Origin of the sequence: Streptomyces sp. NBC_01261, assembly GCF_036226385.1 — a bacterium.
GTDB lineage: Bacteria > Actinomycetota > Actinomycetes > Streptomycetales > Streptomycetaceae > Streptomyces.
Window position 1 is genome coordinate 8,263,664 of the sequence record NZ_CP108463.1, and the last position, 113,986, is coordinate 8,377,649.

Annotated in this window: 106 protein-coding genes, 4 pseudogenes and 1 riboswitch (1 of these 111 only partly in view); of the genes and pseudogenes, 54 read left to right on the forward strand and 56 right to left on the reverse strand. The window is 70.3% G+C overall.

The annotated features are described in order from the left end of the window. Nucleotides 1-4: 4 nt before the first annotated feature. Nucleotides 5-361, reverse strand: a complete 357-nt coding sequence (locus OG226_RS36855; RefSeq protein ID WP_329351249.1) for a hypothetical protein — start codon at nt 359-361, stop codon at nt 5-7. 477 nt (nt 362-838) lie between these two features. Between OG226_RS36855 and OG226_RS36860 the strand changes: the two genes are divergently transcribed. Next, nucleotides 839-1,630 carry an HAD family acid phosphatase gene (locus OG226_RS36860; RefSeq protein WP_329351250.1) on the forward strand — a complete coding sequence of 264 codons (792 nt, stop codon included), beginning with the start codon at nt 839-841 and terminating at the stop codon, nt 1,628-1,630. Between the two features lie 17 nt (nt 1,631-1,647). Here OG226_RS36860 and OG226_RS36865 read toward each other — a convergent pair whose 3' ends face one another. Further along, nucleotides 1,648-3,774, reverse strand: coding sequence for a family 43 glycosylhydrolase (locus OG226_RS36865; protein WP_329351251.1), 2,127 nt, complete (start codon nt 3,772-3,774; stop codon nt 1,648-1,650). Nucleotides 3,775-4,059: 285 nt separating this feature from the next. Between OG226_RS36865 and OG226_RS36870 the strand changes: the two genes are divergently transcribed. Next, nucleotides 4,060-5,214: a right-handed parallel beta-helix repeat-containing protein gene (locus OG226_RS36870; protein WP_329351252.1), complete on the forward strand. Its 1,155-nt coding sequence runs from the start codon at nt 4,060-4,062 to the stop codon at nt 5,212-5,214. Nucleotides 5,215-5,935: 721 nt separating this feature from the next. On the opposite strand, the gene OG226_RS36875 is transcribed toward OG226_RS36870, so the two are convergent. Together OG226_RS36875 and OG226_RS36880 are read right to left on the reverse strand one after the other, a co-directional pair. Then, nucleotides 5,936-6,310, reverse strand: coding sequence for a winged helix-turn-helix domain-containing protein (locus OG226_RS36875; protein WP_328684114.1), 375 nt, complete (start codon nt 6,308-6,310; stop codon nt 5,936-5,938). Further along, entirely contained in the window at nt 6,307-6,807 is a 501-nt protein-coding gene (locus tag OG226_RS36880; protein ID WP_329351253.1) for a hypothetical protein, read from the reverse strand. Before OG226_RS36880 ends, OG226_RS36875 begins: the two co-directional genes overlap by 4 nt. 883 nt (nt 6,808-7,690) lie before the next feature. On the opposite strand from OG226_RS36880, the gene OG226_RS36885 reads away from it, so the two are divergent. Further along, on the forward strand, nt 7,691-8,644 hold the full coding sequence (locus OG226_RS36885) for a MerR family transcriptional regulator (protein ID WP_329351254.1): 954 nt from the start codon (nt 7,691-7,693) through the stop codon (nt 8,642-8,644). A gap of 73 nt (nt 8,645-8,717) precedes the next feature. On the opposite strand, the gene OG226_RS51690 is transcribed toward OG226_RS36885, so the two are convergent. From OG226_RS51690 to OG226_RS36900, 3 genes are all read right to left on the reverse strand, one after another. After that, the gene (locus OG226_RS51690) at nt 8,718-8,954 is read right to left on the reverse strand and encodes a polysaccharide lyase family protein (protein ID WP_443066938.1); all 237 of its coding nucleotides are present in this window, start codon (nt 8,952-8,954) and stop codon (nt 8,718-8,720) included. 241 nt (nt 8,955-9,195) lie between these two features. Then, nucleotides 9,196-10,056 (reverse strand): hypothetical protein, encoded by an 861-nt coding sequence (locus tag OG226_RS36895; protein ID WP_329351255.1) that lies wholly within the window; start codon nt 10,054-10,056, stop codon nt 9,196-9,198. After that, complete coding sequence (locus OG226_RS36900) at nt 10,053-10,619, reverse strand: SigE family RNA polymerase sigma factor (RefSeq protein WP_328684118.1); 567 nt, start codon at nt 10,617-10,619, stop codon at nt 10,053-10,055. The genes OG226_RS36895 and OG226_RS36900 overlap by 4 nt, the downstream gene beginning before the upstream one ends. 264 nt (nt 10,620-10,883) lie before the next feature. On the opposite strand from OG226_RS36900, the gene OG226_RS36905 reads away from it, so the two are divergent. Beyond that, nucleotides 10,884-12,335, forward strand: coding sequence for an NCS2 family permease (locus tag OG226_RS36905; RefSeq protein ID WP_328684119.1), 1,452 nt, complete (start codon nt 10,884-10,886; stop codon nt 12,333-12,335). An 88-nt stretch (nt 12,336-12,423) separates the two neighbouring features. On the opposite strand, the gene OG226_RS36910 is transcribed toward OG226_RS36905, so the two are convergent. The 3 genes from OG226_RS36910 to OG226_RS36920 form a co-directional block, all read right to left on the reverse strand. Next, nucleotides 12,424-13,878, reverse strand: a complete 1,455-nt coding sequence (locus tag OG226_RS36910; protein ID WP_328684120.1) for a peptidoglycan D,D-transpeptidase FtsI family protein — start codon at nt 13,876-13,878, stop codon at nt 12,424-12,426. An 88-nt stretch (nt 13,879-13,966) separates the two neighbouring features. Further along, nucleotides 13,967-14,440 (reverse strand): GNAT family N-acetyltransferase, encoded by a 474-nt coding sequence (locus tag OG226_RS36915; RefSeq protein ID WP_328684121.1) that lies wholly within the window; start codon nt 14,438-14,440, stop codon nt 13,967-13,969. 3 nt (nt 14,441-14,443) lie between these two features. Then, complete coding sequence (locus tag OG226_RS36920) at nt 14,444-15,217, reverse strand: IclR family transcriptional regulator (RefSeq protein ID WP_019060609.1); 774 nt, start codon at nt 15,215-15,217, stop codon at nt 14,444-14,446. Nucleotides 15,218-15,350: 133 nt separating this feature from the next. On the opposite strand from OG226_RS36920, the gene OG226_RS36925 reads away from it, so the two are divergent. Together OG226_RS36925 and OG226_RS36930 are read left to right on the forward strand one after the other, a co-directional pair. After that, complete coding sequence (locus OG226_RS36925; RefSeq protein WP_328684123.1) at nt 15,351-16,880, forward strand: aldehyde dehydrogenase (NADP(+)); 1,530 nt, start codon at nt 15,351-15,353, stop codon at nt 16,878-16,880. 130 nt (nt 16,881-17,010) lie between these two features. Then, entirely contained in the window at nt 17,011-17,619 is a 609-nt protein-coding gene (locus OG226_RS36930) for a DUF1349 domain-containing protein (RefSeq protein ID WP_328684124.1), read from the forward strand. Here the strand turns inward: OG226_RS36930 and OG226_RS36935 are convergent. Further along, a pseudogene (locus OG226_RS36935) lies at nt 17,579-17,892 on the reverse strand (MFS transporter); the annotation flags it as partial. The gene OG226_RS36930 and the pseudogene OG226_RS36935 sit on opposite strands and share 41 nt — an antisense overlap. On the opposite strand from OG226_RS36935, the pseudogene OG226_RS36940 reads away from it, so the two are divergent. The 4 genes and pseudogenes from OG226_RS36940 to OG226_RS36955 all read left to right on the forward strand — a co-directional run. Next, a pseudogene (locus OG226_RS36940) lies at nt 17,884-18,354 on the forward strand (GlxA family transcriptional regulator); the annotation flags it as partial. The pseudogenes OG226_RS36935 and OG226_RS36940 sit on opposite strands and share 9 nt — an antisense overlap. Further along, the gene (locus OG226_RS36945; protein WP_328684125.1) at nt 18,351-18,842 is read left to right on the forward strand and encodes a GNAT family N-acetyltransferase; all 492 of its coding nucleotides are present in this window, start codon (nt 18,351-18,353) and stop codon (nt 18,840-18,842) included. The pseudogene OG226_RS36940 and the gene OG226_RS36945, both read left to right, overlap by 4 nt. A gap of 77 nt (nt 18,843-18,919) precedes the next feature. Continuing rightward, complete coding sequence (locus OG226_RS36950; protein WP_329351256.1) at nt 18,920-19,654, forward strand: DsbA family oxidoreductase; 735 nt, start codon at nt 18,920-18,922, stop codon at nt 19,652-19,654. A 119-nt stretch (nt 19,655-19,773) separates the two neighbouring features. Beyond that, nucleotides 19,774-20,823 (forward strand): aminotransferase class V-fold PLP-dependent enzyme, encoded by a 1,050-nt coding sequence (locus OG226_RS36955; RefSeq protein WP_443066939.1) that lies wholly within the window; start codon nt 19,774-19,776, stop codon nt 20,821-20,823. 97 nt (nt 20,824-20,920) lie between these two features. On the opposite strand, the gene thpD is transcribed toward OG226_RS36955, so the two are convergent. The 5 genes from thpD to OG226_RS36980 form a co-directional block, all read right to left on the reverse strand. Then, nucleotides 20,921-21,817, reverse strand: coding sequence for an ectoine hydroxylase (gene thpD, locus OG226_RS36960; RefSeq protein ID WP_328684128.1), 897 nt, complete (start codon nt 21,815-21,817; stop codon nt 20,921-20,923). Nucleotides 21,818-21,822: 5 nt separating this feature from the next. Continuing rightward, nucleotides 21,823-22,257, reverse strand: coding sequence for an ectoine synthase (locus OG226_RS36965; protein WP_329351258.1), 435 nt, complete (start codon nt 22,255-22,257; stop codon nt 21,823-21,825). A gap of 54 nt (nt 22,258-22,311) precedes the next feature. Then, nucleotides 22,312-23,583, reverse strand: coding sequence for a diaminobutyrate--2-oxoglutarate transaminase (gene ectB / locus OG226_RS36970; RefSeq protein WP_328684130.1), 1,272 nt, complete (start codon nt 23,581-23,583; stop codon nt 22,312-22,314). Nucleotides 23,584-23,631: 48 nt separating this feature from the next. Continuing rightward, on the reverse strand, nt 23,632-24,138 hold the full coding sequence (ectA, locus tag OG226_RS36975) for a diaminobutyrate acetyltransferase (RefSeq protein ID WP_329351259.1): 507 nt from the start codon (nt 24,136-24,138) through the stop codon (nt 23,632-23,634). A gap of 348 nt (nt 24,139-24,486) precedes the next feature. Continuing rightward, nucleotides 24,487-25,587 (reverse strand): pyridoxal-phosphate-dependent aminotransferase family protein, encoded by a 1,101-nt coding sequence (locus OG226_RS36980; RefSeq protein WP_329351260.1) that lies wholly within the window; start codon nt 25,585-25,587, stop codon nt 24,487-24,489. Between the two features lie 174 nt (nt 25,588-25,761). Here OG226_RS36980 and OG226_RS36985 point away from each other — a divergent pair, with 174 nt between their 5' ends. From OG226_RS36985 to OG226_RS37005, 5 genes are all read left to right on the forward strand, one after another. Then, nucleotides 25,762-26,622, forward strand: a complete 861-nt coding sequence (locus tag OG226_RS36985) for a transporter substrate-binding domain-containing protein (RefSeq protein ID WP_329351262.1) — start codon at nt 25,762-25,764, stop codon at nt 26,620-26,622. Then, entirely contained in the window at nt 26,619-27,458 is an 840-nt protein-coding gene (locus tag OG226_RS36990) for an amino acid ABC transporter permease (protein WP_328684134.1), read from the forward strand. Before OG226_RS36985 ends, OG226_RS36990 begins: the two co-directional genes overlap by 4 nt. Beyond that, entirely contained in the window at nt 27,455-28,249 is a 795-nt protein-coding gene (locus OG226_RS36995; RefSeq protein ID WP_329351264.1) for an amino acid ABC transporter ATP-binding protein, read from the forward strand. The genes OG226_RS36990 and OG226_RS36995 overlap by 4 nt, the downstream gene beginning before the upstream one ends. Before the next feature lie 89 nt (nt 28,250-28,338). Beyond that, the gene (locus OG226_RS37000; protein ID WP_328684136.1) at nt 28,339-29,430 is read left to right on the forward strand and encodes an amidohydrolase family protein; all 1,092 of its coding nucleotides are present in this window, start codon (nt 28,339-28,341) and stop codon (nt 29,428-29,430) included. A gap of 131 nt (nt 29,431-29,561) precedes the next feature. Beyond that, nucleotides 29,562-30,467, forward strand: a complete 906-nt coding sequence (locus OG226_RS37005; protein WP_328684137.1) for an SCO1860 family LAETG-anchored protein — start codon at nt 29,562-29,564, stop codon at nt 30,465-30,467. 543 nt (nt 30,468-31,010) lie between these two features. Here the strand turns inward: OG226_RS37005 and cobC are convergent. Genes cobC through cobM form a run of 6 tightly spaced genes read right to left on the reverse strand, consistent with a single transcriptional unit; the run spans nt 31,011 to nt 37,472 of the window. Beyond that, nucleotides 31,011-32,111 (reverse strand): Rv2231c family pyridoxal phosphate-dependent protein CobC, encoded by a 1,101-nt coding sequence (cobC, locus tag OG226_RS37010; RefSeq protein ID WP_329351266.1) that lies wholly within the window; start codon nt 32,109-32,111, stop codon nt 31,011-31,013. After that, nucleotides 32,101-33,027 carry a sirohydrochlorin chelatase gene (locus OG226_RS37015; RefSeq protein WP_329351268.1) on the reverse strand — a complete coding sequence of 309 codons (927 nt, stop codon included), beginning with the start codon at nt 33,025-33,027 and terminating at the stop codon, nt 32,101-32,103. Before OG226_RS37015 ends, cobC begins: the two co-directional genes overlap by 11 nt. Then, nucleotides 33,024-33,641: a precorrin-8X methylmutase gene (locus OG226_RS37020; RefSeq protein WP_329353629.1), complete on the reverse strand. Its 618-nt coding sequence runs from the start codon at nt 33,639-33,641 to the stop codon at nt 33,024-33,026. The genes OG226_RS37015 and OG226_RS37020 overlap by 4 nt, the downstream gene beginning before the upstream one ends. Before the next feature lie 59 nt (nt 33,642-33,700). Beyond that, entirely contained in the window at nt 33,701-35,410 is a 1,710-nt protein-coding gene (cobJ, locus tag OG226_RS37025) for a precorrin-3B C(17)-methyltransferase (protein WP_328684140.1), read from the reverse strand. Next, entirely contained in the window at nt 35,407-36,645 is a 1,239-nt protein-coding gene (gene cbiE, locus OG226_RS37030; RefSeq protein ID WP_329351269.1) for a precorrin-6y C5,15-methyltransferase (decarboxylating) subunit CbiE, read from the reverse strand. The genes cobJ and cbiE overlap by 4 nt, the downstream gene beginning before the upstream one ends. Continuing rightward, entirely contained in the window at nt 36,642-37,472 is an 831-nt protein-coding gene (gene cobM, locus OG226_RS37035) for a precorrin-4 C(11)-methyltransferase (protein WP_328684142.1), read from the reverse strand. Before cobM ends, cbiE begins: the two co-directional genes overlap by 4 nt. Nucleotides 37,473-37,611: 139 nt before the next feature. Here cobM and OG226_RS37040 point away from each other — a divergent pair, with 139 nt between their 5' ends. Further along, the gene (locus OG226_RS37040; protein ID WP_328684143.1) at nt 37,612-38,343 is read left to right on the forward strand and encodes a ZIP family metal transporter; all 732 of its coding nucleotides are present in this window, start codon (nt 37,612-37,614) and stop codon (nt 38,341-38,343) included. A gap of 11 nt (nt 38,344-38,354) precedes the next feature. Here the strand turns inward: OG226_RS37040 and cobI are convergent, their stop codons facing one another. The 10 genes from cobI to OG226_RS37090 all read right to left on the reverse strand — a co-directional run bounded on the left by cobI (nt 38,355) and on the right by OG226_RS37090 (nt 52,016). Next, on the reverse strand, nt 38,355-39,101 hold the full coding sequence (gene cobI / locus OG226_RS37045; protein WP_328684144.1) for a precorrin-2 C(20)-methyltransferase: 747 nt from the start codon (nt 39,099-39,101) through the stop codon (nt 38,355-38,357). Next, on the reverse strand, nt 39,086-40,486 hold the full coding sequence (locus tag OG226_RS37050) for a cobyrinate a,c-diamide synthase (RefSeq protein WP_329351270.1): 1,401 nt from the start codon (nt 40,484-40,486) through the stop codon (nt 39,086-39,088). Before OG226_RS37050 ends, cobI begins: the two co-directional genes overlap by 16 nt. A gap of 7 nt (nt 40,487-40,493) precedes the next feature. After that, nucleotides 40,494-41,093, reverse strand: coding sequence for a cob(I)yrinic acid a,c-diamide adenosyltransferase (gene cobO, locus OG226_RS37055; RefSeq protein ID WP_026150966.1), 600 nt, complete (start codon nt 41,091-41,093; stop codon nt 40,494-40,496). Then, nucleotides 41,093-43,111 carry a putative cobaltochelatase gene (locus OG226_RS37060; RefSeq protein WP_329351271.1) on the reverse strand — a complete coding sequence of 673 codons (2,019 nt, stop codon included), beginning with the start codon at nt 43,109-43,111 and terminating at the stop codon, nt 41,093-41,095. The genes cobO and OG226_RS37060 overlap by 1 nt, the downstream gene beginning before the upstream one ends. Continuing rightward, nucleotides 43,108-46,761 carry a cobaltochelatase subunit CobN gene (gene cobN / locus OG226_RS37065; RefSeq protein WP_329351272.1) on the reverse strand — a complete coding sequence of 1,218 codons (3,654 nt, stop codon included), beginning with the start codon at nt 46,759-46,761 and terminating at the stop codon, nt 43,108-43,110. The genes OG226_RS37060 and cobN overlap by 4 nt, the downstream gene beginning before the upstream one ends. Next, nucleotides 46,758-48,269: a cobyric acid synthase gene (locus OG226_RS37070; RefSeq protein WP_329351273.1), complete on the reverse strand. Its 1,512-nt coding sequence runs from the start codon at nt 48,267-48,269 to the stop codon at nt 46,758-46,760. The genes cobN and OG226_RS37070 overlap by 4 nt, the downstream gene beginning before the upstream one ends. Next, complete coding sequence (locus OG226_RS37075; protein WP_329351274.1) at nt 48,266-49,207, reverse strand: cobalamin biosynthesis protein; 942 nt, start codon at nt 49,205-49,207, stop codon at nt 48,266-48,268. The genes OG226_RS37070 and OG226_RS37075 overlap by 4 nt, the downstream gene beginning before the upstream one ends. Before the next feature lie 98 nt (nt 49,208-49,305). Beyond that, nucleotides 49,306-49,448: riboswitch (cobalamin riboswitch) on the reverse strand. A 135-nt stretch (nt 49,449-49,583) separates the two neighbouring features. Continuing rightward, nucleotides 49,584-49,805, reverse strand: coding sequence for a hypothetical protein (locus tag OG226_RS37080; RefSeq protein ID WP_033287090.1), 222 nt, complete (start codon nt 49,803-49,805; stop codon nt 49,584-49,586). A 34-nt stretch (nt 49,806-49,839) separates the two neighbouring features. Then, nucleotides 49,840-51,102, reverse strand: a complete 1,263-nt coding sequence (locus tag OG226_RS37085) for an inorganic phosphate transporter (RefSeq protein ID WP_329351275.1) — start codon at nt 51,100-51,102, stop codon at nt 49,840-49,842. A gap of 110 nt (nt 51,103-51,212) precedes the next feature. Further along, nucleotides 51,213-52,016, reverse strand: a complete 804-nt coding sequence (locus OG226_RS37090) for a lysozyme (protein ID WP_329351276.1) — start codon at nt 52,014-52,016, stop codon at nt 51,213-51,215. Nucleotides 52,017-52,212: 196 nt separating this feature from the next. Here OG226_RS37090 and OG226_RS37095 point away from each other — a divergent pair, with 196 nt between their 5' ends. The 3 genes from OG226_RS37095 (at nt 52,213) to OG226_RS37105 (ending at nt 56,752) form a co-directional block, all read left to right on the forward strand. Continuing rightward, nucleotides 52,213-52,956: a class II aldolase/adducin family protein gene (locus OG226_RS37095; protein WP_329351277.1), complete on the forward strand. Its 744-nt coding sequence runs from the start codon at nt 52,213-52,215 to the stop codon at nt 52,954-52,956. Nucleotides 52,957-53,977: 1,021 nt separating this feature from the next. Continuing rightward, a complete protein-coding gene (locus tag OG226_RS37100; RefSeq protein ID WP_329351278.1) occupies nt 53,978-55,105 on the forward strand; it encodes an alpha/beta hydrolase family protein in 1,128 nt (375 codons plus the stop codon). Between the two features lie 243 nt (nt 55,106-55,348). Continuing rightward, entirely contained in the window at nt 55,349-56,752 is a 1,404-nt protein-coding gene (locus OG226_RS37105) for a hypothetical protein (RefSeq protein ID WP_328684154.1), read from the forward strand. Between the two features lie 6 nt (nt 56,753-56,758). On the opposite strand, the gene OG226_RS37110 is transcribed toward OG226_RS37105, so the two are convergent. Together OG226_RS37110 and ypfJ are read right to left on the reverse strand one after the other, a co-directional pair. Further along, nucleotides 56,759-57,202, reverse strand: a complete 444-nt coding sequence (locus OG226_RS37110; protein WP_329351279.1) for a VOC family protein — start codon at nt 57,200-57,202, stop codon at nt 56,759-56,761. 143 nt (nt 57,203-57,345) lie between these two features. Then, nucleotides 57,346-58,236 (reverse strand): KPN_02809 family neutral zinc metallopeptidase, encoded by an 891-nt coding sequence (ypfJ, locus tag OG226_RS37115; protein WP_329351280.1) that lies wholly within the window; start codon nt 58,234-58,236, stop codon nt 57,346-57,348. Nucleotides 58,237-58,582: 346 nt separating this feature from the next. Between ypfJ and OG226_RS37120 the strand changes: the two genes are divergently transcribed. The 3 genes from OG226_RS37120 to OG226_RS37130 all read left to right on the forward strand — a co-directional run bounded on the left by OG226_RS37120 (nt 58,583) and on the right by OG226_RS37130 (nt 61,698). Continuing rightward, entirely contained in the window at nt 58,583-60,181 is a 1,599-nt protein-coding gene (locus OG226_RS37120; protein ID WP_328684157.1) for an ABC-F family ATP-binding cassette domain-containing protein, read from the forward strand. Between the two features lie 368 nt (nt 60,182-60,549). Next, complete coding sequence (locus OG226_RS37125) at nt 60,550-60,768, forward strand: helix-turn-helix domain-containing protein (RefSeq protein ID WP_019060653.1); 219 nt, start codon at nt 60,550-60,552, stop codon at nt 60,766-60,768. 117 nt (nt 60,769-60,885) lie between these two features. Continuing rightward, nucleotides 60,886-61,698 (forward strand): enoyl-CoA hydratase/isomerase family protein, encoded by an 813-nt coding sequence (locus OG226_RS37130; protein ID WP_329351283.1) that lies wholly within the window; start codon nt 60,886-60,888, stop codon nt 61,696-61,698. Nucleotides 61,699-61,719: 21 nt separating this feature from the next. On the opposite strand, the gene OG226_RS37135 is transcribed toward OG226_RS37130, so the two are convergent. Beyond that, a complete protein-coding gene (locus OG226_RS37135; RefSeq protein WP_443066940.1) occupies nt 61,720-62,556 on the reverse strand; it encodes a nucleopolyhedrovirus P10 family protein in 837 nt (278 codons plus the stop codon). Between the two features lie 87 nt (nt 62,557-62,643). Between OG226_RS37135 and OG226_RS37140 the strand changes: the two genes are divergently transcribed. Genes OG226_RS37140 through amaP form a run of 5 tightly spaced genes read left to right on the forward strand, consistent with a single transcriptional unit; the run spans nt 62,644 to nt 65,011 of the window. Then, complete coding sequence (locus OG226_RS37140; protein WP_329351286.1) at nt 62,644-63,129, forward strand: Asp23/Gls24 family envelope stress response protein; 486 nt, start codon at nt 62,644-62,646, stop codon at nt 63,127-63,129. Nucleotides 63,130-63,184: 55 nt separating this feature from the next. Then, complete coding sequence (locus OG226_RS37145) at nt 63,185-63,370, forward strand: hypothetical protein (protein WP_019060657.1); 186 nt, start codon at nt 63,185-63,187, stop codon at nt 63,368-63,370. After that, nucleotides 63,367-63,753 (forward strand): Asp23/Gls24 family envelope stress response protein, encoded by a 387-nt coding sequence (locus OG226_RS37150; protein WP_329351287.1) that lies wholly within the window; start codon nt 63,367-63,369, stop codon nt 63,751-63,753. Before OG226_RS37145 ends, OG226_RS37150 begins: the two co-directional genes overlap by 4 nt. Continuing rightward, on the forward strand, nt 63,750-64,427 hold the full coding sequence (locus OG226_RS37155) for a DUF6286 domain-containing protein (protein ID WP_329351288.1): 678 nt from the start codon (nt 63,750-63,752) through the stop codon (nt 64,425-64,427). The genes OG226_RS37150 and OG226_RS37155 overlap by 4 nt, the downstream gene beginning before the upstream one ends. Further along, nucleotides 64,424-65,011 (forward strand): alkaline shock response membrane anchor protein AmaP, encoded by a 588-nt coding sequence (gene amaP / locus OG226_RS37160; RefSeq protein WP_329351290.1) that lies wholly within the window; start codon nt 64,424-64,426, stop codon nt 65,009-65,011. The genes OG226_RS37155 and amaP overlap by 4 nt, the downstream gene beginning before the upstream one ends. 45 nt (nt 65,012-65,056) lie before the next feature. On the opposite strand, the gene OG226_RS37165 is transcribed toward amaP, so the two are convergent. The 5 genes from OG226_RS37165 to OG226_RS37185 form a co-directional block, all read right to left on the reverse strand. Continuing rightward, complete coding sequence (locus tag OG226_RS37165; protein WP_328684164.1) at nt 65,057-65,812, reverse strand: SDR family oxidoreductase; 756 nt, start codon at nt 65,810-65,812, stop codon at nt 65,057-65,059. A 5-nt stretch (nt 65,813-65,817) separates the two neighbouring features. Further along, nucleotides 65,818-67,605 (reverse strand): glycoside hydrolase family 15 protein, encoded by a 1,788-nt coding sequence (locus OG226_RS37170; RefSeq protein WP_329351291.1) that lies wholly within the window; start codon nt 67,603-67,605, stop codon nt 65,818-65,820. 71 nt (nt 67,606-67,676) lie between these two features. Further along, entirely contained in the window at nt 67,677-68,471 is a 795-nt protein-coding gene (locus OG226_RS37175) for an SURF1 family cytochrome oxidase biogenesis protein (protein ID WP_328684166.1), read from the reverse strand. 85 nt (nt 68,472-68,556) lie between these two features. Continuing rightward, nucleotides 68,557-68,790 carry a hypothetical protein gene (locus OG226_RS37180; RefSeq protein WP_200686715.1) on the reverse strand — a complete coding sequence of 78 codons (234 nt, stop codon included), beginning with the start codon at nt 68,788-68,790 and terminating at the stop codon, nt 68,557-68,559. A gap of 149 nt (nt 68,791-68,939) precedes the next feature. Then, entirely contained in the window at nt 68,940-69,923 is a 984-nt protein-coding gene (locus tag OG226_RS37185) for a DEDDh family exonuclease (RefSeq protein WP_328684167.1), read from the reverse strand. 172 nt (nt 69,924-70,095) lie between these two features. On the opposite strand from OG226_RS37185, the gene OG226_RS37190 reads away from it, so the two are divergent. The 8 genes from OG226_RS37190 (at nt 70,096) to OG226_RS37225 (ending at nt 77,862) form a co-directional block, all read left to right on the forward strand. Next, complete coding sequence (locus OG226_RS37190) at nt 70,096-70,893, forward strand: acetoacetate decarboxylase family protein (RefSeq protein WP_328684168.1); 798 nt, start codon at nt 70,096-70,098, stop codon at nt 70,891-70,893. Beyond that, a complete protein-coding gene (locus tag OG226_RS37195; RefSeq protein WP_328684169.1) occupies nt 70,893-71,777 on the forward strand; it encodes an SDR family NAD(P)-dependent oxidoreductase in 885 nt (294 codons plus the stop codon). Before OG226_RS37190 ends, OG226_RS37195 begins: the two co-directional genes overlap by 1 nt. A gap of 10 nt (nt 71,778-71,787) precedes the next feature. Next, entirely contained in the window at nt 71,788-73,071 is a 1,284-nt protein-coding gene (locus OG226_RS37200; RefSeq protein ID WP_328684170.1) for an amidohydrolase family protein, read from the forward strand. Continuing rightward, a complete protein-coding gene (locus tag OG226_RS37205) occupies nt 73,068-74,333 on the forward strand; it encodes an amidohydrolase family protein (protein ID WP_328684171.1) in 1,266 nt (421 codons plus the stop codon). The genes OG226_RS37200 and OG226_RS37205 overlap by 4 nt, the downstream gene beginning before the upstream one ends. A gap of 24 nt (nt 74,334-74,357) precedes the next feature. Beyond that, nucleotides 74,358-75,077 carry a VIT1/CCC1 transporter family protein gene (locus OG226_RS37210; protein ID WP_328684172.1) on the forward strand — a complete coding sequence of 240 codons (720 nt, stop codon included), beginning with the start codon at nt 74,358-74,360 and terminating at the stop codon, nt 75,075-75,077. Nucleotides 75,078-75,190: 113 nt separating this feature from the next. Further along, the gene (locus tag OG226_RS37215; RefSeq protein WP_329351294.1) at nt 75,191-76,069 is read left to right on the forward strand and encodes a sterol desaturase family protein; all 879 of its coding nucleotides are present in this window, start codon (nt 75,191-75,193) and stop codon (nt 76,067-76,069) included. Next, nucleotides 76,066-76,773, forward strand: a complete 708-nt coding sequence (locus OG226_RS37220; protein WP_329351296.1) for a lysoplasmalogenase — start codon at nt 76,066-76,068, stop codon at nt 76,771-76,773. The genes OG226_RS37215 and OG226_RS37220 overlap by 4 nt, the downstream gene beginning before the upstream one ends. A 42-nt stretch (nt 76,774-76,815) precedes the next feature. Beyond that, nucleotides 76,816-77,862, forward strand: a complete 1,047-nt coding sequence (locus OG226_RS37225) for a zinc-dependent alcohol dehydrogenase family protein (protein WP_328684175.1) — start codon at nt 76,816-76,818, stop codon at nt 77,860-77,862. Between the two features lie 35 nt (nt 77,863-77,897). Here OG226_RS37225 and OG226_RS37230 read toward each other — a convergent pair whose 3' ends face one another. The 3 genes and pseudogenes from OG226_RS37230 to OG226_RS37240 all read right to left on the reverse strand — a co-directional run bounded on the left by OG226_RS37230 (nt 77,898) and on the right by OG226_RS37240 (nt 82,415). Then, nucleotides 77,898-78,908, reverse strand: coding sequence for a CopD family protein (locus OG226_RS37230; RefSeq protein WP_328684176.1), 1,011 nt, complete (start codon nt 78,906-78,908; stop codon nt 77,898-77,900). A gap of 622 nt (nt 78,909-79,530) precedes the next feature. Beyond that, a pseudogene (locus OG226_RS37235) lies at nt 79,531-80,751 on the reverse strand (CoA transferase); the annotation flags it as partial. A gap of 131 nt (nt 80,752-80,882) precedes the next feature. Then, the gene (locus tag OG226_RS37240; RefSeq protein ID WP_328684177.1) at nt 80,883-82,415 is read right to left on the reverse strand and encodes a S8 family serine peptidase; all 1,533 of its coding nucleotides are present in this window, start codon (nt 82,413-82,415) and stop codon (nt 80,883-80,885) included. 251 nt (nt 82,416-82,666) lie between these two features. On the opposite strand from OG226_RS37240, the gene OG226_RS37245 reads away from it, so the two are divergent. The 3 genes from OG226_RS37245 (at nt 82,667) to moaA (ending at nt 85,814) form a co-directional block, all read left to right on the forward strand. Beyond that, nucleotides 82,667-83,023, forward strand: a complete 357-nt coding sequence (locus OG226_RS37245; RefSeq protein ID WP_327405067.1) for a DUF485 domain-containing protein — start codon at nt 82,667-82,669, stop codon at nt 83,021-83,023. After that, nucleotides 83,020-84,639 carry a solute symporter family protein gene (locus OG226_RS37250; protein WP_328684178.1) on the forward strand — a complete coding sequence of 540 codons (1,620 nt, stop codon included), beginning with the start codon at nt 83,020-83,022 and terminating at the stop codon, nt 84,637-84,639. The genes OG226_RS37245 and OG226_RS37250 overlap by 4 nt, the downstream gene beginning before the upstream one ends. A 185-nt stretch (nt 84,640-84,824) precedes the next feature. Continuing rightward, nucleotides 84,825-85,814, forward strand: coding sequence for a GTP 3',8-cyclase MoaA (gene moaA, locus OG226_RS37255; RefSeq protein ID WP_328684179.1), 990 nt, complete (start codon nt 84,825-84,827; stop codon nt 85,812-85,814). 24 nt (nt 85,815-85,838) lie between these two features. Here moaA and OG226_RS37260 read toward each other — a convergent pair whose 3' ends face one another. Continuing rightward, the gene (locus OG226_RS37260) at nt 85,839-86,057 is read right to left on the reverse strand and encodes a hypothetical protein (RefSeq protein ID WP_327405070.1); all 219 of its coding nucleotides are present in this window, start codon (nt 86,055-86,057) and stop codon (nt 85,839-85,841) included. A 224-nt stretch (nt 86,058-86,281) separates the two neighbouring features. After that, nucleotides 86,282-86,680 (reverse strand): DUF3099 domain-containing protein, encoded by a 399-nt coding sequence (locus tag OG226_RS37265; protein WP_329351300.1) that lies wholly within the window; start codon nt 86,678-86,680, stop codon nt 86,282-86,284. 253 nt (nt 86,681-86,933) lie between these two features. Between OG226_RS37265 and OG226_RS37270 the strand changes: the two genes are divergently transcribed. Next, nucleotides 86,934-87,212: a GlsB/YeaQ/YmgE family stress response membrane protein gene (locus tag OG226_RS37270; RefSeq protein ID WP_043685229.1), complete on the forward strand. Its 279-nt coding sequence runs from the start codon at nt 86,934-86,936 to the stop codon at nt 87,210-87,212. 87 nt (nt 87,213-87,299) lie between these two features. Here the strand turns inward: OG226_RS37270 and tyrS are convergent, their stop codons facing one another. Genes tyrS through OG226_RS37285 form a run of 3 tightly spaced genes read right to left on the reverse strand, consistent with a single transcriptional unit; the run spans nt 87,300 to nt 91,564 of the window. Beyond that, nucleotides 87,300-88,568, reverse strand: coding sequence for a tyrosine--tRNA ligase (gene tyrS / locus OG226_RS37275; RefSeq protein ID WP_328684181.1), 1,269 nt, complete (start codon nt 88,566-88,568; stop codon nt 87,300-87,302). 48 nt (nt 88,569-88,616) lie between these two features. Then, a complete protein-coding gene (locus OG226_RS37280) occupies nt 88,617-90,011 on the reverse strand; it encodes a metallopeptidase TldD-related protein (protein ID WP_329351302.1) in 1,395 nt (464 codons plus the stop codon). Further along, nucleotides 90,008-91,564, reverse strand: a complete 1,557-nt coding sequence (locus OG226_RS37285; protein ID WP_329351304.1) for a TldD/PmbA family protein — start codon at nt 91,562-91,564, stop codon at nt 90,008-90,010. The genes OG226_RS37280 and OG226_RS37285 overlap by 4 nt, the downstream gene beginning before the upstream one ends. A 240-nt stretch (nt 91,565-91,804) precedes the next feature. On the opposite strand from OG226_RS37285, the gene fabG reads away from it, so the two are divergent. From fabG to OG226_RS37300, 3 genes are all read left to right on the forward strand, one after another. After that, nucleotides 91,805-92,524: a 3-oxoacyl-[acyl-carrier-protein] reductase gene (fabG, locus tag OG226_RS37290; RefSeq protein WP_327405075.1), complete on the forward strand. Its 720-nt coding sequence runs from the start codon at nt 91,805-91,807 to the stop codon at nt 92,522-92,524. Between the two features lie 5 nt (nt 92,525-92,529). Continuing rightward, nucleotides 92,530-93,297, forward strand: coding sequence for an enoyl-ACP reductase FabI (gene fabI / locus OG226_RS37295; protein WP_328684184.1), 768 nt, complete (start codon nt 92,530-92,532; stop codon nt 93,295-93,297). A gap of 175 nt (nt 93,298-93,472) precedes the next feature. Then, nucleotides 93,473-93,826, forward strand: a complete 354-nt coding sequence (locus OG226_RS37300) for a hypothetical protein (RefSeq protein ID WP_329351307.1) — start codon at nt 93,473-93,475, stop codon at nt 93,824-93,826. On the opposite strand, the gene OG226_RS37305 is transcribed toward OG226_RS37300, so the two are convergent. Continuing rightward, nucleotides 93,801-94,496: a FadR/GntR family transcriptional regulator gene (locus OG226_RS37305; RefSeq protein WP_328684186.1), complete on the reverse strand. Its 696-nt coding sequence runs from the start codon at nt 94,494-94,496 to the stop codon at nt 93,801-93,803. The genes OG226_RS37300 and OG226_RS37305 overlap by 26 nt on opposite strands. Before the next feature lie 82 nt (nt 94,497-94,578). Here OG226_RS37305 and OG226_RS37310 point away from each other — a divergent pair, with 82 nt between their 5' ends. The 4 genes from OG226_RS37310 (at nt 94,579) to OG226_RS37325 (ending at nt 97,173) form a co-directional block, all read left to right on the forward strand. Next, nucleotides 94,579-95,916, forward strand: coding sequence for a CynX/NimT family MFS transporter (locus OG226_RS37310; protein ID WP_443066941.1), 1,338 nt, complete (start codon nt 94,579-94,581; stop codon nt 95,914-95,916). Between the two features lie 84 nt (nt 95,917-96,000). Beyond that, nucleotides 96,001-96,117, forward strand: coding sequence for an SGM_5486 family transporter-associated protein (locus OG226_RS37315; RefSeq protein WP_088245544.1), 117 nt, complete (start codon nt 96,001-96,003; stop codon nt 96,115-96,117). Between the two features lie 193 nt (nt 96,118-96,310). After that, nucleotides 96,311-96,517: a hypothetical protein gene (locus OG226_RS37320; protein ID WP_328684188.1), complete on the forward strand. Its 207-nt coding sequence runs from the start codon at nt 96,311-96,313 to the stop codon at nt 96,515-96,517. A 77-nt stretch (nt 96,518-96,594) separates the two neighbouring features. Continuing rightward, complete coding sequence (locus OG226_RS37325; RefSeq protein ID WP_329351311.1) at nt 96,595-97,173, forward strand: SixA phosphatase family protein; 579 nt, start codon at nt 96,595-96,597, stop codon at nt 97,171-97,173. A gap of 130 nt (nt 97,174-97,303) precedes the next feature. Here the strand turns inward: OG226_RS37325 and serB are convergent, their stop codons facing one another. Continuing rightward, nucleotides 97,304-98,512: a phosphoserine phosphatase SerB gene (serB, locus tag OG226_RS37330; RefSeq protein WP_328684190.1), complete on the reverse strand. Its 1,209-nt coding sequence runs from the start codon at nt 98,510-98,512 to the stop codon at nt 97,304-97,306. Between the two features lie 423 nt (nt 98,513-98,935). After that, nucleotides 98,936-101,173 carry a streptophobe family protein gene (locus tag OG226_RS37335; RefSeq protein WP_329351312.1) on the reverse strand — a complete coding sequence of 746 codons (2,238 nt, stop codon included), beginning with the start codon at nt 101,171-101,173 and terminating at the stop codon, nt 98,936-98,938. A 240-nt stretch (nt 101,174-101,413) separates the two neighbouring features. On the opposite strand from OG226_RS37335, the gene OG226_RS37340 reads away from it, so the two are divergent. Continuing rightward, on the forward strand, nt 101,414-103,942 hold the full coding sequence (locus OG226_RS37340) for an ABC transporter ATP-binding protein/permease (protein ID WP_329351314.1): 2,529 nt from the start codon (nt 101,414-101,416) through the stop codon (nt 103,940-103,942). A 102-nt stretch (nt 103,943-104,044) separates the two neighbouring features. On the opposite strand, the gene OG226_RS37345 is transcribed toward OG226_RS37340, so the two are convergent. From OG226_RS37345 to OG226_RS37355, 3 genes are all read right to left on the reverse strand, one after another. Continuing rightward, on the reverse strand, nt 104,045-104,809 hold the full coding sequence (locus tag OG226_RS37345; protein WP_329351316.1) for a transglycosylase SLT domain-containing protein: 765 nt from the start codon (nt 104,807-104,809) through the stop codon (nt 104,045-104,047). Nucleotides 104,810-105,108: 299 nt separating this feature from the next. After that, the gene (locus tag OG226_RS37350; RefSeq protein ID WP_329351317.1) at nt 105,109-106,404 is read right to left on the reverse strand and encodes an S-adenosylmethionine:tRNA ribosyltransferase-isomerase; all 1,296 of its coding nucleotides are present in this window, start codon (nt 106,402-106,404) and stop codon (nt 105,109-105,111) included. Beyond that, nucleotides 106,401-107,096: an SDR family NAD(P)-dependent oxidoreductase gene (locus OG226_RS37355; RefSeq protein ID WP_328684195.1), complete on the reverse strand. Its 696-nt coding sequence runs from the start codon at nt 107,094-107,096 to the stop codon at nt 106,401-106,403. Before OG226_RS37355 ends, OG226_RS37350 begins: the two co-directional genes overlap by 4 nt. A gap of 185 nt (nt 107,097-107,281) precedes the next feature. On the opposite strand from OG226_RS37355, the gene OG226_RS37360 reads away from it, so the two are divergent. From OG226_RS37360 to OG226_RS37375, 4 genes are all read left to right on the forward strand, one after another. Continuing rightward, nucleotides 107,282-108,427: a GAF domain-containing sensor histidine kinase gene (locus tag OG226_RS37360; protein WP_328684196.1), complete on the forward strand. Its 1,146-nt coding sequence runs from the start codon at nt 107,282-107,284 to the stop codon at nt 108,425-108,427. Continuing rightward, the gene (locus OG226_RS37365) at nt 108,420-109,061 is read left to right on the forward strand and encodes a response regulator transcription factor (RefSeq protein ID WP_328684197.1); all 642 of its coding nucleotides are present in this window, start codon (nt 108,420-108,422) and stop codon (nt 109,059-109,061) included. The genes OG226_RS37360 and OG226_RS37365 overlap by 8 nt, the downstream gene beginning before the upstream one ends. A gap of 186 nt (nt 109,062-109,247) precedes the next feature. Further along, complete coding sequence (locus OG226_RS37370; RefSeq protein WP_328684198.1) at nt 109,248-109,487, forward strand: chaplin; 240 nt, start codon at nt 109,248-109,250, stop codon at nt 109,485-109,487. 214 nt (nt 109,488-109,701) lie between these two features. Beyond that, nucleotides 109,702-109,941, forward strand: coding sequence for a chaplin family protein (locus tag OG226_RS37375; RefSeq protein WP_328684199.1), 240 nt, complete (start codon nt 109,702-109,704; stop codon nt 109,939-109,941). Between the two features lie 210 nt (nt 109,942-110,151). Here OG226_RS37375 and OG226_RS37380 read toward each other — a convergent pair whose 3' ends face one another. Beyond that, nucleotides 110,152-110,940 (reverse strand): hypothetical protein, encoded by a 789-nt coding sequence (locus tag OG226_RS37380; protein WP_318015465.1) that lies wholly within the window; start codon nt 110,938-110,940, stop codon nt 110,152-110,154. Nucleotides 110,941-111,072: 132 nt separating this feature from the next. On the opposite strand from OG226_RS37380, the pseudogene OG226_RS37385 reads away from it, so the two are divergent. The 3 genes and pseudogenes from OG226_RS37385 to OG226_RS37395 form a co-directional block, all read left to right on the forward strand. Beyond that, a pseudogene (locus OG226_RS37385) lies at nt 111,073-111,597 on the forward strand (ABC transporter ATP-binding protein); the annotation flags it as partial. A 343-nt stretch (nt 111,598-111,940) separates the two neighbouring features. Further along, on the forward strand, nt 111,941-112,375 hold the full coding sequence (locus tag OG226_RS37390; RefSeq protein WP_328684201.1) for an NfeD family protein: 435 nt from the start codon (nt 111,941-111,943) through the stop codon (nt 112,373-112,375). A 174-nt stretch (nt 112,376-112,549) separates the two neighbouring features. Beyond that, complete coding sequence (locus OG226_RS37395; protein WP_033286429.1) at nt 112,550-113,515, forward strand: SPFH domain-containing protein; 966 nt, start codon at nt 112,550-112,552, stop codon at nt 113,513-113,515. Between the two features lie 67 nt (nt 113,516-113,582). On the opposite strand, the gene OG226_RS37400 is transcribed toward OG226_RS37395, so the two are convergent. Beyond that, nucleotides 113,583-113,986, reverse strand: partial view of an HNH endonuclease gene (locus OG226_RS37400; RefSeq protein ID WP_328684202.1) — the 3' portion only. Its footprint extends 103 nt past the window's final position; 404 of the gene's 507 nt are visible here — the last part of the coding sequence; its start codon lies off the right edge, out of view — the gene reads right to left on this strand; the stop codon is at nt 113,583-113,585.

Sequence of the window (113,986 nt, forward strand, 5' to 3'; positions counted from 1 at the left end):
CACGTCAGCCCCTGTCGCCGGGTCTGTAAAGCGAGCGGTGCAACTGGGGTTGGTGTGGCCAGAGTTGGCCTGCTGCGAGGCGGCCGTCGAAGGCCAGGCCGGAGTCGTGCTTGAACTTGTCGGGCGCGAACTCCAGGACGAGCCCGCCACTCTTGTCGGTGGCGAGATGGACGCCGGCCAGTTCGAGATCCTTCACACAGCGGATGGCGCCCGCAATGTCGTACTGCCCGGGGTCTGTGGCGAAGGACAGGGCGCTCGGGGGCAGGTCGGCGCTCAGGCGCGGCAGTTCGGCCAGGTAGGCGTGCGCATCCAAACGGAATCCGGGCACCTCGGGATCCCAGTCCGCCGCGACGAATTTCATGGACAACCTTCCTGCGAGAGCGGGGGCGACGCCACCGGTGTTGTTGTGGATGCTCGACGACGTGCTCTGCTGGGCCGGGCCCCGCACATCGTCCGACCGGCGTGCCCGCAGCGCCCCCGATCTTCTTCTGCAACGGCGTGTAGGAGTCGTCGAACTCCTTGCCCTGCTTGCCGTTTCCCCAGGGCACGCGCAGCCCGTTGAGGGACTCACCAGTGAGGTCAGGGCCTGGCGGTCCTGATGTCGAGGACCTCGGCCGGGTCCTTGCCGTCAGCCATCGCGCGTTCCCCCGTTCGCAGTCGCGTGCACGACGGCAGGGGAAGCCGACCAAGGGAAGGTCAACTGGAGCCCATGCGCCGGTAATTCCCCGTCCTGTGCGTTGTGTATCGATCGCATAAAGGTCCTCGCGTCTGGCGTGTGATGCGCGTAGACAGTCCGTGACCTGGTGCATCACCCATCGGAACCAGATCCGGAGATTCCATGCGGAAGTCCCTTAGAGCGGCCGCCCTCGGCGCCGCCTGTGTCGTCGCCGGTGCCGCCCTGTACGGCAGTGGTGTCGCCACCGCCGGCCAGTCGACGGCCAACTCGACGCACGAGCCGTACAACATCGGCCTGTTGACGAAGGACATCGACACCTACTACGGCACGACGCTCGACAGCAGCGGCGTGTACCAGGCGTCGGCGACCAGCGCGTACGCCAAGGACCTGGCGCGCATCGACGCGTCGGCCAAGAAGTACATCGACGCGGCCGTCCACAAGCACCACAAGGGCGCCAAGCCGGCGGTCGTCTTCGACATCGACGACACGCTGCTGCTCAGCCTCGACTACGAGAAGAAGAACAACTACGGCTACAGCTCGGCCACTTGGGCCGCTTACGTCGCCCAGGCCAACCGCCCGGAGGTCTTCGGCACCCCCGCGCTGGTCAAGTACGCCGCGTCCAAGGGCGTCACGGTGTTCTACAACTCGGGTCTGACCGAGGCGCAGCGCACCTACGCGGTCGACAACCTGAAGAAGGTCGGCGCCGACGTCAACCTAGACGCCGACCACATGTTCCTCAAGAACACGGCCAACCCGCCGTCGTACCTGAGCGGTTGCGCGACCGCCGGTACCTGGACCTGCACCACCGTGCAGTACAAGTCCGGCACCCGGAAGCACATCGAGGACCTCGGGTACAACATCATCGCCAACTTCGGCGACCAGTACTCGGACCTCGACGGGGGCTACGCCGACAAGACGTACAAGATCCCGAACCCGACCTACTTCGTCAGCTGATCCTCACCGGGCGGTCTTCACCGGCCGATCTTCATGGGTCCGACTGACCCGAGGGTGGGCACCACCGGCCGGATCGTCCCGTCCGCCGCGAACCGCAGGCGGTCGATCGTGGTCTCCCGGTGCGTGCCGTCCCCACCAGGCTTTCCTGGCCCGTTCAGTGCGAACCGGTGATAGACGATGTACCAGTCGTCGGTCCCCGGCGCGTTCACCACGGAGTGGTGGCCGGTGCCCAGGACGCCGTACTCGGGGTTCTTGGACAGAATCGTGCCCCGCTCGGTCCACGGACCGAGCGGGGACGGTCCCGTCGCGTAGGCCACGTGGTAGTCCTCGCTGCGGGTGTCGTCCTCGGACCACATGAAGTAGTAAGTCCCCTTGTGCTTCACCACGAAGGACCCCTCACGGAAGTCGCCCGTCGTGATGTCCTGCACCTTCGTCGCGTCGTACGACGTCATGTCGTCGTTCAACGGCACGACGTACGCGTGCCCGTTGCCCCAGTAGAGATACGACTGCCCGTCGTCGTCGGTGAGGACGGCAGGATCGATCATCTGGCCCGCCAACTCCTCCTTACCTACCAGGGGTTGTCCCAGCGCGTCCTTGAAGGGGCCCGCGGGCGAGTCCGCCACCGCGACCCCGATCTGCTGCTCGGCACAGAAGTAGAAGTAGTACTTCCCGTTCCGCTCCGCGACCGCCGGCGCCCATGCGTGCTCGTCGGCCCAGGTGACGTCGGTCCCCAGGTCGAGGATGACTCCGTGGTCCCGCCAGTGGACCAAGTCCCTTGAGGAGTACGCCTTGAAACTCGGCCCGCCCCAGTCCGCGTAGCCGTCACTCGTGGGGTAGATCCAGTACTGGCCGTCGAGGCAGTGCACGTCCGGGTCTGCGGTCAGCCCCGGCAGCACGGGACTTCGGGTCGGCACCGCTTCCACCGTCCAGGTCCGGCTGGTCCCGTCCGCCGCCGTGACGGTGTACTGCTGTTGGGTGTGGAAGTCGCGTGTCGTCCCGGAGGGCGGAGTGAGCGTCGCGCCCGCGCCGATGGCGAGGGTCGGCGCCAAGTGCCCCAGCTCCGCGTCGGGTTGCATGGGCAGCACGACCTTCGAGGAGGCCTCGGTGACGACCGCGTACCCCAACTGTCCGTGTGTCGTCGCGTCCATGACCGAGGTGGGTGTCGCCGGATACGCGGCCAGCAGTCGGTCGTACTCGGTCTGCGTCACCGGAAGTACCGTGCCGTGTCGGGGACTTGCCGGGAGTTGGTAGTCCGTGGACGGGGTCCATCCGCCGGAGTCGAGGTCGATGGTCTCGAAGGGGACGTAACCGCGCAGCCCGTACTCGTCGACGAACAGGTACCACTTTTCCTCGGTGTTGGACTTGAACACCGTGGGGCCTTCTCCGCGTTTGATCGCACCGTTGCCGATGCACTCCGAGATGAGGTCGTACGACGGGGAGGTCAGCGAGGTCGACTTCTCGGCGGTGATGAACTTGGAGCAGGGGGAGTCGGAGGAGCCGGGGGAGTCGGAGGACGGGTCGCGTTCGTCCTTGGTGTAGCGGTAGTAAGTGTCCCTGTGTTTCAGCACAGTTGAGTCGATGACGGAGTGGTCGGGGCCGTTCCAGACCTGCGGCGCGCTGAAGGTGCGGAAATCCTTGGTGGTCGCGTACAACATGCGGTTGTAGGTCGAGCCGGTGTGGTCGGGGTCGTCGTCGCCGTACAGCTTCGACGCCCAGAAGACGACGTACTCACCGAGCGAGTCGTCCCAACAGGCCTTTGGCGCCCAGGCGTTGCCCGCGTTGTCCGGGGCAATCTGCACCAACCGTTGGTCGGTCCAGTGGACCAGGTCGGTCGACTCCCAGATCATCACCGACCTGCTGCCGTGCCGCTGGACGTCGTCCCAAGTGCCGCTGCTGTTCCGGTACATGCGCAGGTCGGTGGCGACGAGGTAGAACGTGTCGCTGCCGGGGGAGCGGATCACGAACGGGTCGCGCAGCCCCTTCTCGCCGATCGTCGAGGTCAGTACGGGTGCCCCACCGTTCAACTCCCGCCAGTGCAAAGGGTCGTTGCCGCGGCTGAGGGCGTAGCGGATCTGCTCGTCGTCGGCGGTGTCGTCGCCGGTGAAGTAGACGAAGAGGTAGCCGGCGTACTGGGGGTGGGTCACGGGCGTGCTCCTGGGTGAGGGCGCGGGAGTCGGGCGTGGGGTGCAGGCAGGGAGATGATCTTTCGGAGTGTCACCAGTGAGGTGCGGTGAGTCAATCGATGCGGGTGCGCCAGGGGGGAATCGAAAGTTTCGCTTCTTCCCCGGAGGTACCCCCGCGCTTTCCCGTGCTTTTCCCGTGCGCGCGGCAACCCTTTCCGGACACGGCGGCGACCAGTGATCAGAAACGGGCCGGGGCGGCCCCTCCGGCCCGTTTCGTCCTCGTCATCCAGGAAAGGAACCAACCCCGTGCGTACGAGCACCGGACGCCACCGCAGGACCCGCACCCTCTCGATCGCCGCCGCGGTGGCCGTCGCCGCGGGGGCGGGCGGCGTCTACCTCGGCCTCAACAGCGGTGGTGCGCAAGCCGCTTCGTCGACGGTCACCGTGTCCACCACCACCCAGCTGGAGTCGGCCGTCGCCAACGCCACGGCGGGGACGGTCATCCAGGTCAGGGCGGGCACCTACACCCCGGCCGCGACCCTCAAGTCCACGGCGGACGGCACCAGTTCGGCCCGCATCACGCTGAAGGCGTACGGCACGGAGAAGGTGAAGATCGACGGCTCCAAGCTGCCCGCGGGCCAGTGGCTGGCCGGTATCTACGGCGACTACTGGACGGTCCAGAACCTCACCTTCCAGAACTCCCCGGCACAGGGCTTCGTAGCCACGTCCTCCGTAGGCGGCATCTTCAAGAACCTGGTGACCGCGAACAACGGCGACTCCGGCTTCACCCTGCGCGGCGACGGCACCACGAACAACCTCGTCCAGAACCTGGACAGTTACGGCAACTACGACGCCGCCGGGCACGGCCAGAACGCCGACGGCATCGCCATCAAGTTCGGCTCCGGCACCGGCAACAAGGTCACCGGCGCCCGCCTCTACAACAACTCGGACGACGGCCTCGACCTCTGGCAGTTCTCCTCACCCGTCGCCATCGAACACTCCTGGGCCTTCGGCAACGGCAAGAACCGCTGGAACGACTCCGCCTTCGAAGGCAACGGCAACGGCTTCAAGCTCGGCGGCGGAGGCGTCTCCGTCGCACACGTCGTCAACGACAACGCCGCCTGGGACAACACCCTCAACGGCTTCACCGAGAACTCCAACACCGGCGCGATCATCCTCAACCGCAACACCGCGTACGCCAACACGGAGTCCGGCTTCTTCTTCGCCACGAGCAAGTCCCGCCTGGCGCGCAACCTCGCCGTCGGCAACAAGGGGGGATCGGACACGCTGGGTTCGGGGGCGGTTTCCGCGGCGAACAACTGGGACGGCGGGGTCGCCACGCCGTCCTTCAAGTCGGCGGATGCGACTACCGCGTACGGGGCCAGGTCGTCGAGCGGGACGCTGCCGACGACGACGTTTCTGACGACGGGGTCTACGACGATCGGCGCGACGATGAACTGACGTGCCTTGTCGTGAACTCCGCCCCCATACTGACGATCCCGTACGTCACCAGGGGAGGCACCCGTAGCACAGGACCCCGCGCCGAAGCATCTGACGATCACGCTCGACTTCGATCTCCAGACCCCCAACTCCACGGTGGGCGAGGCTCGGCTCAAGGCGGCCTACAACGCGGCCGTCGACGCGGCGCTGGAGGCAGCCACGAAGGAGTTCCCCGAGGGGAGCATCAAGACCATCACGGCCGAGATGCACTGGTCGTACCGGTGGATCGAGAAGCGGCCGACGACTCGCACACGCCGCGCTGTTCGCGTCCGTCCGCGGAGCTGGGGCTGCCGTAGGTTCGGCCACCGTGGCTGTGATCATCTGGTGGGTGCAGAGCCGATGACACGTAGGACGCTCATCCGCAGGACGCGGAGGCATATCAGGCACGACGAGGTGGCGCGTCTACGCCCGTGCAGCCTTCACGGCCAGCCCCGTTCATGACCGTTCAGGGAGGGCCGTGCGCGGGCCATGCCTGAGAGCAGCGATGATCCGATGCTCCAGGACGTCGCGGTCCACACTCTCGGGCATCTGTTCGGCCCTGGCCGTGCCACTCTCGTGCCGGAACAGACGGGAACTCGCGGGGAATCAGGGTGGGCAGGGGTGGGCACGGCCAGACTCCGTCCAAGACAGAGAATCCGCAGATCACACGCGTGGTCGCCCAACCTCGCTCCCAAAGCGGTGATCACGCGTCGGGTGTGCCGGGCGCGAGACCGGGAGCATCAAGGCGTAGCACGAGTGCACGTAGGGCCCTGAGTTCGGCGTCCAGGGCCCGCGCACCTTCACGGGTGAGGGATACCCATGTTCGGGGGCGTCGACCGGCGTAGCCCTTCTCCACCGTGATCATTCCGGACTCCTCCAGCACCTTCAGGTGCCGGGAGAGATTTCCGTCGGTGACGGCCAGTTGTTTCTTCAGGAAGCTGAACTCGACCCGGTCGGCTTCGCGGGCAACAGTGAGGACACCGAGCCGCACGCGCTGGTGGACGGTGTCGTCCAGCGCCTGGGTTGGATGCGGTTCCTCTTGGTCGTGCTGCGTAGCGGTCGAGTCTTCGACGCTCATGAGGCGACCGTACCCGCAGCTCCGACACCGGGCGCGCCGCGGCGGACCGCTGTCCACTCGCACAGACCGGCGAGAAGCAGGACGGCAGCGAGCAGAAAGGCCTTGACCTGCGGTCCGTCGGCCCAGCCGGGATGGGTGGGGTGCTGCCAGGGAAGCCATCCACTACCCCAGGAGGCTCCTAGGTACCCCGTGAGCAGCAGGGCGTGAGCGATGCCGGCCGCTGCGGCGATCCAACTGCGTTCGGCAATGCCGAGGGCGAGAAGTCCGATGCCGACCAGGTACCACGGGGAGGCGTAGCTGTTCTCCAGCAGCACGGCCTCCCACGGCTGGTCCTTGCCGAACAGCAACGCCACCAGAGCTGCCGTGATCGCAGTGGTGGTCGCGGCGGTCACGCGGACCCACATGCCGCGCCGCGGGACGACGCCCCGGGCCTCGCCGCGCAGGCGGTACCAGCGGGCGAAGACGAACCATGCGAGGGGGAGGAGCGCGAACCACACGCCCCATGCCGCGAAGCGCAGGACGGCTCCGTCGAACTCGCCCTTCAGGCAGGGTGTGCCCGGTTCGTGGACGACGCACAGGCCGGTCAGCTCGGCGGAGGCAAAGGCCGGATAGGACCCGATGTAGCGCCCATGGGCTCCGAAGTTGAAGGCGTACCGGGCGACCGGAACGGCCGCCAGTGCAAGGAGCCCGAAGCCAAGGAGGAGAGTCCAGGCTCCGTTGGTCTGCGTACGGGTCCTCGCTCGAAGGCGCCTTCCGTCGCAGCCAACAAGGCGGCCGCGGTCGCCCTCGGTTCTGATCCCGTGTTGCTCAGTGCGGATGTCCCCATCTGTCCCCCTTGTAGCCGGTGCTCTGGCAGCGCTCGTGAGCGGATCGCCAGATGGCCGCCCGCCGAGAGTTAACTTTGCGATGCAAAGTACATGGCAGTCAAGAGTAAGCTGTGTAGTGACCACAGCAAGAGGGCCTTCCAAGGAGCAACGCCGAGCAGGCCGGCCGATAGCCCGAAGAGGCGTCAGCGACGGCTCAGCTCGCAGTTCACGACGAAGAGGTCGTGCCAGACGCGTGCCATCACCGAGTGGCAGAGGCGAGGCAGGTCGATGAGCGGGCAGGCATGGGCTGTCTCCCGGGCGCCGGAGGTTGCTCGACAGTGGCCAAAGACGGCCGACGACACTCACCAGGCGCGGGGGCTGACCGTTCCTTCCTGGCCAGCAAAACCCAGCTCCCGAAGATCCTCGACAACACCCACAACATGTCAAACCCGTTCAGAGTGGCCGGACTTGATGGCCGCGAGCATTCGTCGGTCGTCCTTGCCGACCTTGAGACGGCTGTCGGCGGGCGAAGGAGCTTGAGTCTCCCGTAGGGGGAGACGTAAAGGTGGGCGGCATGGATGGCGACACGCTCTACTCGATCGGTGAACTCGCTCGGCGGACCGGGCTCACGGTCAAGACCGTTCGGTTCTACTCCGATCGCGGGATTGTGGCGCCGACGGACCGCAGCCCGGCCGGCTACCGCCTCTACGGCATCGATGCTGTCGCACGCCTGGACCTCGTAAGGACCCTGCGTGAGCTGGGACTTGACCTCGCCACGATCCGCAAAGTCGTGGACCGTGAGCTCTCGCTGCCCGAGGTCGCCGTGGCGCACGCCGAAGCGCTGGCGGTGCAGATCCGGGTCCTGCGACTGCGGCACGCGGTGATGACGGCGGTGGCCGAGCGTGGGGCGACACCTGAGGAGACGGAACTCATGCACCGGCTGGCCCAGCTCTCCGAGCACGAACGCCGACGTCTGATCGGCGAGTTCCTCGATGCCGTATTCGGCGGTCTCGACGCCGCCGCCCCCGCACTGGCCGGGGTCATGCGCTCGATGACCCCCGAACTGCCCGACAATCCGGAGGCCGAACAGGTGCAGGCGTGGGTGGAGTTGGCCGAACTGTCCCTGGACCCGGGCTTCCGCGTCTCCATGCGGAAGATGGCCGAAGAACAGGCAGCCGAGCAGGCCAGGAGTGACACCACGGTCCCGATCCGCGACATCGCCGTAGCCGTCCGGGACCAGGCCGGCCCGGCCCTCACCGCTGGCATCGAGCCGGCCTCACCCCAGGCCGATCCGTTCGTCGCGTCGTTCACGGCGCACTACGCCCAGCTTCTCGGCCGCCCCGACGACAGTGAGCTCCGCCACCGGCTGGCGACTCGGTTGGAGAGCGTCAACGACCCCCGCAGGGAGCGATATCTCCAGCTGCTCGCGGTGGTCAACGGGTGGACGGCACCTGAGAGCCTGGCTCCCGTCTTCGACTGGTCCGTCCGGGCTCTGCGTGTCCGGACGCCGGGGCGCACGAGTCCCTGAGATCCAGGGCACAACGCAACGCCCCCACCGATCGTCACCGGCAGGGGCGTTGCTCTGCTGACCGAGGGGGGGCTCAGGTCAGCAGGTCTACGCAGTCGAACGACGTGCCTGGGCTGAGGAAGCCCGAGCCTGTCGAACCACTGATGGTCTTCATCTTCAGGACGTCGTACTGCGTCGTGTCCGAACTCCACGCACTGGAAAGGACGTTGAAAACGAACGTGTGGTTGTTTCCGCGGTAGGAACCCGTGGTGAGATCGCGGGTCGTGGGCTGGGTGGGTGGGGCGGGGATCGTCGATACCCAGTCGTTCACGGTTACTTGGGGGCGGGCGTCGATGTACGCCGGGAAGGACGCGCGAACGTCGTCAGGTCGGCGTTCTTGAACTCGCCCGGTGTGCCGTCCCAGTTGCCGAGGCGCCATGGCGTCGACGCGGTGGACGGGTCGGCTGTGATGGTCAGGGTGTGGAGTGACGTCGTACCGCCTGCCGTGAGCCACCTGCCGTCCGGGTGCAGGGTTGCCGTGAGATCGACATTTCCCTCTACGGCATTTCTCTCTACGACTTCTGCGCCGCGAAGTCGCCCTTCACCGCGAGCTGTTGGCCGGCTGCCGTGCCCGCCGCCGAGTAGCTGTCGTCCTTGGCGTCCCGGCCGCCGCGCGCATGGTTGTACTGGCCGGCGAAGACCCAGTCCCCGACCGCGACGGTACGGCCCTCCTTGAGTACCCATGTGTAGACCAGGAACGCGCCCCGCTCCGTCACCGTCTGCGTGAAGTCCTGCTCGGGCAGTGAGCGCCAGGCGCCCGCGGAGGTGACCCCGGCGGTCAGCTTGACCTTCAACTGGACGGTGAGTGCGGTGAGTTGCTTGGTCGTCTTGAGGGTGATGTCGCTCTGTGCCCAGAAGTCGTTGCTGCCCGGGTCGATCGAACCGTCCGACCAGAGGGGGCCGTCCTGGGTACCGGAGGCGGCCGGCAGCGCGGGGGGTGCGGAGGGTGCGGCGGTCCCGGGGGCGGTGGGGGAGGTGCCCGCCTCGGGGGAGCTGTGCGAGGTGTCGCCGGAACCCGAACTCGGGCTCGGGGCAACCGGTTTGACGGGCGTACGGCTCGTCGCGTCCGGTGACGGCGTGGGGGTCGGGGTCGGTGAGACGGACACCGTCTGCTCGGCGGGGGTGTTGTTCTTCACCGCGGACGCCACCGCGTAGCCGCCGATCGCGAGGACGCTCGCCACCGCGGCCGTGGCGCTGACCACCCGCACCCAGCCGAACACGGGCGGCCGGGTGGCCCGGTGGTCGGGGCGGGACTGTGCGGCCATGCCGCGTTCGAGCCGGGCCAGGATGCGGGAGCGGTCGGGTTCGTGTGCCTCGGCCGCCTGGTGCAGCCGGGCGATCAACTCGTCGTCGTGCACGTCCTGGTGCCTCATCGGGTCCTCCCTCCGGTCTCGCCGCCGCGTGCCAGCGCCGCGTGCATCCGCAGCGGGGGGCTCTGCGGGCCGAGCAGACGTTGCAGCTCGGCCATGCCCTTCGACGTCTGGCTCTTAACCGTACCGACGGAGACACCGAGGGCGAGCGCGGTGTCCTTCTCGGACAGGTCGAACGCGTGCCGCAGCACGACACAGGCCCGCTTGCGGAACGGCAGCCTGCGCAGGGCCTCTTGGACGTCGACCACGCCGGCCACGTCCGGGTTCTCGGTCTTCTCCTCGCGCTGCGACCAGAACAGGGCGACCCGTCGCCGCTCGCGCACCGCGCTGCGGATCCGGGTGCGGGCCAGATTGGCGACGACTCCACGGGCGTAGGCCGCGGGATGGTCGGCGGCGCGCACGCGGTCCCAGCGGTGCCAGAGCGCGAGCAGCGCGTCGGCCGCGAGATCGTCGGCGGCGTCCGCCTCACCGGTCAACAGGTGGGCGAGCCGGGACAGTTCGGCGTAGTGGCGTTCGAAGAAGGCGTGGAACTCCTCGGAGGCGGCGTCGTCGACGACTGTGCCCACGGCGGACCTCTCCTCGCTGCGGTTTGTGAGTGTCATGTAGATGACACGTGTTTGTTCGGGGATGACCCCCGCGAGATCCGGAAGCGTAGCAGTGATCAACTGGCCGATCTGGTACGGACCTTCGAACGGCGTCTGACAGGTCGACCACCGACTGGCAGGCCGACCTCGATTCCGTAACACGGGGAAAACCTGAAACAGGTTCAACGCGGGAACAATCCAGCCAGCATCCGCGCACCGATCATCGAAGCCACGAGGAGTACCCGCATGTCCGAGTCAGAGAAGGTGCCCGACCGGCCAAGTGCCGAACCACCGGCGTCGAACGGTGTCGACCGGTTCTTCAAGATCTCCGAACGGGGATCCACCTTCGGCCGTGAGATACGCGGCGGCTTCGCCACGTTCTTCACGATGGCCTACATCCTCGTCCTGAACCCGATCATCCTGGGCAGCGCCAAGGACAAGTTCGGGCACACCCTCGACACCGGCCAACTGGTCACCGCCACCGCCCTGGTGGCCTGCGTGATGACGGTCATCATGGGCGTCGGCGGCAACCTGCCGCTCGCCATCGCCGCGGGCCTCGGCCTCAACGCCGTCGTCGCCTTCCAGTTGGCGCCGCTGATGAGCTGGCCCGACGCGATGGGCCTCGTCGTCATCGAGGGCGTCCTCATCTGCGTGCTGGTCCTCACCGGGCTGCGCGAGGCGATCATGAACGCGATCCCGCAACAGCTCAAGCAGGCCATCGGCGTCGGCATCGGCCTGTTCATCGCGTTCATCGGCTTCGTCGACGCCGGCTTCGTCAGTCGTATACCGGACGCCGCCGAGACCACCGTCCCCGTGCAGCTCGGCGCCGTCGGTCATCTCACCGGCTGGCCCGTTCTGGTCTTCTGTCTCGGTGTCCTGCTGACCATCGCGCTGTTCGCCAGGAAGGTGAAGGGCGCGATCCTGATCAGCATCGTCACGATGACCGTCCTCGCGATCATCATCAACTCCGTTGCCGACATCAAGAGTTGGGGCCTGATGACCCCCAAGGTGCCGGACAAGATAGTGGCCGCGCCCGACTTCGGACTCATCGGCCACTTCAGCCTGTTCGGCGCGTTCGGCGAGACCAGCGCGATCACCGTCATCCTGCTGATCTTCACGCTGATCCTGTCGGACTTCTTCGACGCGATGGGCACGATCGTCGGTATCAGCGCGGAGGCCGGTCTGCTGGACGACGATGGACAGGTGCCGAACATCGGGCGCGTCCTGTTCATCGACGGGGCCGCCGCCGTCGCCGGCGGGATCGGGTCCGCGTCCTCCAACACCGCGTACATCGAGTCGGCGTCCGGGGTCGGTGAGGGATCGCGGACCGGGTTCTCGAATCTGGTCACCGGGGGGTTGTTCGGGCTCGCGTTGTTCCTTACGCCGTTGCTCACGATCGTGCCGTTGCAGGCCGCCGCGCCCGCGCTGATCGCCGTCGGGTTCCTGATGATGACCCACGTCAAGCACATCGACTGGGACAAGTACGAGATCGCGATTCCGGCGTTCCTGACCATCGCCGCGATGCCGTTCACGTACTCGATCACTGACGGGATTGGTGCCGGGTTCATCTCCTACGTCGTGATCAAGGCGGTGCTCGGTAAGGCGAAGGAGGTCAACTGGTTGCTGTGGGGGGTGTCGGCGCTCTTCCTGGTGTACTTCGCGATTGACCCTGTTGAGCAGATTCTGGGTGTGAAGTAGAAGTAGAGGTCGCTGCGCGGTCGGCTTGCGGTTCGTCGTGGCTGGTCGCGCAGTTCCCCGCGCCCCTGAAAGACAAAAGACAACGGCGTTACTGCAGCGCCGCTTTCATCATTGCCTTGGCCACCGGGGCCGCCAGGCCGTTGCCGCTGATCTCCGACCTCGCCGCGTCGGACTGTTCCACCAGGACCGCCACCGCGACCTGCTTGCTCGTCGAGTCGGACTTGCCGTACGCGGTGAACCACGCGTACGGCGACTGGTCGTTGTTCTCGCCGTGCTGGGCCGTACCCGTCTTGCCGCCGACCGTCACACCGGCGATCTCGGCGTTCGTGCCGGTGCCGTCCGTGATGACCGTCTGCATCGCCGACTGGAGTTGCCGGGCCGTGCGCGAGCTGACGATCTGCTTCGTCGTCGTGCTGTCGTCGTAGTTGTGGACCACATCGCCGCCGCTGTCGGTGGTCTCGGACACCATGTGCGGGGAGACCAGCTTGCCGTCGTTGGCTATGGCTGCGGACACCATGGCCATCTGGAGCGGGGTGGCGGTCACGTCGTACTGGCCGATGCCCGTCAGGGCCGTGGACGACTTGTTCATGTTCGACGGGTACACACTCGGGTACGCCCGCACCGGGATGTCCAGCTTGTCGTCGTTGAAGCCGAACTTCTCGGCCATCGCCTTGACCTTGTCCTGGCCCAGGTCGACGGCCATCTTCGCGAACACGGTGTTGCACGAGTACTGGAGCGCGACCCGGATCGAGGCGTTCTCGCAGGGCGCGGAGGCGCTCTCGTTCGTCAGCTTCGTGACCGTGCCCGGCAGGGTGTACGGCGAGGGGCTCGTCGTCTTCTCGTCCACCGAGGAGTACAGGCCGTCCTCAAGCGCGGCGGCCGCCACGACCAGCTTGAACGTCGAACCGGGCGGCAGCGGCTGGCGCAGCGCGCGGTTGGTCAGCGGCTTGTCGGAGTCCGCGGTGAGCTGCTTCCAGGCCGACGCGGCGGTGTTGGCGTCGGTCAGCGCGGAGGGGTCGTAGGACGGGGTCGAGACGACGGCGAGGATCTTGCCGGTCGTCGGATCGATCGCGACGGCCGCACCCTTCTTGTCGCCGAGCGCGTCGTACGCCGCCTTCTGCACATCCGGGTCGATCGTCGTGACCACGTTGCCCGGGGCCGCCCGCTCGCCCGTGACCGTGTCCATGGCGGTCTTCAGGCTGCTGTCCGTGCCGTCGAGGAGATCGGCGTAGATCCCCTCCAGCTGTGTCGGCGCGTAACTCTGCGAGGCGTAGCCCGTCACCGCCGCGTAGAGCTTGCCGTCCGTGTACGTGCGTTTGTACGCGAGATCGCTGCTCCCCGTCCGCGCCGAGCCGGTGATCGCGTTCCCGGCCACGATGATGTTCCCGAGCGGGTCCGCGTACGTCTCGATCGCGTTCCGCCGGTTGTCCTTGTCGTCCGCGAGTGCCTGGCCGTCGTAGAACTGCACCCAGGTCGCCCGCAGCAGGAGGGCGAGAACGAGGAGCAGTACGAAGACGGAGGTGCGCCTGATCGTCTTGTTCATCCCGCTCTGAAGACGACCGGACGGGAACGAATCGTTCCCTTACGGCGCTTTTCTCATCGAGCGCTCATGAAGCCGGCTCGACGAGTGTTCACGAACTCAGCGTCAGTAGCAGCTCGTCGATCTCCTCGCCCCGCGCGTTCGCGAACCCCCGGTCGTGGCCGTCGACGACGAAGCCGCACTTCTCCAGCACGCGCCGCGAGCCCTCGTTGTCGGCCGCCACGCGCGCGTGCACCGGGCGTTCGGGCGCCTCGGCCAGGAGGTCGCGCAGTGCGGCCGTCGCGATGCCCTTGCCCCAGTAGGCGCGGTCGATCCAGTACGTCACCTCGCGCTCGTCCGGCTCCCCGTAGACCGCCACGTTGCCCACCACGTCGCCGTCCGCGAGGACCGTGCGGTTCAGCACGCCGGGCAGGGCGCGGATGCGCTTCCAGTGGGCGTCGAAGGCGTCCCGGTCGGTCGGGTCCTTCGCGGTGAAGGCGGCCATCCGGACGGACTCGGGGTCGTTCGTCAGCCGGAAGAAGACCGGCAGATCACTGTCGTGGACGGGACGGAGTGCGACCTGCATGGTTCAGAGCCTCCGGGTGGCGAGGGTCAGTCGGTCACGGGCGTCGAACAGGGCGTCCTTCACCATCTGCTCGTGCGCGGGCGTCAGCCGGGCCACCGGCACCGAGCAGCTGATCGCGTCCCGCGCGGGGGTGCGGTACGGGATCGCGACGCCGAAGCAGCGCAGGCCCAGCGTGTTCTCCTCGCGGTCCACGGCGAAGCCCTGGTCGCGGACCTGGTGGAGTTCCTCGATGAGCTTCTCGCGGTCGGTGATCGTGTGCTCGGTGAGGGCGGGCAGCGTCTCCGGGAGCATCTTGCGGACCTGCTCGTCGGAGTAGGTGCTCAGCAGCGCCTTGCCCAGCGAGGTCGAGTGCGCCGGGAGGCGGCGGCCGACGCGGGTGAAGGGCCGTAGATAGTGCTGGGACTGGCGGGTGGCCAGGTAGACCACGTTCGTGCCGTCGAGGCGGGCCAGGTGGATGGTCTCCGTGGTGTCGTCGGAGAGGCGGTCCAGCGTCGGACGGGCCGCCGCCACGACCTCGTCGCCGTCGATGTAGGAGGTGCCGACGAGCAGTGCCCGTACGCCGATTCCGTATCGCGTGCCCGTCGCGTCCGTCTCCACCCAGCCCAATTCGACCAGCGTGCGCAGCAACATGTAGAGACTGGACTTGGGGTATCCGACGGCCTCCTGGACCGCCGCGAGGGAGTGCATACCGGGCCGGCCCGCGAAGTATTCGAGCAGCTCCACCGTCCGCACCGCGGACTTGACCTGTGCCCCGCCGCCTGTCTCGCCTGCCGACATCGCCCTTGACCCCTTCGTTCGACGGGAAATAGTCTCCGAGAGCATATTCATCATCAGAGACAGCGTTCAGCATATCGAACGACCCTGGTGAATGACCCAGAACTGCGGCATTACATGTGTGGAGGGACCCGCGGTGGCAGCAGCACCAGTCTGGAGTGTCGACCCCCGAACCGGGAAGCAGCGTGAACAGGTTGCGGTGGAGGCCACAGCCCAGGAGGTGGACACCGCCGTCCGTGCCGCGCACGCGGCACGGGGTTCGCTCGCCGACCGTACGGTCCGTGCCGCCTTCCTGCGCGGTGCCGCCGACCAGCTCGAAGCGGCCAAGAACCAGTTGGTCGAGGTCGCCGACGCGGAGACCGCGCTGGGCCCGGTCCGCCTCAACGGCGAACTCGCCCGCACCTGCTACCAGTTGAGGGCCTTCGCGGACATCGTCGACGAGGGCGCCTTCCTCGACGTGGTCATCAACCACCCCGACGACACGGCCACCCCGCCGATCCCGGACCTGCGCCGCTACAAGGTGCCGCTGGGCGTCGTCGCCGTCTACTCGGCCTCCAACTTCCCCTTCGCCTTCTCGGTTCCCGGCGGAGACACCGCGAGCGCGCTGGCCGCCGGCTGCCCGGTCGTCGTCAAGGCGCACCCCGACCACCCCGGCCTGTCCGAGCTGGTCGCGAGCGTGCTGCGCCGGGCCGCCGCCGAGCAGGGCATCCCGGCCGGCGTCCTCGGCCTGGTGCACGGCTTCGAGGCGGGCGTCGAACTGGTCAAGCACCCGCTGGTCTCGGCGGCCGGGTTCACCGGTTCCGTACGGGGCGGTCGCGCGTTGTTCGACGCGGCGGCGGCGCGACCGGTTCCGATCCCGTTCCACGGCGAACTGGGCTCCCTGAACCCGGTAGTTGTCACCGAGGCTGCTGCCGCCGAGCGGGCCGAGGCGATCGGCACCGGTCTCGCCGGTTCGATGACCCTGGGCGTCGGCCAGTTCTGCGTGAAGCCGGGGCTTGTGCTCGTGCCGTCCGGTTCTGCCGGGGACGGGCTGGTCAAGTCCCTCACCGATGCCGTCAGCGACACGGACTCCGGGGTGCTGCTGGACCACCGGATGCGCGACAACTTCCTCGCGGGCGTCACCGAGCGGGCCGGGCTGCCCGAGGTGGAGTCGCCGGTGACGCCGGGCGCGGGCAGTGAGCACACGGTGAGTCCCGGGTTCCTGACGGTGCCGGCGGAGAAGCTGGTGTCCGAGGGGGCGTACGACCTGCTTCTTGAGGAGTGCTTCGGGCCTGTCACTGTCGTGGCGCGCTACGACGATGACGCGCAGGCTCATGCCGTGTTGTCGCGACTGCCCGGGAATCTTACGGCGACGGTTCATCTGTCGGCGGGGGAGGCGGCCGGGGAGGGGCGTGGGGTGGAGATCCTGGCAGAGCTGACGCCGTTGGCCGGGCGGGTGTTGGTCAATGCGTGGCCTACGGGGGTTGCGGTGGCGCCCGCGCAGCATCACGGGGGGCCTTATCCCGCCACGACGTCTACCTCGACTTCCGTTGGTGGTACGGCTATTGAGCGGTGGCTGCGGCCTGTGGCTTACCAGAACACGCCTGAAGCGTTGCTGCCGTCGGAGTTGCGGGACGGTAATCCGCTGGGGCTGCCCCGGCGTTATGACGGGCGTTTGGAGCGGTAGCGCCTTTGGGGTGCGGTTGAGTACGGAGTGCCGGTCCGTTGTGGCTGGTCGCGCCCACGCGGCGGAGCCGCAAAACGGCACAGCCCCGCGCCCCTAAAAACACCTCCCCCTGGCCTGAGATGATGAGTGGATGGAATTGGAGATCTCCCAACTGCCCTTTCCCCTGCGGACTTACGGGCCCGACGGGCATTGGTCGTACGACGATGGTGTGCTCAGCGGGTGGGCCGGGCCCCGTCAGGATCGGTTCGTGCCGCCCACCGGGGAAGGGTTGGACCCCGCTTCCGATGCGCCCCGTCTTCTCGGGGCGCCGCACGGGGACTTTCAGCTCATAGCCCGGGTGACCGTGGGGTTCGCGGGGTCCTTCGATGCGGGGGTGCTGTACGTCCACGTCGGAGAGCGGGCCTGGGCCAAGCTCTGTCTGGAGTATTCGCCCGATGTGCCGACCGTCTGCACGGTGGTCACTCGGGGGCACTCGGATGATGCCAACTCCTTTGCCGTGGACGGGAGTTCGGTGTGGCTGCGGGTCAGCCGGACCGGGCGGGCGTTTGCCTTTCACGCGTCCCGGGACGGGAAGAAGTGGATATTCATCCGGCTCTTCACCCTCGGTGACGAGAAGGAGACGGGCGACGCGCTCGTCGGGTTCATGACGCAGTCGCCGATGGGGGAGGGGTGTGTCGTGACGTACGACCACCTTGAGTTCAGGCCCAGTTGGCCGGACGATCTGCGAGACGGAAGCTGAGGAAGGCCGTCACCGCGAAGAGGATCGCGCTGATCGCGAGGCTCTCTCGCAGGCCTGCCGTGAAGTCGGCGGAGACCAGCGCCCCGAACACGGCGATCCCAGGCCGCTGGCCACCTGACGTGCGGAGTTGAGGACTCCGGCCGCCAGGCCCGCACGCTCCGCCGCCACCGCGTCCATCATCACGGCGGTCAGCGGTGGGACCGTGAGGGCGCAGCCCAGGGCCATCGGTACGAGGAGTACGGCCACCAGGAGCGGGGGCGTGCCCGCACCGACTACGCCGCCGTCGCCAACGAGGTCGCCCGCCTCGCCCTCGTCGCCCCCGTACGGCCGGGCGGGCAGACCCAGTTCACGCAGACCCCGCTGCCGCCCGAGCGCGGCACCGCCTGCGCCGACACCCGCGGCTGGGCCATGCGCAACCTCGACAAGCCGCTCACCCTCACCGACCTGGCCCGGCACGCGGGTGTCAGTGCGCGGACCCTCACCCGCCGGTTCCATGCCGAGAGCGGCGTAAGCCCCCTGCAGTGGCTGCTCCATCAGCGCGTCGAGCGGGCCAGGGAACTCCTGGAAACCACCGCCCAACCCATGGACCAGCTGGCCCGCGCCTGCGGCCTGGGCACGGCGGACTCCCTGCGCGGCCACCTCGTCCGCCGCACCGGGCTGACGCCGAGCGCGTACCGGGCCCGGTTCAGCCGCCTGGGAACCGGAGGGGCCGAGGTCACGTCATCCGCTGCGTGATCAGAGACCGTGCCATCGCGAACCGGGTGATCAGAACCGCCCTGCCCGCCGAGGCGGAGCGCGTCGCCGCGCTGCACGCGCGCGCCCGGGCGACGTACTACCCCGACGGCGTCCCGGAGGACGGGCGGGACTGGCTCGCCGCCTGGCGGGGCGTCATCGAGCGGCCCGACGCCCATGTGCTCTGCGCGGTCGAGAACGGCCGTATCGTCGCCATCGCCTGCTTCCGCACCCAGGAGGGCGACCCGGCGGACACGGTCACGCTGTTCCAGTTCCACGTCGACCCCGACGCGTGGCGTTCCGGCCTCGGCACGGCCCTGCACGCGGCCTGCCTCGAACAGTGGCGGGCCGACGGTCGGCGGACCGCCGTACTCGACGTCCATGTCGACAACGAACGCGCGCAGGCCTTCTACGTCCGGCAGGGCTGGGCCGCCGAGCCGGCCGACGGCAGTCACCACCTGGAGATGCGCCTGGTCGTGACGGGGGAATGAAGCGAGCTGCTTGAACGTTCACGGGGGAGACAGAGAGCCTCTGTGCCTCACCCGTACGTCCTGAAGAGAGCCGAAGAATGCGCGTCGAGATCTGGTCCGACATCGCCTGCCCGTGGTGCTACGTGGGCAAGGCCCGCTTCGAGAAGGCGCTCGACGCGTTCCCGCACCGCGACGGGGTCCAGATCGTGCACCGGTCCTTCGAACTGGACCCGGGGCGCGCCAAGGACGACACCCAGCCCGTGCTCAAGATGCTCACCAAGAAGTACGGCATGAGCGAGGCGCAGGCGCAGGCCGGTGAGGACAACCTGGGCACGCAGGCCGCCGCCGAGGGGCTGGACTACCGCACCCGCGACCGCGACCACGGCAGCACCTTCGACATGCACCGCCTCCTCCACTTCGCCAAGGCCGAGGGCCGCCAGGACGAGCTGATCCAGGCGCTGTACAAGGCGAACTTCGCCGAGGAGCGCTCCGTGTTCGGCGACGACGAGCGGCTCGTCGAGCTGGCCGTCGGGGTCGGACTGGACGCCGAGGACGCCCGCAAGGTGCTGGCCGACCCGACCGCGTACGCCGACGACGTCCGCGCCGACGAGCGCGAGGCCGCCGAGCTGGGCGCGAACGGCGTCCCCTTCTTCGTCCTCGACCGCAAGTACGGCGTCTCCGGCGCCCAGCCCGCCGAGGTCTTCGCCCAGGCGCTGACCCAGGCGTGGGGCGAGCACGCGCCGCTGAAGCTGATCGACAGCGGGGCCGGCAGTGGTGGCGACGGCGGCGCGGAGGCGTGCGGCCCCGACGGGTGCGCGGTACCGCAGGCCTGAAAAGGTGCTGGTCAGGGCCGATCGCCCGTCGATCATGCCGTGACCTATAAGCGTTCCTTAGCGGATCCACGTAAAAAATCGCAATGGACGAGGGCCTCTCGGCACCGCAGAGTGGTGGCATGGAGACCTTCGAGAGCCTCGTCCGCGCCGAGTTCGCCCCGAAGAACACCTACCTCAACACCGCGAGTACCGGCCTCCTCCCGACCCGCACGGTCACGGCGATGCACACCGCCATCGAAGCCGCGGCGGTCGGCACACCGACCGACATGTTCGACGACGTCGAGGCGTCCCGCGCCGCCTTCGCCCGGCTGACCCGCGTGCCGGTCGGCCGGGTGGCGGCCGGTGCCTCGGTCGCGGTCTACAGCGGACTGATCGCCTCGTCACTGCCCGCCGGCGCCGAAGTCCTCACCGCCGAGGCGGACTTCAGCTCGGTCGTGAACCCCTTCCACATGCGCGCCGACCTCAAGGTGCGCGCCGTCCCGCTGGAGCGGATCGCCGAGTCGGTACGCCCGGGCACCGCGCTCGTCGCGGTCAGTGCCGCCCAGTCCGCCGACGGCCGCATCGCCGACCTGCCCGCGCTCCGGGCGGCGGCACGTGAACACGGGGCGCGTACGTACGTCGACGCGTCGCAGGCCGTCGGCTGGTTCGACCTCGACGCGGGCGCCTACGACTATGTCGCCGCCGTCGGCTTCAAGTGGCTCTTCTGCCCGCGCGGGGTCGCCTTCCTGGTCACCCCGGAGGACCTCGGCGGCCTCAACCCGGTCTTCGCAGGCTGGGTCGCGGGCGAGGCGCCCTGGGACAGCTGCTACGGCCCGGTCGAGGAACTCGCCCACTCCGCCCGCCGGTTCGACGAGAGCCCGGCCCTCTTCTCCTACGCCGGTGCCCGCCACTCCCTCGCGCTGCTGGAGGAGTTGGGGGTCGACGCCGTACGCGCCCACGACCTGACCCTCGCCGACCGCTTCCGCGCGGGTCTCGACACCCTCGGGCACGCACCGGTGGCGTCCCCCGGCTCACCGATCGTCTCCGTGCCCGGACTCGGCCACCGGCAGGGCGAGTTGAGCGCGGCCGGGGTCGAAGTCTCCGACCGCGCGGGGAACTTGAGGGCGGCCTTCCATCTCTACAACACCGCTGAGGACGTCGACCGTCTGCTGGAGGTCCTGGCCGGCTGACGTGGGCAGAAGAGGCTGCTGCCGTACGGGAGTCGAAGTGCGGAAGGGCACCCCGGTCGCCGTGACCGGGGTGCCCTCGCGGTGAACCGCCTCGCCGTCACCGCACCGGAGTGAAGTCCCGGGCGCCGATGAACTCGGGGCGTCGTACCGGAGCCGCGAACGGCTCGACGGCCTTGTTCTCCACGCTGTTGAACACGATGAAGACGTTGCTGCGCGGGAACGGCGTGATGTTGTCGCCGGAGCCGTGCATGCAGTTGCAGTCGAACCAGGTCGCCGAACCCGCCCTGCCCGTGAACAACTTGATGCCGTACTCGGAGGCCATGCCGGTCAGCGCCTCGTCGGACGGGGTGCCCGCGTCCTGCATCTGGAGCGACTGGCGGTAGTTGTCCTCGGGGGTCGCGCCCGCGCAGCCGAGGAACGTCCGGTGCGAGCCCGGCATGATCATGAGGCCGCCGTTGGTGTCGTGGTTCTCGGTGAGCGCGATCGACACGGACACGGTGCGCATGTTCGGCAGCCCGTCCTCGGCGTGCCAGGTCTCGAAGTCCGAGTGCCAGTAGAAGCCGCTCGCGCCGAACCCGGGCTTCACGTTGATCCGGGACTGGTGGACGTACACGTCCGAGCCGAGGATCTGCCGCGCCCGCCCGACGACCCGCTCGTCGCGCACGAGCCGCGCGAACACCTCGCTGATCCGGTGCACCTCGAAGACGGACCGGATCTCCTTGGACTTCGACTCGATGATCGACCGCTCGTCGGCCCGGATCGCCGGGTCCGCGATCAGCCGCTCCAACTCCCGCCGGTAGACGTCGACTTCGTCGTCCCGGAGGAGTTCCCGCATGGAGAGGAAGCCGTCGCGCTCGAACGCCTGGAGGTCGGCCGTCGGGATCGGCCCCGGGGTGTCGGGGGAGCCCCAGACGACGGGGTCCTTGCGCGGGGCGGACACCTCGGTGGTGCCGCGGCTGGGGTACAGGTCGGTGACGCTGGTGACGGTGGTCATGCTCGTCACACCTCCTCGGGCTCGGTCGGCTGGGGGTCCCCCCAGGCATTCGGCTCTGGGGGAGGGTAGACGCCGTTCTCGTCGTGGTCCTCCCGTCCGGTGACGGGCGGGTTGAAGACACAGATGCAGCGGAAATCCTCCTTGATCCGCATCGTGTGCCGCTCGTGGCCGTCGAGGAGGTACATGGTCCCGGGCGTGATCGTGTACGTCTGCCCGGTCTCGTTGTCGGTGAGTTCGGCGTGGCCCTCGACACAGACGACGGCCTCGATGTGGTTCGCGTACCACATCGACGTCTCGGTACCCGCGTAGAGGATGGTCTCGTGCACCGAGAAACCGACCCGCTCCTTGGCGAGGACGATGCGCTTGCTCTCCCAGGTGCCGGACGCGGACCTGATGTGCCGGTCGGTGCCTTCGAGTTCCTTGAACGAACGAACAATCACGGTGCTTTGACGCCTCCTTGACGTGGTGTCAGATGGTCGGGCCGGTCAGGTTGTTCAGACGGTTTCGCGTACGGCGCGGGCTAGGATGCTCAGCCCCTCGTCCAGCTCCTCGGGGGTGATGGTCAGCGCGGGGAGGAGTTTCACGACCTCGCTCTGCGGGCCCGACGTCTCGACGAGCAGGCCGAGTTCGAAGGCGCGGGCGCAGATCTTGCCGGCGCGCTCGGGGTCCTTGAACTCGATGCCCCAGACCAGCCCGCGGCCCCGGTACTCCTTGATGTCGGCGAGGTTCTCCTCGGTGATGGAGATCAGCCCCTGCTCGACCTGCTCACCCCGGGCCCGGGTCTGCTTCTCCATCGCGGAACCGTCCGCCCAGTACGTCTCCAGGGCGGCGGTGGCGGTGACGAACGCCGGGTTGTTGCCGCGGAACGTGCCGTTGTGCTCACCCGGCTCCCAGATGTCCAGCTCGGGCTTGAACAGGCACAGGGACATCGGAAGGCCGTAGCCGCTGATGGACTTGGACACGGTGACGATGTCCGGGACGATGCCGGACTCCTCGAAGGAGAAGAACGCGCCGGTGCGGCCGCAGCCCATCTGGATGTCGTCGACGATCAGCAGCATGTCCTGGCGCTCGCACAACTCGGCCAGCGCGCGCAGCCATTCGGGGCGGGCGACGTTGATGCCGCCCTCGCCCTGCACGGACTCGACGATCACGGCGGCGGGCTTGTTGAGGCCGGAGCCCTGGTCCTCCAACAGCCGCTCGAACCACAGGAAGTCGGGGACCTTGCCGTCGAAGTAGTTGTCGAAGGGCATCGGCGTGCCGTGCACCAGCGGGACACCTGCGCCGGCCCGCTTGAAGGCGTTCCCGGTCACGGCGAGCGAGCCGAGGGACATCCCGTGGAAGGCGTTGGTGAACGACACGATCGCCTCGCGCCCTTTCACCTTCCGCGCCAACTTCAGTGCGGACTCAACGGCGTTGGTGCCGGTCGGGCCCGGGAACATCACCTTGTACGGCAGGTCGCGCGGCCGTAGCACCAGGTCCTGGAAGGTCTGGAGGAAGGCGCGCTTGGCACTGGTCGACATGTCGAGCCCGTGCGTGACGCCGTCCCGCTCCAGGTAGTCGATCAACGCCCGTTTCAGAACAGGGTTGTTGTGCCCGTAGTTCAGCGAGCCGGCGCCCGCGAAGAAGTCGAGGTAGGCGTGGCCGTCCTCGTCGTACATACGGCTGCCCCGGGCCCGGTCGAAGACGGTGGGCCAGGCGCGGCAGTAGCTGCGGACCTCGGACTCCAGGGTCTCGAAGACGCTGAGATCGGGCTGGGTGATGGTCACGCGAATTGCTCCTCGGGGTGGGGGTGCGGGTGTCGGGCAACGCGGGGCTCAGAGACCCAGCGGGCCGATGCGGTACAGCACCTCGGGGTCGTGCGGTCCGTCCGGGAAGTCACCGGCCTCGAAGAGGACCGTGCGCTCGACGGTGGCGTCGTGGCGTTCGGCGTACGACGTGAAGAGGCGCTCGGACGCGGTGTTGCCGGGGGCGATCGTGGTCTCGATCGCGGTCACCCCGTAGTCGTCCGCGACCCGCTCGGTGAGTCCGTCGAGCAGCCGTGCGGCCAGCCCGCGACCGCGCTGCGCGGCGTCGACAGCCACCTGCCACACGAGCAGGGTGCCCGGCCGGTCCGGCGGCACGTACCCGGTGACGAAGCCGACCGGCTCCCCGCGCTCGTCCCTTACGACGGCGGAGGTACCGGCGAAGTCCCGGCACCACAGCAGATAGCTGTACGACGAGTTCAGGTCGAGGGCGTTCGAGTCCTTGGCAATACGCCACAACGCGGCGCCGTCGGCCACCGTGGGGCGGTCGATGTGCAGGTCTGCTTGGGTGGCAGTCATGCGAATTGAATTTACCGAGGGAAATTCAAAATTGCATGCAGGTATGGGGTTACGTCTGAGGCGATGCTGTGTTACCACGCGTGCGAAGGCGTGGTCTATGCCCCGCTTTGACCGGCACATAAGGCGCGAAAAGGGCGCGCTGTGTAACGGGTCACAGGGGTGTAACCCTCACGAGATCTACGCGAATTGTTTGCGTTTGGGTGCGCGGAAATCGGGCAGAAGAGCAAGTGGAAGCTGCCCGTAAAGACGGCGATAAAATTCCCGGGAATTACATCGGAATTAGGCTCCGGTGACGCCGTCGATACTCGACCGGATGAATCGGCCCCCAGTACTCACCTCGGGCCACGACTACCGCCAGGTCTCCTCCACGGTGGACCGCGCGCCCTCCAGATCCACCGGCACCCCCTGCTCGGTCAGCGCCGCGCCCAGCGCTGCCAAGGAGTTCTGTACCGCCCCGATCGTCGCGTCCACCCCGTAGTGGTTGACCCGGATCATCTCCTTGGCCAGGGCACCCCCGCCGGCGGCCAGCGGCAAGGTCGGGTCCGAGGTCAGGGCCCTTGCCACCAGCTCCGAGGCCACGACACCCGGCGGCGTCCTGAGCGTCGTAGCGACCGGCGCGGCCTCGGCGGCGTCGTGGACGTACGGTTCGAGGCCGCCGCCCAGGGCGAGCGCGCCCGCGCGCGTCGCCGCCGCCGCGGTCGCGTGGCGGCGCATCAGCACATCGAGGCCCTCCGACTCGATGCGCTCCACGCACGCCTCCAGCGCGAGCATCTCCAACTGGGCCGGTGCGTGCGGCAGCGCCGTGCGGCCGGCGTCGGTCCAGCGGTCCTTCCAGTCGAGGAGGGAAAGGTACGAACGGCGCGGGGCCCCGGGGTTGGCCGTCATGCGAGCCCACGCCCGCGCGCTCACCGACACCGCCGACACACCCGCAGGCCCGCCCATCGCCTTCTGCGCGCCGATCACGCACAGGTCGACACCCCAGGCCTGCGGCAGCACCGGCTCCGCGCCGATGGACGCCACCGCGTCGAGGTAGAAGATCGCGCCGTGCGCGCGCACGATCTCGCCGATCTCCGCGACCGGGTTGGTGTTGCCGGTCGCGGCCTCCGCGTGGACGAGAGACACGAAGTCGATCTCCGGGTGCTCGGCGAACGCCTCCCGGATCTGGTCGGCGGTCACCGCCGTGTGGAACGGCACGGCGAGATCGATCACCTCGGCGCCGCAGTCCCGCAGCCAGTTCCCGAAGGTCTGCCCGTAGGGGCCGGTGACGACGTTCAGCGCGAGCGTGCCCGGCCCCGCCGTCGAACGGATCGCGCCCTCCAGCGGCAGCAGCGCCTCGCCCTGCATGATCACGACATCCTGCTCGGTGCCGAGCAGCCGGGCCACCCGGTCCTCGATCGAGGCGAAGTGCGCGGCGCTCAGCGGGGCCAGGTCGAGGAAGGGGTGGGTCATGGCGGTGCTCTTTCGCTCGCGGGGAGGGGCCGGGAGGGACGGTCCTGATCGACGGAGATGAGCGTAACCGGCGACTTCTTAGCCCGGACGGCCCCCTGGTCACCGTTCCGGGTGAGCGGCCCGCCGAACCCCTCCGAATAATCGGAACCCATAGTTCCGTCACAGGAGGCCTCCGTGAACACGCTCCTCGGCCGCCGGTCCCGCACCCTGGCCGCCACCACCGCGACGGCCGCGATCGCCCTCGTCCTCGTGGCCGGCTGCACGTCGAGCGACAGCGGCGGCAGCGGTTCGAAGACCGCCGCCGGTGGCGTCGAACTGGTCAAGGCCGGCCGGCTCACCACCTGCACCCACCTGCCCTACCCGCCCTTCCAGTCCGAGATCGACGGCAAGGTGCAGGGCTTCGACGTCTCCCTCATCGACCTGGTCGCCAAGAACCTCGGCGTGCAGCAGACGATCCTCGACACCCCCTTCGAGAACTTCAAGACCGGCGCCTTCCTCAACGCCGACGAGTGCGACCTGGCCGCCGCCGGCATGACCATCACCGCCGAGCGCAAGAAGAACGTCGACTTCTCCGACCCGTACTTCGACGCCACCCAGGCCGTCCTCGTCGACAGGAAGAGCGGGATCACCTCCCTCGCCGATGTGAGGACCAAGGGCAGGAAGCTCGGCGCCCAGGCGCAGACCACCGGCGAGGACTACGTCAAGAGCAAGGGCTTCGACCCCGTCTCCTTCGAGTCCTCCGACGCCGTCCTCAACGGCCTGCGCACCGGCCAGGTCCAGGCCGTCATCATCGACTACCCGGTGGTCCAGGGCTGGCTCAAGACCAAGGCCAACGCCGACGCCTTCAAGGTCGTCGACAACCTCAACACCGGTGAGCAGTACGGCTTCACGGTCAAGAAGGGCAACACGAAACTCCTCGCCGCCATCAACAGGGCCATCAAGGACGCGAAGGCAGACGGCACGTACAAGAAGCTCTACGAGAAGTGGATCGGTCCCTACGGCGCCTCGGCCACCGCCGCTCCGTCGGCCTCATGACCGGCGACACCGCGGACCCCGAACTCCAGCCCAGGAGACAGGGGTTGAGCAGACGTCAGCGGCGCAGACTGTCCCAAGGCGCGCAGTACGCCGTCTTCGCCGCTGTCGTGATCGTCTTCGCGGTCACCGCCGACTGGGGCCGCCTGAAGAACCAGTTCGCGCAGTGGAGCATCGCCAAGCAGATGTTCCCGGACGTCATCACCCTGGCGTTGAAGAACACCGTGCTCTACACCCTGTCGGGCTTCGTCTTCGGGCTGGTCCTCGGCATGGTCGTCGCGCTGATGCGGCTGTCGTCCGTGGGGCCCTACCGCTGGCTCGCCGGGATCTACATCGAGATCTTCCGCGGCCTGCCCGCCCTGCTGATCTTCATCTTCGTCGGCGTCGCCGTGCCGCTCGCCTTCCCGGGCACGGAGATCGTCGGCGGCACGTACGGCAAGGTCGCCCTCGCGCTCGGTCTGGTGTCGGCCGCGTACATGGCGGAGACGATCCGCGCGGGCATCCAGGCGGTGCCCAAAGGGCAGTCGGAGGCGGCCCGTTCGCTCGGTTTCTCCCCGGCGCGGGCCATGGTGTCGATCATCGTCCCGCAGGCGTTCCGGATCATCCTCCCGCCGCTGACCAACGAACTCGTCCTCCTCTTCAAGGACTCCTCCCTGGTCCTGTTCCTGGGCGTCACCCTGGAGGAACGCGAACTCTCCAAATACGGACGGGACTTGGCGAGTACGACGGCCAACTCCACGCCGATCCTGGTGGCGGGCCTGTGCTACCTCCTCGTCACGATCCCGCTGAGCTTCGTGGTCCGCCGCATGGAGACCAAGACGGGGGAGGCGGTCCGGTGAACCGCGGTCCCGTCACGGGTACCCCGGAGATCCAAGTCCGCGGCCTGCACAAGTCGTTCGGCACCAACGAGGTGCTGCGCGGCATCGACCTGGAGATCGGCCAGGGCGAGGTCGTGTGCGTCATCGGCCCCTCCGGCTCCGGCAAGTCGACCCTCCTGCGCTGCGTGAACCTGCTCGAAGAACCCACCCAGGGACGGGTGTTCGTCGGCGGCACCGAGATCACCGACCCCGACGTCGACATCGACGCCGTACGCCGCCGTATCGGCATGGTCTTCCAGCAGTTCAACCTCTTCCCGCACCTGACCGTCACCGAGAACCTCACCCTGCCCCAACGCCGGGTCCTGCGCCGCGACAGGACGGCGGCGGCCGAGGTCGCCGCGGAGAACCTCCGCCGCGTAGGCCTCTCGGAGAAGGCCGCCGCCTACCCCGCGTCCCTCTCCGGCGGCCAGCAGCAACGCGTGGCGATCGCAAGGGCGTTGGCGATGGGCCCCGAGGTGATGCTCTTCGACGAACCGACGTCGGCACTCGACCCCGAGCTGGTGGGGGACGTGCTGGCGGTCATGCGGATGCTCGCGAACGAGGGCATGACGATGATGGTCGTGACCCATGAGATGACGTTCGCGCGCGAGGTGGCGGATCGGGTTGTGTTCATGGACGGTGGCGTGATTGTCGAAGCCGGAACCCCGGACGGGGTGATCACCAACCCGCAGCACGCCCGCACCCGCCACTTCCTGTCCCGTCTACTGGACCCCGCGATGGCTGAAATGGACGACGAGGGCGGCGCCCCGTAGGGGGCGCGGGGCTGTATCGATTTGCGGCTCCGCCGCGTGGGCGCGACCAGCCACAACGGACCCGCACCCGACGAACTATCGTGCGTCCCATGAGTGATCTACCGGTGCTGCACATGAAGGGCCGAGTCCTGGCGGGCCCCGAGGACATCCGCGATGAACTCTGGGTGATCGACGGCCGCATCTCCTACGACCGTCCAACCCACGGACGCGACATCCGGACGGTAAACGGCTGGGCCCTCCCCGGCCTCGTCGACGCCCACTGCCACGTAGGCCTCGGCACCCACGGCCCCGTAGACGCCGAGACCGCCGAGACACAGGCCCTCACCGACCGCGACGCCGGCACCCTCCTGCTCCGCGACGCGGGCTCACCCTCGGACACCCGCTGGATCGACGACCGCGAAGACCTCCCGAAGATCATTCGCGCGGGCAGGCACATCGCCCGCACCCGCCGCTACATCCGCAACTTCGCCCACGAGATCGAACCTGACGAACTCGTCGCCTACGTCGCCCAGGAGGCCCAACGCGGCGACGGCTGGGTCAAGTTGGTCGGCGACTGGATCGACCGCGACCTCGGCGACCTCTCCGCCTGCTGGCCGCGCGAAGCGGTGGACGCGGCTATCGCCGAGGCCCACCGGCTCGGCGCGCGCGTCACCGCGCACTGCTTCGGGGAGGACGCGCTGCGCGACCTGGTCGACGCGGGCATCGACTGCATCGAGCACGCGACCGGCCTCACCGAGGACCTCGTCCCGCTGTTCGCCTCGCGGGGCGTCGCGATCGTCCCCACCCTCGTGAACATCGCGACCTTCCCGCGGCTCGCCGAGGGCGGCGACGCCAAGTTCCCGCGCTGGTCGGCCCATATGCGGCGACTGTACGAGCGGCGCTACGACACCGTGCGCGCCGCCTACGACGCCGGCGTCCCGGTCTACGTCGGCACGGACGCCGGGGGTTCCCTCGCCCACGGCCTGGTGGCCGCCGAGGTCGCCGAACTCGTCACCGCCGGCATCCCCGCCGTAGAGGCGCTGTCGGCGACCGCGTGGGGTGCGCGGCGGTGGCTCGGGCGGCCCGGGCTCGATGAGGGTGCGCCGGCGGACTTCGTCGTCTACGAGGCGGACCCGCGCGCCGATGTGCGCGTGCTGGCGTCGCCGCGACGGGTGGTGCTGAACGGGCTGGTGGTCGAATAGTCGCCAGGCGATTCGAATACGTTCACGGAAATCCCACGATGGGGTGAAGTGACGCGGGATCGCTGACGGTTCACTCGTCGTGGGTAATTCTTACCGGGTCCCAAGCATGTCTCTTCTGGGGGTCCCACACCTTGAACGGCACCAACTTCCGCATGCCCGCACGCCGTTGGGCCACCGTGGCCACTGCGACCGCCCTCGCCGCCGGTCCCGTGGCGCTGGCCGGCGCGGGGTCCGCCCACGCGACCACCGACCAGGGTCGGGCTAGCGCCGTCGTGCTCCGCGCCGGGCTCGACGTGTCCCTGCTCAACAAGACCGTGGACGTCCCGCTCGCGGTCTCCCTCAACGAGGTCCAGGCGCCGCAGAGTGCCGAAAAGACCGCGCTCACCGCTCAGTTGGACGGGGTGAACGGCGGGCAGCCCTTCAGCGTGCTCAGCGCGGACGTCGCCACGGCGAAGGCGACGGTGTCCGCGACCAAGTCCGAGGGCTACGCGAACCTCGCCCACGCGCGGCTCCATGTTCCCGGGCTGCCGCTGCTCTCGCTCATCGAGGTCGACGCGGTCACCTCGAAGGCGACGTGCGAGGCGGGGAAGGCGCCTGTCGCCACGTCGCATCTGCCGGGGGCGGTGACGGTGCTCGGCAAGCGGATCACGGTAACCGCCAGTGGTCCTACGGATGTTGAGGTGCCGGGGGTCGGGTCCGTCCGCCTCGACCTGTCCAAGACGTCGACCACGTCCCGTACGGCCGCCGCGACCGCGCTCGAACTCAAGGTCTCCGTCAACCCGTTGAAGCTGAACGTTGCCGACGTGGAGGGGACGGTGACCTTGGCGCAGGCGACGTGCGAGGCGCCGAGGGTTGCCGCCGTGACCCCGCCCTCTTCTGAGCCCGCGCCGGATGTGAAGCCCCAAGGGGCGCCTGCGGAGGCGGGGTTGGCCGAGACGGGGGGTAGTTCCATGACGCCGTACGTCGCGGGTGGGGCGGTGTTGTTGCTGGCACTCGGCGGGGGAGCGGTACTGACAGCGCGCCGGCGCCGAGGCTGAGGAAACTGCCTTGCCCACCCACCCACCCGTCTCGGGCGTTTTAGAGGCTCAGCTTGAAAGACGGCAAACGGGCGGGCGGGTGGGCGGGTGCGCGGGTGCGCGGGTGGGTCGGAGGGCGGGAAGGCTTGAAGGGCAACCTCTTGGACGACTGAGACGGTCGGGCGGGAGGGGAAGGGCTCGGAGGCTGCCCTCTTGGCCGACCGAGTCGGGCGGGCAGGGTTTTGACGGTGGCCTCCCAGCCGACCGAGTCGGGCGGGGAAGGTTTGGAGGGTGGCCTCTCAGCCCACCGAGTTGGGTGGGTGGGCGGGAATGGTTTGGAGGGTGGCCCTTCAGCCCACCGAGTTGGGTGGGTGGCGGGGAAGGCTTGGGTGGTGGTCTCTCAGCCGACCGAGACGGGTGGGTGGGGGGTAAGGCTTGGAGGGTGGCCCTTCAGCCCACCGAGACGGGTGGGTGGTGGGGAAGGTTTGGGCGGTGGCTTCTCAGTCGACCGAGTCGGGTGGGTGGTGGGTAAGGCTGGTGGGTGGGGATGGGGCGGAGCTGTGCTCACCGCCCCGCCAACGTCACCGCCTGGTCCAGTGCCTGTAGGAACCGGTTCACTGTCGCCCGGTCCCGCACGGCGAGCCGTAGCCACTCCTCGTCCAACCCCGGGAACGTGTCCCCACGGCGGACGGCGAAGCCCAGGTCGCGGAGATGACGGCGTACGGCGACCGCATTGGGGACGCGGAGGAGGACGAACGGTCCCTCGGCGGGTTCCATGACGCGGAGCCCGTCGGGGGCGAACTCGGCTAGCCCGGCGACGAGATGGGCACGGTCGGCGGTGACGCGGTGCGCCGCGTGGGCGGCCTCGGCAAGGGCCCGCGACTCCATGCAGGCCTCCGCCGCGGCGAGGGCCGGCGTGGACACCGGCCAGAGCGGCTGGGCCCGCTCCAGTTCCGAGATCGTCGCGGGCGCGGCCAGGACGTAGCCGATCCGCAGCCCCGCCAGGCCCCAGGTCTTGGTGAGGCTGCGGAGGACCACCAGGCCGGGGAGGTCGGTCCGGCCCGCCAACGACTCCCGTTCACCCGGCACCGCGTCGATGAACGCCTCGTCGACCACCAACGTCCGCCCAGGGCGGGCAAGTTGGGCGATCACCGCAGCGGGGTGCAGGACGGACGTCGGGTTCGTCGGGTTGCCGATCAACACCAGGTCCGCGTCCTCGGGCACCGCCCGCACCGCTTTTGGGCCGAGTCGGAAACCGTCCGCCTCGCGCAACAGCACCCGCCCCACCGAGTGCCCCGCGTCCCGCAGCGCCGCCTCCGGCTCCGTGAACTGCGGGTGCACGACCACCGGCTGACGGACCTTCAGCGCACGGGCGAGCAGCACGAAGGCCTCGGCGGCACCCGCGGTCAGCAGCACCCGCTCCACCGGCAGCCCGTGCCGCGCCGCGATCGCCGCCCGCGCCGCCCGCCCGTCCGGGTAGGCGGCGAGCCCGGTCAGCGAACCGGCTATTCGCTCCCGCAGCCAGGCCGGTGGCGTGTCCGCGCGGACGTTCACGGCGAGGTCGGTCAACTGGGCGCCGTCGTCCCGGACTTCGACGTCACCGTGATGGCGGAGATCGTAAGCTCTGTCCGTCGGATCGTGGCCGTGGGCTCTGTCAGTGTGCATGGGCGTGCCCACCGTGATGGTGGTGGCCGTCGTGGTCGTGGCCGTCGTCGTCCGGGTGGAAGTGCGGCTGCTGCGGCTGCCCCACCTTGTCCTCGAAGCCCGGCAGCGCGATGCGGTACACACAGGAGTCGCAGTTCATCCGCAGATCGCCCTTGACCGCCTCCCGGTACCGCTCCATCACCAGGTCCAGCAACTCCGGCTCCGGGCCTATGACTTCGGCGGACAGGACGTTGATCTCCGGGTGCGCCGCCGCCCAGCCCTCCGTCTGGTGCCGGACCCGCTCCGGCAGGATGCCGGTGAACAGGAAGTACGGCAGGACGACGATCCGCCGGGCACCCAGCTTCACGCACCGGTCCAGGCCGCTCGGCACGTCCGGCGCCGCCAGCGACACGAACGCCGGTTCCACGCCCGCGTATCCGCGCCCTTCCCACAACAGCCGCGCCGCCTTGTGCACTTCGGCGTTGGCGTCCGGGTCGGTCGAACCGCGCCCCACGAGCAGCACGGTCACATCGGCCCGGTCGGCGGGCGTGCGCGCCGATTCGCCGAGCGCCTCGTCGAGCCGCCGCTCCAGCACCTTCAGCAGCGAGGGATGCGGGCCCAGCGGACGGCCGTACGTGTACGAGATCCCCTCGTGCCGCTCCTTCTCCCGGGCCAGCGCCGCCGGGATGTCCCCCTTGGCGTGCCCGGCGGACACCAGCATCAGCGGTACGGCGGCGAACTGGCGCACCCCGCGCTCCACCAGCTCGGCCACCGCGTCGCCCAACGGCGGCGGCGACAGTTCGATGAACCCGCCCGCGACGGGCAGTTCGGGGTGACGGCGGCCCAACTCCCGTACGAAGGACCGGAACGCCTCGGCTCCGGCCTCGTCCCGGGTGCCGTGTCCGGCGATGAGCAGGGCGGGCGGCGGGGTGGTCACGATTTCTCCTCGGACAGTGATGGGGACGGTGATGGGGACAGTGCTTCGGATGATGAAGGCGATGAAGGCGATGAAGGTGACGAAGGTGACGAAGTGGGGTGATACAGCAGGGCGTTGAGCGCAGCCGAGGCCACCGCCGACCCGCCCTTCTCGGACACGTTGCTCACGGCCGGTAGCCCGCTCTCGCGCAACGCGGCCTTGGACTCGACCGCGCCGACGAAGCCGACGGGCAGCCCGATGACGAGCGCGGGGGAGGCGTCCAGCGTCAGCAACTCCTCCAGGGCGGTCGGCGCGTTGCCGATCACCCAGAGGGCGCCGGGCCCGACCTCCTCGTAGGCGAGCCGGATCGCGTGTGCCGAACGGGTCAGCCCCGGCCCGGACTTGGCGTCCCGGAGCCGGCACACGGTCTCGCGCCGGGTGATCCCGGCCGCGACCATCCGCACGTCCACGACCACCGGCGCCCCGGCGTGCAGCGCGCTGTGCGCCTTCGCCAACTCGCCCTCGTCCAGGACGAGATCGGACGCGTACTCCAGATCGGCGGCGGAGTGGACGACCCGCTCCACGACCGCACGGGTCAGCGGTGGGAGGTGCGAGGTGTCCAGCCGGGCGCGCATCCGCCGGTAGGACTCCACCTCGATCGGATGAACCACACGGTCCGCACGGTCCACGGAACTCACTTCGCCACCTCCTGCGCTGCCTGTGTCGCCTGCCAGCGGTACCCGCGCGGCGTCACCATGCGCCCCGCGATGTCCCGGGTGGCCGTGTTGCCCACGGTCACCACCGTCATCATGTCGACCCACGCCGGATCCAGCGCGGCCAACGTCGTCAGCCGGCTGGACTCGTCGGGCCGCGAGGCGTTCCGTACGACACCGACCGGCGTCGTCGGCTCCCGGTGCCCGGCGAGGATCGCGAGGGCCTTCGGGAGCTGCCAATCCCGGCCCCGGCTACGAGGGTTGTAGAACGTCACCACGATGTCCGCCTCGGCCGCGGCCCGCACCCGCCGCTCGATGACCTCCCACGGCGTGTGCAGATCGGAGAGGCTGATGGACACGTGGTCGTGGCCGAGCGGCGCCCCGAGGATCGCCGAGGCGGCCAACGCGGCGGTCACGCCCGGGACTCCGACCACGTCGATGTCGTCCGACGCCTCCGCGAGCGCGGGCGAGGCCATCGCGTAGACCCCGGCGTCCCCGCTGCCGATCAGCGCGACCGCCTGCCCCTTCCGTGCCTCGGCCACGGCGGTACGGGCCCGCTCCTCCTCGGCACCGAGCCCCGACTCCAGGACCAGCGTCCCGGGCCGCAGCAGATCCCGGATCTGGTCGACGTACTGGTCGAGCCCCACCAGCACGGCAGCGCGCCGGAGTTCGGCCTTCGCACGCGGCGTGAGCAGATCCCGGGCGCCCGGCCCGAGCCCGACCACCGCGAGCCGCCCGCGCGCGAGCCGTCGTACGACAGCACAGGTCGCCATCGCCGGCTGCCCGTCGGCGCGCTCCGACTTCCGCTTGGGGACGAGGAGTTCGCCCCCGCCGACGAGCGCGGCGGCCTCCGCCACGGACGGCGTGCCCACGGCGGCGAGCGGCGCGTCCGACGGATTGGGCACCTCTACGGCCGCCAACTCCCCGGCGGAGTGGGTCACCAGCGGCACGCCGAGCCGCTGAGCCGCCTGGACGATGCCCGGCTCGTCCGCCTTGGCGTCCACGGTGGCGAGTTCGGCGAGGTTGCCGACGGACAGCCCCGCCTCGCGCAGAGCGTCGTGGACCAGTCCGAGCACCTCGTTCACGGGTGCGCCCTTGGACGCGCCGACCCCGACGACGAGCGACGGCGGGCGCAGGAGGACCTCCCGCTCGCCGGGTTCGACGGCGCGATCTGTGACGCGGATGACGTAGGCACCCTGGGGCGACACCTTCAGCGGCGGCAGCGGCCACGCCAACTCGGCGTCCAGGGCGACCGGTTCACCGTCCAGGAGGGCCCGTGTGACCCCGGCGACATCTCCCTCCACGGGGAACCCGAGTGTGTCGAGACCGGGCACACCGACCGCGTCCGTGGCCGTCGTCACCACCGGCTGCGCGGCGAGCAACTCACCCACCTCCACGGCGAGTTCATTGGCCCCGCCACCGTGCCCGCCGACCAGCGACACGGCGAACCGGCCGCCCTCGTCGACGCACACGACCCCCGGGTCGGTCCGTTTGTCGGACAGCAGCGGGGCGATCAGCCGTACGACGGCTCCCGTGGCGAGGAAACACACGAGCTGCTCGCACTCCGCGAACGCGGCCCGGACGGCGTCCCCGACGGGACCCTCGTACACGCGCGTGCGGTCCGGCCACGCGGCGGCCAGCCGGTCGCGCGCCGTCGCTCCCACCGCGGTGGCGGAGATGAGGCCGATCACTGAGCAACTCCTTCAACAGGTGCCGGAGGCCGGACGCCCCACAACAGGAAAACAGGATTGGTGGCCGCGAGCCGGGTCACGTCACCCGGCAGCGGCGCGAGCCGGGACGACTGCAACAGCACCCCGTCGACCGCGAGTCCGGCCGCCGAGAGAGCCTCCCGTACGGCCGGTACCCGGTCCAGCGCGGCCATCGCGACGACCACGGTCCGCCGGGCCCGCCGCGCGCACGCGGTGACGATGGCGGGCAGTTCGCGCCCGCCCCCGCCGACGAACACGGCGTCGGGATCGTCGAGGTCGGACAGCACGGTCGGCGCCGCCCCGTGCACGGTGTGGACGTCGACGCCGTGCGCCGTGGCGTTGGCGCGGATCCGCTCGACACCGTCCCGGGTCTTCTCGACGGCGGTGACGGCGGCGCCGAGCCGTGCGCACTCGACGGCCACGGACCCGGAGCCCGAGCCGACGTCCCAGACCAGGTCGCCGAGGCGCGGCCCGAGCCGGGCCAGCGCCAGCGCCCGTACCTCGAACTTGGTGATCATCGAGTCCCGGTGCTCGAACTCCCGCTCGTCCAGGGCCCATTGGGCAGGCCCGACGGCGGCTCCGGCGACCGTCCGCACGGCACCGAGCGCCCGCGACTCGTCCAGACACAGCACCACGCTCACCGCCGTACCCCAGTCCCGGGCGGCGGCCTCGGCGGGCGTGACCCGCTCCACCTGCTCCTCCCCGGAGCCCAGCGCGGACGCGACGACGAGGACGCGCCCGCCGGTCCGGTGGGTGAGCGCGGCGCCCAGTTCTGCGGGTCCGGCCCCCGGCCCGGTCAGCACGGCGACCTTGGGATGCGCGCGGCACGCGTTGACCGCCGTACGCAGGTCACGTCCGTGCGCGCTGACGACGACGGCGTCGTCCCAGGTCAGACCGGCGCGCGCGAAGGCGGTGGCGACGGAGGAGACGCCGGGGCGGACGTCGAGGGCGTCGCTGGGGAACCGTTCCGCCAGCGCCCGGACGATCCCGAAGAACCCGGGGTCCCCCGAGGCCAGCACGACGACGGGCTCGCCCTTCTCGACGTAGGCCTGGATGGTGTCGAGGGCGGGCGCCAGTGGACCGAGGACGACCTGCTCGGCGTCCTCCGGGACCGCGACGGCGGCGAGATGCCGCCGGCCGCCGACGACGAGCCGGGCGCCGGAGAACGCGGCCTTCGCGACCGCCGCGCCCGTCCCCATCCCGATGACGGTGATCACGTGCTCGCACCCCGCGAGCGCAGGGCCCGGCGGGCCTCCGGGTCGGCCTTGCGGTAACCGTGGAAATGGCCGGGGTGGTAGAGGTGTGAGCGGGTGCCGTGGGCGTCGAGGGCCGGGCCGACCAGGAAGAGGGTGTGCTTCCAGAGCTTGTGCTCCTTGACCGTCTCCTCCAGTGTGGCGATCGTGCACTTCACGATCAGTTCCTCGGGCCAGGTCGCCTGGTAGGCGACGACGACGGGCGTCTCCGTCGGATAGCCGCCCTCCAGCAGTTCCCGCACCAACTGCCCGCTGCGGGCGGCCGACAGGAAGATCGCCATGGTCGTGCCGTGGCGCGCGAACTCGCGGACCTCCTCGCCGGGCGGCATCGGCGTCTTGCCCCCGCCGAGCCGGGTGAGGACGACGGACTGCGCGACCTCGGGGATCGTCAGCTCGCGCTGCGCGAGGGCGGCGACGGCGGAGAACGCCGAGACCCCCGGGACGATCTCGGTCGCGATCCCGATCGCGGCACACCGGTCGACCTGTTCCTGAGTGCCGCCCCAGAGGGCAGGGTCGCCGGAGTGAATACGCGCGACGCGCAGCCCTTCGCTCCGGGCCCGCCCGTAGACGGCGACGACGTCCTCCAGGGACATCGTCGCCGAGTCCAGGATCTCGGCGCCCACGCGCGCGTGGTCCAGGACCTCGGCCTGCACCAGGCTGGCCGCCCAGATCACGACGTCGGCCTCGGCGATGGCGCGCGCGGCACGGAACGTCAGCAGGTCGGCGGCGCCGGGGCCGGCACCGACGAAGGTCACCTTGCCGGTGGGGGTATCGGCATCGGCTTCGGCCATGGGTCGGATCCTCTCAAACACAACATGCGGAACACGCGGAACATACGGAACGTGGGAGACGTGGGGAACGTCAATACGAATGGGGGCGGAGTGGGCCAGGATGTGCGCGAACAGGGGTTGATCGGATAGCAAGGGGACTATGGCGGTCTTCGTCGCGCTCGGCGCGTTCCTGATGACGCTGGCCGGCGGCTGGACGGCACAGCGCGTGACCGACCGCCGCCATCTCGTCCTGGGCCTGGCCGGCGGCCTGATGCTGGGCGTGGTCGGCCTCGACCTGCTGCCGGAGGCGCTGCACGCGGCGGGCCGCGAGGTCTTCGGCGTACCGGCCGCCCTGCTGCTCTTCGTGGCCGGCTTCCTCGTGGCCCATATGGTCGAACGTCTGCTCGCCGCCCGCCAGGCCTCGCACGGAGCCGAGGAAAACAACGGCCGCGCGCCCGAGGTGGGCCTCACGGCGGCGTCCGCGATGGTCGGCCACAGCTTCATGGACGGGGTCGCCATCGGTGCCGCGTTCCAGGTGGGCGGCGGCATGGGCACGGCGGTCGCGCTCGCGGTCATCGCCCACGACTTCGCGGACGGCTTCAACACGTACACGATCACGAGCCTGTACGGCAACGCCCGCCGCAAGGCGATCGCGATGCTGGTCGCGGACGCGGCGGCCCCGGTGGCGGGTGCCGCCTCGACGGCTTTCCTCACCATTCCGGAGGCCCTGCTCGGCGGTTATCTCGGCTTCTTCGGAGGCGTGCTCCTCTACCTCGCCGCCGCCGAGATCCTCCCCGAGGCCCACCACGAACACCCCGCACCCGCGACCCTGCTGTGCACCGTCGCGGGAGCGGCGTTCATCTGGCTGGTGGTGGGCCTCGCGGCAGCCTGATCGACGACCGGTCACAATTTGCCGCCCCGCCCGCCCTCACGCCGCGCGGGCGCGATGAGCGTGGAGAGGTACGGCAGCGGCTCTCCGTCCAGTTCGGCGGCGGGCCGGATCGACTCCTCGGGCAGCCCGAGCGCCGACCCCCACACCGCGTCCCCGATCCGCCCGGTCACCCGCAGCGCCTCGGCGACCTCCGCCGCCTGCCGCCCGAACTTGTACGCCACGACCGTCCCCGGCCCGGCCAACGCGTCCTTGAGCACGGCGGCCCCCGCGGTCACCGGCACGAGCGTGAGCGGCTCGGTCCCCTCGGTGAGTACGGCCCCGGACCGCGCCGCGAGATCCTGCATGGCGGTGATCCCGGGCACGGTCTCGACGACGGTCCCCGGCACCAACTCCCCGATGGTCAGGGCGAGATAGGTGAAGGTGGAGTAGACGTTGGGGTCCCCGATGGTGGCAAACGCGACGACCGGATGAGAGCCAAGCAGCTCGGCGACCTTCGCCCCCGCGGCATCCCAGGCGGCCTCGCGCCGGGCCCGGTCGGTCCGCTCGTTCAGCGCGAACACAACCCGCAGCACCTTCTCCTCGGGCACGTAATGCAGAACGGTGGCCTCGGCCCGCCCCCGCTCCCCGCTGTCCATGACGGGCACCACCACGACATCGGCGGCCCGCAGAGCATTGACACCCTTGACGGTCACCAGCTCGGGATCGCCGGGACCCACCCCGACTCCGATCAACCTGCTGCTGCTCATGACGTCCGGCACCTCTCCACGAACCGACGGGCCACACCGGGCTCGGCCGCCCAGTGCGTGTGCAGATAACTCGCGTGCACACCCTGTTGTACGAAACCTTCGACCCGCCGTTCAGGAGCGCGAACCCCCCAGGCGGGAGCCGCCCCCGAGCCGGGCTCGACGACGGTCCGATGAAACTCGTGCCCGCGCATCCGCGTCCCGGCCACGGCCAGCGCACTGTCGCTCAACGCGACGGCATCCCGATACCCCAGGGTCAGCCGCTCGCTCATCCGCGCGGACGCATCGAGCACCCCGCACATGGGCATCCCGTCCAACTCCCTGGACAGGTAGAGGAGTCCGGCGCACTCGGCGGCAACCGGCGCGCCACTGTGGGCGAGCGCGCCGACGGCCTTGCGCAACGGCTCGTTCGCCGACAACTCAGCCGCGTACACCTCGGGAAACCCGCCCCCGATGACCAACCCGCGTGTCCCGTCGGGAAGTTGCTCATCCCGCAGCGGATCGAATACGACGACCTCGGCACCGGCCGCGGTGAGGAGTTCGGTGTGCTCGGCGTAGGAGAAGGTGAAGGCCGCGCCGCCGGCGACGGCAACCTTCACTTTCGAGCTGGCGTGGGCAGATTCAGCCCGTCCTGCGTTTGAGGGCGAGGAAACCAAAGCCTCACCCGCATCCCAAGCCGCACACGACAACGCCCCCGCACTACGCGCCAGCGCCAACAACCCCTCAAGATCACACCCGGCGTCCACCTGTGCAGCCATCGCCGCGACAGCCTCCACCGCAGCCGACTGCCGCTCAGCCACCGGCACCAACCCCAGATGCCGAGAAGGCGTATCCACCTGAGGAGCCCGCCGCAACACACCCAGCACAGGCACCCCCGCCGAGTCCAACGCCTCCCGCAACAACGCCTCATGCCGGTCGGACGCCACCTTGTTCAGGATCACGCCCCCAACCCGGACCTCCGGATCCCAGGAAGCGAACCCGTGCACCAACGCGGCAACGGACCGAGACTGCGAAGACGCGTCGACGACAAGAACGACCGGCGCCCGCAGCAACTTCGCCACATGCGCCGTGGACGCCAACTCCCCTTCCCCCGCGGCCCCGTCGTACATCCCCATCACACCCTCGACAACAGCGAGATCACACCCGCGAGCGCCGTGCGCGAAGAGCGGCCCGACCAACTCCGGCCCGCACAGATACGCGTCGAGATTCCGCCCCACCCGCCCGGTCGCGAGCGCGTGATACCCGGGATCGATGTAGTCCGGCCCGACCTTGTGCGGAGACACGGCAAGCCCCCGCGAGGCGAACGCGGCCATCAACCCCGTGGCGACGGTGGTCTTGCCACTGCCGGACGAAGGCGCGGCAATGACCAGCCGAGGGACGGAGGAGGACAAGGACGTCACGGCAGCTTCACCACTCGATACCCCGCTGACCCTTCTGCCCGGCGTCCATCGGGTGCTTGACCTTGGACATGTCGGTGACGAGGTCGGCGTACTCGACGAGCTTCTCGGGCGCGTTCCGCCCGGTGATCACGACATGCTGGTTCCCGGGCCGGTCCCGCAGCACGGAGACGACCTCATCGACATCGACCCACCCCCAGTGCATCGGATAGGCGAACTCGTCCAGCACGTACAGCTTGTAGGTCTCGGCGGCGAGATCCCGCTTGACCTGCTCCCACCCCTCGCGGGCCTTCTCCTCGTTGTCCATCTGGGAGTCGCGCTGAACCCACGACCACCCCTCGCCCATCTTGTGCCAGTCGACGGACCCGCCCTCGCCGGAAGCCCCCAGCACCCGAAGGGCGTTCTCCTCGCCGACCTTCCACTTCGCCGACTTGACGAACTGGAACACCCCGATGGGCCACCCCTGATTCCAGGCACGCAAGGCGAGCCCGAAAGCGGCAGTCGACTTGCCCTTCCCAACTCCCGTATGCACGACGACAAGTGGCCGATTTCGACGCTGACGGGTCGTCAGTCCGTCGTCCGGTACGACACTCGGCTGCCCCTGCGGCATTACGCGGCCCTCCTCTGAACGTCCTTGACCAGCCCGACGATCGAGTCCGCCCGCAACTCGTCCAGCGTCACCGCCGTGCCCTCCAGTTCACCGGCCAACTGCCCGGCCAGCCCCAGCCGTACGGGCCCCGACTCGCAGTCCACGACCACGGAAGCGACCCCGTCGGCGGCGAACAACCGCGCCGCCCGCCCGGCAAGCGCGACCGGCTCGGGCCCACCCGTGGCCCGCCCGTCGGTCACCAGGACGACCAACGCCCGCCGAGCCGGATCCCGCAACCGCTCCACCCGCAGCACGTCATGCGCCTTGAGCAACCCGGCGGCAAGCGGCGTACGCCCACCCGTCGGCAACGACTCCAGCCGTACGGCGGCGGCGTCCACGGAAGAGGTCGGCGGCAGGGCGACATCAGCGGCGGACCCCCGGAAGGTCACGAGCCCCACCTTGTCCCGCCGTTGATACGCGTCGAGCAACAACGACAGCACAGCTCCCTTCACCGCACTCATCCGCTGCCGCGCCGCCATCGACCCGGAGGCGTCCACGACGAACAGCACGAGGTTGCCCTCACGCCCCTCCCGCGTCGCCTGCCGCAGATCGTCCCGGCGTACGACCAGCCCACGCCCGGCCCGTCCACGCGCCAGCTGATGCGGAGCGGCGGCCTGGACGGTCGCCGCCAAGTGCAGCTTGGTGAGCGCCCCTTGGGGCCGTCGCGCCCCGGTGGTCCGCCCGTGCTCGGTCCGCGCCCGCGACCGTCGTCCGGCGGCACCCTCGCCGAGACCCGGCACGCTCAACATCTTGGTCCGGAAGGGCTCGGAGGCCCGCACGGGCTGCTGCTCGCCCGAGCCCGTGCCCGAAGGCTGCGGTTCCCCGCCCTCCCCGGCCTCGGGCTGCGCCCCGGCGTCTCCGTCCTGAGGCCCGTCGGAATCCGACTCGGGCGGCTGCCCGCCACCTCCGCCGGAACCGTCAGGACCGCCGTCCGGATCCGGATCGTCGTCCTCGGGCTCCGGCTCCTGCTCCGCGAACTCCTCCAACGTCTCGTTGAGCTTGTTCTCGTCAAGTCCCGGAGCGTCAAAGGGATTTCGCCGCCGCCGGTGCGGCAGCGCGAGCAACGCGGCCTGCCGTACGTCCTCGGCGAGCACGTCGGTCCGCCCGGCCCACGCGGCCAGCGCGGTCGCCGTACGGGCCATCACGATGTCGGCCCGCATGCCGTCCACCTCGAAGGCGGCGCAGGTCGCCGCGATCTGCCGCAACGCCCCGTCGCCCAGCCGCACCGACGGCAACAGCGCACGCGCGGCGATGATCCGCGCCCGTACGGAGGACTCCTCGTCCGCCCAGCGGGTGGCGAACCCTTCCGGATCGTCGTCGTAGGCGAGCCTGCGCCGCACGACCTCCACCCGCTGGTCGGGCTCCCGGGAGGCGGCGACCTCCACGGTCAGGCCGAAGCGGTCGAGCAACTGCGGTCGCAGTTCGCCCTCTTCGGGGTTCATGGTGCCGACGAGCAGGAAGCGGGCGGCGTGCCGAACGGAGACGCCTTCGCGTTCGACGTACGACGCGCCCATCGCCGCCGCGTCCAACAGCAGGTCGACCAGGTGGTCGTGGAGGAGGTTGACCTCGTCGACGTAGAGGATGCCCCGGTGCGCGTCGGCGAGCAGACCGGGCTCGAAGGCCTTGACGCCCTCGGCGAGCGCCCGCTCGATGTCGAGCGCGCCGACCAGCCGGTCCTCGGAGGCGCCGACCGGCAACTCGACCATGCGCGCGGGGCGTTGGGCCCCGGGCCCGGTCTCGTGCGGGCCGTCCGGGCAGGCCGGGTCGGGGGAGGAGGGATCGCAGGAGAAGCGACAGCCGGGGACCACGGCGACCTCCGGCAGCAGTGCCGAAAGCGCGCGCACGGCCGTCGACTTGGCGGTGCCCTTCTCGCCGCGCACCAGCACACCGCCGACCGCCGGCGACACGGCGTTCAGCAGCAGCGCCAGCCGTAGATCGTCCTGGCCGACAACGGCCGTGAACGGAAAGGGAGTTGTCACTTGTCGTCGCCCTCCAGGTCGCCTTCGAGCTCCAGGTAGGTGGCCCGCAGTCGTTCCAGCGTGTCCGCGTCCGGCTCGGCCCACAGACCGCGCTCGGCCGCTTCGAGCAGCCGCTCGGTGATGCCGCGCAGCGCCCACGGGTTGGACTTCTTCATGAAGTCCCGGTTCTCCGGGTCGAAGACGTACTCCGCGCTGAGCTTCTCGTACATCCAGTCGTCGACGACCCCGGCCGTCGCGTCGTACCCGAAGAGGTAGTCGACGGTCGCCGCCATCTCGAAGGCGCCCTTGTAGCCGTGCCGCCGCATCGCCGCCATCCAGCGGGGGTTGACGACACGGGCGCGGAAGACGCGGTGCGTCTCCTCGCCCAGCGTGCGGGTCTTCACCTGGTCCGGGGTGGCCGAGTCGCCGACGTAGGCCTCGGGAGAGGTGCCGGTCAGGTGGCGGACCATGGCGACCATGCCGCCGTGGTACTGGAAGTAGTCGTCGGCGTCGACGAGATCGTGCTCGCGGGTGTCAACGTTCTTGGCCGCCACGGCAATGCGCCTGAACGCGGTCTCCATGTCCCCGCGCGCCGCCCGCCCGTCGAGCCCGCGCCCGTAGGCGTATCCGCCCCACACCGCGTACACCTCGGCCAGGTCGGCGTCCGAACGCCAGTTGCGCGCGTCGATCAGCGGCAGCAACCCCGCCCCGTACGCCCCCGGCTTGGAGCCGAAGATGCGGGCCGTGGCCCGGCGTCGGTCGCCGTGCTCGGCGGTGTCCTCGTCGGCGTGCTTGCGGACGTAGTTGGACTCGGGCGGCTCCTCCAGCTCGGCCACCGCCCGCACCGCGTCGTCGATCAGTCCGACGACGTGCGGGAACGCGTCCCGGAAGAAGCCGGAGATGCGCACCGTGACGTCGATGCGCGGCCGGCCCAGCTCCGTGACGGGCACGATCTCGAAGCCGGTCACCCGGCGCGAGGCGTCGTCCCAGACGGGACGGCAGCCCAGCAGCGCGAGGATCTCGGCGATGTCGTCGCCCTGGGTGCGCATCGCCGACGTACCCCAGACCGTGAGGCCGACGGACGTGGGGAACTCGCCGTTGTCCTGGAGGTAGCGCTGCACGAGCGAGTCGGCCAACGCCTGCCCGACCTCCCAACTCAGCCTGGACGGAATGGCCTTGGGGTCGACCGAGTAGAAGTTCCGGCCGGTCGGCAGGACGTTGACCAGACCGCGGGTAGGGGAGCCCGAGGGGCCCGCCGGGACGTAACCGCCGTCGAGCGCCAGCAGGATGTGGTCGATCTCGTCGGTGGTACGGGCCAGCCGGGGGACCACCTCGTCGCAGGCGAACTCCAACACCGCCACGGCGTCCGGGAGTTCGGCGCCGATGACGGCACGGACGAGCGCCGGGACCGCCGTGACCTCCCACTCCTGCGACTCCATGCCCTCGGCGAACCGGCGGCACAGCTGCTCCAGCAGATCGATCGCGTCGGCGGCGGAACGGGCCGGCCCGTCGACCAGCTCGGTCAGCTCCACCGGCACCTTCACCGGCGCACCGGGCTCGGCCAGCAACTCCTTCTCGACCAGGCCGAAGTGCTCGGCCAGCGCGGCCCGCAGACCCGGCAGCGCGTTCGCCTGCCCGCCCCACACCTGCGAGGCGCGCAGCACGGCGAGCACGAGGTTCACACGGGCCTCGCCGACCGGCCCGCCACCCAGGATGTGCAGCCCGTCGCGGATCTGCACGTCCTTGATCTCGCACAGATAGCCGTCGATGTGCATCACGAACTCGTCGAACGCCGCGTCGTCCGGCTGGTCGTCCACATGCAGGTCGTGGTGCAGCTCGGCCGCCTTCACCAGCGTCCAGATCTGCGCGCGCACGGCCGGCGCCTTCGTCGGGTCCAGGTCGGACACGAGGGCGTACTCGTCGAGGAGTTGCTCCAGCTTCGCCAGGTCGCCGTAGGTGTCGGCACGCGCCATCGGCGGCACCAGGTGGTCGACGACCGTGGCGTGACCGCGCCGCTTGGCCTGCGTCCCCTCGCCGGGGTCGTTGACGATGAACGGGTAGATCAGCGGGAGTTCGCCGAGTACGGCATCCGGCGCGCAGCCGCTGCTGAGCCCAAGTCCCTTGCCGGGCAGCCATTCCATGGTGCCGTGCTTGCCCATGTGGATGATCGCGTCGGCGCCGAAGCTGTTGTCCAGCCACCGGTACGCGGCCATGTAGTGGTGCGACGGCGGCATGTCGGGGTCGTGGTAGATCGCGATCGGGTTCTCCCCGAAGCCGCGCGGCGGCTGGATCATCACGACGACGTTCCCGAACTGCAGGGAGGCGAGCACGATGTCGTCGCCGTCGACGTAGAGGTTGCCGGGCGGCTCGCCCCACGCGTCCAACATGCCCTGCCTGAGGTCCGGTTCGAGCTTGTCGAACCACGCCTGGTAGTCGGCGAGCGGCACGCGCGCGGGAGCGGCGGCCAGTTGTTCCTCGGTGAGCCATTCGACGTCGTGGCCACCGGCGTTGATGAGTCGGTGGATCAACTCGTCCCCGTTGTCCGGGTGTTCGTCGACCCCGTACCCGGCGTCCCGCAACGCGTCCAGCACCCGGATCGCCGAGGCGGGCGTGTCCAGGCCGACCGCGTTGCCGACCCGCGAGTGCTTCGTCGGATAGGCGGTGAAGACGACCGCGAGCTTCTTCTCCGCGTTCGGCTTGTGCTTCAACTTCGCGTGCCGTACGGCGATTCCGGCGACGCGGGCGGCCCGCTCGGGGTCGGCGACGTAGACCGGGACGTCGTCCGGGCCCTCCTCCTTGAAGGAGAACGGGACGGTGATGAGCCGTCCGTCGAACTCCGGGATCGCGACCTGCATCGCGGCGTCCATGGGGGAGAGGGCGGCGGCGGACCCCTCCCAGGTCGCCCTGGACGACGTAAGGCAAAGTCCTTGCAGCACAGGGACGTTGAGGTCGGCGAGTGCGCCGATGTCCCACGCCTCCTCGTCGCCGCCGGCCGAGGCCTGCGAGGCGTGCGTACCGCCGGCGGCGAGGACGGTGGCGATGAGTGCGTCGGCCTTGCCGAGGATCTCGTACAGCCCGGAGTCGGCGCCGCGCAGCGAACCGCAGTACACGGCAAGGGCGTTGGCGCCCTTCGCCTCGATCTGGTCGCACAGGGTGTCCACGAAGGCGGTGTTGCCGCTGAGGTGATGCGCCCGGTAGAAGAGGACACCGACCGTCGGCCGGCCCTCGACGAAGGCACGCTCGCCGTGGACGCCGAACTCGGCCGTCTTCTGCGGCTCCTCGAAGCCCTCGCCCGTGAGCAGCACGGTGTCCGAGAGGAACCGGGCGAGTTCGGCGAGGTTCTCCGGTCCGCCCTCGACGAGATACCTGAGCGCCTCGGCGACCACACCCGCCGGTACCGACGACTCGGCCATCAACTCCGCGTCGGGGACGGTCTCCCCGCCCAGCAGCACGGTCGGAATCCCGGACGCCTTCAGCGCGGCGAGTCCGTCCTCCCAGGCGCGCTTGCCGCCGAGCAGTCGTACGACGGCGACGTCCGCGCCCGCGACGAGCGCGGGCAACTCGGCCGCCACGTCCACCCGGTTCGGGTTGCCGATCCGGTACCCGGCGCCGGAGGCCCGGGCCGCCAGCAGATCCGTGTCGGCGGTCGACAACAACAACACTGTGCTCATGCGGGCGCTCCCGGTGGAATGAAAGGCAGTCCTTGCGGCGCGCCGGACTCGATGAGTCGCCAGAGCGCGTCCGTGTCCGCGTGCTGTTCGATGAGGTCGCCGAGCCGGTCGAGCTGCTCCTCGCGCAGCGCGGCGAACGAGGTGTCGGGCGCCGGTACGAACCGGCGGCCCGCGGCGGCGGCCACCTCGCGCAGAAACGCCCGCCGGAACCCGTCCGACTCCAGCGAGCCGTGCCAGTGGGTACCCCAGGTCTGACCGACCCGGCACCCGTCCAAGAAGGGTTCTCCGCCGGTGAGTCGGGCGATTCCGTGGTGGATCTCGTACCCCTCGACCGGCTCGCCGAGGGCTTCGCCCACCGGCCGGGTGAGGATCTTCTCGCGCGCGAACCGCACACGCAGCGGCAGCACTCCGAGCCCGTCGACCGACCCCTGCCGGCTCTCGACCTCGTCGTCGATGTGCTCGCCGAGGATCTGGAAGCCGCCGCAGATACCGAGAGTCGGCCGCTGCTCGGCGGCCCGGCGGACGAGGGCGTCCGCGAGGCCGCGCTCCCGCAGCCACTCCAGCGCCTTCACCGTCCCCCGGGTCCCCGGGATCACGACGAGATCCGCGTCGGACAGCTCCTCGGGCCGGTCCACGAACCGCACCACGACGCCCGGTTCGGCGGCCAGCGCGTCCACGTCGGTGAAGTTGGACATGAGCGGGATCGCGCAGACGGCGACCCGCAGCACGTCCTCGCCCACCGGCGGCGCGGTGTTCGACTCGCGCACGGTGCCGCGCAACGAGATGCGCAGCCCGTCCTCCTCGTCGATCCCGAGCCCGTGCCGGAACGGCAGCACGCCGTACGTCCGCCGCCCGGTGAGGCCGTGCAGCATCTCCAACCCCGGTTCCAGCAGCGACACATCGCCGCGGAACTTGTTGACGAGGAACCCGGCGACGAACGCCTGGTCCTCGGGGCTCAGCAGCGCGACGGTTCCGAAGAAGGAGGCGAAGACGCCCCCGCGGTCGATGTCGCCGACGACGAGAACGGGCAGCCCCGCATTGCGCGCGATGCCCATGTTCACGATGTCGGTCCGCCGCAGATTGATCTCGGCAGGACTGCCGGCCCCCTCACAGATCACCGCGTCATACGTGCCCCGCAACTCGGCGAGACAGTCCAACACGGTCCCGAGCAGGGCCTCTTGCCGCCCGCCGTGATAGCCGCGGGCACTCATCTCGCCAACAGGCTTGCCCATCAGCACGACTTGGCTGGTGCGGTCGCTGCCCGGCTTCAGCAGCACGGGATTCATCAGCGCGGTCGGCTCGATCCGGCAGGCCTGCGCCTGCATGGCCTGCGCCCGCCCGATCTCGGCACCCTCGCGCGTCACGAACGAGTTCAGGGACATGTTCTGCGCCTTGAACGGCGCCACCTTCACGCCCTGCCGCACCAGCCAGCGGCAGATCCCGGCGGTCACGACACTCTTGCCGGCGTCCGAGGTGGTCCCGGCCACCAACAGCCCGCCGCCGCTCATGACGTCCGTCCCTTCACCAGCAGCCGCCCGGCGACACTGACCCCGAGCGCGAGCAGACCGACGCGCCGGGACAGCCGTACGGCACGCGCGATGTCCGGTACGGCGACGGCGCGTCCGTCGCCGTTGAGCACCGGCCGGTGCTCGACCCGGCCGCCGTAGGAGAGCGTCCCGCCGAGGCGCACGCCGAGGGCTCCCGCGAAGGAGGCCTCCACGGGGCCGGCGTTGGGGCTCGGGTGTTTGCGGGCGTCGGTGCGCCAGGCGCGGGCGGCACCGCGCGGGTCGCCGCCCGCGACGGTCGCGAGGGCGGCGGTGAGGCGGGCGCCCGGCCAGCCGGCCACGTCGTCGAGGCGGGCCGAAGCCCAGCCGTAGCGGCGGTACTTGGCCGACCTGTGGCCGACCATCGCGTCGAGGGTGTTCACCGCCCGGAAGCCGAGCAGGCCCGGGACGCCCGCGATGCCGCCCCAGACCAGGGCGCCGACGACCGCGTCGGAGGTGTTCTCGGCGACGGACTCGACGACGGCCCGGGCGATCCCGTCGGCGTCGAGGGACTGCGGGTCCCGCCCGCAGAGGTGGGGGAGCCGGGCCCGCGCACCGTCGATGTCACCGGCCTCCAGCGCCCGCCCGATGACTCCGGCCTCGCGCGCGAGGGAGGTCCCGCCGACGACGGCCCAGGTGGCGGCGGCGGTGAGGGCGGCAGAGGCCGTACGGGACGGTCGTAGGGCCGAAGTGGCCGCGGCGGCGAGGGTGATGGTGCCACCGACGCACACGGCGGTGTGCACGGCGCCCCAGCCCCGGTGGTCGCGCCACAGCACCTGTTCCACGGCGCCCGCGGCACGGCCGAAGGCGGCGACCGGATGCCCGCGGCGGGGATCGCCGAGCAGGTGGTCGCCGAGGAGGCCGGCGGCGGCGCCGTACGCGAAGACGCGATCGGCACGCATCGGGTCAGCCGATCGCTGGATCGGACACTGTGCGGGTACGGGACCTCGAACGACAGCCGAGCATGGCGGTATGTCCTCACTCAGGGTGTCCACGCCCTGGTTCGACGAGACCGGCGGTGAGAGTTCCTGGCTCCCGGGGGTGTCTACCCCGGTGACAGTGGCGGGACCGCGCCGGACTCGCACCGGCTTCCTCTTCTGCCGCCGTATATGGCTCCGGCAGTCCACCATGCTGTTGGAAGGGCCGTCAACTTACTGTTGACCTGCGGGGACGGAGTGTGCGGATGCCCACACGCGACGGGTCGGAGGGGTCACGCGGACGTGGGGTGCGGGACGACGATCCGTCCCGCACCCCACGCTCGGTCCAACTGGCGGCCGGTCAGGCCACGATCAGATAGATCCCATAGGCCACCGCCGCCGCGCAGGCCGCGAAGCAGGCGTACGCGCCGGTCAGGGCGAGGGGCGCGGAGTCGCCCTGGGCGGTGGCGCGTTCGCGGCGGGAGAGGCCGACGATGCCGAGGGTGAAGACGGCCACCAGGGAGACGGTGGCGACGAGGCTGACGCCGAAGACGGAGCCGAGGGCTGCCCAGTCGATATGCATGCTGATTCGTTCCTTCGTGTCCGGGGCGCGGGGCTCAGACGGCGGCGGCCGGCGGTGTCGCCGGGTCGGACCGCACGATGGGGGCCGGGTTCACGGGCGGCGAGGGGATCGTGGCCGTGAGGCCTTCGGAGAGGGCGACCGACGGGGGCGGCGGGGTCACGGCGGCGATCGCGGTGGTGATCACGCCGGCCGGTTCGTCGATCTCGTTGACGTTCGAGGCGTCGACGACCTGGCGGCGGGAGAGCAGCCAGATGCCGGCGCTGGAGGCGACCAGGAAGACGGCCACCAGCGCGGTGCCCCAGTCGCCGAGGTCGGTCACGGACTCGGCGAGCGCGCCGACCAGCGCGGCGGCCGGCAGGGTCAGACCCCAGGCGACGAACATCCGGGTCGCGGTCGACCAGCGGACGACACCGCCCTTGCGGCCGAGGCCCGCGCCCATCACCGAGCCGGAGACGGCGTGCGTGGTGGAGAGGGAGAAGCCGATGTGCGAGGAGGCCAGGATGACCGCGGCGGCGCTGGTCTGGGCGGCGAAGCCCTGCTGCGGCCGGAGGTCGGTCAGGCCCTTGCCCATGGTGCGGATGATGCGCCAGCCGCCGATGTAGGTGCCCATCGCGATGGCGAGGCCCGCGGAGAGGATGACCCAGGTGGGCGGGTCCGAGTCGGGGGCGATGGAACCGCCGGCGATCAGGGCCAGGGTGATGATGCCCATCGTCTTCTGCGCGTCGTTCGTGCCGTGGGCCAGCGAGACCAGCCCGGCGGAGGCGATCTGGCCGGCGCGGAACCCCTTGTCGGCGGCCTTGCCCCCGGAGTTGCGGCTCAGGGCGTAGGAGAAGCGGGTGGCGAGCAGCGCCGCGATGCCCGCGACGATCGGGGCGGCGACCGCCGGGAGCAGGACCTTGGTGACCAGGACGTCGCCGTGGACCGCGCCGGTGCCGGCCGAGGCGATGGTGGCGCCGATCAGACCGCCCATCAGGGCGTGCGAGGAACTGGACGGCAGGCCGACGAGCCAGGTCACCAGGTTCCAGAGGATCGCGCCGACAAGGGCGGCGAAGATGACCTCGGGACGGATGCCGCTCTCGTCGACGAGACCCTTGGAGATCGTGTTGGCGACCTCCACGGAGAGAAAAGCGCCCACCAGGTTGAGGGTGGCCGACATGGCCACCGCGACCTTGGGCTTGAGCGCACCGGTCGAGATGGTGGTGGCCATCGCGTTGGCGGTGTCGTGGAAACCGTTCGTAAAATCGAACGCGAGTGCGGTGATTACCACAATCGCGAGGATCAGCGAGAAGTTTTCCATTTACCCAGACAATCGTTCGAGGTCATCGGCGCGTTGACCGTAGGCAATCTGGATGAACGGAAGATGAACTGAGGGGGTCTCTGTGGTGGCCGGATTGCCTGGTGAATCACTCAGTAGCCCCGGGCGAACTTCCGCAGTTGGCTCACCGTCCCGTTGAAGAGATTCTGGTCACCCGGCAGGCTCCCGCTGTTGTCGTACTGCCAGAAGGTCCAGTACGACCATCCGGCGGGCAGCGAGCCCGCGTCCGCCGCGTTGTGGCGGGCGATCCACAGCGCGTGTGTCGAGGCCAGGGAGCTGTTGTCGCCCGTGCAGGTCTTCCACCACAGGGTGGTGGTGTAGATCACCGGGCGGCGGCCGGTCTCCCGGTTCACCTCGGCGCTGAAGGCCTTGATCCAGTTGACCATCGCGGTCTTGCTCAGGCCGTAGCAGCCGTGCTCCTTGTCGTACGGGTTGTATTCGATGTCCAGCGCGGGCGGCAGCGTCCAGCCGTCCGCCTTCCAGTCGCCGCCGTGCGCCACGAAGTACGCGGCCTGGCTCGCGCCCGACGACCTGTCCGGCAGGGCGAAGTGGTACGCGCCGCGGATGATGCCGGCCTTGCGGGCCCCGTCGTACTGCCGGTCGAAGTACGGGTTGCGGTAGGTGGTCGACTCGGTCGCCTTGACGTAGACGAACGTGGCGCCCTTCGCCTTCGCGCTCGGCCAGTCGACGTTCTTCTGGTGCGAGGAGACGTCGTGGCCCTTCGGCGAGCTCGCGGCGATGTCTGCGGCGACGGCCGGGAGTTCGGCGAGCGCGAAGGTGGTCGCGCCGACGGTGAGAGCGGCGACGGCGGCCGCGGTGAGGCGGGCGCGGGGGTTGGTGCGGAGGCGGATGCCGGTGCGGGCGCGGGTCAGGGACGGTGTGCGGTCATGGGCCATGTTTCCCCCGGGAACGGCGGCGTGTACGGCGGATCCCCCGGAGGTTGTCGGGTGATCCGTCGATGCCGGTCGGTCTCCAGCCGGGCGACTGGAGTGGGCGGTTCACGCCCATATGTCATCTTTCGGACGCGCGGCTTCCGGCCTAAAGTGCCTTCGCCCGAACGTGCGTTGGGGCACCGGCTGACAGGATCGCGACATGGCTGAGCAACGGCGGGACCAGTGGGGCGGGCGGGACGCCCGGGAGAGTGCGGGAGTTGTGGGGGAGACGCGGAGGAGGAGCGTGAGCGCCGATGAGGCGCACGCCTGGGGCGCACTCGTCGCGACCGCGCGCCGGACGGTCGCCGACGGCCTGGTCGTCGGCACCTCCGGAAACGTCTCGGTCCGCGTCGGCGACACCGTCCTGGTCACACCGTCGGGCGTCCCCTACGACCGCCTCGCACCCGCGGACACGGTCGGCGTCGACCTCGACGGCCGGCAGGTCCTCGGCACCCTGTTCCCGACCAGCGAACTGCCCATGCACCTCGCCGTCTACCGCAGCACCGACGCCCACGCCGTCGTCCACACCCACGCCGTCCACGCGACGGCCGTCTCGACCCTCGTCCCCGAACTCCCCTCCGTCCACTACATGTCCGGCGCCCTCGGCGGCCCGGTCCGGGTCGCCCCGTACGCGACCTACGGCACGGAGGAGCTGGCCGAGAACATGCTCCACGCCCTGACGGACCGTTCGGCCTGCCTCCTCCAGAACCACGGCACGATCGCCTACGGCACCTCCCTCGACCAGGCTTTCGACCGCACGGCCCAGCTGGAGTGGATGTGCCGGCTGTGGCTGACGGCGTCGTCGGTGCCGGGGTTGTCGCCGACGTTGCTGACGGGGGAACAGGTGGCCGAGGCGGGGGAGCGGTTGCGGGGGTATGGGCAGCGGGGACGCGCGGCGGGGTGAGGGAGCGCACCGCTGGGTGAGGGAGCGCACCGCTGGGTGAGGGAGCGCACCGCTGGGTGAGGGGGTGCGGGCGGTGGATGCGAGGGAGGTGGTATGGGCTGCGGTGAGGGGGTGGGGTCGGCTGGGGTGAGGGAGTGAGGGGGTGAGGTCGGCTGGGGTGAGGGTGAAGGGGTGAGGGGGCGGGGGTGACGGGATGAGGGGATCGGACGGCGAGGGATGAGCGCGGCGAGGGCTAGGTGGGCGCTCCCGGCGGCTCGCTTCCTTCGGGGCCTTCCGAGGCGTGCTTCCGGCGAGGACCCCTCCGGCGGCGCCGAGCTGCCTCGTGTCGCCCGCACTGCTCACCCGCACGGCGTCGCGCCACCGGCCCGTCTCGCGTCGTCTCCGTGCCACCGGCCTGCCTCGCATCCCCCGTGTCCCGCGCAACCGGCCGGCCCGGCGTCACCCTGGTGCCTCGTTCCCGCCAACCCGCCGCGCATCACCCCTGGGGTCCCGCGCGACCGGCGCGGTCCCCCCATCGCGTCGTCTCCGTGCCACCGGCCTGCCTCGCATCCCCCCCGTGTCCCGCGCAACCGGCCGGCCTGGCGTCACCCTCGTGCCTCGTTCCGCCAACCCGCCGCGCATCACCCCTGGGGTCCCGCGCGACCGGCGCGGTCCCCCCACCCTCACCCGCATGGCCACTCAAGGAGCGCCGGCTACCACCGGCACCGTGCCTTCCGCGATCACCGGGACGTCCCGGCCCCTCAACGCCGGCGCCTGCCCCCGAGGGGCGCCCACCGTCACTGCTCCGTCTCTGTCGCCGCCACCGGGACGTCCCGGCCCCTCAATACCGGCGCCTGCCCCCCCCGAGGGGCGCCCACCGTCACTGCTCCGTCCCTGTCACCGCCACCGAGACATCCCAGCCTCCCCGCAGCACCCGCCCCACCGACACCGCCCCTCTCACCGCCACCGGAACACCCCGCCCCGACAATCCCCCCGCCCTCTCCGGCTGGCCGCCAGCCGTCTCCCCCGGGACACTGGACCCGTGCGCACAGTCAAAGCGGCGGCCGCGGCCGTCTCCGTGGCCCTCGCGGCCGGTGCGGCCGGCGTCGCCGTCGGCCGGTTCGCCAGTGACGCCGCGCTGAAGGCGCCGCCCGGGCGTCCCCTGCCGAACGAACCCCGGCTCACGGTGCACTCCACCGCCGCCGGGCAGATCACGCTCACCCGGGACCTGGCGTCCCTGCGGCCCGGCACCTACGGCCTCGCCGGCGACGGCTCCCACGCTGTCGTCGGGCCCGTCGTCGAGACCGCGTCGGCCTCCGCCGACGCCGTCGTACGCCGCCTCGAACGCGTCACCCACGGCACCCTGCGCCCCGGCGACAAGGTGTGGCTCACCCCGAACGTCCACGTCGGCAACCCGAGCGCCGCCCTCGGCCTGGACCACGCCGACATCGACATCCCCGGTGAACTCGGCTCCCTGCCCGCGTGGTTCGTGCCCGGAGCGCGTAGCACCTGGGTGATCGCGGTGCACGGACTGGCCGCGACCCGCGAACTCTCCCTGAACGTCATGGAGTTCCTGCACCGCAACAGCTTCCCGGTCCTCGCCCTCGCCTACCGCGGCGACCTGGGCGCACCCCGCAACCCCGACGGCCTGGGCCACCTCGGCGAGACCGAGTGGCGCGACCTGGACGCGGCGATCCGCTACGCCGTGCGGTACGGCGCCGAGCACGTCGTCCTGTACGGCTGGTCCACCGGCGCCACCATGGCCCTGCGCGCCGTCGCCCACTCCGCGATGCGCGACCGCGTCTCCGGCCTGGTGCTGGACTCCCCGGTGCTCGACTGGGAGACCACGCTGCGCGCCCTCGCCACCGCCCGGCACACCCCGGGCGCGCTGCTGCCGCTGGCGGTCCGCGCCGCCCAGGGCCGCACGGGTCTGCACGGCGACCGCATCGCCGAGGCCGCCGACCCGGCCCGGCTCCGGGTCCCGACCCTGATCTTCCACGGCCCGGACGACACGGTGGCACCCTGGACCCTCTCCCGCCGCTTCGCCGCCCACCGCCCCGACCTGATCACCCTCCAGCCGGTCGACCACGCCCCGCACGGCGCGATGTGGAACGCCGACCCGGCCGGATACGAGGAGATCCTGCGCCGCTTCCTGACCCCGCTGATGTGAGCGGATGCGGGCTGCCGTGTTTCGCGCCCTCTGTTGTGATCCGTCGGGCCCGTACCGACCGCCCTCCCTTCACCACCCCGGACTCCCACCCTCAGCACACCCCGCCGACCTTCCGTTTAGCCCTGTACCACTGGCCTGATCCCGGTCCCCAGCCGCCCGCGGGACCCTGTGCCTTGGCCCTCCCCGTCGCCCGCCGTGACATTCCGTTTGGGTTTTCGGACCGTCAACCGGAAGACTGCACCCGTGACGTCCCGTATCCCGCGCGACTCCAGGCTTCGACTCGTCCGCCCGCGACCCCTGGCCGCCGCCCCCCGAGCGATGAACCAGCGGCGCTCGCGCCGCCCCGTACCCCGCCCTCCGGAGGGCACACCGGCCCCCGCGGAACTGGCCAGAATGGCTCGCTCCGGCCTGGCCGGGGCCGCCCGCGTCGCCCACTGGGCCGACGCCGCACTACGCCCCGGCCGTGACAGCGCGAGCCCCGACGGCAAAGGCACCCTCTCCGACGCGACCGCCGAACTCGCGGCCGAGGATCTGGGCCTGACCCCGGCTCAGGTCCGCGCCGACTGGGACACCGCCCGCCTCGCCGGCCTCGTCGAGGTGCACGGCGACGAGGCCCGCCCCGGCTGGCGGCTGCGCGCCTGGGACCGCGACGACAGCGCCGTCCTGCGCGGCTGGGTCGCCCTCTTCGACGCCTGGTCGCTCGCCCACCCGGAACCCCGGGAGCACGAGCCCTCAGCCGTCGCCGAGGTCGTCTCGGCCATGCCTCAGGTGCTCTCCTTCCTTCAGCTGTCCGCCGGGCCCGTCCCCGTCGAACAGCTCCTCGACCTCCTCGGCCAGCGGGTCACCGAACTGCGCACCGAGCGCTGCGAGATCCCCTACGGCCCCCAGCCCGAACCCGTCCAGCAGCCACCGGCCGTCGCCGACGCCCCTCTCGACCCCCTCCTCGACTGGGCCCTGCACGCTCTCGCCTCCGTCGGCGCCCTCACCTACGGCGACGCCCAGGCCACCCTCACCCCGCTCGGCAGCTGGGCGGTCTGGGTCAAGCTGGAGCAGATCTGCGTGGCCGCGCAGAGCCCCGCAGGGAACATCGAGCAGTCCGCCGAGGACATGCTCCGCGGCTGCTCCCAGCTCCGCCCGAACGCCGCCCGCGCCGAGTACCGCGCCTGGCTCGCCGCCCGCACCGTGGGCACCGCCGTCGGCCAGCTGATCGACGCCGCCCGCGGCGAGGACGCCCTGCTGCGCGGCCTCGCCTTCGAGGCGCTGCGCGTTGTCGGCGCCCCGGCCGAGCCCGACGTCCGCGCCGTCGCCGACGAGGCGACCCTGCGGCCGTACGCCCTGCTGTGGCTCGCGGAGCACGACGGGATCGACCCGGAGGACGCGCACGAGGTCCTCACCCGCGAAGAGGCCACCTGGTTGTGGGTCGACAGTGCCGCCGCCGTCGCCGACCACGGGGAGGCCCCGCTGTTGGTGCGCCACCTGGAGTCCGCGATCCAGCCGACCGTCCCGATGCTCCTCGACGAGGTGCGCGCCGTAGGCCATCCCCGCACCGTGCAGGTCCTCGTCGCGCTCGCCGCCGCCCACCCGGACCCGGCGCTCGCCAAGGCCGTACGCCGGGCGGCCTTCCAGGTGCACACGGGGGGAAGCTAGGCGCGGTCAGGCCCCTGTCTTCGGTCTCTCCGGCCACTCCGGAGCGTACGTACCGAAGCTCCAGATGTTGCCCTCGGCGTCCCGGGCCATGTAGTCCCGGGATCCGTACTCCTGGTCCGTCGGGGGCATCAGGATCTCCGCGCCGTGCTCCACGGCCCGCCGGTGATGGGCGTCGACGTCGTCCACGACGATGTACACCCCGGCGGGACCCGCGCTCTTCATCGCCTCGTCGAAACGGCCGCCGCGGCCCTTGGAGCCGAGCATCACCGCGCCGTTGCCCTGCGCCAGCTCCGCGTGCATCACCGAGCCGTCCTCGCCCTCGTACACGGCCAGCTCGGTGAAGCCGAAGGCCTCCGTGAGCTGCCGGATCGCCGCCTTCGCGTCCGCGTACAGCAGGGACGGGTAGATGGACGGGTGGATGCCGGGACGCCCGCTGTCCTCGTCTGTCATGCCGATCACTTCCTTGTGTGCCTGGGGTTCTCAGCCGTTCTTGGTCGCTGTCGGGTTCCTCAGTGTTTCCGCTGCTTCGATCGCTTTCGACGAGTCTTGCACCCGCCACTGACAACGCCTCGCGAGAACGCCCCGCGAGGCTGTCAGCGGAAGGTGTTGCACTGCGCCATGTCCCCGGTCCGGTAGCCCGTGTAGAACCACTGCTGCCGCTGCGCCGCCGACCCGTGCGTCCAGCTCTCCGGCGTCACCCGGCCCTGGAACCGCTCCTGGATCCGGTCGTCGCCCACGGCCGCCGCCGCGTCCAGCCCGTCCCGGATGTCGGCGTCCGTGAGGCTGGTGATCAACGGCCGCCCGGTCGACTCGTCCTTTGTGGTGGTCGCGTGGTGCGCCCAGACCCCGGCGTAGCAGTCGGCCTGCAGTTCCACCTTCACCGCGTTGCTGTTCGCACCGGTCCGCCCGTCCTGCGACCGGCCGAGCGTGCCCATCAGGTCCTGCACGTGGTGCCCGTACTCGTGCGCCACGGCATACGCCTGCGCGAACGGCCCGCCGCTGGAGCCGAACTTCGTCCGCAGCTCGTCGAAGAACCCCAGGTCCAGATAGACCTTCCGGTCGCCGGGGCAGTAGAACGGCCCCACCGCCGAGGTCGCCGTCCCGCACGCGGTGGCGACCTGCCCGCTGAAGAAGACCGTGGGCGACCGCGTGTACGTACCGCTGCGCCGCCGGAACTCCTGCGTCCAGAAGTCCTGCACGCTGTTGACCACCGCCACGATGCGGCAGTCCTCCTTGGTGTTCGCGTCCTGTCCGGTACGGCAGGTCGACTGCACCTGGGCCAGCGAGGACGCGGTCGCCGCCGGTGAGTCGCTGCCCGACGACAACCCCAGGTTGTCGGGACCGACACCGAAGAAGAGCCCGAGCAGCAGCGCGATCAGCCCCGCGAGGCCACCGCCCACGGTCGCCCGGCCACCGGGAATCCGGCTGCCGCGCACGTCCTGCACCTCGGAGGTGTCCAGATTCGCGTCGTCGTCGAACTGCATGGCGTCATCCTCGCCCGCCGTTCCCCCCCCCGAGGCGCCGGACGAGGGCCGAACGGGGGACAGCACCCAGCTCCGCCCACCGAGCCGGCACGCGCGCGCGTGCCGTACGTCACGCGCGTGAGGTGCTCATCTCCCCGCACCGGCCCGGACCGCGCAGCTCATCGCTGTGGACGCCCTGTACCGGATCACCGGGGCCGCCCGCTCCGGGGCGATGACCCACCGCGCACAGGAAAAGCGCTTGCACGTCCCCGTTAGACTTGGCCCATGGCCATTCTCCTCGCGCATTAGACGGCGGGAACGTCCTCAGCCGCCCCTTCCGCCTACGACCCCGCTCTGGAGTCTGACCGTGATCTCCGCCTCCGGTATCGAGCTGCGCGCCGGTGCCCGCGTCCTCATCGAGTCCGCCACCTTCCGTGTCGCCAAGGGCGACCGCATCGGTCTGGTCGGGCGCAACGGCGCCGGCAAGACCACCCTGACCAAGGTCCTGGCCGGCGAGGGCCAACCCGCCGGCGGCACCGTCACCCGCTCCGGCGAGGTCGGCTACCTCCCGCAGGACCCCCGCACCGGCGACCTGGACGTGCTCGCCAGCGACCGCGTCCTCTCCGCGCGCGGCCTGGACACCCTGATCCGCAAGATGCGCGAGAACGAACAGCGCATCGCCAACGGCAGCGGCGCCACCCGCGAGAAGGCCATGCGCCAGTACGAGCGCCAGGAGACGGAGTTCCTCACCAAGGGCGGGTACTCCGCCGAGGCCGAGGCCGCCACCATCGCCGCCGCGCTGAACCTCCCGGACCGCGTGCTCGGCCAGCCGCTCCATACGCTCTCCGGCGGTCAGCGCCGCCGTATCGAGCTGGCCCGCATCCTGTTCTCGGACGCGGACACGCTCCTGCTCGACGAGCCCACGAACCACCTCGACGCCGACTCGATCGTCTGGCTGCGCGACTACCTGAAGACGTACCGCGGCGGTTTCATCGTGATCTCCCACGACACCGACCTCGTCGAGACCGTCGTCAACAAGGTGTTCTATCTGGACGCCAACCGCTCCCAGATCGACTACTACAACATGGGCTGGAAGCTCTACCAGCAGCAGCGCGAGGCCGACGAGAAGCGCCGCAAGCGCGAGCGGCAGAACGCCGAGAAGAAGGCCGCCGCCCTGCACTCGCAGGCCGACAAGATGCGCGCCAAGGCCACCAAGACGGTCGCCGCGCAGAACATGGCCAAGCGCGCCGACCGGCTGCTCGCCGGCCTCGACGCGGTGCGTGTCTCCGACAAGGTCGCCAAACTGCGCTTCCCGGAGCCCTCGCCCTGCGGCAAGACCCCGCTCATGGCGGAGGGCCTGTCGAAGTCGTACGGCTCCCTGGAGATCTTCACCGACGTCGACCTGGCCATCGACAAGGGTTCGCGCGTCGTCATCCTCGGCCTGAACGGCGCAGGCAAGACGACCCTCCTGAAGCTCCTCGGCGGCGCCGAGAAGCCGGACACCGGCGAGGTCATCGAGGGCCACGGCCTCAAGCTCGGCTACTACGCGCAGGAGCACGAGACCCTCGACCCGGAGCGCACGGTCCTGGAGAACATGCGCTCCGCCGCCCCGGACCTGGACCTGGTCGAGGTCCGCAAGACGCTCGGCTCGTTCCTGTTCTCCGGGGACGACGTCGACAAGCCCGCCGGTGTTCTCTCCGGAGGGGAGAAGACCCGCCTCGCGCTCGCCACCCTGGTGGTGTCGTCCGCGAACGTCCTCCTCCTGGATGAGCCGACGAACAACCTGGACCCCGCCAGCCGCGAGGAGATCCTCGGCGCGCTGCGCACCTACAAGGGCGCCGTCGTTCTCGTCACCCACGACGAGGGCGCCGTGGAAGCTCTCCAGCCGGAGCGCATCATCCTGCTGCCGGACGGCGTCGAGGACCTGTGGGGCGCGGACTACGCGGATCTCGTCGCGCTCGCCTGACAGTCGGCCGCCCGACGGTCGGTGCCGCTTGGCCGAATGCTTGATCCACGGCGTATGGATCATTCGGCCTACCGGTGATCCACCATCTGTGTGAGATCTCCTCGTACCGAGGTGTGTCGTACACCGATTTCCCGGCCGAGTCCTTTATCGACAAGGGCTCGGCCGTCCCGCGTCTCTGACCAGGTACTTCGCGGAACAACTCGTTCGGCCGTACGGACAAGATCCTCAGGAATTCCACATTCCACTTGTGGGGACGCACTCCTGTCGTCAAAACCTTGTCTTACGGACCTTGCCGAATGGGTGGCCATGAACGCTTGGAGGGGTGATCATGAGGAGACCAAGAGCGCACTTCCCATGAGGAGGCACGGGTGGCCGAGACTCTGAAGAAGGGCAGCCGGGTAACCGGCGCCGCGCGCGACAAGCTCGCGGCAGACCTGAAGAAGAAGTACGACTCCGGTGCGAGCATTCGAGCGCTGGCCGAGGAGACCGGCCGCTCGTATGGCTTCGTCCACCGGATGCTCAGTGAGTCGGGCGTCACGCTTCGTGGGCGTGGTGGGGCGACCCGGGGCAAGAAGGCTTCGGCCTGACCCCGGGTGGCTCATCGGCTTCGATGGTGGCCACCCGGTCGGACGACTGACCGACCGGGTGGTTACTGTGCAGTCACTTAGCTCTGCTCTGCTGACCGCACACATCGGAGGCGCCCCATGGCTTCGCCCGAACAGGACGACAAGGACCTCGGTCCCGTACTCGACAAGGACGGCGTACGGCTCACCGTCGACGACGCGATCGCCACGGTGACGCTGACCAACCCGGCCAAACGCAACGCTCAAAGTCCTGCTCTCTGGCGGGCGTTGGCGGAGGCCGGGCGGTTGCTGCCGGGCTCCGTCCGCGTCGTGGTGCTGTGTGCCGAGGGCAAGTCCTTCTCGGCCGGACTCGACCGCCGGGCGTTCACGCCCGAGGGCTTCGACGGCGAACCGTCGTTCATCGACCTCGCGCACAGCGACGACGCCACGCTGGACGGGACCATCGCCGAGTACCAGGCGGGCTTCACCTGGTGGCGACGCAGCGACATCGTGTCCATCGCCGCCGTCCAGGGGCATGCCATCGGGGCCGGGTTCCAGCTCGCCCTCGCCTGTGACCTGCGCGTCGTCGCCGACGATGTGCAGTTCGCCATGCGCGAGACCAGCCTCGGACTGGTGCCCGACCTGACCGGCACGCATCCCCTGGTGGGCCTCGTCGGCTACGCCCGCGCGCTGGAGATCTGCGCGACCGGGCGCTCCGTCCTGGCCGAGGAGGCCGTCAGCACCGGCCTCGCGAACATCGCCGTGCCCGCCGACCAGGTCGAGGGCGCTGTACGCGACCTGGCGACCGCGCTGCTGGCCGCCCCGCGCGACGCCCTCATCGAGACCAAGGCGCTGCTCCAGGGCGTCCAGGGCCGTGCCTACGACGACCAGCGCGCCGCCGAGCGCGCCGCACAGGCCCGACGCCTGAGGGACCTGGCCGGCGTCGGCGAATAAGGCCGTCAGCCCACCTTGCCGTCAGTCCACCTTGGTGACCAGTACGGCCACGGTCGGGTGATCCGGCAGCACCTCGCCGACCCCCGCGCGGACCTCCCGGGCCACATCCAGGGCCCGGTGGTCCGCGCGCACCGCGAGCTCCACGCGCGTGTGGCGACGAGGCAGCGCCCCTTCGCCGGCGACCTCCTGGATGTGCACCGCCCGGCCGAGCCCGCCCAGCGCACCGGTCAGCCGGGCCACTCCCGGGACGGCGAGCGCGGCGGCGGCGACCAGGGACGCGTCGCCGCCGTCAACACGGTCAACATCGTCCACACGGTCAATGTCATCAACATGGTCAACGTCGGCAGCAGGATCGTGATCCGCATCGTCCACACGGTCGACATCGTCCATACCGTCAACGTCGTCCATATGGTCCAGCAGGACCGTCACCTGTAGATCAACCTCGTCCACCACCAGACCGAGCCGCTCAGCAGCGACCGTGGCCAGGGCCGTGCGCAGCCGGGACGCCGCAGCCGGCAGGGGTTCGGTCGCCGCGGCGGCGAAGTCGGCCGTGATCCGCAGCGGCCCGGGCGGCAGCGCACCCGGCGGAGGCGGTACGGCGGGCACGTGCGCGTCCGCCGGATCGGCGAGCGCGATCCGCAGCGCCCCCAGCCGCACGCCCCGCACCCGCTCCGCCGCGCCCCGCAGCACGGCCTCGGCCGCCCGCTCGGCGATCCACGCACCGTCCCGCCGGTCACCCAGGGGCAGCAGCCTGCCGAGCCGCAGTTGATGCCGTACCGCCCGTCCGTCGCCCACCACCGCCCTGTTCGAAGGCGCTCCGCGCCGCCCCTGATTCCCAGTCCACGCGTCCGCCGTCATTCCTCCACCCTGCCGCATGTCCAGCGCGAGACCGAGCAACCGCACTTACGGTGGTCGAAGGACGACGACCGAAAGGGATGTACGGCGATGACCGACATGACGGAGCGGAACCGGACACAGGACCCCGACGGTGAGCGGGAGTCCGTACAGACCCGCAAACCCCCCACCAAACGCGGCGGCGGCGACCCCGCGTCCCGGGGGCGGACCACCATCGCCGACGGCGTCGTGGAGAAGATCGCCGGGCTGGCCGCCCGGGACGTCCTGGGCGTCCACGCCATGGGCAGCGGGCTGTCCCGCACCTTCGGGGCCGTGCGCGATCGGGTGCCCGGCGGTACGAAGTCGGTGTCCCGGGGTGTGAAGGCCGAGGTCGGCGAGGTGCAGACCGCGCTCGACCTGGAGATCGTCGTCGACTACGGGGTGTCGATCGCGGACGTGGCCCGTGCCGTGCGGGAGAACGTCATCGTGGCCGTGGAGCGCATGACCGGCCTTGAGGTCGTCGAGGTCAACATCGCGGTCAGCGACGTGAAGCTGCCGGACGAAGAGGACGACGAACCGGAGCCCCGACTCCAGTGACCGAGCCGGCTAACGAACTCATGAGCGGGCCGACGAACGAGCTGAGGAGCGCAGGATGAGCAGGGCCGTGGTCGGCATGATCGCCGGAATGGCACTGGGCTTCGCCGGATACTTCGGCGGGTTCGGGGCCTTCCTGCTGGTGGCGGCCCTGGGCGCCATCGGGTTCGTCGTCGGCCGGTTCCTGGAGGGGGACCTGGAACTCGGCGACTTCTTCCGCTCGCGTGACGACCGGCGGCGGTGACGCCCGTGAGCGGCCGGGACGGAGCGGTCGACGAGCGCGGCAGACCCCTGGCGGTCGTCGCACCCGGTGAGCGGGGCGCTACCCGGATCGCCGACCGGGTCGTGGCGAAGATCGCCGCGCAGGCCGCGCGCGAGGCGCTCGGACCCCTGCACCCGGACGCCGCTTCGCCGCATGCCACCGTGGTCGTACACCACGACACGGTACGCGTGCGCGTGCACCTCGAACTCGACTATCCCTGCGACATCGGCGCCCGCTGTTTTCAGGTGCGTCGACAGGTGGTTCAGCGGGTACGCGCGTTGGTGGGCATGGACGTGCCCGAGGTCGCCGTCCAAGTGGAACGGCTCCATCCGGCACTTGGCGCGGCACAGGGGAGGACGCGATGAGCGAGCCCCAGGGCTCCGACGGCACGACCCAACGACTACCGGTCATCGAGAAGGAGACCGACCCCGGACCCGGCGGGTACACCGCCGCGTCCGACTACGACCCCGTTCCCGTCGTCCATGACGGGGATGGCAAGGGAGGCCGCTTCTGGTCGGCGCGCCGCGTCCCCGCGGGCATCGTCGCCGTCCTGCTGCTCGCCGGCGCGGGCGCCCTGCTCTACGACGCCACCGCCGTGCGCGCGGAGCGGCCCGCCGCGCACTGGCGCCGGGAACTGGCCCGACAACTCGCCCAACGGCCCCTGGACGACACCTGGGTGCTCGTCGGCGCCGGCATCGCCGCAGCCCTCGGCCTCTGGCTGATCGTGCTCGCGGTGACACCCGGCCTGCGCCAGGTGCTGCCGATGCGCCGCACCCACGCCGACGTCCGGGCCGGCCTGCAACGCGCCGCCGCCGCGATGGTGCTGCGCGACCGGGCCATGGAGGTCTCGGGCGTGCAGTCGGTACGCGTACGGACCAGCCGGACCAAAGCCGACGTCCGCGCGGTGTCGCATTTCCGTGAACTCGACGACGTACGGACCGACTTGGACGCCGTGCTCGGCGACGCGATCAGCGGGCTCGGACTCGCCCGACCGCCCGCTCTGTCGGTGCACGTCGGCCGTTCCGGACGGAAGGGATGAGGCCGGTGCTCAGGATCGTCAACCGCGCGGTGATCGGTGTCGTGGGCCTCGTACTGCTCGTGCTCGGCGGCTCGGTACTGGCCGTCGGCCTCGGCGTGAAGCCGCCCTCCTGGTGGATCTATGACGGGCGCCACGACGTCCTGCTCAGCGATGCCCGGCGGACCCGGTGGCGGGGCGACGGCTGGTGGTGGCCGACGGTCCTCGCCGTGCTCGCCGTCCTCGTCCTGCTGGCCCTGTGGTGGCTCGTCGCGGTGCTACGGCGCCGTCGGCTCACCGAGGTCGCCGTCAGCACCGGCGACGGCGAGGGCGCGCTGCTGCGGGGCCGGGCCCTGGAGGGCGTCCTCGCCACCGACGCGGGCGCCCTGGACGGCGTGGCCCACGCGCACGTGCGGCTCGCCGGCACCCGCACGGCACCCGAGGCCCGCGTCCAGCTCAGCTTGGAACCGCACGTGGACCCGGGAGTCGCCCTCGACCACCTGACGGCCAACGCCCTTGCCCACGCCCGCGATTCGGCCGGCCTGGAGTCGCTGCCTACGGAGGTCCGCCTGACGGGCGTCAAGCACCGAGCGGAGCGGGTGAGTTGACAGGTTGACTGATGGGTTGAGCGGGATGATCGAGTTGATGGGCCGTCAGAACCCGTGCCGCATCCCACCGTCAACAGGGACCATGATCCCCGTCAGGTAGGACGCGGCCGGCGACAGCAGAAACGCGGCCACCCGCCCGAACTCGTCCGAAGTCCCGTACCGCCGTAGCGGAATCCGCGACTCGTTGGCCGCACGCGTGGCCACCGGGTCCGCGGACAGGCCGTCCAGCTCGCGCACGCGGTCCGTGTCGATGCGGGCCGGCAGGAGCCCCAGGACACGGATGCCGCGCGGGCCCAGCTCGTCCGCGAGGGACTTGGCGAAACCGGCGAGACCGGGCCGCAGCGCGTTCGAGATCGTCAGCCCCGGGATCGGCTCGTGCACCGACCCGGAGAGCACGAACCCGATGACACCGCCCGCCCCCAACTCCTCGGCCGCCGCGCGGGCGAGCCGTACCGCGCCCAGGAACACCGACTCGAACGACGACTGCCACTGTTCGTCGGTGGTGTCGGCGACGAACCCGGGCGGCGGCCCGCCGACGCTCACGAGGATGCCGTCGAAGCCCCCGAAGTGCTCGCGCGCGGCGGCGATCAGCCGGGCCGGCGCCTCCGCGTCGGCGTTGTCGACGGCCACGCCGACCGCGTTCGGCCCCAGCTCGGCCGCCGCGTCGGCGGCCCGCTTCTCGTCGCGACCGGTGACGACCACCTTCGCGCCGTCGGCCACCAGCTCGCGCGCGGTGGCGTTGCCGAGCCCGCGAGTGGCTCCGGTGACGACGTACACCCGGTCCTTCAGTCCAAGATCCATGGCCCCTATCCTGCCTCCTCGTCCCCGAACAGGGTGAGGGCGGTGTTCACCAGGCCGATGTGGCTGAACGCCTGCGGGAAGTTGCCCAGCTGACGGCCGGCCACCGGGTCGTACTCCTCCGCGAGCAGCCCCACGTCGTTCGCGAGGCCCACCAGTCGCTCGAACAGCACCCGGGCCTCCTTCCTGCGGCCCGTCATCTGGAGTGCGTCCACGAGCCAGAAGGAGCACGCCAGGAAGGCGCCCTCGTCGCCGGGCAGCCCGTCCACCGGGGTGTCGGCGGCGGTGTCGTAGCGGCGGACGAAGCCGTCGTGGCCCAGGGCCTCGCGGACCGCGTCGACCGTGCCGACGACCCGCGGATCGTCCGGCGGCAGGAAGCCGAAGCGGGGGATGAGCAGCAGGGCGGCGTCGAGTTCCTGCGAACCGTAGTACTGCGTGAACGTGTTGCGTTCCAGGTCGTAGCCCTTCTCGCACACGTCCCGGTGCACCGCGTCGCGCAGTTCGCGCCAGCCCTCCAGGTCGCCGGGCAGGTCGGCGTACTCCTCCAGGGTGCGGACGGCGCGGTCGGCGGCCACCCACACCATGACCTTGGAGTGCACGAAGTGCCGGCGCCCGCCGCGCACCTCCCAGAGGCCCTCGTCCGGCTGTTGCCACTGCGCGCGCAGCCACTCCAGGAGGACGGCCTGGAGCGACCACATGTGCGGCTTGGGGGACAGTCCCGCGCGGCGGGCCAGCCACAGGGAGTCCAGCACCTCTCCGTAGACGTCGAGTTGGAGCTGGTTGACGGCGCCGTTGCCGATCCGGACGGGGGCCGAACCGGCGAAGCCGGAGAGGTGCGGCAGTTCGAACTCGGGGAGCCGTCGCTCGCCCGCCACGCCGTACATGATCTGCAGGTCCGCAGGATCGCCCGCGACCGCGCGGAGCAGCCAGTCGCGCCAGGCCTCGGCCTCCTTGTGGTAGCCCGCGGCGATCAGGGCGCCCAGGGTGAGGCTCGAATCGCGCAGCCAGCAGTAGCGGTAGTCCCAGTTGCGGACGCCTCCCATCTCCTCGGGCAGCGAGGTGGTGGCCGCGGCGACGATGCCACCGGTCGGGCGGTAGGTGAGGGCCTTGAGGGTGATCAGGGACCGTACGACGGCGTCCCTGTAGGGGCCGTCGTAGCGGCAGCGGGCCACCCAGCGCCTCCAGTCCGCGACGCTGGTGTGCAACGACTGGTAGGGGTCGACGAGCGGCGGACGGGGCTCGTGGGAGGGGTGCCAGGTGAGGACGAAGGCGACCTTCTGGCCGGCCTCGACGGTGAACTCCGAGAGGGTGCTGAAGTCCTCGCCCCAGGTGCGCACCTCGGGCTCGCTGCGCAGCCACACCGAGTCGGGGCCCGCGACGGCCACATGGTGCCCGTCGGACCGGCGCATCCACGGCACGACCGCGCCGTAGTCGAAGCGCAGGCGGAGCCTGCTGTGGACGGTGACCTTGCCGCTGACGCCTTCGACGATGCGTACGACGTCGGGGGCGCGGTGGCGCTGGGGCATCAGGTCGGTGACGCGGATGGTGCCCTCGTCGGTCTCCCACTCCGTGTCCAGGACCAGGGTGTCGGGGCGGTAGGCGCGGCGGGTGCAGCGGTCGGCGCCCTTGGGGGCGATGCGCCAGTGGCCGTTGTCCTCGTCGCCGAGCATTCTGGCGAAGCAGGCGGCCGAGTCGAAGCGCGGCAGACACAGCCAGTCGACCGAGCCGTCCATGCCGACCAGGGCCGCGGTCTGTTCGTCGCCGATGAGGGCGTAGTCCTCGATACGTGGGTGCACGGGGTGCGGGTTCCCTGCCTGTCGGTGAGGCAATCAAGGTTCGGGGCCGGGCGGGTGAAGAGAAGCCCGGGTCACACGGTCGCGGGCTCGGCCTCCGCCGTCTCCTCCACCTTCGCCGCCGCCTCCCTGCGGTCGCGGGCCTCGCGGCGGGCGAGGACCACGTAGCCGACCGGGACGGCCGCCGCGAACAGCCACCACTGGATCATGTACGCGTAGTTCAGCGGGGCGTCTTCCTTGCCCGGGTCGGAGATCTGCTCCGGCGTGTCGCCCTTCGGCTCCGGCGCGGTCTGCTCGACGTAGCCGCCGAGCACCTGGGCGTCGAGCCGCTTCGCCTGTTCCGCGCTGTTGATCAACATGATCTGGCGGTCGGGCAGGCCCTTGATGTCCTTGATGCCGCTCGCCGCGGTCGTCTCGTCGGCCATCAGACGCCCGGTGATCTTGGTCCTGCCGCTCGGTGGCGCGGGGATCTTCGGGAAGGCCGTCTGCACCCCGGTCGCCGGGATCCATCCACGGTTGATCAACACGACCTTGCCGTCCGTCAACACGAACGGGGTGAGGACGTGGAAGCCGACCTCGTCGTCGTCATTGGTACGGCGCCGGACGACTACTTCTTTAGAAGTCTCGAAGGTGCCCGTCGCGGTGACGGTGCGGTACCTCTCCGTACGGGTGACCGCGTGCCCCGGGGTGCTGATCGTCTCCACGGGGACCGGCTTGGCGTGCAGCGCGTTCGTGACCAACTGGTTCCGGGCGCTGCGCATCTCGTAGCGGTGCATCTGCCAGATGCCCAGCCTGATCATCGTCGGGATCAGGAGAAGGGTGATCAACGCGAGGATCACCCACTGCCGGGACATCAGGAAGCGGTACACCCCACGACCGTACAACTCGGTCGTGGGGCGCATTCAGGGGGGTACCGGAAGGGATACGGGGTCCGGCTTCCGGGAGGCCGGTGGCTCACACCTTGTCGACGATCCCCACCATCCCCTCCGCCCGCGCGCAGTGGCCGCCGCAGAACCAGCGGCCCTCGACCTCCACGCCCTGGCCGATGATCTGCACCCGGCAGTGCTCGCAGATCGGGGCCATACGGTGGATCGCGCAGGAGAAGCAGTCGAAGACGTGCACCGCGCCCTGCGCGTGCACCTCGAAACTCATGCCGTAGTCATTGCCGCACACTTCACATCTCGCCATGCGCCACAGGGTGGGCCGTCCGCCCGGCACGGGCGAGCGGGCGCGGGGCGAGTCGTACGACAATCACCCGTCCGTACGGTCCGTGCGGCGCGGTCGGTCCGTGCGACCGAGGTGATCGGCCGCAGGGCGTACGGCTCCGCGCGGCGCGCTCAGTCCGCCGCCTCGACGTCCCGCAGCAGCTGCCCGAACGCCGCCTCGTCCACCACGGGGGTGCCGAACTGCTTGGCCTTGACCACCTTCGAGGTGCCCGAGTCCGGGTCGTTCGTGACGAGGAGGCTGGTCAGCCGGGACAGGCTCGTCGCGACGTGCAGGCCGGCCTCCACGGCCCGGTCCTCCAGCAGCTCGCGCTCGATGGACGTGTCCCCGGAGAACGCGATCCGCATCCCCTGCTTGAGCGGCCTGCCGTCCTCGAAGCGCCCCGGGTTCGGGTAGGGGCACGCGGGCCGCTTGCGCGCGGGACGCCAACCGCCCGCCCCGAAGCCGCCGTAGCCCCCCGCCTGCTGCCCGATCCGGGGTGCGGGCTGGGCCCACTCGGTCAGCGGCCGGCACTCGTGCAGCGGCAGCCGTACGCCGCCCTGGGCCGCCGCCCGGAGGCTCGGCCGGAAGGCTTCGGCGAGCACGCGCGCATCGTCCAGCGCGTGGTGCGCGCGCTGCTGGACGACACCGAAGTGCGCTGCCAGGGACTCCAGTTTGTGGTTGGGCAGCGGCAGGCTCAGCTCCTTCGACAGGGCGATGGTGCACAGCCGCTGACGGACCGGGGGCTCGATCTGCACGCGCGCGTACTCCCGCGCGATCATCTGCCAGTCGAAGACCGCGTTGTGCGCGACCAGCACCCGGCCCTCCAGGCGGGTCGCGAACTCCTCGGCGATGTCCTTGAAGAGGGGCGCGCCCTCCAGGACGTCACTCGTCAGACCGTGGATCCACACGGGACCGGGATCGCGCTCCGGATTGACCATCGTGTACCAGTGGTCCTCGACCTCGCCGAGCGCGTCCAGACGGTAGACGGCCGCGGAGATTATCCGGTCGTCCCGGGCCAGGCCGGTGGTCTCCACGTCAACTACCGCATACCCCTGGGGATATGCGGCCGGCCACGGAGTGGCTGCGGACACTGTCGGCGAGTGGTCTTCGAGCATGGTCACTGAGGATACGGGCCGCCACTGACAGTCCTGTCCCTCAGGTCGCCTGCCCCGCCCGCCCGTTCGGGTCCGCCGAATGCGCGTGCGCGTGGCTATGGACCTTTTGCCCGCCCGGTGCGACCGTGCTGCCCGCCTGACGGATGACGGCCTACGAAGGGCGGTACGGCGTATGGCACGCGTACGGTACGGCGCACGGACCGAGGCGGAGATCGCCGCCGCACGCACGGCGAGCTCCAAGCTTCCCGACATCTGGTCCACCGGTGTGGTGGCCGTCTGGGAGAGCGATCCGGACGCGGTCGCGGCGGTCCTGCCGCCGCCCCTCAAGCCCACCGGGCGGCCCCTGGTCCGGGTGAACATCAGCAAGGTGGAGCTGACCGGATACCCCCTGGGCGCGGGCTCGTTCGCGGTCGCCGCCGCGCACGACGGCGTCGAGGGCTGGTACCCCCTGGTGATGCCGATGACCCACGAACGGGCCCTCACCGGCGGCCGTGAGGTCTTCGGGGAGCCCAAGAAACTCGGCGAGGTGACCGTCGAGCGCGTGGGCCTCGTCGTGCACGCGTCCCTCGCCCGGCACGGCATCGCCTTCGTCGAGGTCCGCGGCGCGATCAGCGAGGAACTGCCCCTCCCCGGGCCGACCCAGAAGACCGACTTCTACTTCAAGTTCCTTCCCGCGGTGGACGGTTCGGGCTTCGACGCCGACCCCGTGCTCGTGCACTGCCTGCGCAACGAGAAGGTCCGCCGACTGGAACGCGTCACCGGAGACGTCGTCCTGCGCGAGTCCATGTACGACCCGGTCGCCGACCTCCCCGTGCGCACCCTCGTCGACATCACCATCGGAGAGAAGACCAGCGACCAGCGCGGCAAGGTCGTCGAACGGGTCGACGCGCAGGCCCTGTTGCCGTACATCCACCAGCGCTACGACGACCCTCAGCAGATCCACGACGGGCCGCCCGAGGGGAGTGCCTGATGGAGTTGAGGGAGGGTCAGGTCGCCGTCGTCACCGGGGCGGCGAGCGGGATCGGGCTCGCGATGGCACGGCGGTTCGCCGCAGACGGGCTCAAGGTGGTTCTCGCCGACGTCGAGCAGGGGGCCCTGGACAAGGCCGCCGCCGATCTGCGCGCCGACGGTGCCGACGTGCACGCGCGCGTGGTCGACGTCGGCGTACGCCAACAGGTCCTGGATCTCGCCGAGTCGGCCTACGAGACGTACGGCGCCGTCCATGTCCTCTGCAACAACGCCGGGGTCGGCTCGGGTGCCGAGGGCCGGATGTGGGAGCACGAACCGAACGACTGGCAATGGGCGTTCGCTGTCAACGTGTGGGGCGTCTTCCACGGTATCCAGGCGTTCGTGCCGAGGATGATCAAGTCCGGTCAACCCGGTCATGTCGTCAACACGTCCTCCGGGGACGGCGGGATCGCCCCGCTGCCCACGGCCTCCGTGTACGCCGTCACCAAGGCGGCCGTCGTGACGATGACCGAGTCCCTGTACGCCCACTTGAAGGCGGAGCACGCGCGCGTGGGTGCCTCGGTGCTGTTCCCGGGGCCGCACATGCTGCGCACGGGCCTGTGGGAGTCGCACCGCAACCGGCCCGACCGGTACGCCAAAGAGCGCCCCCGTAGGACCCCTTACCGCAGCCTCGACCAGTGGGAGACCGCGATGAAGGCGGCGGGCAAGGAGGTCGCCTTCACGCCCGTCGAGGAGGTCGCCGACCTCGTCGTGGACGGCATCCGCGCGGACCGCTTCTGGCTGCTGCCCGAGAGCGAGCACAGCGACGCCCAGATCCGGGCGAGGGCGGGCTCGATGCTCGACCGCGCGAACCCGTCGTACCTAGAGAGCTTCATCCTGGACTGAGGGGGCTGTTGTGACCGACCAGGAGCCGTACCTGATCATCTCCTCCGACTGCCACGCCGGACTGCCCACCGAGGAGTACCGGCCCTATCTGGATGCCCGGTTCCACCGGGACTTCGACGAGTTCCTCGCCGGACGCGACCGGCGCCGCGAGGAGATGACCCGGCTCGGCATCCGCAACGAGGCGTTCGCGACGAAGTGGTTCAAGGACAACGAGGAGGGCCTGCGCGGAGGTTGGGACACCGCGCAGCGCCTCAAGGAGCTGGACGGGGACGGAGTGGCCGCCGAGGTGGTCTTCCCGGACGCGGACGCAGTGGACAGCCAGACCGCCGCGCCCTTCGGAGTCGGTCTCGGCCTCTCCGGGGACCAGGAACCGGAGTTGGGCATGGCGGGCGCGCAGGCCCACAACCGCTGGCTCGCCGACTTCGTCTCCGAGAACCCCCAACGGCACTGTGGCGTCGCCCTGTTGCCCGTGACGGCCCCTACGGAGAAGGTCGTCGCGGAGATCCACCGCGCCAAGGAGTCGGGCCTCGGCGCCCTGATGATCCCCTCCATGTGGGTCGACAAGGAGCCCTACCACGACCGCCGTTACGACCCCGTGTGGGCAGCCGCGGCCGAGTGCGGGATGCCCGTGCTCACGCACTCCGGGGCGGCGCCCCGCCACGAGTACGGCGATCACTTGGGCATCTACGTGAGCGAGGTGACCTGGTGGCCCGCCCGGCCGCTCTGGTTCCTGCTCTGGTCCGGGGTCTTCGAACGCCACCCGGGCCTCAAGTTCGGTGTCGCGGAGTCGGGTTGCTGGTGGCTGCCGAACCAGCTGTGGTTCATGGACCGCCTCTACCTGGGCGCCCACGGCGGCAAGAAGCTCTCGCCCTTCGCGGAGCTGAAACGGCCGCCGAGCGAGTACCTCGACCGGCAGATCTTCATCTGCGCCACCAACACCAAGCGCCGTGAACTGGCCCAGCGGTACGAGATCGGCGTCGACAACATCCTCTGGGGCAGCGACTTCCCGCACCCCGAGGGCACCTGGCCCGACACGCGCGCGTGGCTGAAGCGCACCTTCCACGACATCCCGGTGGACGAGACCCGCCGCATGCTGGGCCTCGCGGCGGCGGACGCCTTCGGCTTCGACGTGGCAGCGCTGGAGCCGCTGGCCCGCCGGATCGGCCCGACCCCCGCCGAACTCGGCCAGCAGGACGACCAGGAGGCCGTGACGGCGTCCTGGGCGCGCTCGCGCGAGGTGGGGCGGCACTGGCTGACCGACCACGACTTCCCGGTCCTGGGGGCGACGCCATGACCTCCACGGACTCCATGGGCGCGGTGGGTTCCGAGGGCGCGGACCGGTACACGGTCATCTCCGCGGACTGCCACGCGGGCGCCGATCTCCTGGACTACCGGCCCTACTTGGAGAAGCGGTACCACGACGAGTTCGACGCGTGGGCCGCCGCGTACATCAACCCGTACGAGGACCTGCTCGCCGACACGGCCGACAAGAACTGGAACTCCGGGCGGCGGATCGCGGAGCTGGAGGACGACGGGATCGTCGCGGAGGTCGTCTTTCCGAACACCATCCCGCCGTTCTTCCCGTCCGGCTCCCTGATGGCACCCGCGCCCACGGCCGAGGAGTTCCGGCGCCGCTGGGCCGGCCTGCGCGCCCACAACCGCTGGCTGGCGGACTTCTGCGCCGCCGCGCCGGGCCGCCGGGCGGGGGTCTTCCAGATCCTCCTCAACGACGTCCAGGAGGCCGTCCAGGAGATCCGGTGGGCGGTCGAGGCGGGCCTCCGGGGCGGGTTGCTGCTGCCCGGTACCCCGCCGGGCTCAGGACTGCCGGAGCTGTACTCGTCGACCTACGACCCGATCTGGGCCGTGTGCGCGGAACTCGGGGTCCCCGTCAACCACCACGCGGGCTCGGCATCCCCGCCCCTGGGCGACGAACCGGCCGCCCGCGCGGTGTACATGGTCGAGACGACCTGGTTCTCGCACCGAGCCCTGTGGCACCTGATCTTCGGCGGCGCCTTCCGCCGTCACCCGGACCTGAGACTGGTCCTGACCGAGCAGGGCTCCGGCTGGATACCCGGGGTGCTCGACATGCTGGACTACTACCACGGGCGCCTGGTCGCGGCGGCGTCGAAGGCATCGACCGCGGAGTCCAAGTTCGGCGCGGGGCTCGCCACTTCGATGGGTAAGGGTCCCTCGGAGGTATGGCGCGACAACTGCTTCGTGGGCGCCAGTTTCATGCGCCCCCACGAGGTGCCCCTGCGCGACCGGATCGGCATCGAGAAGATCATGTGGGGCAGCGACTACCCGCACGACGAGGGGACGTACCCGTACTCCAGGGAGGGACTGCGCTTCGCCTACGCGCGCGTGCCGCGCGACGAGGTCGCCGCCATGGTCGGCGGCAACGCGGCCCGCGTCTACGGCTTCGACCTCGACATCTTGGACCCGATCGCGGCGAAGGTCGGCCCCCTGGTGACCGAGATCGCGGAACCGCTCGCCGAACCGCCGAAGGATGCCACGAGCCCGGTGTTCGCGCGGGGAGCGTCGGTACGGGTGTGGTGACACCGGGGGTGGAATCCTCCGGGGGTGACTGAAACCAACGGCGAGTCCCACTCCGAGGCCCACGGCGGCAGCCTCGGCTCCCGGCTGAACTGGCTGCGGGCCGCGGTCCTCGGCGCGAACGACGGCATCCTGTCGACCGCCGGACTCGTCGTCGGCGTGGCCGGTGCCACGTCCGACCGCTCGGCCCTGCTGACGGCCGGCCTCGCGGGTCTCCTCGCCGGTTCCATGTCGATGGCGGCGGGGGAGTACGTGTCCGTATCGACGCAGCGCGACTCCGAGAAGGCCGCGCTGGCCGTGGAGAAGCGCGAGCTGAAGGAGCAACCCGAGGCCGAACTGGAGGAGTTGACCGAACTCCTCCAGGACCGCGGCCTCACCCGCGACGTGGCCAGGGAAGCGGCCGTCCAGCTCACGGAACGGGACGCCCTGCGCGCCCACGCCAGCGTGGAACTCGGCATCGACCCCGACGACCTCACCAACCCCTGGCACGCGGCCTGGGCGAGCTTCCTGTCCTTCACGGCCGGCGCCCTGCTGCCCCTCCTGGCGATCGTCCTGCCCCCGGCCGACTGGCGGCTCGGCGTCACCGTCGTCTCGTCCCTGGCCGCCCTGGTCTTCACCGGCTGGACCAGCGCCCGCCTCGGCGCGGCCGGCCCGAAGTCGGCGATCGTACGGAACGTGGCCGGGGGAGCGCTGGCGATGGCGGTGACGTATGTGGCGGGAACGCTGTTGGGGGCGGCGGGAGCGTGACCGGTCGGCGTGACCTGTTGGCGGAGATCGCCAACAAGCAAGCGCGTACCCCAGGTAATACTTGTGGGTAACAACGTCTAGTCGCGGCCGATCCGCGGTCCTACGGTTCATCCATGCCGAACCTGCCCGATGCCGTGCTCTGGTCGATACCCGCCTTCGTGCTGCTCACCGTGATCGAGATGATCAGCGTGCGCGTCCATCCTGACGAGGACGCGGCGGGCTACGAGACGAAGGACGCCGTCACGAGCGTCGGCATGGGGCTCGGGAGCCTCGTCTTCGACTTCCTCTGGAAGATCCCGATCGTCGCGGTCTACACGGCGATCTACGAACTCACCCCGCTGCGCGTGCCCGTCCTGTGGTGGACGATTCCGCTGATGCTGCTCGGACAGGACTTCTTCTACTACTGGTCCCATCGCGGCCACCACGTCATCCGCATCCTGTGGGCCTGCCACGTCGTCCACCACTCCAGCCGCAGGTTCAACCTCACCACGGCCCTGCGCCAGCCCTGGACGACCCTCACGGTATGGCCGTTCTACGTCCCGCTCATCGCCCTGGGCGTGCATCCCGCCGCGTTGGCGTTCTGCTCCTCGGCGAACCTCGTCTACCAGTTCTGGATCCACACCGAGCGCATCGACCGCATGCCCCGCTGGTTCGAATTCGTCTTCAACACGCCGTCCCACCACCGGGTGCACCACGCCTCCCAGGGCGGTTACCTGGACCGCAACTTCGGCGGCATCCTCATCGTCTGGGACCGGCTCTTCGGGTCCTTCGTGCCGGAGGTTGAGCGACCCGTCTACGGGTTGACCAAGAACATCAACACGTTCAACCCGATCAAGGTGGCCACCCATGAGTACGTCGCCATCGCCAAGGACCTGAAGGCGGCGACGAGTTGGCGCGAGCGCGCGGGACGCGTGTTCCGGGGACCGGGCTGGCAGCCGGTGCCCGTCCCGGAGCAGGGCGTCCCGGCCGCCGAGGAGACCGCGGCCGCGTGAACCCACGTACCGCACACCCGGCCGTCTCCCGCGCGCTCCTGCCCGTCTTCGCACTGGCGGCCCTCGTCGATCTGCTCTCGCTCGCCGTCGGCTACGACCCCGGCCATACCGTCACCAAGCCCCTGCTGATGCCGCTCCTCGCCGCGTACGCGGCCCTGCGCGGCGCACCCCGGCTCCTCGTCGCCACGCTTCTCTTCGGCTGGGGAGGCGACACCCTGCTGCTCTCCGACGCAGACCCCGCCTTCCTCGCCGGCATGGCCTGCTTCGCGGCGGGCCACCTCTGCTACCTCGCCCTCTTCAGGACGTACGGCGGCCCGAAACGTGCTCCACGCGTGCGTGCCGGTCTCCTCGCGGTCGGGTACGCCGCCGCCCTCGCCCTCACCGTCACGCTGCTGTGGCCCGACCTCCCGGCGGATCTGCGCGTCCCCGTGGCCGGTTACAGCGCCCTCCTGACGGCCATGGCGTGCGCCGCGGCCACCCGGGTCGGCCTCGTCGCCGGGCTCGGCGGGGCGCTCTTCATGGTCTCCGACACCCTCATCGCGACCGGGGTCGCCGACTGGCCGCAGCCGCCCAGGCCCGACTTCTGGATCATGCTGACGTACGTCGCCGCACAGTTCCTGCTGGTCCAGGGCGTGCTCGGCACCCTCGCCGAGCGCCCCGCACCGGCGGCGGCGTACCGTGAAGTGCGCTCGACCACCCCCTGAGCGCACCGCACCAGCACACCCGCGACGAGAAGGACCCTCGCCATGCGCGCCACCACCATCCACGCCCCGTTCGACATGCGCGTGGAGGACGTCCCCGAGCCCCTGGTGCAACTGCCCACCGACGCGGTGGTCCGGGTGCTGCGCGCCTGCATCTGCGGCAGCGATCTGTGGGCGTACCGCGGCGAGGCGGCCCGGCAGCCGGGGCAGCGCATCGGACACGAGTTCCTCGGGATCGTGGAGGAGACCGGCTCCGAGGTGACCGGCGTCAGCACCGGCGACCTCGTGGTCGCGCCCTTCGTCTGGTCCGACGGCGTCTGCGACTACTGCCGCGAGGGCCTCACCACCTCCTGCGTGCACGGCGGCTTCTGGGGCGCCGTGGGCTACGACGGCGGCCAGGGCGAGGCCGTACGCGTGCCCTTCGCCGACGGCACCCTCGTGCAACTGCCGAAGGACGCGGCCTCCGACGACCACCTGCTGTCCGCGCTGCTGACCCTGTCCGACGTCATGGGCACCGGCCACCACGCGGCCCTCGGCGCGGGCGTCCGCAAGGGCGCCACCGTCGCCGTCGTGGGCGACGGAGCCGTCGGTCTGTGCGCCGTGCTCGCCGCCAAGCGCCTCGGTGCCGAGCGGATCATCGCGCTCGGCCGCCACGAGGTGCGCACGGACATCGCCCGCCGCTTCGGCGCCACCGACGTCGTCGCCGCACGCGGTGAGGACGCCGTCGAGGCGGTCCGTGAACTCACCCGCGGCCAGGGTGCACACGCCGTCGTCGAGGCCGTCGGCACCGAGCAGTCCATGCGGACGGCCGTCGGCATCGCGCGCGACGGCGGCGCGATCGGCTTCGTCGGGGTACCGCACGGCAGCGGCACCGGCCTCGACCTCGGGGTCATGTTCGACCGGAACATCGCGCTGCGCGGCGGGGTCGCGCCGGTCCGCACGTACATCCCGGAGCTGCTGCCCGACATCCTGGACGGCACCATCGACCCCTCGCCCGTCTTCGACCTGACGGTCGGCCTGGAGGGCGTGCCCGACGGCTACAAGGCGATGGACGAGCGCACGGCCCTGAAGGTCCTGGTCACGAACAGTTGATCAACTATTGATCGATGGATTGACTGCCTGATCGGTCAATGCCAGCGGATCGGCACCGGCAATGCCGTCAAGAGTCCGGAGACCATGACCACCACTCCCAGGGCGACGACCTCGGCCCGCGCGGGTGAGTGCGCGGTCAGCGGATCGGAGGCCCTGCGCAGCCGGTACCGGGCCCACAGCGCGAGGACGGCGACGGCGGCGACGAGGATCACCTTCGCGAGCAGGGTGCGCCCGTACGCCGTCGTCGTCAGCTGGTCCAGGATCGTGCCGGCCGGCATCCGGCGCAGCGAACTCCACACCCCCGTGGCGGTGATCGCGGCGAGCAGTACGGCCGCCACGCGCGCGTAGAGCCCCAACACCGCGGCCCCCGCCTCGGTACCGCGCCACTGCCGCAACGTCCGCAGCACGTGCAGCAGACCGCCCACCCACAGCGCCGCGCACGTCAGGTGCACCAGGGTCAGTTCGGAGCCGACCAGGGGACTGTGCTCGCTCGCCGGGTGCACCCGCAGCGCCTCCGCGAGGACCACGGCCGCGAGGGGCCACACCTGGAGGCCGGGCCTGCGGGACCGGGCGCACAGGGCCGCCACGGCGAACGCGTTGACCTCCAGGAGTGCCAACTTGCCGTCCCGGGACTGGTAAAGGCCCCCGATGTCGATCTGGGCGAGGCTGTGCGGCACCAGGTTGCCCGTCGCCACGACCGACGCGATCCCCAGCGCGGCGACGAAACCGGCACCGGCCGCGTACAGGGCCCAGCTGCGGGGGCCGTTCGGGGGAGCGCCGGGCACGGTACGCGCGAGCCGGTTCACGAACAGCTCGCCCAGGGGGACGCACAGCGCGCCGAACAACACCGCCCGGAACAGCGCGATGCCGCCGACACCGGGCGCTGCGGCCTCCCCGGTGTCGTGCAGCGCGGCGGACGGGCCGAGCAGGGGTATCAGCGCCGCGAGCACCACCAGGGCCAGTGCGGCGAGGGCCCGACGCGTACCGGGGCGCCGCCCGGAGCCGCTCGTGTCGGCCACTTCGACGGTCGGTCGTATCAAGGTCACCCCAAGATCTTCACCAGCCGCCACATAGTCGGGCAAGTGCAACAAAACGACCGACGGAACGGTATTTCGCTCATAGGTACGTTTCCGCCCGACCCTCGCATCGAGCCCAACGAGCCGGGTCCGTGCCCCAACACCCCGGCGGTCGGGCCCAGTTCGAGGGCCCACCGACGAACGACACCGGTGACAGGGCATGCCGTAGCCGCCCGATATCGCTGTCCGTCTCGACGAGCCAGGCATCGGGCCGGTTGTACGCCGTCCCGCTGTCGTCGTCCGCGGTTCCGCCGCGTTCGTCCGTCGCCCGGCCTTGCTCGTTCGGTGTCCCGTCCCGCCCGTGTGCCGCCGGGCCGCTCCCATACGCCGTCGTACCGTGCTCATGCGTCGCCCGGCCTTGCACGTGCGTCGTCCCGTCGTGCCCCTGTGCCGCCGGGCCGCTCGCATACACGGCCCCACCGCGCTCGTCCGCCAGCCCGTCCTGCTCGCTGGTCGCCCGGGGCTGCCTTTGTGCCGCAGTCCCGCTGACGAACGCCGCCCCGCCGTGTTCGTCCACAGCCCGGCCCCGCTGCCCGTGCGTGGCCCGGCCCTGCTCGCCCCCGCGCCCCGTTCCGGTAACCGCCCCGCAGGCCGCCGCGCCTCGCCGCTCACCCCCGTCCGCCGTCAGCCACGCCGCAGTCCGGGCGAGCGCCAACCGCAGGGTGATGCCGTAGCCCTGCTCGGCCTGTTCCGTCAACGCCCGCAGCACCGCACCCGCCAGCAGGTACCCGGTCCCGTGGTCGAGGGCCTGCGCGGGCAGCGCGCCGGGGTGTTCCGGTGAACCCTCGATCGCCGCGATGCCGGTGGCGACCTGCACCAGGCTGTCGAACCCGCGCCGGTCACCCCACGGTCCGTACGCGCCCCACGCCGACAACTGCGCCACGATCACCCCGGGCCGACGGTCGGCCAGCGCCTCGGGGGAGAGCCCGAACCGGTCCAGGGCGCCCGGCCGGTACCCGGTGACGACCACGTCCGCCCGCGCGAGCAACTCCTCGAAGGCGTGCCGGTCGGCGGCCAGTCCTAGGTCCAGCCGGGTCGAGCGCTTCCCGAAGCCGGTGTCCGCGTGCGCGTCCGGATCCTCGGGCAACTGCGGGGCGTCCACGCGCAGTACGTCCGCGCCCAGCAGGGCCAGCGTCCGCGTGGCGATCGGGCCCGCGATGACCCGGGTCAGGTCGAGCACGCGCAGCCCGGCGGCGGGCAGCACCGGGTCGCCGTCGAGCGGCGGGAGCACACGCGCGCGTGCCGTGCCGAGTCGCTCGCGCTCGACGAGCGGTCGCCGGGCCACCGCGACGCCCTGGGTGTGCGCGGCCCACTCCTCCGCCGTCCGCAGCGCGACCGCGAGGCCCCCGGCGCCGTAGACGGTCTCCTCCACCTCCGGCGCGGATCGTTCGGCGAGCGCCTCGGCCACGTCCTCCACCGACGCGTCGCCCGGCAGCTTCAACGCGTCGAGCAGCCGCGCCCGGTGGCGCGGATAGTTCGCGTGGGTACGGACCCAGCCGTCGGCCGTCCGCCAGAACCGTGACAGCGGCGCGAACCCGACCGGCGCCCGCCCGTCGACCAAGAGATGCCGCTCACTGACGAACGCCGTCGCGACGGCCCCGTCGTCCACCCGCACCCTGGGCACCTCCGCGAGCCCGGCTCGCCGAGCCCCCAACCCGGCTGCGGCCAGCGCGCACGCTCCCACGCAGGCCCGCGCCAACTCCCGTACAGGGAGCCGCGCTTGGAGAGCGCCCTGACGCGCGACGGTCGAGACACGTGAGACCAGAGCGGGATCGCCGCCCAGAGCGGCCCATGCCATCTTGATGTCAGTCATGATTGAACTATGCAGTATTGATTCAATCAATATTGGACGTGCGGATATGGATGGCCGTACGGACACGAACGGGCCGGGCGGAGATCCGCCCGGCCCGTGAACAGGTGACCCGTGAACAGATGACGTGTCGGCTACTTCACCGCCCGCAGCGCGTTGACGATGCCGAACCCGTAGAAGCCGTTGACGCGCTTGCCGCCCACGCAGGTGGCGTCCACGACGCCGTCGCCGTTGGTGTCGTACGGGGCGGTCGGGCAGCCCGGATTGTCGGCCTCGGCCTTCAGCAGCGCCTGCAACTGGGCCGGAGAGGCGTGCGGGTGCGTGGACTTGAGCAGCGCTGCCACCGCGGCGACGTGCGGGGTCGCCATCGAGGTGCCCTGGAGGTAGCCGTAGGAGTTGTTCGGCAGGGTGGACAGGATGCGGCCGTTCTTCGACGGGGTGTCCGGGATCTGGAGGGCGTCCCCGCCCGGCGCCGACACGTCGATGACGCCCTTGCCGTAGCTGGAGAAGTACGACTTGGCCTTCTTGACGCCGACGGAGCTCACCGTGACGACGCCCGGCAACTGGGTCGGTACGTCGAAGCACTTGTGCGGGTCGACCGTCCGGGGTGTCGCCGTCGAGTCGTCGGGGCTGGAGTCGTCGACTAGGGCGTCCGAGTCGAGGTCGTCGTTGGAGTTGCCGGCCGCCGCGACATTGAGCGTGCCCTTGCTCTGGGCGTACAGCTGGGCCCTGTTGACCGCATCGACGATGGCACGTTGATCAGGGTCGTCCAGGCAGTTGTACAGCCAAGGATCAACGTAGTAGCTGTTGTTGGTGATCTCCACGCCGTGATCCGCGGCGAACACGAACGCGCAGACCACGCTCTCCGGGTAGAACAGCTGGGTCGAGTCCGGCTCGGCCACCGTGATCCCGGAGACCTTCACGCCCGGCGCGACACCCGCCACACCGATGCCGTTGCGGGCGGCGGCGATCTCACCCGCGACATGCGTGCCGTGGTAGTGGGCGGAGTCCACGGGACGCCAGGAGCCGTACGTCGTGTCCGCCTTGCCACCGACACAGTTCGCGGACTGCGAGGCGGAGAAGTTCGGGGCGATGTCCGGGTGGGTGTCGTCGACGCCGACGTCGATGACGGCGACCGTCACGCTCTTGCTGCCCGGGTTGATCTTCGCGGCCTTGTCCGCGCCGATCGCGGGCAGGTCCCACTGGTCGGCTTCGAGCGGCTCGCTGTCCCCGGCGGCGGCGGAGGCCTTCGCCGTCTTCGCCGCCTGGTCCTTGGAGAGGTACTGCACCGCGCCCTCGTCGGTCGTCGAGGCGAGGCTCAGCGGCGCCGTACGCGTGGCACCCGCCGACTGCACACCGCGCACCGCGCGGATCCGCGCGCCGAAGTCGGGGTTCGCCGAGTGGACGACGATCACACCGATCTTCTCGTACGTCACCACGATGGTGCCGCCGGCCGCATTGATCGCCTTCTTGACCGAGTTGATCGTCCGGTGGTCCAGCCGGGTGTTGACCACATACGCGAGGTTCGGCGCGTCAGCGGTCCGCGCGGTGGTCTCCGCGGCCGGGACCGCCGAGGCCGCGGACGGGAGGAAGCCGAGCGAGGCGGTCAGCGACAGGACGACCGGTACGGCGAGGGCGAGCCGGCGTCTGGGGCGCAGATGAGCCATGGGATCTCCACATCATCCGGAAACGAAACGGCCCGAGACGTGGTGGCGCGCTCGGGCAGATACATCAGGTACATGACGAGTGGTGCAGACCTGAAGCTATCTCCCGCGGCGGCTGGCCAGCAATGATTTCCCAAAGACGACTACCGAAAGAAGTCAAAGGAGTTGAACCGGTCGACGTGTCGCGCCGTGCCCTTGGGCAGGAAGCACCGAGCCAGACCAGAACCCGCAGGTCCGTAACGCGAGGAGACACCGTGGCCACCGAGACACCACCCCCCTCGAAAGCCGAACACCAACTCCCCAGTACCGAGGAGTTCGAACAGGTCCAGGAGAGCGCGGAGTTCGCCGAACTGCGCCGCGCCCACCGCTCCTTCGCCATCCCGGTGACCGTCGCGTTCATCGTCTGGTACCTGCTGTACGTGCTGCTGTGCAACTACGCGGACGACTTCATGGACACCAAGGTCGTCGGCCACATCAACGTCGCCCTGGTCCTGGGTCTCGCCCAGTTCCTGACCACGTTCCTCATCGCCTGGTGGTACGCGCGGTACTCCGCCGCGAAGCTCGACCCCAAGGCCGAAGCCATCAAGTCCCGGATGGAGGGCGGCGCATGAGCCCCACGATCACCCTGGCCGCAGGCGAGGCGAGCCAGCACCGACCGCTGATCATCACCCTGTTCGCGATCTTCGTCGCCGCCACGCTCGTCATCACCGTCTGGGCGGGCCGCCAGACGAAGAGCGCCGCCGACTTCTACGCGGGCGGCCGCCAGTTCACCGCCTTCCAGAACGGCCTCGCCGTCTCCGGCGACTACATGTCCGCCGCGTCCTTCCTCGGTATCGCCGGCGCCATCGCCCTCTTCGGCTACGACGGCTTCCTGTACTCCATCGGCTTCCTGGTTGCCTGGCTGGTCGCCCTGCTCCTGGTGGCCGAACCGCTGCGCAACTCGGGCCGCTACACCATGGGCGACGTCCTCGCGTACCGCATGCGCCAGCGCCCGGTCCGCACCGCGGCCGGCACCTCCACCATCGTGGTGTCGATCTTCTACCTGCTGGCCCAGATGGCCGGCGCGGGCGTCCTGGTCTCGCTGCTCCTCGGTATCACCACCGACGCGGGCAAGATCGGCATCGTCGCCCTGGTCGGCGTCCTGATGATCGTGTACGTCACCATCGGTGGCATGAAGGGCACCACCTGGGTCCAGATGGTCAAGGCCTGCCTGCTCATCGCCGGCGCCCTGCTGCTGACCTTCCTGGTGCTGCTGAAGTTCAACTTCAACATCTCCGACCTGCTCGGCAAGGCCGCCTCCAACAGCGGCAAGGGCTCCGCCTTCCTGAACCCCGGCCTCAAGTACGGCGCCACCGGCACCACCAAGCTGGACTTCATCTCCCTGGGCCTCGCCCTGGTCCTCGGCACCGCCGGCCTGCCGCACATCCTGATCCGCTTCTACACGGTGCCCACCGCGAAAGCCGCCCGTAAGTCGGTCATCTGGGCCATCGGCCTGATCGGCGCCTTCTACCTGATGACCCTGGCCCTCGGTTTCGGCGCCGCGGCACTGATCAAACCCGACGAGATCATCGCCTCCAACAAGGCGGGCAACACGGCCGCACCCCTCCTGGCCCTGCATCTGGGCGGCGTCGACTCCACCTGGGGTGCCATCCTCCTGGCCACCATCTCGGCGGTCGCCTTCGCCACGATCCTCGCGGTCGTCGCCGGCCTGACCCTGGCCTCTTCCTCCTCGTTCGCCCACGACATCTACGCGAACGTCATCAAGCGAGGCCAGGCGACGGAGAAGCAGGAGATGGCCGCCGCCCGCTACGCCACGGTCGGCATCGGCGCCGTCTCCATCCTCCTGGGCGCCCTCGCCCGCGACCTGAACGTCGCCGGCCTGGTCGCCCTCGCCTTCGCGGTCGCCGCCTCCGCCAACCTCCCGACGATCCTCTACAGCCTCTTCTGGAAGCGCTTCACCACTTCCGGGGCCCTCTGGTCGATCTACGGCGGCCTGGTCACCGCGGTCGGACTCGTCCTGTTCTCGCCGGTCGTCTCGGGCAAGCCCGCGTCGATGTTCCCGGACGTCGACTTCCACTGGTTCCCGCTGGAGAACCCCGGCATCATCTCCATCCCCGTCGGCTTCCTGCTGGGCTGGCTCGGCACGATCCTCTCCAAGGAGGAGCCGGACACCGGCAAGTTCGCGGAGCTGGAGGTACGGTCCCTGACCGGCACCGGAGCCCACTGAGCCGCCCCGCCCGGTCCACCTGAGTCCCCCCACCAGGTCCCCCCACGTCGACGGCCGCGTCGTAGATCCCTACGACGCGGCCGTGTCGTACCTCGTGGGATCGGGCCGCTCTCGTTGTCAGAGGCGTCGCGTACGCTCGCAGGTGTCGGAAAACATGCGATCCGAAACGAGGGAGGGGGGCACACGTGCTCATCGACACCTATGGCCGAGTAGCCACCGACCTGCGGGTTTCGCTGACCGACCGGTGCAATCTCCGGTGTACGTACTGCATGCCCGAGGAGGGCCTGCAGTGGCTGGCGAAACCCGACCTCCTCACGGACGACGAGATCGTCCGCCTGATAGACATCGCGGTCACGTCCCTCGGCATCGAGGAGGTCCGCTTCACCGGCGGCGAGCCCCTGCTGCGCCCCGGCCTGGTCGGCATCGTCGAGCGGGTCGCGGCCCTGGAGCCCCGCCCCCAGATGTCCCTGACGACCAACGGCATCGGCCTCAAGCGCACGGCGACCGCCCTGCAGAAGGCGGGCCTGGACCGGGTCAACGTCTCCCTGGACACCCTGCGCCCCGACGTCTTCAAGACCCTCACCCGCCGGGACCGCCTCAAGGACGTGCTCGCGGGCCTGGAAGCCGCCCACGACGCGGGCCTGACCCCGGTGAAGATCAACTCGGTGCTGATGCCGGGCCTCAACGCCGACGAGGCCCCGGACCTGCTGGCCTGGGCCGTGGAGCACGACTACGAACTGCGCTTCATCGAGCAGATGCCCCTGGACGCCCAGCACGGCTGGACGCGCGAGGGCATGGTCACCGCGGGCGACATCCTCACCTCCCTCCGCACCCGCTTCGAGCTGACCCCCGAAGGCTCCGACGAGCGCGGCTCGGCCCCCGCCGAGCGCTGGATCGTGGACGGCGGCCCGCACCGCGTGGGCGTCATCGCCTCGGTCACCCGCCCGTTCTGCGCGGCCTGCGACCGCACCCGTCTCACGGCAGACGGCCAGATACGCAACTGCCTGTTCGCCCGCGAGGAGACCAGCCTCCGCGGCGCGCTCCGCTCCGACACCCCGGACGAGGAGATCGCCCGCATCTGGCGTCAGGCGATGTGGGGCAAGAAGGCGGGCTCGGGCCTGGACGACCCGTCGTTCCTCCAGCCGGACCGGCCGATGTCGGCGATCGGCGGCTGAGCATCCGTCGTAGGCGAAGGGGTCCTACGGGATCTCGGGCTCTTCCCAGTCCTCGAACTTGACGACGTCCTTCAGGAAGCCCCGCACACCGAGGAACTGGGACAGATGCTCGCGGTGCTCCTCGCACGCGAGCCACGTCTTGCGTCGCTCCGGCGTATGGATCTTCGGGTTGTTCCACGCGAGGACCCACACGGCGTCGGCGCGGCAGCCCTTCGCGGAGCAGATCGGGGTCTCGTCACTCACCGGAACTCATGGAATTCGTCTCACAGATGCGCTGATAAAGGCGACGCCGAGCAGCCACGGGGGGAGCTGCCCGGCGTCGGTCTGTCGCTCCGACGGGGGATGCGGAGCGCGTACGAAGTATGTCACGGGTCACCGCTCGCCCGGCACCGGAACAACATGATTGATCTGAGCTTTTCTTGAGCTTGATGCGGAGCCGACGTCCGGTTCTGGCGCGTTCGCCATGGTCACGACCGGTCGTACGGTTCGCCTCCCACGCGGGGTGCCGGCTCGGGCACGACCTCTTCCGGGACGGGTTCCGCGAACGTCCCGTCCGGCCTCGGCGGCGCGATCATCGGCCGCAGCGGCGCGGTGACGAACGTGGACGGAAGCCCCGGCGCGTTCTCCCGCCCGGCGTTCGCGATCACGACGGCGACATAAGGGAGCAGCACACCGAGCACCAACGCGACGATCGCGACGTGCCGTTCGACGTTCCACAGCGCGCAGGCGAGGATCACCGACACCGTACGGACCGACATCGAGATGATGTACCGGCGCTGGCGGCCGCGGATGTCCTCCGCGAGTCCCGTCCGGGCTCCGGTGATCCGGAACACCTGGGCCTTGCCTTCGCCGTGCAGCTTCCGCATCACATTCCACCGTCTGCCCGCATCGGACTCTCCCCGGCCCTCGACCCCGGTTCGCACCCGATCCGGGAACCGGGCCCGACGCGTTCCACGTTACGCCGCGCCTCCGTCGCCTTCGAGACCGGGGGACCTCCGGCCTGGGCGAACGAACTGCGCCGTAGCGCGTATGGCCGTACCCGACATGCGCCGTACGGCGACCGGACCCACACTTGGCGTAATGCTCACGTCGAACGTCGAGCCGTACAAGGAGGCAGCCATGGGCTGGTTGTGGGCGATCATCGTGGGATTCGTGCTCGGACTGATCGCGAAGGCGATCATCCCGGGCAAGCAGCACAGTCCGCTCTGGCTGACCACCATCTGCGGCATTCTCGGCGCCATCGTGGGCAACGCGATCGCCCGAGCGGCCGGCGTCGACGCGACCAGCGGCATCGACTGGAGCCGCCACGCGTTCCAGCTCATCGCCGCGATCATCATCGTCTTCGTCGTCGACATGGCGTACATGGCGACGATCGGCAAGAACAAACAGAGAGCCTGAGGACAGCGCCCCAAAGGGGCGCGGGGAACTGCGCGACCAGCCACGACGAAAGCCGCGGCCCGCAGTCAACCCGCGCCCCTTTGGCGCTTACGCTCCGGTCACCTCGACCGCCGCCAGGTTCTTCTTGCCCCGCCGCAGCACCAGCCACCGCCCGTGCAGCAGATCTTCCTTGGCCGGCACGGCATCCTCCGCGGCGACCTTCACGTTGTTCACGTAGGCCCCGCCCTCCTTCACGGTCCGTCGCGCGGCCGACTTGCTCGCCACCAGGCCGACCTCGGCGAACAGGTCGACGACCGGGCCGAGTTCGGCGACCTGGACGTGCGGCACCTCGGAGAGCGACGCGGCCAGCGTCTTCTCGTCCAGCTCCGCCAGCTCACCCTGTCCGAAGAGAGCCTTGGACGCGGCGGTCACGGCGGCCGTCTGCTCGGCGCCGTGCACCAGCGTCGTCAGCTCCTCGGCCAGCGCGCGCTGCGCGGCACGGGCCTGGGGGCGCTCCTCGGTCTGCCGCTCCAACTCCTCAAGCTCCTCGCGGGACTTGAAGGACAGCATGCGCGCGTACGTGGAGATGTCCCGGTCGTCAGTGTTCAGCCAGAACTGGTAGAACGCGTACGGCGTGGTCATCTCCGGGTCGAGCCAGATGGCGGTGCCCTCGGACTTGCTGAACTTCGTGCCGTCGGCCTTGGTCATCAGCGGTGTGCCATAGGCGTGCACCGTGGCGTCCGGCTCCAGGCGGTGGATCAGGTCCAGGCCCGCCGTGAGGTTGCCCCACTGGTCGCTGCCGCCCTGCTGGAGCGTGCAGCCGTACCTCCGGTAGAGCTGGAGGAAGTCCATGCCCTGGAGGATCTGGTAGCTGAACTCCGTGTAACTGATGCCCTGTTCGGAGTCCAGACGCTTGGCGACCGAGTCCTTCGCCAGCATCTTGTTGACGCGGAAGTGCTTGCCGATGTCCCGGAGGAACTCGATCGCGGAGAGGTTCGCCGTCCAGTCGAGGTTGTTCACCATGACCGCGCCGTTCTCGCCCTCGAAGGACAGGAACGGCTCGATCTGGTGGCGCAGCTTCTGGACCCAGCCGGCGACCGTCTCCGGGTCGTTCAGCGTGCGCTCCGCCGTCGGGCGGGGGTCGCCGATCTGGCCCGTGGCCCCGCCGACCAGCGCCAGCGGCCGGTGTCCTGCCTGCTGGAGCCGGCGCACGGTGAGCACCTGCACCAGGTGCCCCAGGTGCAGCGACGGCGCGGTCGGGTCGAAGCCGCAATAGAACGTGACGGGACCGTCCGCGAGCGCCTTGCGCAAAGCATCTTCGTCAGTGGACAGGGCGAACAGGCCCCGCCACTTCAGCTCGTCGACGATGTCCGTCACGGTTCTCGTATCTCCTTGAGTGGTCTCGTGAATCAATCAGGTACGAGGTTATACGCCCTGACTGACAGAGCTCATATTGAAGTCCGGCACCCGCAGCGCGGGCATCGCGGCCCTGGTGAACCAGTCGCTCCATTCCCTCGGCAGCGTCTTCTCCGTCCGCCCCGCCTCGGTGGCCCGGCCCAGCAGATCCACCGGCGACTCGTTGAACCGGAAGTTGTTCACCTCGCCCACCACCTCGCCGTTCTCGACGAGGTAGACGCCGTCCCGGGTCAGCCCGGTCAGCAGCAGCGTCGCCGGGTCGACCTCGCGGATGTACCAGAGGCAGGTGAGCAGCAGCCCGCGCGCGGTGTTCGCGACCATCTCCTCCAGGGAGCGGTCCTCGCCCCCGCTCAGGATCAGGTTGTCGATCGACGGCGCTACCGGCAGCCCGGTCAGACCCGCGCTGTGCCGACTGGTCAGCAGGTGCTGCAACTCGCCCTCTCGCACCCAGTCGGTGGCGGTCAGCGGCAGCCCGTTGTCGAACACCGACTGGTCGCCCCCGGAGGTGTGCGCGAGCACGAACGGGGCGGATTCCAGGCCCGGTTCGTTCGGGTCGCTGCGCAGCGACAGCGGAAGTTCGGTGAGCTTCTCGCCGATGCGAGTGCCGCCGCCGGGCTTGGAGAACACCGTGCGGCCCTCGACCGCGTCCCGGCCCGACGCCGACCACATCTGGTAGATCAGCAGGTCCGCGACCGCGGTCGGCGGCAGCAGCGTCTCGTACCGGCCCGCGGGCAGCGGGATCCTCCGCTCCGCCCAGCCCAGCCGTACGGCCAACTCGGCGTCCAGCGCCGCCGGGTCGACGTCCTTGAAGTCCCGGGTCGAGCGGCCGGCCCAGGCCGAGCGCGTACGGTCCGGGGACTTGGCGTTCAGCTCCAGCGTGCCGGTGGGCTGGTCGTGGCGCAGGCGCAGGCCCGTCGACGTACCGAGGTAGCTGGTGACCAGCTCGTGGTTGGCGAAGCCGTACAGTTCGCGACCGCCCGCACGCGCGCGTGCGAACGATTCGCCGAGCGCCGGGGCGAAGTCGGCGAACACGGTGGAGGAGGTCTCGCCGGGCGCGTCCGTGAAGTCGGGCGACTGAGGTACGCCCGTGACCAGCGGCTGCGCGTCCTCGGCGGGCGCGGCACCGCGTGCGGCGGCCTCGGCGGCCCGTACCAGCGGCTCCAGTTCCTCCGGGGTGACGGCCGACCGGGACACGACCCCCGAGGCGGTGCCCTCCTTGCCGTCGACGGTCGCGATGACGGTGAGCGTGCGCCCGCGCGTGACGCCGTTCGTGGTCAGCGCGTTGCCCGCCCAGCGGAGGTTGGCGGTCGACTGCTCGTCGGCGATGACGACACAGCCGTCGGCCCGCGACAGTTCGAGGGCACGCTCGACGATCTCGTGCGGCTTGTTCGTACGAGGACTCATCGACCGGCCTCCTGCGTGGTGTTGAGGATGTTGACGCCCGTGAAGAGGGCCGACGGGCAGCCGTGCGAGACCGAGGCGACCTGGCCCGGCTGGGCCTTGCCGCAGTTGAAGGCGCCGCCCAGGACGTAGGTCTGCGGACCGCCGACGGCCGCCATGGACCCCCAGAAGTCGGTGGTCGTCGCCTGGTAGGCGACGTCCCGCAGCTGCCCGGTGATCCGCCCGTTCTCGATCCTGAAGAACCGCTGGCCGGTGAACTGGAAGTTGTAGCGCTGCATGTCGATCGACCACGACCGGTCGCCGACCACGTAGATCCCGCGGTCGACCCCGCCGATCAGGTCCTCCGTGGACAGCCCCGCCGGGTCCGGCTGGAGCGACACGTTGGCCATGCGCTGCACCGGCACATGGCTGGGGGAGTCGGCGTACGCGCAGCCGTTGGAACGCTCGAAGCCGGTCAACTTGGCGATGCGGCGGTCGAGTTGGTAGCCGACCAGGGTGCCGTCCTTGACGAGGTCCCAGGACTGGCCCTCGACGCCCTCGTCGTCGTAGCCGATGGTCGCGAGGCCGTGCTCGGCGGTGCGGTCGCCGGTGACGTTCATCCGCTCGGAGCCGTACTTGAGCTTGTTGAGCTTGTCGAAGGTGGCGAAGGAGGTGCCGGCGTAGGCGGCCTCGTAGCCGAGCGCGCGGTCCAGTTCGGTGGCGTGGCCGATGGACTCGTGGATCGTCAGCCACAGGTTGGACGGGTCGACGACGAGGTCGTACAGGCCCGCCTCGACGCTCGGCGCCCGCATCTTCTCCGCGAGCAGCTCGGGGATCCGGGCCAGCTCCTCGTCCCAGTCCCAGCCGGTGCCGGTCAGGTACTCCCAGCCGCGGCCCACGGGCGGCGCGATGGTGCGCATGGAGTCGAACTCACCGCTCGACTCGTCGACCGACACCGCGTTCAACTGCGGGTGCAGCCGGACGCGTTGCTGCGTGGTCACCGTCCCGGCGGTGTCGGCGTAGAACTTGTTCTCGTGCACGGTGAGCAGCGACGCGTCCACGTGGTTGACGCCGTCCGCCGCGAGCAGCCGTGCGCTCCAGTCCGCCAGCAGCCCCGCCTTCTCCTCGTCGGGCACCGAGAACGGATCGATCTCGTACGACGAGATCCACGTCCGCTCCTCGTGCACGGGCTCGGCGGCCAGCTCGACCCTCCCCCACTGCCCGAAAGGCGTGGGAGGTGCCCCCGCGTCCGACCCGGCCGCCTTGATCACCTGGGCGGAGAGCTTCGCCATCGCCACCGCCTGCGAGGCGACCCTGGCGGCGGCGTCCATGCTCAGGTCCACGCCCGACGCGAACCCCCAGGTGCCGCCGTGCACGACCCGCACCGCGTACCCGAGGTCGGTGGTGTCCGACGTACCGGCGGGCCGGGCGTCCCGCAGCCGCCAGGACGCGCTGCGCACCCGCTCGAACCGGAAGTCCGCGTGCTCCGCGCCGAGGGCACGCGCGCGTGCCAGTGCGGCGTCGGCCAGGGCCCGTAGCGGAAGTGCCGTGAAGGCTTCGTCGATGGAATGGGGCACGGAGGTCTCCCTGCTGTCGTGGCCTGTCGGGTCCGATCATGTCGCGCGAGCGGGTGCGGGGACCACACGTTTCCGCGCTGCGTCGGCACTTTCTGTAGGGACCCGACAGCGAGTCCCGTAAGCCACTGTCGGTGCCCGATTGTCCGCCGGACGGGGCGGACCGATAGGTTTTCGATAAAGCCGCCTGTCAACCAGGTGTACCGGGCAGGCGTGCAGGACCGCTATCGAAAGGGTGATCCGTTGAGCCGCTCGGTTCTCGTCACCGGAGGCAACCGGGGCATCGGCCTCGCCATCGCCCGTGCGTTCGCCGACGCCGGCGACAAGGTCGCCTTCACCTACCGCTCGGGAGAGCCGCCGGCCGCCCTGCTGGAATTGGGCTGCCTGGCCGTGAAGTGCGACATCACCGACTCCGAGCAGGTGGAGCAGGCCTACAAGGAGATCGAGGCCGAGCACGGCCCGGTCGAGGTCCTGATCGCCAACGCCGGCGTCACCAAGGACCAGCTCCTGATGCGCATGTCCGAGGAGGACTTCACCTCGGTCATCGACACGAACCTCACCGGCACCTTCCGCGTCGTCAAGCGCGCCAACCGCGCGATGCTGCGCGCCAAGAAGGGCCGCGTCGTGCTGATCTCGTCGGTCGTCGGCCTGATGGGCGGCCCCGGCCAGTCGAACTACGCCGCCTCCAAGGCCGCCCTCGTCGGCTTCGCGCGCTCCCTCGCCCGTGAGCTGGGCTCGCGGAACATCACCTTCAACGTCGTCGCGCCCGGCTTCGTCGACACCGACATGACCAAGGTGCTCACCGACGAGCAGCGCGAGGGCATCGTCAAGCAGGTGCCGCTCGGCCGTTACGCGCAGCCCGAGGAGGTCGCCGCGACGGTGCGGTTCCTGGCCTCGGACGACGCCTCGTACATCACTGGAGCCGTCATCCCCGTAGACGGCGGACTGGGAATGGGTCACTGATCACCATGAGCGGAATTCTTGAGGGCAAGCGCGTCCTGATCTCCGGTGTGCTGCTGGAGTCCTCCATCGCCTTCCACGCCGCCAAGCAGGCCCAGGAGCAGGGCGCCGAGATCATCCTGACCGCGTTCCCGCGGCCCACGCTGACCGAGCGCATCGCCAAGAAGCTCCCCAAGCCCACCAAGGTCATCGAGCTCGACGTCACCAACGACGAGCACCTGGCGCGTCTCGCCGACGTCGTGGGCGAGGAGCTGGGCGGCCTCGACGGTGTCGTGCACTCCATCGGGTTCGCGCCGCCGGACGCGCTCGGCGGCAACTTCCTCAACACGCCGTTCTCGTCGGTCGCCACCGCCATGCACGTCTCGGCGTTCTCCCTGAAGTCGCTGACCACGGCCTGCCTGCCGCTGATGCAGAACGGCGGCTCGGTCGTCGGCCTCACCTTCGACGCGTCCTTCGCGTGGCCGCAGTACGACTGGATGGGCCCGGCCAAGGCCGCCCTGGAGGCCACCAGCCGCTACCTCGCCCGCGACCTGGGCAAGCAGAACATCCGCTGCAACCTCGTCTCCGCGGGCCCGCTCGGATCGATGGCCGCCAAGTCGATCCCCGGCTTCAGCGAGCTGGCCTCCGTGTGGGACAACCGCTCCCCCCTGGAGTGGGACCTCAACGACCCGGAGCCCGCCGGCAAGGCCATCGTCGCCCTCCTGAGCGACTGGTTCCCGAAGACCACCGGCGAGATCGTCCACGTGGACGGCGGCCTGCACGCCATCGGAGCCTGACCTCCCGGCCCGGCCTCTCCCACGGCGTCGACGCCCCGTTTCCCGCACCGCGCGGGGAGCGGGGCGTCACCCGTTCGGCCCCTCCGGCCGGGCGGGGGCGGGGCACAACCGCGCACTCTGGATTACGCGTTCACCACGCGATTCCCTCCCCAGCACTGCCGAGGAGGTTTCCCTTGTGCGTCTGTCCCGCAGCCTGGCCTCAGTGACCTTCGCCGTCGCGCTCGTCATCTCCCTGGCGTACGAGGCGATGCCCCACGCACGCGTGGAGGCCCGAAAACCGGCCCCACCCCAGCTGTTCGGCGCCGACTGCCGCACCGCCGTCCATGGCTCGCACGTGATCGCGTACTGCCACAACCCGTATCCCCGGACCGACCGCGTCAGCCTGCACATCGAGTGCGACCGCTGGTGGGACATCGACAGCGACGGCATCGCGACCGACGCCGGCCCGGCGCAGACCGTACGGCTCACCGGCCGCTGCTGGGAGGACGTCCGCGCGGTGTGGGTCAGCCACCAGAAGCGGGCGAGCTGAGTCTCCCCGGGCGGCACACGAACGGATAGCCCGCGGCCTCCGCCCCGGCCGCCCGCGCGTCACCCGTGCGGATCGCGTCCACCAGCCGCGTGTGGTCCATGTACGTCTCCGGAGTCAGCGCCTCGCCGACGTCCGCGCGCAGCCACTCCCGCAGGACCTCGCCCAGGTCGGCGTACATCGCCGTCATGACGTCGTTGTGGGAGGCCGCCACCACGGCCATGTGCAGGGTCGCGTCGGCCGTCACGAAGGCCTCCGTGTCGCCCGATGCCCACGCCTCCTCCCGTCGTACGAGGAGGGCGTCCAGCTGCTTGAGGTCCTTCTCGGTGCGCCGCTCGGCCGCCAGTTGCGCCGCCGCCGACTCCAGCGTGGAGCGCAGTTCGGCGATGTGCCGGGGGTCGGCGTCCGCGAAGCGGCGGTGCATCACCCCGGCCAGCTCGCTCATCGCCACGACGTACGTTCCGGAGCCCTGGCGGATGTCCAGCAGGCCGTTGTGCGCGAGCGCGCGGACCGCCTCGCGGACCGTGTTGCGGGCGACCCCGAGCTGCTCGACCAGCTCCGGCTCCGTCGGGATCCGGGAGCCGACCGGCCACTCGCCCGAGGTGATCTGGTTCCGCAGTGAGGCGATGACCTGCTCGGACAGCGCCGAACGACGGGGATGGCTCAGGGGCATGGCACACCTTCGCATGAGCGGGGCGGGAGCGGGCCACCCGGGGATCGACAACCAATCATCCCATCATTCTATGATGGGCAGCATGGCAAGCGAGGAAACCCGGACACTGAAGTCCACGACGAACGTCAGCGGCAACGCCGGCAGCTCCGCCGCGAGCGACTCCCCGGTGCCGACTGGGGAGCAGACCGGGAAAGCGTCCACGCACGCGTGGACGACGCGTCTGCTCGTCCTCGGCATCGTGCTGGCCGCGCTGAACCTCCGCCCCGCCATCACCAGCCTCGGCGCCCTCCTCGAAGAGGTCCGCGACGGGCTCGGTATGAGCGGCAGCGTCGCCGGACTGCTCACCTCCGTACCCCCGCTGTGCTTCGCCGTCTTCGGCGTCATGGCCCCGCGCCTCGCCCGCCGCTTCGGCCCCGCCGCGGTGGTCTGCGCGGGCATGGTCCTCATCACCGCGGGCCTGCTCATACGGCCCTACATAGGCGGCACGACCGGCTTCCTGGTCGGCAGCGCGCTCGCACTCATGGGCATCGCGGTCAGCAACGTCCTCATGCCGGTGATCGTCAAGCGCTGGTTCCCGGACCGGGTCGGCTCGATGACCGGCCTGTACTCCATGGCCCTGGCCCTCGGCACGGCCTCCGCCGCCGCGGTCACCGTCCCCATCACCGATGCCCTGGGCGGCAGTTGGCGCTCCGGCCTCGCCGTGTGGGCAGCCCTGGCCGCCGCGGCCGTACTGCCGTGGATCGCTCTCGTACGACACCGGGAAGCGCCCTCGGGACCGGAGGCAGCCGGGGAACAGCGCTCCCGCGCGCGGGGCGCCGAGCAGGCGCAGCCGGTGCTGCGGATCACCCGCAGCCGTACCGCGTGGGCGCTCGCCGTGTTCTTCGGGCTCCAGGCCACCGCCGCGTACATCACGATGGGATGGATGGCGCAGATCTTCCGGGACGCGGGGGTCTCCGCGGGCACCGCGGGGCTGTTGCTGGCCGTCACCATGGTGATGGGCGTGCCCCTGGCGTTCGTCATCCCGCGCGTGGCCACCCGGCTGCCCCGGCAGGGCCCGATCGTGATCGCCCTCGGCGTCTGCGGCCTCGCCGGATACGCGGGCCTGTACCTCGCGCCGGCCGGCGGCGCCTGGGTCTGGGCGGTACTGCTCGGCATCGCCAACTGCTCCTTCCCGCTGGCCCTGACGATGGTCGGGATGCGGGCCAGGACCGGTGCGGGCGTCGCCCAGTTGTCGGCCTTCGCGCAGAGCACCGGGTATCTGATCTCCATCCCGGGGCCGCTCCTGGTCGGGGTGCTCTACCAGCACAGCGGCGGCTGGGGGCTGCCGATCGCCCTCATGGCCGGCCTGATGATCCCGCAGATGGCCGTGGGCGTCCTCGCGGGCCGCAACCGCACGGTGGAGGACGAGGCGGCCCGCTGAGCCCGCCCGGGGGCCGGCCGACCTCACCCCGCTGGACCTCACCCCGGCGGATCCGGTGCGGACGAAGGGTGTAAGACTTGCTATATGCCAGTGCTCGACCCGAACCCCCAGAACGGTCAGAAGAAGATGCTGCTCGTCTTCGGCTCGTTCTTCGCCATCTTCATCGTGATCGCCATCATCGCGACGATCGCGTCGCCCTGACGGTCGCTTTTCCGCGACCGTGTGCGTGCCTCCGCGGGCCGATGGTGGGGTTGTCCCCACCATCCCCTAGGGGGTGAGGCTCAGGGTCAAGTGGGTGGATCTCCGGATGGGTTGGGGGCCGCGCGTTCCGTAACTTCGAGGTGTGACCGCGAGAAGCGGATCGCGGACCACTCGGAGACCAGCGGAGGCATCCATGTCGGCCCCTACGCACACCCGGCCCCACCCGGCGACCACGGGCGGCGTCGACATCAGGCTGCCGTGGTGGGCCCTCGCCCTGCCGGCGCTCGCGTTCGTCGTGCTGCTCGTGATGATGCTCAACCCGACCGACGCGCAAGCCGCCGCCTCGGACCCGATGATCACCCATTTGTTCGAGCGCGTGCAGCAGCTCATAGTCCGCTGAGTACCTGCTGAGCACCTGCGGAGCCGCCCCGTCAACTCCCTGCGCCCCATGGCCTGTTTCATGCGAAGCTGGATCCCATGAGCGTCGCAGAATCCCGCAGGATCGTCCTCTTCCGGCATGCGAAAGCCGACTGGCCCCAGGTGACCGATCACGAGCGGCCGCTCGCTGAGCGGGGCCGCCTGGACGCGGCCACCGCCGGAAGCAGATTGGCCGACACCGGCATCCCCTTCGATCTGGCCCTCTGCTCCACCGCGGTCCGGACCCGGGAGACCTGGAAGCTCGCCGTCCACGAACTCGCGCACCGGCCGAAAACCGTCTACGAGGAACGGCTCTACGAAGCCTCTCCCGGCGAGCTGATCGCGGTGCTGAACGAGACGCCGGACGACGCGCGGAACGTGATCCTCGTGGGCCACAACCCGAGCGTGCAGGGCCTGGCCGAGATCCTCCCCGGCGTGGAGACCGGTACGGGCAGTGGAGCGGACACCGAAGCGGACACCGAAGCGGACACCGGTGCGGGCAGCGCCGAGGCTCGCGAATGGCTGAAGCAGCGTGGGTTCGCGGCTGCCGGCTTCGCCGTGCTGTCCTTCACCGGTTCCTGGAAGGCGCTGGAGCCGGGTGTGGCGACGCTGGACGACTACTGGGCGCCGTCGGAGTAGTCCACGTTCCACGTGTCCAAGTCCAGGTAGTCGAACCGACCGCGCACGACAATCGGAACCGACCAAGCACGACAAGGGGCCCGGCACCGTGCGGTGCCGGGCCCCCGAAGGTAGGGAAAGTCGTCCGGGATCAGTCCTCGTCGTGCGTGTCCGCGGCCTCGACCTCTTCGCGGGTGACGCCCAGCAGATACAACACGGTGTCGAGGAACGGCACGTTCACCGCGGTGTGCGCGGCCTGCCGTACGACCGGCTTCGCGTTGAAGGCGACACCGAGACCGGCCGCGTTGAGCATGTCCAGGTCGTTGGCGCCGTCGCCGATCGCCACGGTCTGCGCGAGCGGCACGCCCGCCTCGGCGGCGAACCGGCGCAGGAGCCGTGCCTTGCCCGCGCGGTCGACGATCTCGCCGGTGACCCTGCCGGTCAGCTTGCCGTCGACGATCTCCAAGGTGTTGGCCTGGGCGAAGTCGAGCCCGAGCCGGTCCTTGAGGTCGTCGGTGACCTGGGTGAACCCGCCTGATACGACGCCGACTTGGTAGCCGAGCCGCTTGAGCGTACGGATCAGGGTGCGGGCCCCCGGCGTCAGGCGCACCTCGCTGCGCACCTTGTCGACGACCGAGGCGTCCAGCCCTTCCAGCAAGGCCACGCGTGCGTGCAGCGACTGCTCGAAGTCCAGTTCCCCGCGCATCGCGGCGGCGGTGACCGCAGCGACCTCGTCCTCGCAGCCGGCGTGCGCGGCGAAGAGTTCGATGACCTCGTCCTGGATGAGCGTGGAGTCGACGTCCATGACGACGAGCCGCTGAGCCCGCCGGTGCAGCCCCGCCGCCACGACGGCGATGTCGACGCCGAACGACGCCGCGTGGGTGACGAGGGCGGTGCGCAGGGGCTCGGTCTCCACGCCGGACACCGCGAACTCCACTGCTGTCACGGGGTACTTGGCGAGCCGGAAGATACGGTCGATGTTGCCGCCGGCCTTGGTGATGCGGGCGGCGATCGCGGCGGTGGACTCCGCGGTGAGCGGGTGGCCGAGCACGGTCACCAGCGAACGCCCGAGCCCACGCGGCCGGTTGTCGCCGAGGCCGGAGATGATCTCGGCCTGCATCTTCATCGACTCGGCCCAGCTGTGCACGGTGGCCCGCAGATCCCCTTCGAGCCCGGCGGGCGGCGGGGTCACGAGTGCGCACAGCACCATCCGGCCACGCGTGACGACCTGCTCGATGTCGACCACGTCGACGGAGTAGGCGGCGAGGGTGTCGAAGAGTCCGGCCGTGATACCCGGCCTGTCCTTGCCGAAGATCTTGACGAGGAGAGTGGGGACGTCAGAGGTCTGCGAAGCGCTCATGATGCACCCACCGTATCCGGCACGGAGTGCCTTATGCCGCAGAGGTCCGCCCAGCGGACACGGAACAGTGGGTGTCGGGTCGGTGGCGCGAACCTTACGGAGCGATCACGGAGGGGCGGGGTGGCGGTCAGGAGTGGGCTTGGGGCGGTCTTGAGCGGGCTGATGAGCGGTCGGAAGGTGTGTTGATGTGATCGTGCTGAGTGTGTGCGCCGATCGGGAATTGGCTGGTCATTGAGTGGGGGACTGGTGCGGGGCCGGACGCGAGGGATACGTCCGGACGGGTGGGGCGCCGGGAACGGGGCCGTTGGCCCACGGCGACGCCGCCACCCGCACTCAGGAGGGCGTCGCCCCCGGCCACGGCTCATCCGATGCCGGGCAAGGTCCGCCGGGGACCGAAGAGGACTCACCCGACGCGTACGTGGATCACCGACGACCCTTGGGCTTCCCCGGAGGCGGCGGCGCTGCTGGCGGAGGCGGAGGAGGTTGCTGCCCACCGTCCGAGTCGTCCTCCGGCCAGTCCCGCGAACGCGAACCGGGCCGACGCCGAGGCGGTCGTGACGGCGGCTCGTAGGACTGGGCCATGGTCGGAGCGCCGTACATGTCGGCGGGCGGCGAAGGGATGCCGGGCGCCTGCGGGCCGTCGTAGGGGCGAGTACCGGCGTCCGGCGAGACGGCTCCACCCGGCTGTGAACTCCCGGAGTACGGGCCAACTCCACCAGGCCCTACGGCTCCGGGTGCCGGACCGCCCCCGAACTGCCCGGCGTTTCCCGGAGGTTGAGGGGCATGGCCGGGCCGCGAACCTCCGCCAGGCGGCCGACCACCTCCCTGAGGCGACCCCGCATCCGGCGGCCACCCAGGTCCACGGGACCGAGCCCCACCACCCGGCCCTGCACCGCCGGCCCCGGAACCACCCGGCCCCGCCCCACCAGAACCCGACCCTCTAGGCCCCGCCCCACCCTCTTGCCCCGGCGACTTACCGCCAGGCCAAGCTCCACCGGGCGGCGCCGGCCTACGGTCCTCCGGTTGCCGTAGCTCATCGGGCAGTTGCAGATACGGGTTGGTCGCAGGGTTCGGCGGCCGGTACGGCGAACTCGGCACGTAGGGCCCCGGGTCCCCGGCGCTCTCCGGATGCCCTTCATGTCCCGCAGCCTGCGCATGTTCCGGATAGCCCGGCTGCCCCGGCGCCCAGGGATCCGCCCCCGTCCCTGAACCCGGCGTCGCCCTCAAGTCACCCCGTGCCAACCCCGAAGCGTGCCTCCCCGCAGCCCCGGTCGCATACGCGAGCAACCCCCCGACACCCCCCGCCCCCGCCCCCCACACCGCACCCAGCACCAACGCCATCCCCAGATGCCCATGCAGCTCGATCCCCGCGCCGAACGCGTCGAACCCCAGCACCGACAGCGACGCGTCCACCGACACGTCCGTCAGCCACGCGAGTAACGGCAACGTCAGCGCGGTCACGATTCCCAGCCGCAAGGCACACCGCCCGGCAAAACCGAGGGCCCCCGGATTCGCCGAGTCCGCACCACCACGACCACCGGTACCACTCACCCCCACAGGCGTCCGCACCGCCGTCAACACCCCCGCCAGCAGCATCATCAACGCCGCCGCGACCCCCAACAGCCAAACCCGACCGTCCAGTTCGGCCAGTCGCCCCAGCGTCACGGGCTGGTCGGACTTCGCGCTGAGGAGTTGGTCCAGGGGGTGGGGGAGGAGCTTCGCGAGTTCGCCCGTCGCCCTGCCGTCCCAGGGGACGAAGAGGCCGATCGGGATGCCGAGCCAGACCCCGTTGGGGGCGCCCAGCAGGGCCGCGCCGCCGATGCGCTTCGGGTGGTCGTCGCCGATCGCCGCGTACGCCGCCGCCGCGAGGCCCGCCGCCACCGCGACCAGCAGGACCGCCACGAGCGCGGACGCGGCCGGGCGTACGACGCGGTGGACGGCCTCCCAACCGCGCGGCAGAGGAGTTCGGCGGGATGCCAGCAGGGCGATCAGCAGGATGCCGGCCGACCAGCCCAGGCCGCCCAGCAGGGTCGGCGCCGTGTCGACCGTGAAGCCGACCGCCGCCTTCGCCTTGACCAGGTCACTGATCTTGCCCGGGAGCAGTCCGCCGATGTCCCCGATGTCGCCGAGGCCGGGGATGTTCACGCCGCCGCCGCTACCACCGCCTGTCAGTTTGTCCAGGCCCAGCTTGCTTCCGTCGATCGTGATGACGTCGTGGCCCGCCCAGGCCAGCCCGCCCAGCATCGCCACGAAGAGCGCGATCACCGAGCCCGCGCGCGCCAGGAGTTCGGCCGGGGCGATCACAACTCCGGCCGCCCGCAGGGATCGTAGGAAGAAGTACGACAGGAGGAGGGCGCCCACCAGGCTCACGCCCAGCGGGGTGATCGTCACCGCCGTCGTCGCCTGGGCGCCGGTCAGGCCGAAAGCCGACACGTCGCCGGTCGGGGTGACCGAGCCGCCCGCTCCGAGGGCCACCACCGCCGCGGTCATCGGGCCGAGCGAGCCCGTCGCGTCGGCGCCCAGCAGGTGCAGGCCGAGCGCGGCCGTGCCCGCCATGCCGATCAGGGCCCAGCTCACCGCCGCGATCGCGGACAGCAGGACGTCGATCCAGGGCACCCTCGTGTCGTAGCTCGCCGTCCTGACACTCGTCGCTGAGTTCATGGCAGACCCCCCGATCCGCGGCGCGGTGCGGACACCACGCATGTCCCCCTCGCGTGGATTACCACTCTCCGGGCCGGTTTCAACCCCGTCAACGGAACCGACGGAAGCGTATGGACGTGGTCTTCACAAGGCCCGACTTTCGGTCAGGGGGTGCAGCCTGAAATAGTTCCCGACGATGTTCGCCATCCCTAGACTCCCTGTGATGGGGGTAACTCGGGGGACTACTCAGTGGGGCATGGAGTGCCGGAACTCGTACTGGAATTGAATGGACGGACCTGGACGCTCGACGCGTCCAGGTCCTACACCCTCGGACGTGATCCGCAGGGGGACGTCGTGGTCGACGACGCCAGGGTCTCCTGGCGGCACGCCACGATCAGCTGGGGCGGCCGGAGTTGGGTCATCGACGACCACGGCAGCACCAACGGCACGTTCGTGCAGGGCCAGCGCATCCATCAGATGGAGATCGGCCCGGGCTCGTCCGTGTACCTGGGCAACGCGACCGACGGCCCGCGCCTGAACCTCTCCGGCGCCGCGGCGGCCGTAGCGGCTCCGCAGGCCCAGCCGCAGCAGCAGTCGCAGCAACAGCCGTACGCCGCACAGGGCGCGGGCCCCGGCTGGGCGCAGCAGGCACCGTCGCAGCAGGCCCCGGCGCAGACGCCCGAACAGCAGCGTTACCAGCCGCCGCCCGCCGCGAACATTCCGCCGCAGCAGGGACCCGGCGTCGGCGCGGGGGCGCCGTCGGTCTACGGCGACCGCAGCCCGACCACGTTCCACCAGTTCTCGCTGGGGCGCGTGATGCGTATCGGCCGTGCGCTGGAGAACGAGTTGGTGGTCTCCGACCTCCAGGTCTCGCGCCACCACGCCGAGTTCCACGCGACGCCCGACGGCCGCTTCGAGATCCGTGACCTCGGCTCGCACAACGGCACGTACGTCAACGGCCAGCCGATCACCAAGGGCGGCTCCGCGCTGCTCGGCCCGAACGACATCGTCGGCGTCGGCCACTCCACGTTCCGGCTGGTCGGGGACCGGCTCGAAGAGTTCGTCGACACCGGTGAAGTCTCCTTCTCCGCACGGCACTTGACCGTCGAGGTCGACGGCGGCAAGAAGATCCTCAAGGACGTCTCCTTCGGCGTACCGGAGAAGTCGCTGATCGCGGTCATCGGCCCGTCCGGGTCCGGCAAGTCGACCCTGCTCAAGGCGCTCACCGGCTACCGGCCCGCCAACCAGGGCGACGTCCTCTACGACAACCGGAACCTCTACAAGCAGTTCGCCGAGCTGCGCCAGCGCATCGGTCTGGTCCCGCAGGACGACATCCTGCACAAGGAACTGACCGTCAAGAAGGCCCTCAAGTACGCGGCCAAGCTGCGCTTCCCCGCCGACACCACCGGCGCCGAGCGCGAGGCCCGTATCGACGAGGTGCTGCGCGAGCTGAAGCTCGACATCCACAAAGAGAAGAAGATCACCTCCCTCTCCGGCGGCCAGCGCAAGCGCGTCTCGGTGGCCCTGGAACTCCTCACCAAGCCCTCGCTGATCTTCCTGGACGAGCCCACCTCGGGCCTCGACCCGGGCATGGACCGCGATGTCATGCAGCTGCTGCGCGGCCTCGCCGACGACGGCCGCACGGTCCTCGTCGTCACCCACTCCGTGGCCGAACTGGCGATCTGCGACAAGCTGTTGGTGATGGCTCCGGGCGGCAGCGTCGCCTACTTCGGCCCGCCCGAGGAGGCACTGAACTTCTTCGGCTACGACACCTGGGCCGACGTCTTCTCCGCCTTCGAGAACTACCGCGACTACGACTGGGCGGGTCGCTGGAAGGGCTCGCAGCACTACCAGATGTACGCCGCGGACATCGACGCGATCGCACCGCAGTCCGTACAGATGCCGCCGATGCAGGCGATGAAGCCGCCGAAGCCGCAGGGCTGGATGTCGCAGTTCGTCACGCTGGTGCGCCGCTACGTCTCGGTGATCGCCTCCGACAAGGGCTTCCTGGCGCTGATGGTGATCCTGCCGGGCGTCCTGGGCGCGGTGAGCCTGCTCATCGACTCGGGCAACAGCCTGCTGCCCAACCCGCCCCGGGCGAACGGCAACATCATCCCGAACGGCACGGCCACCACGGTCCTGCTGATCCTCGCGGTCGGCGCGTGCTTCGCCGGCGCGGCCAACTCCGTCCGTGAGCTGATCAAGGAACGGGTCATCTACGAACGGGAGCGCGCCACCGGCCTGTCCCGTTCCGCGTACCTGATGTCCAAGGTGTTCGTGCTCGGCGTGATCACCGCGCTGCAGGGCCTGATGGTCGGCGTCATCGGCTTCGCCAGCCGTGAGATCCCCAAGCAGGGCCTGGTCCTCGGCACCCAGACCATGTTCGAGCTCTGCATCCCGATCATGGGTCTCGGCTTCACCGCGATGATGTTCGGCCTGATCATCTCCTCGCTGGTGAAGACGGCCGAGAAGACCATGCCGCTGCTGGTCATGTTCGCGATCATCCAGGTCGTGTTCACCGGCTGCCTGTTCACCCTGAACGGCGCGGTCGGCGTCAACCAGTTCTCGTTCCTGATGCCCTCGCGCTGGGCGGTCGGCGCCGCGGGCGCCACGCTGGACTTCAACAAGATCAGCCCGCCCAAGCCCGGCGACAGCACCGACCCGCTGTGGGAGCACACCGTCGGCGCCTGGGGCATGGACATGGCCGCCCTGATCGCCCTCGGCGTGATCTGCGGCTTCTTCGTGGCCCGCTTCCTGCGCCGCCACGAGCCCGAGGTCATGCGCAAGTAGCCGTTCCCGTACGACGCCGAAGGGCGGCACCCCTCACACGGGTGCCGCCCTTCGGCGTCGATACCGAGACCCAGAGGTCCGCCGGAGGCCTCGGTACGTGTCTCAGTACGCGCTGTTGACGTTGTCGATCGAGCCGTACCGGTCGGCCGCGTAGTTCGCCGCAGCGGTGATGTTGGCGACCGGGTCGTAGATGTTCGACGAGGTACCGGAGACGTGGTAGGCGTTGAACGTCGGCTGGATGACCTGGAGCAGGCCGATCGACGGGGTGCCGTTGACCGCGTTGACGTCCCAGCCGTTGATGGCGCTCGGGTTGCCCGAGGACTCCCGCATGATGTTCTTGTACAGACCGTTGTACGAGCCCGGGATGCCCTTCTGCTTCATGATGGCCAGCGCCTGGTCGATCCAGCCGTTGAGGTTGTTGGCGTAGGTCGTCGCGGCGACGGGCTGGAGCTTGACGCGCTGGCTGGAGCGGCTCGCGGCCTTCTTGGCCTTGCGCGCGGCCTCCGCCTTCTTCTTGGCGGCGGCTTCGGCGGCGGCCTTCTTCTTCGCGGCGGCGTCCGCCTTGGCCTTCGCGGCCTTCGCCTTGGCGTCGGCCTTCGCCTGGATCGCCTCGGTCTTCACGCCGGCACCGGCGAGCTGGTCGGTGACGCTGGCCTTGACGCCCTTGATGGGCTCCGTGCTGTACGTGATCTTCGTCGAGGTCGCGGCGTCGTTCGTGGTCGTCCCCGCGTCGCTGGGCACCGCCGAGAAGGCGAGGGCGGCGGCGCCGAGCGTGGCGACACCGGCGAGCGCGATCTTGTGCTGCTTCGTCAGCTTGTTCAGCTTGGTCAGGCGACTATGACCAGGAGTGTTCGAGTTCTTGGGCATGGCGGATGGACCTCTTCGAATGGCGCGGAGGTCGCTCACCGTCCGGCGGGGGACGCGGGTGCTTCCGGCACAAACGCCGCGGACGGGATCCACGGCGCTGAGCGACGGCTGCAATTCTTAGCGGCCGCAAAAACCCCTGGCAAAGGTGTGACATACGATCCCGAGTAGTTGACCGGTCCAGGGCAAAACGGGACAGACGGGACCGTCTGTCCCGCTCAGGCGGGGCGTCTATATCTCCTATGTCCGCTAGTACGTGATCTGCGCCCTATGTGCGGGCTCACATCCACCGCACATCAACCTCACCCGCAGTTGCGGGAGCAACGCGCCCCGTGAGGACCCTCCTCCGGGAGGATGAGATGCACGTCCCCGAACTCGTGCCACAGGTAGAGCCCCCGCAGCGCCTCCTCATAACTACGGCCTACGGCGGCCCGCCCGGCGACCGCCTCCAGCATCAGCAGATGCGAGGCCTCCGGCTCGTGCAGCCCCGTCAGCAGCCCGTCCACGACCCGCACACCCCGCTCCGGCGTCACGACGAGGTCCGTCCACCCCACACGCGCGCGTACGACCCCGTCGGCCCCGGCGGCGGACTCGACGGCCCGCACGGCGGTGGTCCCGACCGCGATGACCCGCCCGTCCCCGGCCCGGGCCGCGTTGATCAACCGGGCCGACACCTCCGACACCGCGAACCGCTCCGGATACGGCGGCTCATGCGCCTCGGCCGAGGCCACCCCGGTGTGCAGGGTGATCGGCGCGAACTGCACCCCCCGGCTCACCGCCTCCGCGACCAGCCGCGCGGTGAAGGGCCGGGCCGCACTGGGCATCTCCGCACTGCCCGTCCCGTCCTCCGTGGGCAGTGAGAACACCGTCTGGTAGACGGAGAGCGGCTGATCGCGGTCCGTATAGGAGTAACGGATCGGCCGCCCGTGCTTCCGCAGCAGCGCGGGCACGCTCGACACCGGTCCGCCAGGCGCGGGTGTGCCGAAGTCCGACGACTCGGCCCCGGGCACCCGTGCCCCGGGCACGTCCGGGCCCGCCACTTCTGGCTCCGCGGCACTCGTCCCGGGCACGGCCGGCCCCGGCGCTCCTGGCCCCGAGACTCCCGGTCCTCGGGCTTCCGTCCTCCGGGCCCCAGGCTCCGGTGCTCCCAGGTCCGGCACCCGCACCCCCGACACCCGCCCCCACCACAACCGCTCACCCCGCCCGCTCAGCGGCTCCTCCAGAACCAGCCGCACACCCTCGGGCAGCCGCACCTCCACGCCGGCGGGGCCGCCCGCCCGCGCGCGTGTGGTGCCCTTCCCGTCCGGCTCGCGCAGCTCGACCGCCCACCGCCCGTCATCGCCCCGGGTGGAGAAATGCACCACCACGCGTGCGTGCCCGATCCACCCGTCCACCGCCGCGGCGAGCGTCGGCGACGTGTTCACGACCAGCAGATCCCCGGCCCGCAGCAGCCGCGGCAGCTCCGCGAACGCGTGATGCGACACCTCGGTACCGCGCGACACGAGCAGTCGTACGGCGTCCCGGTCGAGTCCGGGCCCACGCTGTTCGACGGGCACGCGCGCGGACAGCTCCTCCGGGACCCGCACGGCCACGGTCATCGCTCCTCCAGGAGGGCCGGTGCGCCGTAGCGCCCGCTCGCCGGACGCTCATCCAACAGTCGTAGGAAGGCCGGCACCACGGTGGTCGGCGTCGGCCGGGGATCCTCGTCGTCCGGTACGGCCGCCGCGTACAGGTCCGTGCCCATGTCCCCGGGGTCGACCGCCCACACCCGCAGCCCGGGTTCCTCCGCGGCGAGCACGGCCGCGAGGTGGTCGAGGGCCGCCTTGGACGCTCCGTAGCCGCCCCATGTCTCGTACGCCTCGGCCGCCGCGTCCGAGCTGACCGCGATCACCGCGCCCTCCCGCGAGGCCCGCAGCAGCGGCAACGCCTCCTGGACCAGCCCCAGCGCGGCCACCACGTTCACCTCCAGCGCCCGCCGCAACCCGCCCAGGGTCAGCTCCTCAAGGCGTACGAGCGGCTCGGCGCCCAGCGCGCTCGCGTTGCTGACGACCAGGTCGACGCCGCCCAGCTTCCCCGCCGCGGCCACCAGCTCGGCCCGGTGCGCGGCGTCCGTGACATCCCCGGGAACGGCCTCCACGCGCGTGCCGTACGCGGCGACGGCGACCGCGGCTTCTGTGAGCACCCCCTCGGTCCTGGCGTCCAGCACCAGGTCCCAGCCCCGCGCGGCCAGGGCCTCGGCGAGTGCCCGGCCCAGCCCCTTGGACGCCCCCGTGATGATCGCTACCGACATGACACACCCGTCCCCTCGTCCACTACGCCGCCATCGGCGTGCCCCCAACGTAGGAACGGGACCGCCCCCGCCGCGTCGGACCCGGGCCGCATCCACAGGGGCCCTTCGCCCTAGGTCCACCGGACCAGACGAGGGCCGTCACCGGCCCGATCCGCGTTGTCACACCCCGCCGGTACCGTGAGGACATGAGTCAAGGTCCACGGTCCGGCCTCGCGGCGGTGAGTTCCGCGCTGCTGGCCATGAGCAGGCATCTGGAGGTGCGCGACGTCCTCAAGACGATCGTCGCCTCGGCCCGCGAGCTGCTCGACGCGCAGTACGCCGCCCTCGGCGTGCCCGACGACCACGGCGGCTTCGCCCAGTTCGTGGTCGACGGCGTCAGCGACGCCCAGTGGAAGGCCATCGGCCCGCTCCCGCGCCAGCACGGCATCCTCGCCGCGATGCTGCACGAGGCCAAGGCCGAGCGCCTCGCCGACGTCCGCAAGGACCCGCGCTTCGAGGGCTGGCCCTCGGCCCACCCCGACATGTCCGACTTCCTGGGCCTGCCCATCCGCGACGACGACGAGGTCATCGGCGCCCTGTTCCTCGCGAACAAGAACTGCCCCAAGCCGGACGGCGGTTGCGGCTTCACCGAGGAGGACGAGGAACTCCTCTCCATCCTCGCCCAGCACGCGGCCATCGCCCTCACCAACGCCCGCCTGTACGAGCGCAGCCGCGAGTTGACCATCGCCGAGGAACGCTCCCGCCTGGCCCACGAACTGCACGACGCGGTGGCCCAGAAGCTGTTCTCGCTCCGCCTCACCGCACAGGCCGCCGCCACCCTCGTGGACCGCGACCCGTCCCGGGCCAAGGGTGAACTCCAGCAGGTGGCCGCGCTCGCCGCCGAGGCCGCGGACGAACTGCGCGCCGCAGTGGTCGAGTTGCGCCCCGCCGCACTTGACGAGGACGGCCTGATCGCCACCCTGCGCACCCAGATCCAGGTCCTCGACCGCGCCCACACCGCACGCGTGACCTTCACGGGCCGCGGCTTCCGCGCCGTTCCCGCCGCCCAGGAGGAGGCCCTGCTCCGCGTCGCCCAGGAGGCCCTGCACAACGCGCTGCGGCACTCCGGCGCGGACCATGTCGCCGTGACCCTGGAGCGACGCGGCTGCGGAGCGGTCCTCCGGGTCACCGACGACGGCAGCGGCTTCGAACCCCAGTCGATCCGCCGCGCCGGACGCCACCTCGGCCTGGTCTCCATGCGGGACCGGACCAACGGCGTCGGCGGCACCCTGACCGTGCAATCGGCGCCCGGGAAGGGCACCACGATCGAGATGGAGGTCCCCGGTGGCTGAACCGATCAAGGTGCTCATCGTCGACGACCACCAGGTCGTCCGCCGGGGCCTGCGCACCTTCCTGGAGGTGCAGGACGACATCGAGGTCGTCGGCGAGGCGGCCGACGGCGCCGAAGGAGTCGCCCGCACCGAGGAGTTGAAGCCCGACGTCGTCCTCATGGACGTCAAGATGCCGGGCATGGACGGCATCGACGCGCTGCGCAGACTCCGCGAACTCGACCTCCCCGCGCGCGTGTTGATCGTCACCAGCTTCACCGAGCAGCGCACGGTGATCCCGGCCCTGCGCGCGGGCGCCGCCGGATACGTCTACAAGGACGTGGACCCGGACGCCCTGGCCGGCGCCATCCGGTCCGTCCACGCGGGCCACATCCTGCTCCAACCCGAGGTCGCCGGCGTCCTGTTGTCCCAGGAGGAGTCCAACTCGGGGCAGGGGAGAGGCGGTTCGCTCACCGAGCGGGAGCGCGAGGTGCTCGGGCTGATCGCCGACGGTCGCTCCAACCGCGAGATAGCCCGCGCCCTGGTGCTCTCCGAGAAGACGGTCAAGACCCACGTCTCGAACATCCTGATGAAACTCGACCTGGCGGACCGCACCCAGGCCGCCCTGTTCGCCGTACGCCATGGTCTGACGAGATAGGGGTCCGGCGGGACGGGGATCCGCCGAGGTGAGCGGGGTGCGGCGGCAACACGGAGCGTCTCGTTCCGGGCTGAGATTCATACCGTCGTGGGAATGTCCCTCGAATGGCGCATCCTTCGTGGATCTCCACCGTTCTCCAGTGCGTGCCGCGGCGCCTGCCGCGGTGATCGCTAGGAGGGCTCAGAAGTGAAGAACCTGAAGAAGGCAGCGGCCGTGACGATGGTGGCCGGCGGGCTGGTAGCCGCCGGTGCCGGGCTGGCCTCCGCCGACGGCCTGGCGAACGGCCAGGCCGCCGGTTCGCCCGGCGTGGTCTCGGGCAACGTCATCCAGGTCCCGGTGCACATCCCGGTCAACGCGGTCGGCAACAGCGTGAACGTCATCGGCGTCCTGAACCCCGCCTTCGGCAACCTGGGCGTCAACCAGTGACGCACGTCGCTCCGCGACAGTGACCTCCGGCCTCCCAGGGCACTCCCTGGGAGGCCGGTCTGCTCGTCACCTGGTCACCTGGTCGGCTTGTCGCGCCAATGATCCGAACGGGCAGTCAAACGCGGATGTCCGTGCCGTTTCGGCCTTTCCCCGCGTTGATCAGCGCACGACCCGCGGCCGGGTCGGTCACGCAATCGCAGGAGGAACGCTTCCCATGAACATCGCCAAGAAGGCCGCTGTGGCCCTCACCGTCGCCGGTATCGCCGCCGGTGCCTCCGCCGGTGCCGCTTTCGCCGACGCCGGTGCCGACGGCGCGGCCGTGAAGTCCCCGGGTGTCGGTTCGGGCAACGCCGTCCAGGTCCCGGTCCACGTCCCGGTCAACGTCGTCGGCGACAGCATCAACGTCATCGGCCTGCTGAACCCGGCGTTCGGCAACAACGGCGTCAACGGCTGACACCCACAGCACTGAAGAAGGGGCCCCACGAGTCAACGACGACTCGTAGGGCCCCTTCTTCTTGGAGCACAGGTCTTTTGGAGCACAGGCTCGCATTGTTCAGCCCGTCCGGCGTTTGAGGACGAGGCCCCTTCAGGGCCGATCGGGGGTCTGGGGGCGGAGCCCCCAGAGACGCCCACCCCAACACCGCGCACCCACGCAACGGAACACTCAGCGCACCCCCTTCTCCCGCTCCTCCACAACGGAGTTGTACGCCGCGACCTGCGCCCGCCGGGCCGTCCGCTCCACCGGCCGCAACGCCTCGGCCCGAGCCCCCATCTCGGACGCGCTCACCGCACCCCCGGGCCCGTTCTCGTACGCCACGGACACCAACAACCCCACCCGCTGCGCCAGCTCCAGCACCCGCACCGCCCGCGGCGGATACCCCGGCGCCAACACCTCCCGCCCCCGCTCCGCCCGCGCGCGATACGCGTCGACCGCCGCCTCGGCCACCGGCCCCGACCCGGCGACATCGAGCCGCGACAACACCGCCGTCGCATCCCGCAACGCCTCCGCCAGCTCCCGCTCGGCCTCCCCGAGCGAGGGCACATCGGCGGGCGGCGCCTCCCGCACCGGCAGGCAGTGCCACACGACCTCGACATGGACGTCACCGGCGGGACCGGCCTCGTACACCTCGGGAACGAGGCCGAGCGCGACGCCGTAGCAGATCACCGCTTCCTCGGCCTCCAGGGCGCGGGCGTTGAAGGCGGGCGGGCCGCTGAGGCCCAGCGGGTGTCCCGAGGTGGGCAGGGCCACCCGCAGGCCGGTCGCCCCGAGGGTGCGCAGGCGCCCCAGGGCGAGGGTGAGTCCGACGGGTGCCGACTCGCCCGGCAGTCCCTCCACCCGGTGCACGGCGTCCTCGCCCACGATGGCGAGCACGGCGTCATCCGGCGAGACAAGTCCGGCCAACAGGGCATTTCCCCAGGCGGCGAGGCGTCCTGAACGTGGTTCCGAAAGCATGGCGTCCACCCTAAGGACAGGACCGATGGAATGGACCGCCCGGCCGGTGGCGTAGATTTCTTCGAGGGCTGCGCCTACCGGCGCACGCGACAGCCGAGACAGGCCGACGATGCAATGGGAGACAGCGCGCTCATGAGCGATGTTCTGGAGCTGGAGGACGTAACCGTGGTCCGGGAGGGCCGGGCTCTGGTGGACCAGGTCTCCTGGTCGGTCAAGGAGGGCGAGCGGTGGGTCATCCTCGGCCCGAACGGCGCCGGCAAGACCACGCTCCTGAACGTCGCGTCCAGCTACCTGTTCCCCAGCAGCGGCACCGCCACCATCCTCGGCGAGACCCTCGGCAAGGTCGACGTCTTCGAACTCCGCCCCCGCATCGGCGTCGCCGGCATCGCCATGGCCGAGAAGCTCCCCAAGCGCCAGACCGTCCTGCAGACCGTCCTGACCGCCGCCTACGGCATGACCGCCGGGTGGAACGAGGACTACGAGGACATCGACGAGCAGCGCGCCCGCGCCTTCCTCGACCGCCTCGGCATGAGCGACTACCTGGACCGCAAGTTCGGAACTCTCTCCGAGGGCGAGCGCAAGCGCACCCTCATCGCCCGCGCCCTGATGACCGACCCCGAACTACTCCTCCTCGACGAGCCCGCCGCCGGCCTCGACCTCGGCGGTCGCGAGGACCTCGTACGCCGTCTCGGCCGCCTCGCCCGCGACCCGATCGCCCCCTCCATGATCATGGTCACGCACCACGTCGAGGAGATCGCCCCCGGCTTCACCCACGTCCTGCTGATCCGTCAGGGCAAGGTCCTCGCCGCGGGCCCGCTGGAGCTCGAACTCACCGCCCGCAACCTGTCGTTGTGCTTCGGTCTCCCGCTCATCGTGGAGCAGGTCGGCGACCGCTGGACCGCTCACGGTCTCCCCATGGCCTGAACTGCCTTGTAAGAAGCGGGTGTAGGGACATATGCGCCCTGTCCGTGACGGGACCCGCAGCCCTACCATTGACCATGTGAACGACATCGGCGCATGGGTGTGGTGGCTCGTCGGCGCGGCAGCACTCGGGATTCCTCTCGTGGTGACCGCGATGCCGGAGTTCGGCATGTTCGCCGTGGGCGCCGTAGCGGCTGCCGGAACCGCGGGAATCGGCGGGGACCTCGTCGTCCAGGTCCTCGTCTTCGTCGTCGTCTCGGTCGCCCTCATCGCGGTCGTACGACCCATCGCGACCCGGCACCGAGCGACACTGCCCCAACTCGCCACGGGCATCGATGCCTTGAGGGGCAAACAGGCCGTCGTCCTGGAACGCGTCGACGGCTCCGGCGGCGGCCGGATCAAGCTGGCCGGAGAGATCTGGTCGGCCCGCTCGCTCGACACCGACCGCGCCTACGAACCGGGCCAGGAGGTGGACGTCGTGGAGATCGAGGGAGCCACCGCGATCGTCATCTGACCTCGCGGGACTCAACCGATGACCTCGCAGGACACGACTGGTGACCTCGCAGGTCTCAACTGAACCGAACAGCACACGAGTTGCGTGACGGTCTGACAGACTCGACCAGCAAGATCTTCAACAACCATAAGATCTTCCGAAAGCGCCGAGGCGGAGAAGGGTACGGGGAGCACGATGGAACCGGTCATCATCGTCTTGATCATCCTGGTGGTGTTGGTCTTCATCGCTTTGATCAAGACGATCCAGGTCATCCCGCAGGCAAGTGCCGCGATCGTGGAGCGGTTCGGCCGCTACACACGGACACTCAACGCGGGACTCAACATCGTCGTCCCGTTCATCGACACGATCCGCAACCGCATCGACCTGCGCGAACAGGTCGTACCGTTCCCGCCGCAGCCGGTGATCACCCAGGACAACCTGGTCGTCAACATCGACACGGTCATCTACTACCAGGTGACGGACGCGCGGGCCGCGACCTACGAAGTGGCCAGCTACATCCAGGCGATCGAGCAGCTCACGGTCACCACGCTCCGCAACATCATCGGCGGCATGGACCTGGAGCGGACCCTGACCTCCCGCGAGGAGATCAACGCGGCCCTGCGCGGAGTCCTCGACGAGGCGACGGGCAAGTGGGGCATCCGCGTCAACCGCGTCGAGCTGAAGGCAATTGAGCCGCCCACCTCCATCCAGGACTCGATGGAGAAGCAGATGCGCGCCGACCGTGACAAGCGCGCCGCGATCCTCACCGCGGAGGGCACGCGCCAGGCCGCCATCCTCACCGCCGAAGGTGAGAAGCAGTCCCAGATCCTGCGCGCCGAAGGTGAGGCCAAGGCCGCGGCCCTGCGCGCCGAGGGTGAGGCGCAGGCCGTCCGTACGGTCTTCGAGGCGATCCACGCGGGCGACGCCGACCAGAAGCTCCTCTCCTACCAGTACCTCCAGATGCTCCCGAAGATCGCCGAAGGCGACGCCAACAAGCTCTGGATCGTCCCCAGCGAGATCGGCGACGCCCTCAAGGGCCTCTCCGGCGCGATGGGCAACATGGGCCCGTTCGGCGGAGGTTCGGGCAACGACGGAGGCAACTCCGGCAATTCGGGCGGCAATTCGGACCGCCAACGCCGCGAGAAGCCGTCCATCGACTGAAGATCCCGCCCTACGACACTGGGGCCCACCTCCCGCGGGAGGTGGGCCCCAGTTCTGTTCACGTGCCCTACGCGGCCGGCTGCACCAGCCACTCAGGCAGCGCGTCGAAGTCCTCGGCCCCCAGTGCCAACAGCATCGCGTCCGCCGGCGTCGGCTCGAACGGATGCCGCAGCAACGGCATCCCCGCCTGCTCCGGAGTCCGCGCCGCCTTGCGGTGGTTGTCCTCCGCGCAGGACGCCACCGTGTTCAGCCAGGAGTCCTGACCACCCTGCGCCCTCGGCACCACGTGGTCGACCGTCGTCGCCCGCCTGCCGCAGTACGCGCACCGGTGCCGGTCCCGGACCAGCACACCCCGCCTCGACCACGGAGCTTGTCTTCGGAACGGCACCCTGACATACCTGCACAACCGGATCACCCGGGGGACCGGTATGTCGACCTCGGCTCCGCGCATACGCAGTTCGGGGTGGGCCT

Excerpts from the sequence above, each read along its gene's own strand:
- OG226_RS36855 (WP_329351249.1), bottom strand. The coding sequence starts at position 361 with ATGAAATTCGTCGCGGCGGACTGGGATCCCGAGGTGCCCGGATTCCGT.
- OG226_RS36860 (WP_329351250.1), top strand. The coding sequence starts at position 839 with ATGCGGAAGTCCCTTAGAGCGGCCGCCCTCGGCGCCGCCTGTGTCGTC.
- OG226_RS36875 (WP_328684114.1), bottom strand. The coding sequence starts at position 6,310 with ATGAGCGTCGAAGACTCGACCGCTACGCAGCACGACCAAGAGGAACCG.
- OG226_RS36885 (WP_329351254.1), top strand. The coding sequence starts at position 7,691 with ATGGATGGCGACACGCTCTACTCGATCGGTGAACTCGCTCGGCGGACC.
- OG226_RS36895 (WP_329351255.1), bottom strand. The coding sequence starts at position 10,056 with ATGAGGCACCAGGACGTGCACGACGACGAGTTGATCGCCCGGCTGCAC.
- OG226_RS36905 (WP_328684119.1), top strand. The coding sequence starts at position 10,884 with ATGTCCGAGTCAGAGAAGGTGCCCGACCGGCCAAGTGCCGAACCACCG.
- OG226_RS36910 (WP_328684120.1), bottom strand. The coding sequence starts at position 13,878 with ATGAACAAGACGATCAGGCGCACCTCCGTCTTCGTACTGCTCCTCGTT.
- OG226_RS36915 (WP_328684121.1), bottom strand. The coding sequence starts at position 14,440 with ATGCAGGTCGCACTCCGTCCCGTCCACGACAGTGATCTGCCGGTCTTC.
- OG226_RS36920 (WP_019060609.1), bottom strand. The coding sequence starts at position 15,217 with ATGTCGGCAGGCGAGACAGGCGGCGGGGCACAGGTCAAGTCCGCGGTG.
- OG226_RS36930 (WP_328684124.1), top strand. The coding sequence starts at position 17,011 with ATGGAATTGGAGATCTCCCAACTGCCCTTTCCCCTGCGGACTTACGGG.
- OG226_RS36950 (WP_329351256.1), top strand. The coding sequence starts at position 18,920 with ATGCGCGTCGAGATCTGGTCCGACATCGCCTGCCCGTGGTGCTACGTG.
- OG226_RS36955 (WP_443066939.1), top strand. The coding sequence starts at position 19,774 with ATGGAGACCTTCGAGAGCCTCGTCCGCGCCGAGTTCGCCCCGAAGAAC.
- thpD (WP_328684128.1), bottom strand. The coding sequence starts at position 21,817 with ATGACCACCGTCACCAGCGTCACCGACCTGTACCCCAGCCGCGGCACC.
- ectA (WP_329351259.1), bottom strand. The coding sequence starts at position 24,138 with ATGACTGCCACCCAAGCAGACCTGCACATCGACCGCCCCACGGTGGCC.
- OG226_RS36980 (WP_329351260.1), bottom strand. The coding sequence starts at position 25,587 with ATGACCCACCCCTTCCTCGACCTGGCCCCGCTGAGCGCCGCGCACTTC.
- OG226_RS36990 (WP_328684134.1), top strand. The coding sequence starts at position 26,619 with ATGACCGGCGACACCGCGGACCCCGAACTCCAGCCCAGGAGACAGGGG.
- OG226_RS37000 (WP_328684136.1), top strand. The coding sequence starts at position 28,339 with ATGAGTGATCTACCGGTGCTGCACATGAAGGGCCGAGTCCTGGCGGGC.
- cobC (WP_329351266.1), bottom strand. The coding sequence starts at position 32,111 with ATGCACACTGACAGAGCCCACGGCCACGATCCGACGGACAGAGCTTAC.
- OG226_RS37020 (WP_329353629.1), bottom strand. The coding sequence starts at position 33,641 with ATGCGCGCCCGGCTGGACACCTCGCACCTCCCACCGCTGACCCGTGCG.
- cobM (WP_328684142.1), bottom strand. The coding sequence starts at position 37,472 with ATGGCCGAAGCCGATGCCGATACCCCCACCGGCAAGGTGACCTTCGTC.
- OG226_RS37040 (WP_328684143.1), top strand. The coding sequence starts at position 37,612 with ATGGCGGTCTTCGTCGCGCTCGGCGCGTTCCTGATGACGCTGGCCGGC.
- cobO (WP_026150966.1), bottom strand. The coding sequence starts at position 41,093 with ATGCCGCAGGGGCAGCCGAGTGTCGTACCGGACGACGGACTGACGACC.
- cobN (WP_329351272.1), bottom strand. The coding sequence starts at position 46,761 with ATGAGCACAGTGTTGTTGTTGTCGACCGCCGACACGGATCTGCTGGCG.
- OG226_RS37070 (WP_329351273.1), bottom strand. The coding sequence starts at position 48,269 with ATGAGCGGCGGCGGGCTGTTGGTGGCCGGGACCACCTCGGACGCCGGC.
- OG226_RS37075 (WP_329351274.1), bottom strand. The coding sequence starts at position 49,207 with ATGCGTGCCGATCGCGTCTTCGCGTACGGCGCCGCCGCCGGCCTCCTC.
- OG226_RS37080 (WP_033287090.1), bottom strand. The coding sequence starts at position 49,805 with ATGCATATCGACTGGGCAGCCCTCGGCTCCGTCTTCGGCGTCAGCCTC.
- OG226_RS37085 (WP_329351275.1), bottom strand. The coding sequence starts at position 51,102 with ATGGAAAACTTCTCGCTGATCCTCGCGATTGTGGTAATCACCGCACTC.
- OG226_RS37090 (WP_329351276.1), bottom strand. The coding sequence starts at position 52,016 with ATGGCCCATGACCGCACACCGTCCCTGACCCGCGCCCGCACCGGCATC.
- OG226_RS37095 (WP_329351277.1), top strand. The coding sequence starts at position 52,213 with ATGGCTGAGCAACGGCGGGACCAGTGGGGCGGGCGGGACGCCCGGGAG.
- OG226_RS37110 (WP_329351279.1), bottom strand. The coding sequence starts at position 57,202 with ATGACAGACGAGGACAGCGGGCGTCCCGGCATCCACCCGTCCATCTAC.
- ypfJ (WP_329351280.1), bottom strand. The coding sequence starts at position 58,236 with ATGCAGTTCGACGACGACGCGAATCTGGACACCTCCGAGGTGCAGGAC.
- OG226_RS37130 (WP_329351283.1), top strand. The coding sequence starts at position 60,886 with ATGGCTTCGCCCGAACAGGACGACAAGGACCTCGGTCCCGTACTCGAC.
- OG226_RS37135 (WP_443066940.1), bottom strand. The coding sequence starts at position 62,556 with ATGACGGCGGACGCGTGGACTGGGAATCAGGGGCGGCGCGGAGCGCCT.
- OG226_RS37140 (WP_329351286.1), top strand. The coding sequence starts at position 62,644 with ATGACCGACATGACGGAGCGGAACCGGACACAGGACCCCGACGGTGAG.
- OG226_RS37145 (WP_019060657.1), top strand. The coding sequence starts at position 63,185 with ATGAGCAGGGCCGTGGTCGGCATGATCGCCGGAATGGCACTGGGCTTC.
- OG226_RS37155 (WP_329351288.1), top strand. The coding sequence starts at position 63,750 with ATGAGCGAGCCCCAGGGCTCCGACGGCACGACCCAACGACTACCGGTC.
- amaP (WP_329351290.1), top strand. The coding sequence starts at position 64,424 with ATGAGGCCGGTGCTCAGGATCGTCAACCGCGCGGTGATCGGTGTCGTG.
- OG226_RS37165 (WP_328684164.1), bottom strand. The coding sequence starts at position 65,812 with ATGGATCTTGGACTGAAGGACCGGGTGTACGTCGTCACCGGAGCCACT.
- OG226_RS37180 (WP_200686715.1), bottom strand. The coding sequence starts at position 68,790 with ATGGCGAGATGTGAAGTGTGCGGCAATGACTACGGCATGAGTTTCGAG.
- OG226_RS37185 (WP_328684167.1), bottom strand. The coding sequence starts at position 69,923 with ATGCTCGAAGACCACTCGCCGACAGTGTCCGCAGCCACTCCGTGGCCG.
- OG226_RS37190 (WP_328684168.1), top strand. The coding sequence starts at position 70,096 with ATGGCACGCGTACGGTACGGCGCACGGACCGAGGCGGAGATCGCCGCC.
- OG226_RS37195 (WP_328684169.1), top strand. The coding sequence starts at position 70,893 with ATGGAGTTGAGGGAGGGTCAGGTCGCCGTCGTCACCGGGGCGGCGAGC.
- OG226_RS37205 (WP_328684171.1), top strand. The coding sequence starts at position 73,068 with ATGACCTCCACGGACTCCATGGGCGCGGTGGGTTCCGAGGGCGCGGAC.
- OG226_RS37215 (WP_329351294.1), top strand. The coding sequence starts at position 75,191 with ATGCCGAACCTGCCCGATGCCGTGCTCTGGTCGATACCCGCCTTCGTG.
- OG226_RS37225 (WP_328684175.1), top strand. The coding sequence starts at position 76,816 with ATGCGCGCCACCACCATCCACGCCCCGTTCGACATGCGCGTGGAGGAC.
- OG226_RS37240 (WP_328684177.1), bottom strand. The coding sequence starts at position 82,415 with ATGGCTCATCTGCGCCCCAGACGCCGGCTCGCCCTCGCCGTACCGGTC.
- OG226_RS37250 (WP_328684178.1), top strand. The coding sequence starts at position 83,020 with ATGAGCCCCACGATCACCCTGGCCGCAGGCGAGGCGAGCCAGCACCGA.
- OG226_RS37265 (WP_329351300.1), bottom strand. The coding sequence starts at position 86,680 with ATGCGGAAGCTGCACGGCGAAGGCAAGGCCCAGGTGTTCCGGATCACC.
- OG226_RS37270 (WP_043685229.1), top strand. The coding sequence starts at position 86,934 with ATGGGCTGGTTGTGGGCGATCATCGTGGGATTCGTGCTCGGACTGATC.
- OG226_RS37280 (WP_329351302.1), bottom strand. The coding sequence starts at position 90,011 with ATGAGTCCTCGTACGAACAAGCCGCACGAGATCGTCGAGCGTGCCCTC.
- fabI (WP_328684184.1), top strand. The coding sequence starts at position 92,530 with ATGAGCGGAATTCTTGAGGGCAAGCGCGTCCTGATCTCCGGTGTGCTG.
- OG226_RS37305 (WP_328684186.1), bottom strand. The coding sequence starts at position 94,496 with ATGCCCCTGAGCCATCCCCGTCGTTCGGCGCTGTCCGAGCAGGTCATC.
- OG226_RS37310 (WP_443066941.1), top strand. The coding sequence starts at position 94,579 with ATGGCAAGCGAGGAAACCCGGACACTGAAGTCCACGACGAACGTCAGC.
- OG226_RS37315 (WP_088245544.1), top strand. The coding sequence starts at position 96,001 with ATGCCAGTGCTCGACCCGAACCCCCAGAACGGTCAGAAGAAGATGCTG.
- OG226_RS37320 (WP_328684188.1), top strand. The coding sequence starts at position 96,311 with ATGTCGGCCCCTACGCACACCCGGCCCCACCCGGCGACCACGGGCGGC.
- OG226_RS37325 (WP_329351311.1), top strand. The coding sequence starts at position 96,595 with ATGAGCGTCGCAGAATCCCGCAGGATCGTCCTCTTCCGGCATGCGAAA.
- serB (WP_328684190.1), bottom strand. The coding sequence starts at position 98,512 with ATGAGCGCTTCGCAGACCTCTGACGTCCCCACTCTCCTCGTCAAGATC.
- OG226_RS37335 (WP_329351312.1), bottom strand. The coding sequence starts at position 101,173 with ATGAACTCAGCGACGAGTGTCAGGACGGCGAGCTACGACACGAGGGTG.
- OG226_RS37345 (WP_329351316.1), bottom strand. The coding sequence starts at position 104,809 with ATGCCCAAGAACTCGAACACTCCTGGTCATAGTCGCCTGACCAAGCTG.
- OG226_RS37350 (WP_329351317.1), bottom strand. The coding sequence starts at position 106,404 with ATGACCGTGGCCGTGCGGGTCCCGGAGGAGCTGTCCGCGCGCGTGCCC.
- OG226_RS37355 (WP_328684195.1), bottom strand. The coding sequence starts at position 107,096 with ATGTCGGTAGCGATCATCACGGGGGCGTCCAAGGGGCTGGGCCGGGCA.
- OG226_RS37360 (WP_328684196.1), top strand. The coding sequence starts at position 107,282 with ATGAGTCAAGGTCCACGGTCCGGCCTCGCGGCGGTGAGTTCCGCGCTG.
- OG226_RS37375 (WP_328684199.1), top strand. The coding sequence starts at position 109,702 with ATGAACATCGCCAAGAAGGCCGCTGTGGCCCTCACCGTCGCCGGTATC.
- OG226_RS37380 (WP_318015465.1), bottom strand. The coding sequence starts at position 110,940 with ATGCTTTCGGAACCACGTTCAGGACGCCTCGCCGCCTGGGGAAATGCC.
- OG226_RS37395 (WP_033286429.1), top strand. The coding sequence starts at position 112,550 with ATGGAACCGGTCATCATCGTCTTGATCATCCTGGTGGTGTTGGTCTTC.